This window comes from Jatrophihabitans fulvus (assembly GCF_054781375.1).
Genome location: NZ_BAAGUN010000002.1, coordinates 453,037 through 568,379, shown reverse-complemented (window position 1 = coordinate 568,379; position 115,343 = coordinate 453,037). Strand labels below are relative to the sequence as shown.

The window sequence follows — 115,343 nt, the reverse complement described above, 5'->3', positions numbered from 1 at the left end:
ACCGCGAGCACGAGGTGCCCTACGACTTCTACCGCTACACGCAGTACGCCCTGCGGCGGTTGTTCACCGGCGTCGGCTTCCGCGTGACCAGCATCGAATGGCTCGAGGGCTACTTCGGCACCATGGCGTACCAGTTCGACACGATGCACAAGGCGCTGCCCGCAGATCTGGCGGAACTCAGGGAGCTCGTCCCCGGACGCCGTGCCCTGTACCGCGCGGCGCTGCTGTGGCTCACCCGCCGGGTGGCCCTCCGGCTCGCCCGCTTCTACGCCCAGGCGGACGTCCGCCACAAGTGGACGCCGAAGCGGGGCCTGCCGAAGAACTACGTGGTGCTGGCGACCAAACCTGCTGCGACCGCGCCTGCGTAGAGGCTCGACAGCCGGACGAGCCTCGGCGCGCCGGCCCCGACCCGGCGAACGTGCCCGGCGCCCGGAATCGGACAAAACCCCGGCCGAGTGCCTCACAGCACGCATCCGCGGCCGCCCGTCCGGATGTACTACCTAGACTTCGAGCGTGCTGCCGACCGCGGGTTCCGCCCTGCTCGCCAACCCGCTCAGTCCCGACACCCTGCTCTCGGGTAGTGGGGCGCTCATCGTGCTGTCCCTGATCCTGTTCGCCGAGTGCGGGCTGCTGATCGGCTTCTTCCTGCCGGGCGACACCCTGTTGTTCGCGGCCGGCATCTACCTCTCGGTGGGCGAGATCGAGACGCCGCTGTGGGCGTTCCTCGTCGTGCCGCCGATCGCGGCCTTCGTCGGCAACCTGGTCGGCTACGCGATCGGCTACCGCGCCGGCCCGGTGGTGTTCGACCGTCCGAAGTCGAAGATCTTCCGGCCCGAGTACGTCACCAGGGCGCACGACTTCTTCGAGAAGTACGGCTCCTGGACGATCATCATCGGACGGTTCGTGCCCATCGTCCGCACCGTCGCCACGGTCATGGCGGGTGTCGGCAAGATGAGGTTCCCGCTCTACGCGCTCTACAGCGCGATCGGGGCCGTGCTGTGGGTGGACGGGATCATCCTGCTGGGCCACGTGCTCGGACGCATCCAGTGGGTGCGCGACCACAAGAGCTGGATCGACTACATCGTCGTCGGCGCAGTGCTGCTCGGCCTGATCCCCACCGCGATCCACCTGCTGCAGGGGCGCCGCAAACGCGGTCGCAAGGCGTGACCCCCGTCCGTCCGCCGATCTTCAGGGCTCGGCGTCGTCATGACGCCGCCGGCACCTCCGGATAGGGACGGACGGGATCAGCGGCGCCGGGCGCAGGCCTGCTTCACGTCGTCGGGCGGGTCGAGGTGCACGCCGAAGAACGTCGTGTCGGCGTTACAGGCCCGTGATTTGACCTCGTCCTCGACGTGCCCACGCTGCTGCCACACGACGATCGCCAGCACCACCACGACGAGCGTGATGATCAGGCGGACGATCAGCTTGGCGATGAGAACGCCGAGCAATACTCCGATCACGACGATCACCAGGATGACGCCCACTCCGAGCGCGGTCACGTTCTCGGCCCCGAGGGCGGTCACGGTCTGCACGGGTCAGTTCTACAGCTGCCCGCACCCGTCGTGGTCCGCCGCCGCGCGAGCGAGCCGGGTAACCGGTCCGGGCGGCCCGAGTCAGCGGTACGTCTGGACGAACCCGTGCTCGTCGCCGGCGGCGCAGAACGTGCTCGTCGGACACGAGATCGCGCCCGGCATCACCGTCAGCGAGTGCTGCGAGGTCCAGTCGGCGCCGTCGAAGTGCCAGATGCCGTCCGGCGCGACGTCGCTGGGACCGTTGTAACCGCGGGAGGCGAGCACGCACCATGTGGCCGAGGCGCACGTCAGATCGGCGCCGTAACCGAAGACGTAGAAGGGAACCGTCAGCGTGCGGGTCCACGCCCGACCGTTCCAGCGCAGGACCTTGCCGCTGCCGAGCGCGAGAAGGCAGGCCGATGCACTGACGCAGTCGATCGCGCTGGTCCGGTCGGCCGTTCCGCTCGGCGAGGTCGGTGCGCTCCACACACCGTTGGAGTACTTCCGCACGTGCGCGTCGTCGCCCACCAGGCAGAAGCGCCCGGCGCAGCTGACCAGCGGGTAGCCCGGCCTGACCACGGCGGCCTTCTTCGTCCACGTCGTGCCGTTGAACGTCCAGGCGTTGCCGCGTCCGTCGACCGCCATACAGAACGTCGTCGAGGTGCAGGAGACCGAGGTCAGGCCGCCGGTGGAGTCCGTCGCCGTCGGTGCGTGCAGTCCGGGGTCGAGGGTCCACGCGTTTCCGTTCCACCGGGTCGCTCGCCCCTGCGCCGACACCGCGACGCAGAACGACCCGCTCGCGCACGACACGGCTCGCAGGTCGGCTGTCGTCGACGGCCCGGCGGTCCAGGCCCCGCCCCGCCACACGGCCGTTCTCCCCGACCCGACTGCGACGCAGAACGCCGAGGTCGGGCAGTCGACGTCGGCGACGCCACCGGTGTACGGATCGATGGAGGTCGGCGTCCCGGGCCCGTCCGTCGGGGACAGCGGGGTGACCGAATCGGTTCCTACTCCGAAACACGCGCTCGGGTCGCACGCGAGGCGAGTGACGTCGTCCGCCACGTCGCCCGTGACGGCCGACCACGACGAGCCGTCGAACGTCGCCAGCGCCGTGGGGGGGTTGTAGGTCCCGTAGGCCGCCCAACAGCGGCTCGTGGTCGCGCACGCGAAGTCGTACAGGTAATCGTCTTCGGGGCGTGCGAGATCGCCCTCCGGCGACCAGGTGCCGGTCGAGTAGAGGTACGTCGCGCCACCCTCGGCGACCATCACGCACTTCTCCGCGGTGGGACACGACAGGCCGGCGATCCGTTCGGCGAAGCCGTCCGGGGCGGTGCCCGACCCCCAGGCGGCGCCGTTCCAGACGAAGACGCGATCGGAGGACTCACCGTTCCACTCGTCCGGAGACACGAGAGCGCAGAACGACGGGCCGGAGCACGTCAGGCTGCTCAGCCTCGCGCCGGCGAAGAAGTCGTCGACGGTCGCCCAGCCCGACCCGTCGTACCGCCACAGAATGTCGTTTCGTCCGTCGCGGCTGCCGTCCTCGACCGCGAAGCACTGTGCCGGCGATGCGCACGCCACAGCGGTGAATTCCTCCGACGCGGTCACCGTGGTCCAGGACGTCCCGTCCCATCGGTACGTGCCGAATCGCCCGACGGCCATGCAGAAGGCACTGCTCGAGCAGGTGACGGCGTTGATGGCTGCACCCTGGGTGCTGCCGGGTTGTGCTCGTTCCACGGCGACCGGGGCCGACCACGTCCCGTCCCGGCGGAAGAGGACGTTGCCGGTGCCGTCGGCGGCAGCGCAGAACGCTTCGGTAGGACACGACGCCGCGTTGAGCCAGCCGGACTGCGGCAGCACCGAGGTCGGGGCGCGCCAGGTGGCCGAGGTCGTATAGACGAAGGCCTTCGGCGCCGACGCGCCCGCCGCGTTGACGACACGGACACTCTTCGCGCCGGCATTACCGCTCGGCACCCGAGCGAGCAGCGTCGACGACGAGCGGACGGTCACGGCCGGCGACCGCTTCGTGCCGAAGTCGACGGCGGTGACGCGCGTGAAGTTCCGTCCTCTGACCGTGATGGTCTGCCCGCCGCGGAACGACCCCGTTGCAGGCGAGAGCGACGTGACGAAGGGCCTGGCCACGTACTGCACTCGGTCACGGCGGCCGATGGCCGATGTCCCCGCCGCGGTCTTCACGCGGACGTCGACGCTTCCGACCGCATGTGCCGGTGCCGTCACCTTCAGCGTCGTCGACGACAGCACCGAGACCGACCGTCCGGCGCTACTGCCGAAGCGCACCGTCGCGCCCTTGACGAAACCGGATCCCTTGACGGTGACGCGGGCACCACCGGCGTTGGAGACGACGGAGGGCGACACGGACGTCACCGCCGGCCGTCGCGCGGCCGCATCCGCGCCGGACGGGAGCGCCACGGTGGCGGCCACCGTCGCGACGACGACGACGACGGTCGTGCTCAGGCGAGAACGCATCCGGGTGTCCCTCCGCGATCATGAATGCCGGATCGGCTGCGGGATCGAATCAGGCCGCCTCGTGGTGCGGCAAACGTGAACCCGACAGGTCGGACGTATCGAGCGGGTCGACCGCGCCGTCCGGCCGATCACCGTCCCACTAACCTCGACGTATGAGTGACCAGCAGGAACCGCGCCTCGGCCCACCCACCGCCCTCGCGCCGGGCGGCCTGCGCATCGTCGCGCTCGGCGGCATCAAGGAGATCGGCCGCAACATGACGATGTTCGAGTACCGGCCGGAGAAGGGCCGGAACCGGCTGCTCGTCGTCGACTGCGGCATGTTGCTCGGCAAGACGAACTCGCCGGGCGTCGACATCACGCTTCCCGACTGGTCGTACTTCGCCGATCGGCTCGGCGACATCGACGCGGTCGTGCTCACGCACGGCCACGAGGACCACATCGGTGCGCTGCCCTACCTGCTGCGCGAGCGACGCGACATCCCGGTCATCGGCTCGCGGCTGACGCTGTCGTTGGTCCACTCGAAGCTCGACCAGCACCAGATCAAGGCCAAGACACAGCTGGTGAAGGAGGGCGACGAGCTCGAGGTCGGCCCGTGGGGTCTGCGCTTCTTCGCCGTGAACCACTCGATCCCCGACGCGATGGCGGTCGCGCTCCGTGCGGGCGAGCACACCGTGCTGCACACCGGCGACTTCAAGATGGACCAGACCCCGCTCGACGGTCGGCTCACCGACCTGCCCGGCTTCTCGCGCCTGGGCGACGAGGGTGTCGACCTGCTGCTGTCCGACTCCACCAACGCCGAGGTGCCCGGCTTCATCCCGTCCGAGCGTGACGTGGGCAAGGTCGTCACCGACGTCATCCTGAAGGCGAGCGGGCGCATCATCGTGGCCTGCTTCGCCTCGCACGTGCACCGCGTGCAGCAGGTGCTCGACGCGGCGCACGAGAGCGGACGCCAGGTCGCGTTCGTCGGACGGTCGATGGTCCGCAACATGGGCATCGCGCGCGACCTGGGCCTGCTGCGGGTGCCCGACGGGCTCATCGTCGACCCGAAGACCCTGGACGAGCTGCCGTCGCGCCGCATCCTGCTCATCTCGACCGGGTCGCAGGGCGAACCGCTGTCGGCGCTGTCGCGCATGGCCAACCGCAGCCACCAGTCGATCACCATCGGCGACGAGGACACCATCCTGCTCGCGTCGTCGCTGATCCCGGGCAACGAGACGTCCGTCGGACAGGTGATCAACGGGCTCTCGCGGCTGGGGGCGACCGTCGTGCACAAGTCGATGGCGCTCGTGCACGTCTCCGGACACGCGCCCGCGGGTGAGCTGCGCTTCCTGCTCAACGCCGTCCGTCCGACGAACCTCATGCCGGTGCACGGTGAGTGGCGCCATTTGCGCGCTCATGCGGCAATCGGCAAGTCGGTTGGACTTCCGGACGAACGCATCCTCCTCGCCGAGGACGGCACGACCGTCGACCTCGTGAACGGCTTGGCGACGATCAGCGGACGGATCCCCGTCGGCTACGTCTACGTCGACGGTCTCGAGGTCGGTGACATCGGCGACTCCGTGCTCAAGGACCGTCGCATCCTCGGCGAGGACGGTTTCCTGTCGATCCTCGTCGCGGTCGACGCCGAGGCGGGCAAGGTCGTCGTCGGGCCGGAGATCACGGCCCGCGGTTTCAGTGACGACCCGACCGCGCTCGAGCCCATCACGGCCGAGCTCATCCAGGTCGTCGAGAAGGCACTCGCCGACGGCACCCGCGACGTCGACGCCCTGCAGCACCTCATCCGTCGCACGGTCGGACGGTGGGTCGACCGCGAGTACCGGCGCCGTCCGATGCTCATGCCGCAGGTCGTCGAGGTCTGATCGGGACCTCCGGCGATCCGGTCCGGGCCCGACGGTCGCCGACTCCGGCGGCACCCGTGTGCCGCGCCGGGTCTGGGTTCGCGTAACCCTGCGCCGCCCTCGTAGCTTCCGCTCCGCCGCACGAGCTGTACGTGCGGCGGGGGAGGGCGTGGGTGTCTCGTTCCAGGGGTGGACGGTCGAGGATCGTGGCGGTGCTGTGCGCCGTCCTCGTCGTGGTGGGCACGGCGGGGGCGGTGACCTCGTGGTCCGGGCCCGCGGCCGGCGCTGCTTCCGGCCCGACGACGGTGGACGTCCGGACGCGCGACGCGGCGTTGTACGCCATGCGGCGGCACGTGCGAGCCGGAGTGGCGGTGCTCGACCGCAAGACGGGCCGCAGTTACCTCGCCGGCCAGGCCCGCGCCGAGTTCGGAGCCGCCTCGGTGATGAAGTTGTTCGTGGCCGCCCGGTTGCTGGCGCGGCGCCAGATGTCCGGCCGCATCGCATCGCTGGCGTGGTCGATGATCACCCGCTCGGACAACAACGCCCTGCAGCGCCTGCTACCGCCCGTGGGCGGCACCGCGGTGGTCGACTGGGCCGAGAAGTACTTCGCGATCCCCGGGCTGGGCTCGCCCCCTCGATCGGCCAAGCGCTCGTGCTGGGGCAATACGCACATCACCGCAGTCGGCATCGTGACGTTCCTCGACCGGATGGCCCGCAACCCGCTCGTCGGACCATGGTTGACGAACGCGTTGCACCACTGGAAGCCCTACGCGGCCGACGGTCTGGACCAGCGCTTCGGGTTTGCCGTCGCCGCCCGGGGTATCGGGCTCAAGCAGGGCGAGGGCCATTGCTCGTCCGACACGAACGGTTCGATCATCAATTCGGTCGGCCTGGTCGGCCACGACCGCTTCGCCGTCGCGGTGCTGACCGACTCCCACATCTGCTGCAATCGTGGCGGATTCAACCGTGAGCAGGCCGCGATCGCCTCGTCGATGGCGCGCACGATCATGCCCGGCGGACGGATCGACCTCGTCGCGTGGCACTCCCCGTACGGTGGGGTCGGCCGTGCCGCGGCGCTGGGGACCACGGTCACCGTCAGCGGGTGGGTCGCGGATCCGGACCGGCCCCGTGGGCCGACCCCGGTGCGAGTGGTCGAGAGATCGACGACGGTCCGCGCCGGGTCGTCGACCGGCATCGACGCGGCGCTGAATGCCCGTCATCACCTCACCGGGCGGCACGCGTTCGCGTTGAGCTTCTCCGCGAAACCGGGCACGCACCGGTACTGCGTCCGCCTCGTGAACGTCGGGCAGGGTGTCGACACGCCGGCGGTGTGCCGCACCGTGAGGGTGGCCTCCGGGTGACGGTGGGGACCGAGGTCCGTGTGGCGGACGGGGACGGCTGGTGCACGTCGTCCGCTGTGCGTGAGACCGATCCGGGCTGCGCGGGATTCGTCGCCTGAAGGACTCAGGTCCCGGACGGAACGGACGATGGTCACGGCGTGCTGCTCTGGTGCCTCGTCGGCTGGTGTGTCGCCGCGGTCGCCCTCGGCCTGGTGCTCGGGCCGGCGATCGCGCTCGGCTCGCGGGCTCCCGTGCCCCGGACCCCCGTCGGCGGACCGAGTGGGACCGAGCGCGACCTGACGTCCGCCTGCGGCCGGCGCTTCGCCCGCATCGGGGCCGACGAGTGGCTGCGCGCCGCCGATGTCGAGGCAATGCAGGCACTACGGCACGTGCCCGAATCCGTCCGCGAATGACCGAAGCCCGGCGGAGAGGGTGAACTCCGCCGGGCCCGGTGGCCTGTCAGCTCAGCTGTGCTGCGGGCGGCGGCGACGTCGTCCGAGGTCGGTCACGCCGATGCCTCCGACGATCAGCGCGAGCCCGATGCCGATCAGCGCGCCGTTGGGCGAGCCCGTCGTGGCCAGCGCGCCCTGCCGGGCGGACGCCGGGTCGGCACCGCCCTCGTGCGTGACCGGACCGTCGGCGCGCGAGTTGGACACTCCGGCGATGCCGAGGGACGGCTTCCCTCCGGTCCCGGGCCCGGTCGCGGCGCCGGTCGAGCTCGCGGTCGTGTCGGACGGGTTCGTGACCGACCCACCCGCCTGCGACCCGGCCGGGTCACTGCTCGCCGGGAAGCTCACCACCGGGTCACCCGACCCGGTCGCCTCCGACGAGGTCTCGGACGCCGGTGCGTCCGTCGTGGTGGTGTCGGACGGGGGTGCGTCCGTCGTGGTGGTGTCGGACGGGGGCGCGTCCGTGGTGGTGGTGTCGGACGGGGGCGCGTCCGTGGTGGTGGTGTCGGACGGGGGCGCGTCCGTCGTGGTGGTCTCGGACGGGGGCGCGTCCGTCGTGGTGGTCTCCGACGAGGGCGCGTCCGTCGTGGTGGTCTCCGACGAGGGCGCGTCCGTCGTGGTGGTCTCCGACGAGGGCGCGTCCGTCGTGGTGGTCTCCGACGAAGGTGCGTCGGTCGTGGTGGTGGTGTCGGACGAAGGTGCGTCCGTGGTGGTGGTGTCGGACGAGGGTGCGTCCGTGGTGGTGGTGTCGGACGAGGGTGCGTCCGTGGTGGTGGTGTCGGACGAGGGTGCGTCCGTGGTGGTGGTGTCGGACGAGGGTGCGTCCGTGGTGGTGGTGTCGGACGAGGGCGCGTCCGTCGTGGTGGTGTCGGACGAGGGTGCGTCGGTGGTGGTCGTGTCCGAGGCCGGCGCGTTCGTCGCGGTGGTGCCACCGGAGGCCGGCGCGGTCGAGGTCGACGCGCCCGACGAGGGAGCGGAGCTCGGCACCTCGCACCCGTTGGCGGCAATCGCCTGACCGGCGCTGGTCCAGTTCTGCGAGTAGGTCTTACCGGCGACCGTGAACGGCGGAATGATGTCGCCCCAGCCGATGTGCCGGCTCTTCAGCGTGGCGTCCCAGACCGGCCCGGTGTGCTTCTTGAGGTGCCCGCTGAGGGCTCCGTCCGGGTCGACGGTGACGGAGACGTACGGGTTCGTGTCCGCGTTCGTCGCGTGGCAGAGCGTGACGTTGTCCGCGTTGCCGCCGGTGCTGGGGGCGGCGTTCGCCCCTCCGGCGAGGCCGGCGGCGACGACGAGGCCCCCGATGCTGATGGCCACGAGCCCGGCGCGCGTGCGTCCCGAGCCGCGCCGGGACAGGCGGTGCTGTGCGTTCACTGGATCCCCCGAAAGTCGCGTGTTCAACTACGAAACTAACCGCGCCTTCACAGAAGTCCGGACGGATTCCGGTCCGTCGACGGCGGTCGAACGTCCCGACGAATCGGACATCCCGGCGATCACCGGCGCGTCAGGTGACCCGCGGACAATCGGTGGGGTCGGACGGCCGCAGGTCCCAGGACCTTTGCCAGAAAGCGCTGCCGGGGGCGTAACGGAGAATTCGGGACATGACGCTCCTTGTGGTCACAGCGCTGTGGCTTGTCATCGCCGTCTGCGTCCGTGCCGTGCCGCGCCGATCCCGTCCGCAGCTCGCCGACCGCACCGGCGCGCGCGTCGTCACCCACCTCGACGCCGCGCCTGTACGCCACGAGCCGCCGGCGGAGTTCGCGTCGGCCTGCGACCGCCGGTTCACCGCGCTCGAGGTGCACGACTGGGCCCGCTTCGCCGACCTGCGTGCCCGCGAAGCGCTGCGCACGTCGGCGAGTGCGGTGACGGTCAGCCAGTCCTGATCCGTCCGGTCGAGGACTGCCCACTTCGTGCGTTCTGGCTGACCGCGGGCCACAGCTGGTGCTTACATGGTCCCGTCCGTCGAGGAGGGGTTCCATGAAGCGTCTCATCGTCACCGCTGTCTGCGGTGCGACCGTGCTCTCCGCGGCGGTCGCCGCCGCGCCGGCGTCCGCCGACACCGTGCGGGCGGCGACCCGCTGCACGTACACCGGGGCGCTGTTCCCCAACCCGTTGCCGCCGTCGCTGTACCCGAAGCACGGCGTGCTCGAGCGCACGACGCAGCTCACCGCGAACCGCGGCTCGCTGTGGGCGGGCGTGGCCAAGGACGACAGCCGCCAGAACCTGTTCGGCGTGATCACCTGGCGGACCGGCCAGAAGCGCCCCACGCTGCTCGGCAGCTTCACCCACCCGCGCGGCAACTACCCCGACACCGTCACGATCGCGGGCATCACGCCGAAGGAGGTCGTGGTCGCCGCCGTGAAGCGGCCGACCAGCGACCTGCACGTCGGCTACGCCTGGTACCGCGGCGCGCGCACCGAGTTCTCGCACGCGAAGAACTGGAACTCGGTGGTGCCGGTCGGTGTCGCCGACGACGGCACGATCTACGGCAAGGCCCACAGCACGTCCGGCCACATGTACCTCGTGAGCTGGAAGCACCGGCTCGCCCCCTACCGCGTGATCCGCGAGATGAGCCCGTCCGGGTTCCAGCTCGACGTCGTGCCCAACGGCACGCTCGTCTACCGCGACCGGCGGCCGGGAACGTACGCGCGACTGACGTCCGGACGCGAAGTGCGCCTGGTCAGCCTCACGGGCAGCAACGAGGTGTCCGACTTCAGCGTCGCGGCCGGCTCGCGCTGGATCGGCGTCTCGGACGGCGCGATCCGCGCCTGGGACTTCCGCACCGCGCCGTCGGGCTCCACCGTCCGACCGACCGTCCTGCTCAAGCGCGACACGGCGAAGGTCGAGTACACCCCCGTCGCGGCAGGCCCGCGCGGCGACCTCGTCTTCGCCGGTGACCGTGCCTGGGTGCGCACGCCCAGCGGTGGCATCGCCCCGATCAACGGATTCGCCGTCGGCGCGATCAGCCGCTACGGGTCGATCGCCGTCTCACTGCTCAAGGACGGACAGACGCACCTCGCCCGCTGCCGCTGACGCCCACCGGCCGGACGGGAAGGGGTGCCAGCACCCTCGATCGGGTGATGGGCCGCGCCCGACACTCGGACGCATGCTGACCAGGTTCGTCCGTACGGTGCTGCCGACCGTGGCGCTGCTCGCCCTCGCTGCCTGCTCGTCGGACGCAGGCTCGGACGGTGCGGGCCCGTCGTCCCCCGCCCCGTCGTCCCGTGTCCAGGCACCGGTCGCGGCCACGCCGATGCGCATCGGGACCACGGCTCATGTGCACGACGCCAAGGGCGTCGAATTCGACGTCACCCTCGTCAGGGTCGAGCAGCGGGTGCGGCCGACCGGCACCTACAACCAGGTGCCGACGACGCACCGCATCTACGCCGCCGAGTTCGTCGTCTCGAACCACGGCGCCGGCACGCCGTCGATCGACTCGGCCACGGGGGTGGTCGTCCGCGACCCGTCCGGGATCGAGTACGGCATCGCACCCGTCGACCGCATCTCGTCCGGGCCGGAGTTCACGAGCGGGCTGCGGCTCGAGCCCGGCCGGCAGGTGGATGCCTGGCTGCCCTTCGGCGTGCCGCAGGGCGCCACCGTCACCGTCGTCCGCTGGCCCGACCCGCTCACCGGCAGGCGTGCGATCTGGGCGGTCTGACCCTCCCGTCGACGCGCCCGAGCCCGAGGCGTTCCCGTCCGCGCACAATGGAGGCATGACCGTCACGACCCCGCTCGAGCAGGGCATCGTCTCGCCACGGCGCGAGGTGCCGAAGTCGATCGTCCGCCCGCACTACGTCGGCACCTGGCCGCGGCAGAAGGCCGACCACGACGACCCGATGGTCAAGGACGCCGACACCATCGAGCGCATGCGGGTGGCCGGGCGCATCGCCGCCGAGGCGCTCGCCGAGGTCGGCCGGCACGTCGCTCCCGGTGTCACCACCGACGAGCTCGACCGCGTCGGGCACGAGTTCATGATCGCCCGCGGCGCGTACCCCTCGACGCTGGGCTACAAGGACTACCCGAAGTCGCTCTGCACGAGCGTCAACGAGGTCATCTGCCACGGCATCCCCGACGACCGTCCGCTGGCCGACGGCGACGTCGTCAAGGTCGACATCACCGCCTACATCGGCGGCGTGCACGGCGACAACTGCGCCACCTTCTACGCCGGCGACGTCAGCCAGCAGGTGCGCGACCTCGGCGAGCGCACCCGCGAGGCCATGATGCGCGGCATCAAGGCGATCAAGCCCGGCCGTCCGGTCAGCGTCATCGGCCGCGTGATCGAGTCGTACGCCAAGCGTTTCGGCTATGGCGTCGTGCGCGACTACACCGGTCACGGCGTCGGGCCGAGCTTTCACACGAAGCCGACGATCCTGCACTACGACGACGAGCGGGCCGACACGATCATGGAGCCCGGCATGACGTTCACCGTCGAGCCGATGCTCACCCTCGGCACCGAGGACTGGTACATGTGGGACGACGACTGGACCGTCCTCACCAAGGACGGCTCGATGGCCGCGCAGTGGGAGAACACCGTCGTGGTGACCGACGACGGCGCGGAGATTCTGACAACACCCGGGTACTGAGACTTGCGCAGACTGGGCCCGCGCCTGAATGGTGCGGCGGGTATTCCTACCGGCTCCGGCTGGACGGCGCTGGCACCGCGCGTCCGTCTAGCTGTTGGGCGAATAGGAACAGTGACGCGTGAGGGGTCGCCGTCGGCGTTTCATGACCGAGCGGCGGCTCCCGACGTGAACGGATTGTTCACGCATTGCGCCTTGTCTCTCCATCCGAGGCAAGTGTGGCCCTGTCTGTGACGCTGGCTTCGTCAGCCGAGTGGCGGCCGCGGCCGCGCAATCAGGTTCCGATTCGCGAACCGCTGATCTGAGCGCGTGTAGGACCATTCGGCGCGAAATTCAGTACGAAGGACTGATCTGGCTGCCTCATCGGCTTGACATGTTGACCGCTCGGAGATCGTCAACAGCGCTTGCCGGGGGTGGGCATGGAAACGCCGACATTAGCGGGCGGAGAGCTTCCACTCTCGGGCCACGTCGAACCTCGGAATGACGAGGTGCTCGCGGTCTTCCGGAACGGGCGCGTCGAGGACATTTATGCCCCGGGTCGAAGGCTTCGCGCCCTCTGGCGTATGTACAAGCCCGGATCGCTGACCTATGCGCGCATCCTCCGAGCGGACATCGGCTTCCAGACAAGCGCCCGCGATGTCGCCGTGAAGGACGACTGGACTCTCCCGCGCGTCGACCTGACGACCTTTGTAGCGCTGAATCCCGAGGGCAACTATGCGGCGCTGCGCGACCGACTGATCCAGCGCGGCCTGGGCTTCATGGCGGCGCTGTCGTCGGAGCTCGAAGCGGAGATGGACCGTTTCGTTCGGCGTTCCATCGCTACCCTCACCCACGATGTCGTCGTCAACCAGGACGTCGATCCGCACTTCGGACATGCCACGATGCTGATGGGCGGTCTCTTCGTCGTCGACCGCGTTGTCATCGGAACCGCGACGAGCGATCCGCACTACGAGTCGGTCACGCTCGCGCGACGCGGGAAGCTGGTGGACGAGGCCGAGGACGATAGGGCGCTTGCGGCCGCACAGCGTCGGGGAATGGATCTCCGGGACTTCGAGAATCCCAATCTTGCTGCGCAGGAACACGAGATCTACATGGCCCAGATGCAGGCCGACCTCGAGCGACAACGCATCGAGGTCGAGCTCCAACGGGTCCAAGCCGAGCAAACCGCAGCTGTGCAGATCGCCGAGATCCAGAACGTTCGTGCCGTCCAGGCTGCTCGTCGTTCGGGGTGGACCCGCGACGAGCGTCCGCTCGTCGGACAAGAGCAGTCGTTCGCACCGGGTCCGCACCCCGAAGGTGCGATCAACCCGTCGGACCCGCGGGTGATCGACGCGTCTCCCATCCCCGTCGACAGCCGGACTGCCGATCTGGCCCGTGATCCCAGACTGATCAAGGCATGGACGTTCGCCGGCGGCAGGGCCGCGGAGATCGTCGGAGCGGTCGAGGTCGGTGACGACGGCAACGGCAGGCTCACGGTGATGGTGCACCGGGGATCGGACGTCCCCGTCGCAGCGGAACGGATGGCATCGGCCGCTAATCCAAAATCCGACGTCGTGCTGCTCCCGGAGAACTCGTCCCTCGCGGGTTGGGTGAATTCGCTCATCGACCGTCGTGCTCCGGAAGTGGCGGACGACATCGCCGAGCTCGACGTCCGGGAGAACGCCGACGGGGTTACCGTCACGGTGAGCGGCGTGCCGGGGCGCACGAGTGCCGTCATCAAGAAGATCAGCAGCGGCGACACCTTGATCTCCGCGGCGCTCTCCGAGTTGCTGCTGCGCGACGTGCGCTGTGACTCCGCCGCTTCCTGACGCCGCGTGACACCTTGATCGAGCAACAACTCCGGCCGCTGCGCCTGACGGCGATCGCCGATTCGCACGTCTTCGCGGTGGAGATCCCGTGGCTCCCCAGCATCGAGAGCCCCGGTGACGCAGCTACCGCTCAGCTGAGGGAGGCGTTCGGGCGACAGGTCGCGATGCTGCGGGCGCTGGCCGAGAGCGGCCAGCATCATCCGGGCGCGCTCCAGTTGCGCATCGTCGTCGACGAGCAGGTCCAGAACGGCCGCTCTTCGTCGGTGCTTCGCGTCTTCATCCTCGGTTCTGCCCGGCGAAGGGAGGAGGCCTCCGCGCTGCACAGCAGGCTGATCGCCACGCTCCCTTCGGACCTGCCGACCGACGTTGTCGATGACATCACGCTGGGTTGGCTGGTCGACGTGGACGATCGCGTGCGGTGGGGCGCGAATCAGGTCGCGGAAATCCGTCGCGCGATCGAGTCGAGCGATCCGGAGAACGATGCGGGCGAGGTAGATCCCCAGTCGCCGGTGTTGCTCCGCTGGACCTGGACGTCGGTCAATCTCATCGCGTCGCTCGGTGCTCTGCACAAGCTGCCGCGCGGCGCGCAGCTCGTGGTGCATCTCGAGCCGCGCGCGGTCAGCCGGGACGCCCTCGGTTTCCTGCGCGAGGAGATTTCGGACCTGCGCGAGAGCTACCAGGACAACAAGGGCGAGAACCCGCTGCTGGCCGCAGTCATCGGCGGGTACATGCAGGCGCTTCGGGACCTGCCGCGCGCCTGCTTTCACGTTCGGGTGATGGTGGTGTGTCCAGGATTCGCCATCCCGGACGGTCTGCCCGAAATAGTCGGGGCCGACCTGACGCGCTCGTGGGAGACGGGTTCCCCGGTCGGCACCTTCGACGTCATCCGGCCCGGCACGGCAGCGGAACTCGACAACGCCCTGGCGCTCGTGCAATTGCTGCGTTCGCAGCCTGTCCGGTCGCCCGATCAACCCGAGCTCGCCGAACTGCTCCACCTCTTCGACCCGCACGAGGCTAGTGCGGCGTTCCGGATTCCGGTCCCGGGACCGGAAGGCCTGCCCGGCCTTCGTACTGAGCCGGCGAGCTCGCTGCCGCGCGGTCTCGTCTCCGTCGTCGTGGCCGAGCGGCCGTCCGTGCTCCTTGGTACCGGGCCATCAGGGGACCTCGTCACGCTGAGTCATGACGAGCTAAATCGGCACGCGCTGGTGGCCGGGCTTCCCGGCTTCGGCAAGACGACAACCGTCCAGGCGTTGCTCCTGCAGTTGTGGCCCGCTGATTCATCGGCGAAGAGGATTCCGTTCCTCGTTCTGGATCCTGCGAAGACCGACTACCGGTCACTTGCGGAGACGATCGGCCCCGACTGTCGCCTCATCGAGCTCACCGGCGACGACGTGGCCTTCAACCCGCTGTGCATTCCGGACGGCGTACCGCGAACCGTCTTCGCCACGCGGCTCGCCGCGGCCTTCGATGCTGCCTACGACCTCAGCAGCTTCTACCCCATAGCGGGAACCGTTCTGACTCGCGCCGTTCACCGCGCCCTGCGGGAAGAACGCCCCACGATGGCGCGGCTCTATGCGCACGTGCGGCACCTGATCTCTGAATCGGCGTACTCCGAGCGTGTCAAGGGTGACCTCGAGGGGGCCCTGACCAGCAGGCTTGAACTGCTCACCGACGGCAGTCTGGGCAGTGCGCTCATGGGTGACGGCGACGCCGCCATCGACTGGGGCGATCTCCTCAGTAGACCCGCGGTCGTTTTGGTGCGAGAGTTCGCCGGGCCGCGGGAACGAGCCCTGCTAATGAGCCTCCTGCTGGCGGGGTTGGTCTCGTACCGGGAGTACCACTCAAGCGAAGGCCTCGGCCATGTGACCGTGGTCGAGGAAGCGCACCGAATCCTCGCTGGCGGTGGACAGTCCGGTTACGTCAACGACGGCGCACAGGTGTTCGTCGACGCCATGGCAGAACTCCGTGGCGCGGGCGAAGGCTTCGTCGTGGTGGAACAGGCGCCCTCGCGACTCGTACCCGAGGTGCGCAAGCTCGTGGGAACCGTGCTCGCGCACCGGACGGTCGATGCCGAGGAGCGTGCGGTTCTCGCCACGTCCCTGACGCTTCCGACGGACGAACACGCCCTCGCCCGGCTCGAACCGGGCCACGCCGTCGTGCTGGCGGCGGACATGCTGGCGCCGGCGGTGGTCAAGGTTGAGCGCGTCGTCCGCGCGGACAGAACGGGGGCGCCCACCGTGTCCACGCGTATCGCAACCCGAACGGCTGAGGCGCCGGTGCGGTTGTGGTGTCAGCAGTGTCCGTATGCGTGCAACGGCTTTCGCGGCGCCCAGCTCGTCGAATCCCGCGAACGAGAGCGTGGCACGCGCACGACCGAGAGTTGGACCGCGTCCTTCCGTGACGCGCAGACTCACGCGCTGAGCCGGGCGGAGCTCTACTGCGCCGCCGCCTACGCCGACGCCCAGCGCTCCGTCGACGAGCGCGACTGGAACCTCCGCCGCGCCCTGTTGCTTTCCCAATTCAAGTCGCGTCGCACAGAAAGGTCGTCTGATGACTGACCCGGAGAAGAAGTCCGAGACGACCGTGACCGCACGGTCGATCGTCGACGACCCAGTGGTCGACAAGCCCGCCCGGGAGCTGCACCCGCTGCTCAATCATGCGTCGGGCCTCGCTCTGTTCTGGTCGGCGGCGATCGTTGTCTCGATCACCATCGTGCCGGCGATCCTGGACCGCATCCATCAGACCGCGTTCTCCGACGGTGCCATCATCGCCAGGACGATCGCGCCGACCTGGCCGACCGACGGTGCGCCAACGATGTGGCCAAACTGGCTGGCTGTCCTGGCGACCGGCCTCGGGCTCGTCGTCGTGGTCCTGGGCATCGTCAAGGTCAAGTTGCCGCGTGAGGTGATCCTCGTAGTGAGCGCGGTTCTCGCGCTGTGTCTGCTCGTCACCGCATGGAAGACCTTCGACCTCATCGACGGGAAGCACTGGGTGTCGATCCCCGCCGAGGTCCTCTGCGTAATCGCGTTCCTGCTTTCCGCGCGTGCCGCGGCTAGGTGGAAGCTGGAAAGGAATGGATCGAAGGGCTCGCCCATCACCCAGTTCCTCATCGTGCTGGTTCTGTCGGGAGCTGTTCTCGTGGCAGGCGCCGCGATCATCGTCGACCAGCAGCAGCAGCACGGCGTGGTGTCCACGCTGATCGGATACTGACGTGAGCGAGCGGAGGGCAGCGAATCATGCGTAGCTCCGACGAGCGGTCTGGGTTGAACCGTGCGGCACATGGCTTTGCGGCCCTCGCTGTAGGCGCCGGCACAGCCTGGGCGGCGACCGTTACCGATCCCTCGGGGAAGCTTGCGGCAGCGGATGCCTCGGATGCCGAGGTCCGAATGGCGCAATCTCTCTACGACGTGGTCGATGCCGAAGAGGGTCGGCGTGAAAGCGCTGACGCCACGGAAGACGCGATCGAGAACCCGCAGGAACTGCCGTCCATCATCGAACCGCGTGACAAGTTCGACGTCTTCGCCGATGAGGTGTCTCCGGAGGTTTCCGAGCCGACGGTCACCGACAGTCTCGCGCCCGAGTTGAGAGCGGCGATGACCGAGGCACCTGAGGCTGTCGCTGAGGCACCAGACGGGCTGGCGAACGAGGTGAGTGACGCGCTCGCGGAGATGGGCCCCGCTCCCGACATGTTCGGCGGTCCAATGGAGCCGGGGCCGATGGGCGAACCCGGCGGGGACGCCGCGATGGGCGGCGGTCCTATCTGACCTACGGACCGGACGGCCTCTCCTCTGCAAGCGGCACAATGGAGACTTGACCGTCACGACCCCGCTCGAGCAGGGCATCGTCTCGCCACGGCGCGAGGTGCCGAAGTCGATCGTCCGCCCGCACTACGTCGGCACCTGGCCGCGGCAGAAGGCCGACCACGACGACCCGATGGTCAAGGACGCCGACACCGTCGAGCGCATGCGGGTCGCCGGGCGCATCGCCGCCGAGGCGCTCGCCGAGGTCGGCCGGCACGTCGCTCCCGGTGTCACCACCGACGAGCTCGACCGCATCGGCCACGAGTTCATGATCAGCCGTGGCGCCTACCCCTCGACGCTCGGCTATAAGGACTACCCGAAGTCGCTCTGCACGAGCGTCAACGTGTCGGGCCGAGCTTCCACACGAAGCCGACGATCCTGCACCACGACGACGAGCGGGCCGACACGATCATGGAGCCCGGCATGACGTTCACCGTCGAGCCGATGCTCACCCTCGGTACCGAGGACTGGTACATGTGGGACGACGACTGGACCGTCCTCACCAAGGACGGCTCGATGGCCGCGCAGTGGGAGAACACCGTCGTGGTGACCGACGACGGCGCGGAGATCCTGACCCGCCCCGGCGACTGAGACTCGCGCACTATCCCGCAATCTGCGACCGACGCTAGAAAGCCCGATACTCTGCGATCGTGGACCCCGTCCGGAACCCGTACGCCCCGGGCGCGGGCCAGCGTCCACCCGAGCTCGCAGGCCGGGACGGCGAGCTCGACGGCTTCGAGGTCGTGCTCGAGCGGGTGTCGCGGGGCCGTCCCGAACGCAGCATGGTGCTCACCGGCCTGCGCGGGGTGGGCAAGACCGTCCTGCTGAACGCGATGCGCTCGGCGGCCGTCCGCCGGGGCTGGGGGACGGGCAAGCTCGAGGCGCGTCCCGACCAGGCGCTGCGGCGACCGTTGGCGGCGGCGCTGCACCTGGCCGTCCGCGAGCTCGCCGGACGCGACGAGGACGGCACGAAGCACGCGCTCGGCGTGCTGAAGTCGTTCGTGCAGCGCGAGGCCGGCAAGGGCCGCGCGTGGCAACCGGGCATCGACGTCCCGGCCGTCACCGGCCGCGCCGACTCCGGCGACATCGAGATCGACCTGGTCGAGCTGTTCAGCGACGTGGCCGGGCTGGCCGCCGACTCCGGCCACGGCATCGCGGTGTTCATCGACGAGATGCAGGACCTCGGCGCCGACGACGTGTCGGCGCTGTGCGCGGCCTGCCACGAGATCTCGCAGCAGGCGCTGCCGCTCGTGGTCGTCGGCGCCGGGCTGCCGCACCTGCCCGCGGTGCTGTCGGCGTCCAAGTCGTACTCCGAGCGGCTGTTCCGCTACGCCCGCATCGACCGCCTCGACCGCGCCGCCGCCGACCTCGCCCTGCGCACGCCCGCGCGCGAGGAGGACGCCGACTTCGACGACGACGCGCTCGCGGCGATGTACGAACTCACCGGCGGCTACCCCTACTTCGTGCAGGCGTACGGCAAGGCGGCCTGGGACGTCGCCCCCCGCTCGCCCGTGACCGCGGCGGACGTCGCCGTCGCCGGCCCGCACGCGCAGGCCGAGCTCGCCGTGGGCTTCTTCGGTTCGCGGTACGAGCGCGCCACCCCGGCCGAGCGCGACTACCTGCGCGCCATGGCTGACCTGTCCGACATCGCCGGCGACGGTGACTCGGTGCCCACGGCGCTGGTGGCGAAGGTGCTCGACCGTCCGCCGCAGTCGCTGTCGCCGGCCCGGGACGGGTTGCTGAAGAAGGGCCTCGTCTACTCCGGCCAGCGCGGACGCATCGCCTTCACGGTGCCGCACTTCGGCCGCTACCTGCGCGAGCAGGAGGCCTGACCGTCTGGCAATGCGCCGAGCCCGAAACGCTGCGCACACCTCGGTACGGCAGGCTCGGCGGATGGTCTCGATGCGGGTGTTCCGGGGGCGTCGTCACGACGCGCCGTCCGAACGTCCGCGCCGGCTCGTGTTCATGGCGGCGGGGTGGGTGTTCGCCGCGGTGTCGGCGCTGGGCCTCGTGTCGTACCTGCTGCCGCCCGACAACGCCACCGCCCTCGGACCGGCAGCGGTGTCGATCTACATCATCGCCGGTGCGATCCCGGCGCTCGCCTGCTTCGCCTTCGCCCGCCGCCTCGTCGGCAGCGTCGTGTCCGCCGCGCTGATCGTCGCCCTGGTCGTGATCGCGGCGCCGTTGTACGTCGCTGCCGACCCACCGGCCAATGCCCGCAACCTCGTCGTCATGACGTCGAACATGAAGCTCGGCCGGGCCGACGCCGCCGAGGTCGTCCGCGAGGTGAAGGCCCACCGGGTCGACGTGCTCATGGCGCAGGAACTCACCGAGGAGATGCAGGCCGGCCTCGAGAAGGCCGGTATCGACGCCGTGCTTCCCCACAGCGTCACCCGGCCGAAGTACGGGGGCGAGGGCACGGGCCTGTGGAGCCGCTACCCGCTGAGCAACAAGACCGACCTGCCGCTGCAGTTCGAGGCCGTGGCCGCCCGCATCGCGATCCCCGGGGTGAGCGACCGTCCGACCGTCGCGGCCATCCATGCCGCGGGACCGATCCCTGACACCGGCGACTGGAACAAGGACTACGACGCGCTGCCCGGCGTGCTGCGCGGCCTCGCGAAGGACGCGCCCGTCATCGTCGGGGGCGACTTCAACGCCACCTTCGGTGTGAGCAAGTTCCGCGACCTGCTCGAGGGCGGCTACGCCGACGCCGGCGAGCAGGCGGGCGCCGGGCTGCTGCGCACGTTCCCGTCCGACCGCTGGTTCCCGCCCGTCATGGGCATCGACCACGTCCTCACCCGCGGCGGGGCGGTCGGCACGTCCGCCGAGACCGTCGAGATCAAGGACACCGACCACCGCGCCGTGCTCGTCACGGTGGCGGTGCCGCGTGGGTCCTGATCCACGCGTGCATGGCGATGCCGGCGGCCACACCGGCGTTGATCGAGCGGGTCGAGCCGTACTGCGCGATCGAGCAGACGATCGTGGCGGCCTCGCGCGCGTCGTCCGAGAGCCCGGTGCTCTCCTGACCGAAGAGCAGCAGAGCCCGGCGCGGTAGGACGTACGTCTCGAGCGGCACGGCTCCGGGCAGGTTGTCGATCGCGACGATCTCGTACCCGTTCATTTGCGCGTACGCGCGTAAATCACTGGCGGACGCTACGTGGCTCACGTGCTGGTAGCGGTCGGTCACCATCGCGCCACGCCGGTTCCAGCGCTTGTTGCCGACGACGATCACCTCGCGGGCGAGGAAGGCGTTGGCGGTGCGGACGACGGTGCCGATGTTGAGGTCGTGCCGCCAGTTCTCGATGGCGACGGCGAAGTCGTGCCGGCGGGTGTCGAGGTCGGCGACGATCGCCTCCAACGACCAGTAGCGGTAGCGGTCGACGACGTTGCGACGGTCGCCGTCGCGCAGCAGCTCGGGGTCGAGGCGCGGGTCGTCCGGCCACGGTTCGGGATGCGGACCCACCCCGACGGGCGGATCAGACTCCGTACTGCTCACGGTAGGCGAGCATGGCGTCGAGGTGTTCGGCGTGCGTGCCGGTCTCGCGCAGGTAGGCGATCACGTCGGTGAGCGTGACGATCGCGCGCACCGGCACCCCGCGGTCGCGCTCGACCTCGCCGATGGCCGAGAGTTCGCCGGTGCCGCGCTCCTGCCGGTCGAGGCAGACGACGACGCCGGCGAGGGTCGCGGGGGAGGCGTCGACGATGGCCATCACCTCGCGGATGGCGGCACCCGAGGTGATCACGTCGTCGACGAGCAGCACCCGTCCGTCGAGCGGCGTGCCGACGATGAGGCCGCCCTCGCCGTGGTCCTTCGCCTCCTTGCGGTTGAACGCCCACGGCACGTCGCGTCCGTGGCGTTCGGCGAGCTGCACCGCGGTGGCGGACGCGATCGGGATGCCCTTGTAGGCCGGGCCGAGCAGCACGTCGAACTCCGGCGCCGACTCGACGATCGCCGCGGCGTAGTAGCGGCCGAGCGCGGCGAGCCGTCCGCCGGTGTTGAACAGTCCGGCGTTGAAGAAGTACGGCGAGACCCGTCCGCTCTTCAGCGTGAACTCGCCGAAGCGCAGCACGTCGTGGCCGAGGGCGAAGTCGATGAACTCGCGCTGGTAGTCGTGCATCAGTAACCCTGGCGCCGCATGAACGCCCGCAGCACCGGACGGGGGATGGTGCGGCTCGCGACCGCCAATCCCTTGTACAGCCGGGACGGCACGCTCACGGGCTTGCCGCCGAACGCGTCGTCGAGGCCCTCGCGCACGACGTCGCGCGCGTCGAGCCACATGCGCTCGGGCACGTGCGACATGTCGGCCTGCGCGCGCTGGTGGAACTCGGTGTGCACGAAGCCGGGACAGATGACGGTGACCGTGACGCCGGTGCCCTCGAGCTGCATCGCCAGCGCCTCGCTGAACATCGACACCCACGCCTTGCTCGCCGCGTAGGTGGCGTTGCCGGCCCGCGGTGCGAACGCCGACATCGACGACACGTTGACGATGCGTCCGCTGCCGCGCGCGGTCATCACCGGCACGGCGGCGTGGGCAAGGCGCAGCACGGCGCGCACGTTGAGATCGAGCTGCCGCTCCTCGAGCGCCAGCTCGGCCTCGCCGAAGGGCTGGTAGGTGCCGATGCCGGCGTTGTTGAGCAGCACGTCGATGTCGCCCTCGCGCAGCCGCTCGGCGACGGTGTCGCAGCCGGCGTCGGTGGCGAGGTCGGCGGCCAGCAGCTCGACGTCGACCGGCAGCCGCTGCTGGGCCTCGGCGAGACGCTCGGAGTCGCGCGCGACGAGCACGAGGTCGTACCCGCGGTCGGCGAGCTGGGTGGCGAACTCGGCGCCGAGGCCCGCGGTGGCGCCGGTGACCAGCGCCCTCACTGCTGCGGGGTGCGGCGCGACTTGCTCGCCTTCGCCCGCGCGCGGGCGAGCTCGGCGCCACGCGCGGCCGACTCGGCGCTGGCGCGCTGCTTGGTGCGGGCCCGGTCGGGCGTCGCACGGGCGGACTTCTCGACGCTCACCGGCGCACCACCCTTGGGCTGGCGGGGCGGCGGGGGCGAGAACAGGCCACGGCGCTGCGGCGCCCCACCCGGCCGGACCGGCCGGTTGCGGTTGAAGTACTCCACGCTCGGACGGATGTTGGTGAGGATGACCGCCGCGACCAGGCCCAGGCCGGCGATGAACGCGGGCGCCTTGAACGCGAGCGGAATGTCACCGGCGATGCCGATGACCGACCCGAGACCGGCAAGGCTGCCGGTGAAGGTGGCGAGCACCCACAGGCCGAGGGCAGCCCACCGGGACCAGAACTTGCCCCGGTAGGCGGCGGCCGCGGCGATGCCGAGGGCGACCAGCGTGACGATCGAGACCATCAGCAGGCTGGTGCGCTGCTTCGACACGGTGTCGTCGATCTTGGCGAGGTCGTCCATGGTCTTGCGGATGTCGCCGAGCTTCGACTTGCCGTCCTTGCTCGCGCCCGGGTTCGCGGCCTTGAGGTCGGCGACGACGGCGTCGATGGACGGCTTGAGGCCGTCGGACGGCTGCTTCTTCAGCGTGTTCAGCGACGCCTCGACGGCGTTGAGCTTGGTGGCCTGGTCACCGGTGTTCGGCCCGTCCTTGCGGACGTCCTTCAGCTTGTCGATCGACGACTCGACCGCGGTGTCCCGTCCGCCGTCACGCAGCCAGGTCTGCACCGACCCCAACCCGAGGGTCAGCGAGGCGATGACGGCCGCGATGCCCGACACGAGCAGCGCCAGGGACGCGAGCTTGACGGTCAGGGGCGGGCCGGACGTCGCACCGGGCTGTGCCGGTGCCGCGGACTTCTCACTCACGCGCCGCAGTGTACGGCCCGCATTCCGGTGGGCGTCCGCTCCTACGCACCGCCCAGCGAGCGGTCGGTAACCTCGCAGCCATGGCGGACGGGGACCAGAAGGACACGGGCACGGGCAGCGACGCCGAGCCCGACTTCGACCCGTACCGGTTCGGCAAGCCCGACCACCCGATCCCGCCGGAGTACGCGCCGCCCGGGTACACGCCCGACCCGCCCGCCCAGCAGGCCAACCCCTATCCGTACGGGGCGCCCCCGTACGGCCAGTACCCGGCGCCGCAGCAGTACCCGGGCGGGCACCAGTACGGCACCCCCTACCCGCCGCCGGCCGCACCGCGCACCGGCGGCACCAACGGCAAGGCCGTGGCCGCGCTGGTGCTCGGCATCATGTCGATCGTCCTGTGCTGGCTGACGCTGTTCGCGCTGATCGTGATCGTGCCGGCGGTGGTGTTCGGCGTGCTCGGGCTCAACGAGTCGAAGCGCATCGGCGGGGCGGGGCGCACGATGGCCGTCACGGGCCTGGTGTGCGCGGTCGTCGGCGCCCTGCTCGCGGTCACGTTCACCGTGCTGGCCACGCAGGCCATCGAGAAGTGCGGCGGCGCGTCGCAGCGCGACGAGCCCGGCTTCTCGGAGTGCGTCCAGGACAACATCTTCTGACCCGGACGGGAAACGGGCGGGCACCCGAAGGTGCCCGCCCGTCCGCCGTTCGAGCTCAGTTGTTGTTGATCACCGCGACGACGACCGCCACGTAGGCGACCAGCGAGACGATGCCGCAGACCACGCCGGCGATGCCGAAGCCCTTGTTGGGGGCGCCCTTGTTCGCCTTCGCGATGCCGACGCCGCCGAAGACGATGCCGAGGATCGCGAGGATCCAGCCGACGATCGGGATCCAGAACAGGACCACCGAGATGATGCCGCAGACCATGCCGGCGGTGGCGATGCCGTTGCCCTGCTGCTGGGCCGGCGGGTAGCCGTAACCACCCTGCGGCTGGTTGGGGTACGGCTGGTTGGGATAGGGCTGCTGGTTCTCGTAGCTCATCTTCTCTCCTGGGTTGCTCGTCAGCACCGTGATCGTCGAGGTCCGGCGCTTAGCATGGAGCGTCAGGGCCTGCCGCGCCAGCAGGCCCGCTAGTGTGCCGGGAAATTGGGCCGTCAAACGGCGCAGAACGCACCAGGAGAGCGCGATGACCGACCCGTCCGGCTACCCGGGATCGGGCCAGTACGAAGGCCCGCCGCAGACCGAGCAGTATCCCGCGCAGCAGCCCTACGGCCAGCCCGCCCCGTACCAGCAGCCCTACGGCCAGCCCGCGTACCCGCAGCCGGCATATCCGCAGCCCTACGGCTACGCGCCCCCGCCGTACGGCTACCCGCAGCCCTACGGGTACCCGCCGGTCGGGCCCAAGCGTCCGGGCATGGTGATCGCCGCGTCGGTGCTCGGCTACGTGAACGCCGGCCTGCTGATCATCGCCGGTCTCGTGCTGCTGTTCGGCGGGGCGCTGACCAACTCGTTCGAGGACGCCAGCGACTCGGGCACGAACTACGGCGTCGAGCTCGCCATCGACGGCATCGTCAACTTCATCGCCGCCGGCCTGATCATCGCCGGTGCGGTCATCTTCACGGGTGGCAAGACGAACGGACGGACGCTGCTCGCGGTCGGCAATGGCATCGTCATCGCCTCTGCCGTCTACTGGATGGTGCGGCTGTCGGACGACCGCTTCGACGGCGCCGGCAACGGCTACATCGTCTGGGGCGTCATCTTCGCGGCCCTCGCGATCCTGCCGCTCGCCTTCTCGTTCAGCGGTGCGATCAACGACTGGCTGCGGGAGAAGTCGCAGTAGTGGGCCTTTCACGGCCCCTGCGTATGACGGCATGCGGGTGAGGGCGCTCGCGGAGCGCGTGCCTGCCCCGCTGCGGTTCGGGCTGCGTCGATGGCTTCTCGTGCCGCTCGGCAGCTGGGTGGCGGCCCTCACGGGGCGTCGGCTGCTGGTGGCCGTCGGTGACAGTCACATCGAGCCCCTGCGCGACCTGCACGACACGGGCGCGCTGCCGAAGACCCGCGTACGGGTCGAATCGGTCGGCGGGGCCACGGCGTCGGGCATCGCGAATCCGAACAGCCGCACGCAGGCCCGCCCGCGGTTCGAGCGGGCGCTCACGCTCACGACGCGCCGCTACTCGGTGCTGGCGTGTCTCGGCGAGGTCGACGCCGGGTTCCTCGTCTTCGCCGGCGGCGACCCGAAGCAACGGTGCGACGCCGCGCTGGCGAAGTACTTCACGTTCCTCGACGAGTGGGTGCTGCAGCGCGGACGGACGCTGCTCGTCGTGACCGTGGTGCCGCCGCTCGTCGAGGACTACGCGACCTGGAAGGGACTGCAGGGCCAGCGCCGCAAGGTCGACGCGTCGTGGCAGCAGCGGTCGGACATTACGAGGTACTGGAACGGCGAGCTGGAGCGGTGGTGCGCGCAGCACGACGTGCCGCTGCTCGACCTGTGGTCTCGCGTCACCGACCCGGCCACCGGACGGGTGCTCAGCGAGTACGTCAACGACGACCCCCGCGACCATCACCTGCATCGCCGGCGGCACGCCGAGCAGCTCGCCGCCCTGCTGCGGGAGAACGGTTTCCGGTAGAGCCGGCGCGGCGTCAGCCCAGCCAGGACGGGATGTCGAACAGCAGGTGCAGCGCCACCCACACGACGCCGTCCACGAACGCGAGGCCGAGGGCGAGGTAGGGCAGCTCGTAGCTGCGCTTGCTCTCCCGCGCCCGCTGCCCCGCCCACGCCCCGAGCACCCCGGTGACGACGGCGAGCAGCAGCCCGAACAGCACGATGCCCACGAACCCCGAAGCCACCGCGAGAACGGCCACCGGGTCGCGCTCAGCCGGCTCCGGAGCGTCCGGGTCCGGGGTCGAGCGCAGCCAGTCGGGCACCGGCTCGACGGGTGCCTTGCGGACCCGCGGTGCGGACGGTTCCGGTGTGGAACCGTCCGCACCCCAGACGGAATCAGGCATCGAGTGCGGCCGCCGGCGCCTCCGCACCGACGAGCAGCCCGCTGCGGTCGTCCGCCGCGTCGACGCGGACGGTCTGCCCGTCGCGCACCTGGCCGCTGAGTAGCGCCCGGGCGAGCGCGTCGCCGATGGACGACTGCACCAGCCGCCGCAGCGGACGCGCGCCGTACAGCGGGTCGAACCCGTTGAGCGCCAGCCACTCCCGCGCGGCCTCGGTGACGTCGAGCGTGAGCCGCCGCGTCGCGAGCCGCTTGTTCAGCTCGCCGAGCTGGATGTCGACGATGCGGGTGAGGTCCTCGGTGCTCAGTGCGTCGAACACGACCACGTCGTCGAGCCGGTTGAGGAACTCGGGCTTGAAGTGCGAGCGGACGACGTCCATGACTGCGCTGCGCTTCTGCTCCTCGGGCAGGTCGCTGACCAGGGCGTGCGAGCCGAGGTTCGACGTGAGCACCAGCAGCGTGTTGCGGAAGTCGACCGTCCGCCCCTGACCGTCCGTCAGCCGGCCGTCGTCGAGCACGGCGAGCAGGATGTCGAACACGTCCGGGTGGGCCTTCTCGACCTCGTCGAGCAGCACGACCGTGTACGGGCGCCGGCGGACGGCTTCGGTGAGCTGGCCGCCCTCCTCGTAGCCGACGTAGCCGGGGGGAGCGCCGACGAGGCGGGCCACCGAGTGCTTCTCGCTGTACTCGCTCATGTCGATGCGCACCATCGCGCGCTCGTCGTCGAACAGGAAGCTCGCCAGCGCCTTCGCCAGCTCGGTCTTGCCGACACCGGTCGGGCCGAGGAACAGGAACGAGCCGGTCGGACGGTTCGGGTCCGAGATGCCGGCGCGGGCGCGGCGGACGGCGTCGGACACGGCGCGCACCGCGGCTTTCTGGCCGATGACGCGCTGGCCGAGCTCGTCCTCCATGCGCAGCAGCTTCGCGGTCTCGCCCTCGAGCATGCGGCCGGCGGGGATGCCGGTCCACGCCGACACGACGTCGGCGATGTCGTCGGCGGTGACCTCCTCCTTGACGAGCACGTCGTCGGACGGGATCTCGCTCTCGGCCGCGCTGGCCTCGGCCAGCTCGCGCTCGAGGGTGGGGATCTCGCCGTAGAGCAGCTTGGACGCGGTCTCGAAGTCGCCGTCGCGCTGCGCACGCTCGGCCTCGCCCCGCTTGTTGTCGATGCGCTCCTTGAGCTCACCGACGCGGTTGAGGCCGCTCTTCTCCCGCTCCCACCGCGCGTTCAGCGCGTCGAGCTGTTCGCTGAGATCGGCCATCTCGGCGCGCAGCCGCGCGAGCCGCTCGACGGACGCGTCGTCCTTCTCCTTGCCGAGCGCCATCTCCTCCATCTTGAGCCGGTCGACGGCGCGCTGCAGGGTGTCGATCTCGACGGGCTTCGAGTCGATCTCCATGCGCAGCCGCGAGGCCGCCTCGTCGACGAGGTCGATCGCCTTGTCGGGCAGGAAGCGTGAAGTGATGTAGCGGTCGGACAGGGTGGACGCCGCGACCAGCGCGCCGTCGTTGATGCGCACCTTGTGGTGCGCCTCGTAACGGCCCTTCAGGCCGCGCAGGATCGCGACGGTGTCCTCGACGGACGGCTCGGCCACCAGCACCTGCTGGAAGCGCCGCTCGAGCGCGGGGTCCTTCTCGATGTACTCGCGGTACTCGTCGAGCGTGGTCGCGCCGACCATGCGCAGCTCGCCGCGCGCGAGCATCGGCTTGAGCATGTTGCCGGCGTCCATGGCGCCCTCGCCGGTGGCACCGGCGCCGACGACGGTGTGCAGCTCGTCGATGAACGTGATGACCTGCCCGCCGGAGTCCTTGATCTCCTCGAGCACGGCCTTGAGCCGCTCCTCGAACTCGCCGCGGTACTTCGCCCCGGCGATCATCGCGCCGAGGTCGAGCGCGATGAGCCGCTTGTTGCGCAGGCTCTCGGGCACGTCACCGGCGACGATGCGCTGCGCCAGACCCTCGACGACGGCGGTCTTGCCGACGCCGGGCTCGCCGATGAGCACGGGATTGTTCTTGGTGCGGCGCGACAGCACCTGCACCACGCGGCGGATCTCGGTGTCGCGGCCGATGACGGGGTCGATCTTGCCGTCGCGCGCGGCCTCGGTGAGGTCGTTGCCGTACTTCTCCAGAGCCTGGAACGTCGCCTCGGGGTCGGCGGACGTGACCCGCTGCGACCCGCGGACGCTCTGCAGCGCCCCCTCGAGCGCCTGCGGCGTCGCGCCCACGCGGGCCAGCAGGTCGTCGACGCCGTTGCCGCGGGTCGAAGCCAGCGACAGCAGCAGGTGCTCGGCGGAGATGAACTCGTCCTGGTGGTCACGCGCCACCTTCTCGGCGTTGCGCACGACCTGGCTCAGGCCGGGGGAGGCGACGGGCTTGTTCACCGTCGATCCCGACGCCGCCGGCAACCGGTCGACGAGGCGCGCGGCCTCGCTGCGCACGGCGTTCGGGTCGGCCCCGACCGCCTGCAGCAGCGGGCGGGTGAGGGTCTCGGAGTCGTCGAGCAGGGCGGCGAGCAGGTGCGCCGACTCGACGTTGGGGTTGCCGCGTTGCTGCGCGGCCGCGAGCGCACCGTTCACCGCCTGCGTGCTGCGGGTGGTCATGTCCATAAGAGTGAGTTCACCTCATGTGGCTGGTCGTGTCATCGGGCCAGAAGTCGCCCTGTGGGCACAACGTCCGCAGGGTTGAGTGTATTCCGCTCAAGTTTGAAACTGCTACCGACGCCGGCGGCGGCTCGGCTGGGGCTGCCAGACGACAAGGGCGGTCGACGGGCCAGTGCGGTGCGCGAGCTCGTTCTGGGTGCGAGCCAACTCGTCCTGCAGCTCGCTCACCTTCGCGCGGAGCGCGTCGACGTGCGACTCGAGTTCGATGATGCGTTTGATGCCGGCCAGGTTCACGCCCTCGTCCTGCGACAGACGCTGCACCTCGCGCAGCAGCTCGACGTCGCGCTGCGAGTAGCGGCGGCCGCCACCGGCCGTCCGACTGGGAGTGACCAGGCCGAGCCGGTCGTACTGGCGCAGCGTTTGCGCGTGCATGCCAGCGAGTTCGGCGGCGATCGAGATGACGTAGACCGCCGCGTCCTTCGCCGGCTCCTTCGGCCTGCTCATGACCTACGCACCTCCCGTGCGCGTCCCCAGGGCATTCGTGATCGCCGGGCGGGGATCACTCGTCTCGGCCGCGGCATAGGCCTCGAGGGCCGCCCGGGCCGTGTCGTCCAGCGATGTCGGCACCGCCACCTCGACGGTCACCAGCAGGTCGCCGGCCCCCTTCTTCGTCGTCACGCCGCGGCCGCGCACGCGCAGGGTGCGTCCGCTCGGGGTTCCCGGCGCGACCTTGAGGCTCACCGGGGCGTCGAGCGTCGGCACGCGCAGCGTCGTGCCCAGCGCCGCCTCGGCGAAGCTGATCGGCACCTTGATCGTCAGGTCGTCGCCGTTGCGGCCGAACAGGGCGTGCTTCGCGACCGAGACGGTCACATACAGGTCGCCGGCCGGGGCGCCGTTCGCGCCCGGCGTGCCCTTGCCCGGCACCCGGATCTTCGCGCCGTCACGCACCCCCGACGGGATGCGGACGGTGATGGTGCGGGTCTCGGTGTTCTGCCCCGTGCCGTGGCAGACCGGGCACGGGTCGTCGATGAGCGTGCCCGAGCCGCGGCAGTCGCGGCAAGGTTCGCTGAACCCGAAGCCGCCCTGGTTGCTGATCACCGAGCCGGTGCCGCCACAGGTAGGGCACTGGCGCGGTGACGTGCCCGGCCGCGCACCGCTGCCGTGGCAGTTGCGGCACGGGCCGGGAGCGTTGAGCTTCAGCGGCAGCGTGGTGCCGCGCACCGCCTCCTCGAAACCGAGGTCGACGGTGGCGTTCACGTCCTTGCCGCGGCGCGGACCGCCCGACGCGCTGGTGCGGAACGAGTACGGGCCGCCCTGGCTCCGTCCGCCCCCACCCCGAGCGGCGCCGCCGCCGAACAGGCCGTCGAACAGGTCGTTCAGGTTGCCGCCGTTGCCCCCGCCGAACAGGTCGGACACGTCGAAACCGGGGGTCGGGCCGCCGCCCGGGTAGGCACCGCCGCCACGGAACGGGCCGCCGCCGGCGAACAGCGCACGCTGCTCGTCGTACTCGCGGCGCTTCGCGTCGTCGCTGAGCGTGCCGTACGCCTCGGAGACCTCCTTGAAACGCTTCTCGCGCTCGGTGTCTCCGGGGTGGGTGTCGGGGTGGTTCTCGCGCGCGAGCTTGCGATAGGCCTTCTTGATGTCGCTCGCGGACGCGTCCTTGGTGACACCGAGGACGGCGTAGTAGTCCTTCTCGACGTTGCTCATGGCGTCACCTTCTCTCTGCGATCAGTCTGCGGGATGCGGGGTCGGGCCGGCAGATCGTCCGGCCCGACCCCGTGAATCACTTCTGCTCGGCCGATTCGTCGACGTGGCGTTCGCTGCCCGCGACCGCGTCCTCGACGGCGTCGGACACGTCCGGCCCTGCTCCGGCCGCCGGATCGCTGACGCCGACCATGGCGGGGCGGATCAGGCGGTCGTTCAGCAGGTAGCCCTGGCGCATCACCGTGGTGCACGTGGGCTCGGTGACGGCGTCGCTCTCGTCGTGCATCACGGCCTCGTGACGCTCGGGGTCGAACGGGTCGCCAACCTCGCCGAACGCGGTGAGACCGAGCTTGGCCAGCACGCCGTCGAGCTTGTCGGCCACCGCCTTGAGCGCGCCGGTGAGGTCACCGTGCGCCTTGGCGCGGTCGAGGTCGTCGAGCACCGGCAGCAGCTCGGCCACCACGCGAGCCACCGCGATCTCGCCCGCCGCCAGCCGCTCGCGCTCGCTGCGCTTGCGGTAGTTGGCGTACTCGGCCGACAACCGCTGCAGATCCTCCAGCGGCACCGTCGGGGCGTCGGCGTCGGACGTGCCCTCGGTGGCCGCGAGCGTCTCGTCCTGCGGCGGCGCGACGGACTCCTCCGCCGCGTCAGCCGCCGTGTCGGACGGGCCGTCCGCCGCGTCCGCGGCCGGAGCCGCGGACGCGTCGTCGTCGAGCTTGATCTTGCGGTTGTTCGTGAAGCGGATCGGTGGCTCCTCCGGTTCGGGTGCGCCGCTGGAACCGCTGGTCACTTGTTCTCCTCAGCCGGACCCTCGTCCACGACCTCGGCGTCGACCACGGTGTCGTCGGACGACTCGGCCTTCGTGAAGTCCGGGCCCGCACCGGCGGCACCCGCGGCGTCGGCGTCGCCGGCCGCGGCGGCGTACATCGCCCCGCCGGTCTCGGTGGCCAGCGCCGACAGCTTCTCCTGCGCGGCCTTGATGGCCTCGTAGTCGGCGCCCTCGAGCAGCTTCTTCAGCTCCTCGACGGCGGCCTCGAGCTCGGTCTTCTTCTCGGCCGGGATCTTGTCGCCGTTCTCGGACAGGAACTTCTCGGTCTGGAACTGCAGCCCCTCGGCGGAGTTGCGGATCTCGGCCTGGTCGCGACGCTCCTTGTCCTCGGCGGCGTGCGCCTCGGCGTCCTTCATCATCCGGTCGATCTCGTCCTTGCTCAGGCCCGAGCCGCCGGTGATCGTCATGCCCTGCTCGCGGTTCGTCGCGCGGTCCTTCGCGGACACGTGGACGATGCCGTTCGCGTCGATGTCGAACGTGACCTCGATCTGGGGCACGCCGCGCGGCGCCGGCGGCAGGTTGTCGAGGTCGAAGACCCCGAGCCGCTTGTTGTAGGCCGCGATGTCGCGCTCGCCCTGGTAGACCTGGATCTGCACGGACGACTGGTTGTCCTCGGCCGTCGAGAAGATCTCCGAACGCTTGGTCGGGATCGTCGTGTTGCGCTCGATCAGCTTGGTCATGATGCCGCCCTTGGTCTCGATGCCCAGGGACAGCGGCGTCACGTCGAGCAGCAGGACGTCCTTGACGTCACCCTTCAGCACACCGGCCTGCAGCGCGGCGCCGACGGCGACGACCTCGTCGGGGTTGACGCCCTTGTTCGGCTCCTTGCCGCCGGTGAGCTCCTTGACCAGGTCGCTCACGGCCGGCATGCGGGTGGAACCACCGACGAGCACGACGTGGTCGATCTGGCCGACGCTGATGCCGGCGTCCTTGATGACGCTGTTGAACGGCGCCTTGGTGCGCTCGAGCAGGTCGGACGTGATCTTCTGGAACTCGGCGCGCGACAGCGTCTCGTCGAGGAACAGCGGGTTCTTCTCGGCGTCCTGGGTGATGTACGGCAGGTTGATCGACGTCGAGGTGGACGACGACAGCTCGACCTTCGCCTTTTCTGCAGCTTCGCGCAAACGCTGCATGGCCATCTTGTCCTTGGTCAGGTCGATGCCGTGACCGCTCTTGAACTTGTCGACGAGCCAGTCGATGATCCGCTGGTCCCAGTCGTCACCACCGAGGTGGTTGTCGCCGTTGGTGGCCTTGACCTCGATGACGCCGTCGCCGATCTCGAGCAGCGACACGTCGAAGGTGCCACCGCCGAGGTCGAAGACGAGGATGGTCTGCTCGGAGCCGCCCTTGTCGAGGCCGTACGCGAGCGCGGCCGCGGTGGGCTCGTTGATGATGCGCAGCACGTTGAGGCCCGCGATCGTGCCGGCCTCCTTGGTGGCCTGGCGCTGGGCGTCGGAGAAGTACGCGGGAACGGTGATCACCGCGTCGGTGACGTCTTCACCGAGGTAGCTCTCGGCGTCGCGCTTGAGCTTCATCAGCGTGCGGGCGCTGATCTCCTGCGCGGTGTAGTCCTTGCCGTCGATCTTGGTGGTCCAGCTCTCGCCGATGTGGCGCTTGACCGACCGGATCGTGCGGTCGACGTTGGTGACGGCCTGGCGCTTCGCGACCTCGCCGACGAGAACCTCGCCGTTCTTCGCGAACGCCACGACGCTCGGAGTGGTGCGGGCACCCTCGGCGTTGGCGATGACCTCCGGCTCGCCGCCGGACAGGACGGCGACTGCGGAGTTGGTCGTGCCGAGGTCGATGCCGACGGCTCGTGCCATGGATGGTGCTCCTTCGTATCGGACGGTTCGTGCTGACGGCTTGCCAGCTGCGAGCAAGGTCTGGGTGCTCGGGCTCTCGCCTCGGGCGTACCCCGATGGTGCTCGTCGTACACGTGCTATGTCAAAAGAACTGAGTCCAACTGACTCAACTTCCTCAACGGCACGTGACATGCGTCACGAGTGGCGACGTGTCAGGCGTCGTCAGCGGGCGCGGGCGGGAGGCCGAGGATCCGGGCCGTCTCGACAACGGCGTCGCGGATCGCGACCGCGCAGCGCTGCACCTCGACCCAGGGCGCGGCGAACGGGTCGCCCACCTCGTCGATGCCGGGGGGCGCCGCTGCCGCCGAGCCCCGCCGGGCAGCGACCTCGACGACACGGCCGACGAGCGCGGCGCGGTCCCCGTACACGGGCGGACCGGCCGGTAGGTCCCGACTCAGCCGTGCAAACTCCCGCAGGGTAAACGCCCGCTCCAAGGCGGACGGAGCCGTCGCGACGATCTCTGCGCGCTGAGCGGTGGTCGCCGCGAGAACGAGGTCCGCCTCGGCCGCTTCGGTCGCGCCCAGTTGCCGCGCCCCATGCGGCGCGACCGCGCAGCCGAGCTCCGCGAGGGCGGCCGCCGACGGCTCGTCCAGTCCATGGCCGACGAGCGCGTGGGTGCCGGCGCTCCGGACGACCACGTTCGGAACCGGCCCGACCGACGCTCGGAACAGCTGCGCTGCCATCGCGGAGCGGCAGATGTTCGCCGTGCACACGAACAGCACGGAGAACGACGCGGTCACGGACTCAGCGTGCCAGCAGGCGTCGATTGCGCACTCTATGGCCGTCTAGCCAGAAAGGCATAGAGCAGTAGATCAGGAAGACGGCCGCTGGGGTGGCCGGGGCCGCCGGCGCGGCTCGCCGGCCGGCGCTGCGGTGTCCGCCGGGGGAGCCGTCCGCATCGTGCGTTCGAGGATCTCGCGGCGGGCGACGGCGGCGTCGCGCTCGGTGACGGCCTCGGTGAGCTCGGCCTCGAGGTCGCCGACGCGACGCTCGAGGTCGGCCCGCCGACGTTGGGACTCGCGCCGCTCCGACTGGGCCGACCGCTGCGCCTCGACGAGGCGCGCCTCGAGCTGCGCGACCTTCTGCTCGGTGTTCTGCTCCGCGGCGAGCAGCGCCCGTTCCATCTCGCGCAGCTGCGGTTCGGCGGCGTCGGCGCGGCGCTGTGCCTCGTCGGCCGCCCGCTCGGCGTCGTCGGCGCGGTGCTGCTCGAACTCCGCCTTCTGGCGCAGCTCGGCCAGCTCGGCGCCGAGCCGGCGCCGCTCGCGGTCGGCCTCGTCCGCGGCCTCGCCGGACCGCTGTTCGGCGGCGGCGAGCTCGTCGCGCGCCTGCTGCAGCTCGGCCTGCGCCCGCGACTGCTCGGCGGTGTAGCGCTCGTGCTGCGAGCGCACCTGCTGCTCGATGCGGGCGATGTGCTCGTCGGCCGAGGCCAGGCTGCTCTCGAGCTCCTCGACGCGGGCCTGCAGCTGCTCGATCGTCCGCCGGTCGCCGTCGGCGCGTTCGGTCTCGGCCGCCCGCTGCCGGTCGGCGTCCTCGGCGGTGAGGCGGACGGTGTCGGCGAACTCGTCACGCAGGTCGGCGAGCTGCTGCTGCAGCTCGGCCTCGCGCCGGCGGGCCTGCTCGCGCAGGTCGGCCTCGCGCTGCCCGGCGTCGGCGCGCTCGGCCCGCAGCGTCTCGGCGAACTCCTCGCGCCGGGACTGCTCGCGCTGCTCGGCGTCGGCCTGCGCGGCCGCGAGGGTGTCGGCGAACTCGGCGCGGAGGTCGTCCTGGCGCCGGTCGGCGTCCGCCTGGGCCGTGCGCAGCGTGTCGGCGAACTCCTCGCGCAGGTCCGCGAGCTGCCGCTGCAGGTCGCGTTCGCGCTCGCCGGCGGCGTCGAGCTCGCGGGCGCGCTGCTGCTCGGCGGCCGTCCGCTCCCGTTCGAGCGCGTCGGCGAACTCGTCCCGTGCCGACGCCAGGGCGGCCTCGTGCTCGTCGCGGGCACGGGCGAGGTCGTCGTCCGCCTGCCGCTGTCGGGCCTCGAGCGCCTGTGCCTGGGTCTCGACGGCCTCGGCGAACTCGGCGCGCAGGGCGTCGAGCTGCTGCCGCAGCTCGGCCTCGCGGGCGGCAGCGGTCTCGCGGGCGCCGGCGAGCTCGCGGTCGAACGCCGCCTGCTGGTCGTCGAGTTCGGCGCGGTGCCGCTGCGCGATGCGGGTGATCTCGGCGTCGACCGCCCGCTGCTTCTCGGCGGCGTCGGCGCGGTCGGCCTGCAACGTCTCGGCGAACTCCGACCGCTGCGCCGCGATCGCGCGCTCGAGCTCGGCGACGCGCTCGTCACGGCGGGCGGCGTCGACCTGCGCGGCGGCCCGGGCCTCGCCCAGCGCCCGCTCGTGGTCCTCGCGGACCTGCCGCAGCTCGGCCTCGTGGCGCTCCTGGGCCTCGCGCAGCTGGTGGGCCGCCTGCTCGCTGCGCGACTCCGACTGGTGCACGTGCACGTCGGCCTGCACCAGCTTCGACTTCGCCGTCGCCAGCCGGGCCTCGAGCGCGTCCCGTTCCGATGCCGCCGCGCGCACCGCGTCCGCGAGCTCCGTCCGTCGGTCTTCGAGCTGCCGCTCGAGTTCGGCGACCCGGTCGCCGTCCGTCGCCGAGCGGGAGCGTTCGGCCTTGAGCTCCTCGGCGAACTCGGTGCGCAGGTCGTCGAGCTGCTGCTGCGCCTGCGCGCGCTCGGCGTCCAGGGCCTCGGCGAACTCGCGGCGCTGTTCCTCCAGCTGCCGTTCCAGCTCGGCCGTCCGCGGGTCCTGGGCCGGCTCGCCGGCGACCGCCTGCTCGTCGGCGGCGATGCGGGACTCCAGTTGCTCGAGCTCCTGCTGGGCGCGGGCCAACTGCGCCTCGAGCTCGCCCACCCGGTCGTCCGACGCAGCGGACGCGCGCGTCCAGGGGCGGACGGGCCGCAGCGGGTCCGGGACGTCGGAGTCGGTGGGTCGGCTCACGGTCGGAACGTACCCGTATCGGCGGGTACCGGGCAGCCGTCCGGACGGCTAACGCGCGATACCGCTCAAACTGCCGGCGAGGACGTACGCACCCGGTCGCGTCGTGGTCATCGTCGTCCACCCGTGGCCGTCGTCGGCGATCACCGCCGACACCTCGGTCGACGTGCGGGTGCCGTTCACGGTGCGGGGCACCTGCAGCGTCGCCTCGAGGAACTTCGACCAGTGCACCCGGACGAACGTCCGGCAGGCGCAGGGCACGTGCACGGTCAGGGCCGACTGGGTCGCGGCGACGATGTGCGCGGGCGGCGCCACGATGGGCACGGCGTTCTGCACCCGGAACAGCTGCCAGTCGTCGGTGCGCCAGATCTCGCGCAGGTAGGTGGCCCGTCCGGACGCCACCAGGTCGTACTCGGGGTAGTGGGCGACCGTCGTCGAGGGCAGCGCGACGTACCCGACCGCGTTGTTGTCGAGCCACACCTTGTAGGTGGTGGGGTCGAGCGGGTCCGTGCGCAGCGACTGGTTGAGCGCCATGTCCTGCTGGGTCTCCCAGCCGCGGGCGAGCATGGCGTGGCCGAGCAGCGCGTCGTAGCCGGCGTGGGCGCCGTGGTTCACCACCTCGACCCGATAGGTGGTGAGGTCGGGCAGCCGGTCGAGCTCCTTCGCCAGCGGCTGGTAGTACGCGACGGACGACACCGGACGGGTCGCGTTCGCGAGGTCGTTCACGGTGCCCGCGAGCCCAGTGGCCAGGACCGGCGCGACCAGCAGCAGGGCCGTCCGCAGCCGCCGTTCGGTGACCGCCAGCACCACGACCGGCAGGCAGAACACGACGAAGCGCGAGAAGTTCGACCCCATGCCGTTGGGGATCGCGAACACCACGACCACCGCCAGCGCCGACCACATGATCGTCGTGCGGATGTGGTCGGTGGGCCTCGCGAGGTAGAGCAGCACCAGGCAGACCAGCACCTGCAGCGCGAACAGCGTGCCGAAGCCCTCGGGTCCGGGGGTGCCGAACACGATCGCCACGGCGACCAGCGCGACGCCGACCGTCCCGACCGCCCACGCGATGATCGGACGCCACTCGCGGGTGCGGGTGGTGATGAACGTGCCGCACAGACCGACGGCGATGAACGCGCCCGAGACCGGCGAGGCGAACATCGACAGCAGCGTGAGCACCACCGTCAGCGGACGGTTGCGGTGCTGCAGCGCGATGATCGCGCCGATGCCGATCGCGCCGCCCAGCAGGAACGGCACCCGCCCGCTCCACAGATTGGCGAGCACCACGAGCGCGACCGTCCACGACGCGACGACCGGGTGGCGGGTGCCGCGGACCGCGATCGTGCCCACGACGGTGACGGCCACGGCGGAGAGCGCGCAGACCAGCTCGGGTCCGACCAGGGAAGACAAGTAGGGCGTCACGACGGAGTAGGTGCCGGGGGTCGCGCCGCCGCTGAACCAGGAGAACCAGTAGGTGAGACCCACGCCGTCCTCGACCGCCGCGGCCCGGGCGCGTGCGGCCCAGAGGTCGTTGACGTCGGGGCGGACGAGGAAGAACGCGACCGCGTTGAGTGCCGTGACGACCGTGGGCCACCAGAGGTCGGGAACGGCCCGCCGTCGTGGCGGTGCGCCGACGGGGTCGACCGCAGGACCGTCGCCGTCCGCGACGGCCGGCACGAGCGACACGGACGCGGACATCGCCTGCGATGGTCGCACAGCGGACCGGTCCGGGCCCCGGATCGCGCGGGCCGGGCACAGCAGGGGCGGGTGCCGCGCGTCCCGTCCGCCCCGGCAGGCACACTGGTGCCCCGCGGTGGGTCTGACCACATACCCCGGCCATCCGGTGGTTACCCGGCAGTAACACCGCATAGTCTCAGGTGACTGCGCCCTGCAGTCGACGATGAGGAGACACGCGTGCAGAACACCGTGGTCGCAGGGAACTGGGTCTACGACTTCCCGTACCACTCGCCGGGCTGGTGGCGTATCGGCCTCGGCCTGGGGATGTTGATCCTGACCGTCGCCTTCGCCGGCAAGCGCGTGGCGTTCCTGGTCAAACTGGTCCGCTCGGGCAAGCCCGCGCCTGGCCGCATGGACGGTTTCCAGGAGCGCCTGCGGGTGCAGGTCAAGGAAGTCTTCGGCCAGACCCGCCTGCTGAAGTGGAACGCGCCGGGCATCGCCCACTTCTTCACCTTCTGGGGCTTCCTGATCCTCGGACTGACGATCGTCGAGGCGTACGGCGCCCTGGTCGTCAGCCGCGACTTCGGCATCCCGATCATCGGACGCTGGCGCGTGGTCGGCTTCCTCGAGGACTTCTTCGCCGTCGCCGTGCTGCTCGGCATCGTCTGGTTCGCCTACAACCGGCTGAAGAACGCGCCCGAGCGCAAGAAGCGCGACAGCCGCTTCTACGGCTCGCACAACGGCCCGGCGTGGCTGGTGCTCGGCATGATCGCGCTCGTCGTCATCACGCTGCTCATGTACCGCGGCGCGCAGGCCAAGAGCGGCTACTTCCCCTGGGGCGACTCCAAGGCCCCGTTCGCGTCGTGGCTGATCGCCAAGGCCCTGCCCGACGGCGACTACATCACCGGCTTCGAGACGTTCTGGATCGTCGCGCAGATGGCCGTCATCTTCGGCTTCTCGGTGCTGGTCGTGTACTCCAAGCACCTGCACATCGCGACCGCCGGCCTCAACGTGCTCACCAAGCGTGAGCCGGACGGTCTCGGCCCGCTGCTGCCGGTCGCCGACGCCGACGGCAAGCCGATCGACTTCATGGACGCCGAGAACCTCGACGAGGACACGGTGTTCGGCAAGGGCAAGATCGAGGACTTCACCTGGAAGGGCTACCTCGACTTCGCCACCTGCACCGAGTGCGGCCGCTGCCAGTCGCAGTGCCCGGCGTGGAACACGGGCAAGCCGCTCTCGCCGAAGCTCGTGATCATGAACCTGCGCGACCACCTGTTCGCCAAGGCGCCGTACATCTTCGGCAAGGACGTCCCCGAGGACTCCGAGCCGAACTTCTCGGACGAGGGCCTGCGCGGCCACGGCGTGCCCGAGGACGGCTACGCCCGCATCCAGGGTTCGACCATCGAGCAGGCCCTGCGTCCGCTCGTCGGCGACGAGGCGTCCGGCGGTGTCATCGACCCGGACGTGCTGTGGTCCTGCACGACTTGCGGCGCCTGCGTCGAGCAGTGCCCGGTCGACATCGAGCACATCGACCACATCGTCGATATGCGCCGGTACCAGGTGCTGATCGAGTCCGCGTTCCCGTCCGAGGCCGGCGTCATGCTGCGCAACATCGAGAACAAGGGCAACCCGTGGGGCATGTCCAACAACGGACGGTCCGAGTGGTTCTCCGACCTCTCCTTCGAGGTGCGGCAGGCCACGCCGGGCGAGAAGCTCGACGCCGACATCGAGTACCTGTTCTGGGTCGGCTGTGCGGGTGCGCTCGAGGACCGGTCGAAGAAGGTCACCGTCGCGTTCGCCGAGCTGCTGCACACCGCGGGCGTCGAGTTCGCGGTGCTGGGCCAGGCCGAGTCGTGCACCGGTGACCCCGCCCGCCGCCTGGGCAACGAGTTCCTGTTCCAGATGCAGGGCATGCAGAACGTCGAGACGCTGAACTCGATCGAGCGCGCCGGCGGCATGAAGATCGTCGCGACCTGCCCGCACTGCTTCAACACGCTCGCCCGCGAGTACCCGCAGCTCGGCGGCCACTACGAGGTCGTGCACCACACGCAGCTGCTCGGACGGCTCGTCGAGGAGGGCAAGCTCGTCCCGGTCGAGGCGGTCGACAAGAACGTCACCTACCACGACCCGTGCTACCTGGGCCGGCACAACAAGGTCTACACCCCGCCGCGCGAGGTGCTCGGCGCCATCCAGGGCCTGAAGTCGCAGGAGATGCACCGCTGCAAGGACCGCGGGTTCTGCTGCGGCGCCGGCGGTGCCCGCTTCTGGATGGAGGAGAAGCTCGGCAAGCGCGTCAACGTCGAGCGGACGGAAGAGGCCCTGTCGTGGGACCCGGACGTCATCTCCACCGCGTGCCCGTTCTGCATGGTGATGCTGTCCGACGCGGTCGCCGCCAAGGTCGGTGAGGGCGAGGCCCGCGAGGACGTCGCCGTCCTCGACGTCGCGCAGCTGCTGCGGCAGTCGCTCGGCGCCCCGCCGCCCCCGTCCGCCGCCGAGCAGGCCGACGACCCGGCCACCGACCCGGACCCCGACAAGGAACCCGCCTCGACCTGATCGGTCACCTCCCTCCCTCCCTCCCCATTCGTGATCGAGAGGAGGAGACGCACGCCCAGGCGTGCGTTTCCTCCTCTTGATCGCTTTCGGAGCCGGTCGGACGCCGCTTGGCCCCATCCATGCGTCGCCACGAAGATCGACTGGCGACGCTGCGATGGGGCCGAGCGGCACACCGGGGACGACGCTGCGATGGGGCCGAGCGGCACACCGGGGACGACGCTGCGATGGGGCCGAGCGGCACACCGGGGACGTGGGTGCGGGACAGCGCGGGCACAGCTGGGAACAGTGACCTGAGACGTTGCCGTCGAGGGCGCACCCCGTCCCAGGACCGCTCGTTAGCCTCGTCGAAATGGTCGGACGCAACGGAGTGACGCGATGAGCGCCAAGGACAAGCGCCCGAAACCGCCTCAGCCCATCGAGGACTGGACGGAACGCGACTACGAGGACGCCGGGAAGTTCGCCCGGTTCCGTCACAAGCGCAAGGTGCGTCGCCGCCGCACGAAGGCGCGCGTCGCCGCGATGACCCGGCCGCGGCGGTACGCCCGTCGCGGCATGATCCTGGGCACCTGGTTCCTCGGCCTCATGGCCGCGATCATGGTCGCGGCGATCGTCGCGTTCTACACGCTGACGGACGTCCCCCGTCCGACCGATCTGCCGCTGCCGCAGGTGGCGACCATCCAGTACGCCGACGGCACGACGCTGGCCCGCATCGGCACCGTCGACCGCACCACCGTCGACCTCGCCAAGGTGCCCGAGCACGTGCGCTGGGCCGTGCTCGCGGCCGAGGACCGCAACTTCTACGACCAGGGCGCGGTGTCGATCACCGGCACCCTGCGCGCCGCGTTCAACGACGTGACCGGCGGCGCCACCCAGGGCGGCTCGGGCATCACCCAGCAGTACGTGAAGAACGCCTACCTCAGCGACGCGCAGACCCTGTCGCGCAAGCTGAAAGAGCTGATGATCGCGGTCAAGCTGTCACGCGAGTACAGCAAGGACCAGATCCTCGAGTTCTACCTGAACACCGTCTACTTCGGACGCGGCGCGTACGGCATCCAGGCCGCGGCGCAGGCGTTCTTCGGCGTCGACGTCCAAAAGCTCACCGTCGCGCAGGGCGCGCTGCTCGCCGGCCTTTTGCGCGCTCCCGCGTATTACGACCCGGTCGACAACCCGTCCGCCTCGAAGGCGCGGTGGCAGTACGTGCTCGACGGCATGGTCAAGACGAACCACCTGACCGAGGCGCAGGAGGCCGCGCAGGTCTTCCCGAAGACCAAGAAGCTCAGCGGCAACGGCATCGGCACGACCGGCTGGAAGTACCTGGTCAAGAACGCCGTGCTCGCCGACCTGCAGAGCCACGGCATCTCGGCCGACGAGGTGTCGAGGCGTGGCCTGACCATTCGCACGACCCTGGACAAGAAGGCGCAACGCGCCGCGCTGACCGCGATCCAGCAGAACTTCGCGAACCTGACCAGAAAGCAGCGCAACCTCAAGAACGCGCTGGTGGCGGTGCGCCCGTCCGACGGCGGCATCCTCGCCTACTACCCCGGCACCGGTCCCGACCGGAAGGGGTACGACGGCAAGATCGACTTCAACGACTACGCCGGACGGGGTGCCCGTCCGCCGGGCTCGACGTTCAAGCCGATCGTGCTGTCGACCGTGCTCACCGACACCGTCAAGCAGGCCGAGGGGCGCGCGCACTACACGATCGACAGCCAGGTGCCGGGCAACCAGTGCCTCACGATCGAGGGCACGCAGATCTGCAACGACCCCGGCGACGCGAACCTCAGCGCGCCTCGCGTGCTGCTGCGCAACGCGATGAAGTGGTCGCTGAACACCACCTTCGACCTGCTCGCGTCCGAGGTCGGACCCGAGCGGGTCGCCGACATCGGCCACCGCCTGGGCATCGCGAAGAAGAACCCCGACGGCACCCCGTCCCTGGTCGACAAGGACGGCAGCACCACGTTCGGCATCGGCATCGGCGACTACCCGGTGACCGTGCAGGACATGGCCGACGCCTACGCGACCCTCGCCAACGGCGGCAAGCAGAACGACGCGTACTTCGTGTCGAAGGCGACCGCGTCCGACGGCGAGGTCGTCTACGACCACGACGAGGTGCCGACGCAGGCCGTCGACGATCGGGTCGCCAACGACGTCACCGTCTCGATGGAGCCGATCGCCGCCTGGTCGGGCGTGCCGCTCGCGAACGGACGGGCGTCCGCCGCCAAGACGGGCACCGCCGGCGTCAGCGGACGGTCGGTGAACAACAGCGACGCCTGGATGGTCGGGTTCACGCCCCAGGTCAGCGCGGCCGTGTGGGTGGGCACCGGCTACTCGAAACCGATCTTCGACGCGAACGGGCAGCCGCTCTACGGCGCGAACCTGCCCGGCCGTACGTGGAAGACCTTCATGGACCTCTACCTGGACGGCAAGAAGAACCTGCCGCTGCCCACGCGGACGCTCATCGACGCCAACGGCAAGAAGCCCAAGCCCACGCCGACGTACACCCCGCCGTCGTCCACCAGCCGTCCGCCGTCGTCGACGACCGCGCCGCCGAGCTCGACCGAGCAGTCGCGCCCGCCGTCGACCACGACACCTCCGCCGAGCACGACGGCACCGCCGCCGTCGACGGCCCCGCCCAGCAGCCCGACCACGACCTGCGGACGGCTGCTGCAGCCGGCCTGTTCGTCCAGCTCGTCCAGCTCCTCCCCGCCCGCACCCGGTGCCGGCGGCGGTGGTGCCGGCGGTGGTGGTGCCGGCGGTGGCGGTGGCGGCGGTGGTGGCGCGGGCGGTGGCGCCGGTGGTGCCGGCGCCGGTGGGGGCGCCGTCCGCGACCCGTGACGCACCCCGTCCTGACGATGCGGCCCATGTCAGGATGAGCCGGTGAGCCGCGCCGCCGACGACGTCCAGCGGCGGGCCGACCGTCCGTCGCCGACCCGGCCGCCGGTCATCCCCAGCCGCACCGATCCGATGGCGTGGCGCGCCACCCGCATGATCGGCGGCGCCTGGGGTCGGCGGGCGGCGGTCTCGCCGCGCAGCTGGTGGACGCCGCTGCGCTGGTTGCTGGCGATGACGCTCGCGACCCTGATTCTCGGCATGGCCCAGAAGTCGCCCTGCGCGACGGGCGACTGGGTGGGCAGCAAGCAGTACACGCACTTCTGCTACTCCGACGTCGTCCCGCTGTGGTCGGCGGAACGGCTCGACGTCGGTGCCGTGCCCTACCGCGACACGCGGGTCGAGTACCCGGTGCTGACCGGCGGGTTCATGTGGCTCACCGCCGAGCTCACCCGGGGCGTGCATGCGATCGCGTCCGACCTGAGCCAGCTCGTCGTGTTCGGCATGATCACCACGATCCTGCTGGCCGTCTGCGGCCTGGTGATCACCGCCGCCACCGCGCAGACCGCGCGGCGCCGCCCGTGGGACGCGGCGATCTGGGCGCTGTCACCGCTGCTGGTGTTCCACGCGTTCTCGAACTGGGATCTGCTCGCGATGGCGTTCGCGTCCGCCGGGTTGTGGGCGTGGTCGCGCGACAAACCCGTGCTGGCCGGGGCGCTGATCGGCCTCGGCACCGCGGCGAAGCTCTATCCGGCGTTCCTGCTTCTCGCGGTCCTGATCCTGGCCGTCCGGACGGGCCGCTACCGCGACAGCGTCTGGGCGGTCGTCACGGGCGCGGGCGTCTGGCTCGCGACCAACCTGCCCATCGCCTCGGCGTACTACGACGGCTGGTGGGAGTTCTACAAGTTCAGCATCGACCGTCCGACCGAACGCTCCACGTTCTGGGCCATCGGCAAGACGCTGGTCGACGGCTCGCTGGGCGATCAGGACGCCCCCTACTACGTGCCGCCGGGACCGGCGGTGGCGCTGCTGCTGATCGCCGCCCTCGCCGCGGTCGTGTGGGTGGCGCTGGCGGCACCCGTCCGTCCGCGGCTGGCGCAACTCGCGTTCCTGGTGGTGCTCGCGTTCCTGCTGACGACCAAGGTGTGGAGCCCGCAGTACTCGCTGTGGCTCGTGCCCCTGCTCGCGCTGGCGCGGCCGCGGTGGCGGTTGAACCTGGTGTGGCAGTTCGCCGAGATCGTCGTGTGGATGCTGACGCTGACGGTGCTGCTCGGGCTGGGCGACCCCGCCCACGGCATCGACTACGGATGGCTCGTGCTCATGCTGCTCGTCCGCGACGCCCTGCTGGTCGCACTGGCGGTGCTGATCGTGCGCGAGATGTGGCACCCGGAGCTCGACGTGGTGCGGCTGGCGGGTGAGGACGACCCGTCCGGCGGGGTCTTCGAGAACGCTCCCGACGCGCCGTGGCTGCAGCGGCGCCGGCAGCGCGCCCCCGTGCCGGCCGGGTATCAGACGGACGAACGCAGGTAGGCGACGTCGTCGCCCTGCCCCTCGGCCGGGGTCTCGACGATGACGTCGCACCCCGCCGCGCGGCAGACGTCGGCGATGGCGGACGCGTCGATCGACCCGGTGCCGAAGTTCGCGTGCCGATCGGCGCCGGAGTCGAAGGCGTCGCGGCTGTCGTTGGCGTGCACGAGGTCGACCCGCCCGGTGATCGCCCTGACCCGGTCGACGATGTCGTCGAGTTGCTCGCCCCCGGCGAACGCGTGACACGTGTCGAGGCAGAAGCCGGCGCCGTACTCGCCGACGGCGTCCCACAGCTGGGCGAGCCGGTCGAAGCGGCGGGCGACGGCGTTCGTGCCCCCGGCGGTGTTCTCGATGAGGACGGGCAGCGGGTAACCGCCGTCGTTCTTGGCGTACTCGAACGTCTTGCGCCAGTTCTCGACCCCGACGGACGGGTCGTCGGTCTCGGCGAGGTGCCCACCGTGGACGATCAACCCCTTCGCCCCCAGCTCGGCAGCGGCCTGGGCGTGCTGCATCAGCAGCTTGCGGCTCGGCACCCGGATGCGGTTGTTCGTGGTGGCCACGTTGATGCGGTACGGCGCGTGCACGTAGACGGCCAGGTCACTGCCCCGGATCGCGTCGGCGTGGGGGTGCGGCTCGGGTTTCTTCCACGCCTGCGGGTCGGTCAGGAAGAGCTGGATGGAGGCCGACCCGGTCTTCTCCGCATAGTCGAGCGGGTCGTCCGAACGCACGTGCGCGCCGATTGCAACCGGGGTCTTCGTGGGCATAGTGGCGACAGTATGTCGAAGGTGTGACGGGACCTCCCGCCCCGTAACGTGCGCCGGGCCGGGCTCGTTGTACTGGTGACACGAAGTACCATGTGGCTTTTGACCGATTTTGGGTCGCGCGAGAGACGGGGAGCAGGACGCATGCCGGGTCGACACGAGGTCAATCCGAGGACGCTGCCGGGACGCCGCATCATGGCCGCGCTCGTGGCCGTGGTCGTCGGTGTCGCGACGCTGCTCTTCTCGGTGACTCCCGCCCAGGCGGCGTCCAGGGACGCGCAGATCACCCTGACGGGGCTCGTCGACGACAACAACCCCACGGGCGGCTCGCAGCTGGGCATCAAGCCGGGCGACAGCATCAAGTTCTCCGCCTCCGCCGCGCCGACCCAGAAGATCAAGTCGCTCGTGAACCAGCTCGGGTTGGGCGGCCTGCTCGGCACCCTGCTGGGCGGGTCCGACTTCCGCGTCACCGCCGACTTCCGCAACCTGCCCGGCGGTGCGGCGAACACGGTGCTGACCGGGTCGACGACGAAGACCTTCTCGTTCCCCCGGGTCGGCACGTACACGTTCACGTGGAAGGCCGACCAGGTGAAGGTGGGGCTGCTCGGCAAGACCATCCTGCCGATCAACCTCGACGGCAACCAGGCCAAGAAGCTCGGAATCGAGCTCAACGCCGAGAACGAGTACGTCGGCAAGATCGTGGTCGCGAAGAACCCGCCGAAGGGTGGCATCTCGGTGCAGCTGCCCAAGGTCTCGGTGTCGCCCAAGGTCGGCCCGGTCCAGCTGCCCAAGGTCGGCCTGCCGGGCGTGAACGCCCCGACGATTCCGGCGCCGTCCGTCCCCAACCTGAACCTCCCGACCGGCGGCAGCAAGGGCGGCAAGACGTCCCAGGCCCCGAAGCCGACCACGAAGACCAACGGCTACGAGCTGCCCGGTCTCACCGTTCCCGATCAGGTCGTGCCCAACGGCGACTCCGGTGGCGGCGGCGGTGAGGCCGCCGGCGGTGCCGGGGGCGGCGGCGGTCTGCAGCAGAACGCCCAGAACAACGACACCGGTGTCTTCACCGGCACGCTGCCGCAGGCAGGCTCGTCCACGGCTGCGGCGGGTTCGAAGGCCACCTCGACCGACGCCAAGGCGACCAACGGGCAGAAGACGGTCGACCTCGCCAGCGACGCGGGCAGCCCGTCCAGCCAGGTTCCGGTCATCCTGGCGATCCTGGCGATCATCGCGCTGGCCCTCGTGGCCGGCACCTACGCCCGGCTCTTCCTGCTCAAGCAGAAGTCCTGATTTCAGGTCGGGCCCCCGCCACGGGTATCGTGGCGGGGTTCCCGGCTGTCTGACAGCCGGGTTCCTCCTGCCGCGGACCGTCCGCGGCCGAATCAGTCCACAGGAGGACTCACGCTCTCATGCGTAACTACGAAGTCATGGTCATCCTCGACCCGACCCTCGACGAGCGCACCGTCGCCCCGTCGCTCGACCAGTTCCTCACCGTCGTGAAGTCCGACGGCGGCACGGTCGAGAAGGTCGACGTGTGGGGTCGCCGCCGCATGTCGTTCGAGATCAACAAGCACGCCGAGGGCATCTACGCCGTGGTCGACCTGCAGGCCAACCCGGCCGCCGTGCAGGAGCTCGACCGGCAGCTGAACCTCAACGAGAACGTGCTGCGCACCAAGGTGCTGCGGCCGGACCAGCGGTAATGGCCGGCGACACCGTCATCACGGTGGTCGGCAACCTGACCGCCGACCCCGAGCTGCGCTTCACCCCGTCCGGCGCGGCGGTCGCGAGCTTCACCATCGCCTCCACCCCGCGGCAGTTCGACCGCCAGTCGAACGAGTGGAAGGACGGCGAGGCGCTGTTCCTGCGCTGCTCCATCTGGCGGCAGGCGGCCGAGAACGTCGCCGAGTCGCTCACGCGCGGCATGCGGGTCGTCGCCCAGGGCCGGCTCAAGCAGCGGTCCTTCGAGACCCGTGAGGGCGAGAAGCGCACCGTCATCGAGCTGGACGTCGACGAGATCGGCCCGTCCCTGCGCTACGCGACCGCCAAGGTGAACCGTGCATCGCGCGGTGGTGGCGGCGACGGCGGCGGTTACGGCGGCGGTGGCGGCGGTAACGACCGTCCGCCGGCCGACGACCCGTGGGGTTCCGCGCCCGCGTCCTCCGGCTCGTCCGGTGGCGGCGGCGGGTTCTCCGACGAGCCGCCCTTCTAGATCGTCATGCCGGTCTCCGGCCCAGGTGTGGGCCGTCGAGACCGTGACCTCATACGAACTGACCGACAGAGAGAGACCAGAACGATGCCCAAGCCTCCGGTCCGCAAGCCGAAGAAGAAGCAGAATCCGCTCGTCGCGGCGAAGATCGACTACATCGACTACAAGGACACCGCCCTGCTGCGGAAGTTCATCTCCGACCGCGGCAAGATCCGCGCCCGCCGCGTGACCGGCGTCAGCGCGCAGCAGCAGCGGCAGATCGCCAAGGCGATCAAGAACGCCCGCGAGATGGCGCTGCTGCCCTACACCTCGACCGCCCGCTAAGGAGGACGTGCCATGAAGCTCATCCTCACCCGTGAGGTCTCCGGCCTCGGCCAGGCCGGCGACATCGTCGAGGTCGCCGACGGTTACGGCCGCAACTTCCTCGTCCCCCGCGGTGCCGCCATCGGCTGGACCAAGGGTGCCGAGAAGCAGATCACCCAGATCCGGCGCGCGCAGGACGCCCGCGAGATCCGCGACCTGGGCCACGCTAAGGAGATCAAGGCCGCGCTCGAGAACCTGTCCGTCGCGGTCGACGCCCGCGCCGGTGGCGACGGCCGTCTGTTCGGCTCCATCACCACCACCGACATCGCGGCGGCGGTGAAGAGCGCCGGCGGCCCGAACCTCGACCGCAAGCGCATCCGCATCGACGGCCACATCAAGACCACGGGGACGCATACCGTCACCGTCGACCTGCACCCGGACGTCGTCGCGTCCGTGCCGGTCAAGGTCAACGCCGTCTGAGTTCCGTCCTCGAAGCCCGGCACCCCTCGTGGGTGCCGGGCTTCGTCGTGTCCGGACGGGTGTCGCCGAGGTGCGCGGCCGCCACGCCTAGCGCACTCGACGACGGACTCGCCAGGGACCTCCGGCGGACGTCGGGGACAGCCGGCGAGAACGTCCGGAAATTTCTCGCGTCCACACCCACAGGTCCGGCGGGACGGGGCCGTAAGCGGTTTTCCACAGCGCTGTCCACAGCTGTGTGAACAGGACTGTCGGCGTGTTCCACAGCTTGTCCCCAAGGGCGTGCACAGCGGCGGTTTGGCGACACGCCGAGGGTGCCCTTAGCGTTCCGAAGGCCGCACGAGAGCGTCGCGGACCCCCTGGACGAACGCACGACACCGAGCCGGCCCGCACGCGGGTCGCGGTCGATGCTGCGCGAAATCGTCGGTGGTCCGGCGTACTCATACAAGGGTGCGACACGGGTGGACGAGGGTGCGGGAGCGGCAGCGGTGACAGCGGTCGAGGAGACACGGGGGCGCACGGGTGGCGGCGTCGAGTTCGACCGCACCCCTCCGCAGGCCATCGAGGCCGAGCAGTCGGTCATCGGCGCCATGATGCTGAGCAAGGACGCCATCGCCGACGTCATCGAGGTCGTCAAGCCCGGTGACTTCTACCGTCCGGCGCACGAGATCGTGTACGACGCGATCCTCGACCTCTACTCGCGCGGCGAGCCCGCCGACGCGGTCACGGTGTCCAACGAGCTCACCCGCGCCGGCCAGCTCAACCGCATCGGCGGCGCGCCGTACCTGCACACGCTCATCAACCTCGTGCCGACGGCGGCGAACGCGGGGTACTACGCGCAGATCGTCGCCGAGCGCGCCACGTTGCGCCGCCTCGTGATCGCGGGCACCCGCATCGTGCAGATGTCCTACGACGCGTCCTCCGGCGACGGCGAGATCGGCGGCGACATCGACGACGTGGTCGACCGGGCCCAGGTCGAGATCTACGACGTCACCGAACGGCGCTCGTCCGAGGACTACGTGCACATCGAGTCGCTGCTGCAGTCGACGCTCGACGAGATCGAGAAGATCTCCGCCACGGGCGGCGTCGGCACCGGCATCCCGACGGGTTTCCAGCAGCTCGACGAGATCACGAACGGTCTGCACGCCGGGCAGATGGTCACGGTGGCCGGGCGGCCGGGTTCGGGCAAGTCGACCCTCGCTCTCGACTTTGCGCGATCCAGCGCAATCAAGCACCAGAAGCCGACGGCCATCTTCTCCCTCGAGATGGGCAAGCTCGAGATCATGATGCGGCTGTTCTCGGCCGAGGCCGGCGTCGCGCTGCAGAACATGCGCTCGGGCCACATGAGCGATCAGGACTGGCGCCGGCTCGCGCTGCGCTCGTCCGAGCTCGCCGAGGCTCCGCTCTACATCGACGACTCGCCGAACCTGACGATGATGGAGATCCGCGCGAAGGCCCGCCGGCTCAAGCAGCGCCAGGACCTGCAACTCATCGTCATCGACTACCTGCAGCTGATGACGTCCGGCAAGAAGGTCGAGTCCCGCCAGCAGGAGGTGTCCGAGTTCTCGCGCGCGGTGAAACTGCTGGCCAAGGAGCTCGAGGTCCCCGTGGTCGTGCTCTCGCAGCTGAACCGCGGTTCCGAGCAGCGCACCGACAAGAAGCCGATGCTCTCCGACCTGCGTGAGTCGGGCTCGATCGAGCAGGACTCGGACGTGGTGCTGATGGTGCACCGCCCCGACCTGTACGAGCCCGAGACCGAGCGGGCCGGCGAGGCCGACATCATCATCGCCAAGCACCGCAACGGACCGACCGCCACGCTCGCGGTCGCCTTCCAGGGCCGGTACAGCCGCTTCGCCGACATGCCCAGCTGAGGTTGTGCCGCGTGCAACCTAACTTGATGGTCCGCGCCCCTAAGTGAGGCAACTTGAGGCTTGACGCGCGACATTCGGACTTGTTGAGGGTCTGGCGAGCGGAAGGAGCGTGACGCGCCGCCGCGTGCTTGGCCGCGGATGGTGGGTCCGTGCGTTGAAGAGGAGTCGGGGGATGGGCAACAAGAATCGCGGTGGGAACCGCACCGCTGCGCAGCAGAAGGCGGCACAACGCAGGGCCGCGAAGCGCAAGGGCGCGAAGCAGAAGGCGAAGCAGCGCGAGGCCACCCTGCGCGAGCGCGCTGCCCCGACTACTCCGCCGCGCACCAGTTTGGGACAGAATATTGACCGGCGCGTAGAGGACCGGTCCGCGGTCGAGTCCATGCTGAGGTCCGAAAGCCTGGATACGCTGCTGCCGCTGCTCGAGGCGGCATCCGTCTCGCCGAGCGCATCCCATCGGCTGGCGTCCATCGCGGTGGTGTTCGAGGCCGCCATGAAGCGAAGCAGCGATGAAGCGGACGCCGTGTCTGCGGCTGATCTTCAGTCGTTGATCTCGCGTGCCCGTCGCGCCGACCCGTCTGTGGAGTCCATGGAAGACTGGATCCCTCTCGATCTCCGTCTCGAGGTCGACGTCCCGTGGTTCGGGGAGCTTTACGCGATCGCGCCGGGAGGTCTGGAGCGACCGGTCGCGATGGTGGATCAGTACCAGCTACTCGCGGACGTCATCGATCCGGTCCTGGTGCCTCATCTCGGATTCGGTCTTCGCGACGTCGGCGAGCTGATTCTGCGCCGCGTCGACGAGGTTGTCCGGGCCGCCAGGGCTGCGTGGGAGATCGAGGAGCTGCCGGACGTGGGTGATCCGGCGACCCTGTCGGACGCCGAGGTCGCAGCGGTGGGCTCGATCGATGGTCACGCCAGCGCCTATGACATCGCCGACGACACTGCCTCCAGGTGCACCTTCCCGGAACGTGCCCACGCCGCCCTCGAAGCACTGTGTGTACCGTCGTCGCGTTTGTCGGCGAGCGGCAACGTGCTGGGAGCACCTGCGACCTTCGGTGCTGTGTTGGGCGTCGAACGCGGCGAGCAGCGCGTCTTCCTGCCGGCGGGGCTACTCGTCGAGGGGTTCCTGGCAATCGGCGTGCGCCTCGCTGCAGAGGCGGTCTCGGTCGATCCGCGTGTGACGAACAAGTTCTGGGCGGCGGTGTCGAACCGCATCGGTCACCGACTGCGCGGCACGGCGACGCGTCTGATGGGTCCGGCCGACGTCGGCGCGGACCGCCTGATCCATTCTCTGCTGATGTTCGGCGACCGCAAGGTGGTGGCGCTGGATGTGGTGCCCGGCTTGACCCGGAGCGACCTCGGCGCGCACATGCCCGCTGAGGGCGACGATCCCTTGGACAAGGTCGTGCCTGGTGCGACCTTGACGGCTGGCGGGAAGGAGTTCGAGATCCCCAGCGATGCGGTCGTGGCCCGGGGGCGGGTACTGGCGGTGCCGGAGGGCATGGGCGGTATCGGCGGCCGGGACGTGCCGTTGATGACCTTGGCCGACCTCGAGTGGATCATCCACCGCTCCCACGAGTCCCCGGACGACCTGTGGGCATTCCTGCTGGACCTAGAACGGCCGGAGCCGTTCAGGAGCTTCGGGTGGGACATGATCGACCGCTGGGAGGTGTGGCGGCCGCAGCGCAGCTTCCTGCAGAGCGGGACGGCCCCGACCTTCATGATGTTCGCCCCGCACGCGGCGGCCGTCGAATGGGAGGAAGCAGCCCGGGCCACCCCGGTCGAGCGCGCTCTGCACCGTCTCGGGATGCGCGAGATCCGATCGTGGCCCGCGCGAATGACCGACGAGCCGGGGGTTGCCGACCTGCTCGACCTCACCTGCGACGAGGCGTGGACAGTGTTGGCGCATCCCTTCCCAGTTGCGATCCGCCGCACCGACCTGAGCGGCTCGCGCGAGAACTCCGACGCCCTCTGGCATGTCGCGACCTCCATCGCCTGGAAGTTCAAGCACTGCGCTGAAGAGCTGGCCGCTGCCGCCTCAGTGAGCGACGTGCAGACCTTGAGCATCCGATTCCGTCGCGTGGAGGGCGAAGACCCACACGGGGCCGCCGCCGACGGCGGGGTGGACATTGCCGCGACCATCGCCAACGTGCTGAGGGCCGCCGGGGGCGACAGCCCGGACCAGTTGACCATCGAGTGGGATGACCGTCTGCCGGGTCTGCTGGTTGCCGATGCCGGCGCGGGAGAATCACGCCTGGGCGAATTGATCGCCGAGAAGCTCGCGCCGAACGTTCGCGAGGCCGTCCGCGAGGCCTGGAACTCCGCGCCGCCCGGTCTGCGGATGGACGGTTACACGGTCCGGCAGCGGATCTCCGAGCTGCCCGATCCGGACCAGCCGAGCCTGGTCGCCAGGGCTTCGATGCTGCGAGAGCTCGCCGAACACGTGGCGGCCGCAGGCTTCACCCCCGGCCTGCTGCTTGGCGCCGAGGCCCGCGACTTCGAGAGCAAGCTGGTGTTCCCGTGGCTGCTACGGCGCCTTCATCAGCATCTCGCCAACCTCGATCCCGACGCGCTCGTCGCCCACGGCCTGGCGCAGCTCGAGCGCGCCCATCATCAGCGTTGGATGGAGGACCGCAAGCTGAGCTGGATGCTCGGGTTCCCCCAGGGACCGGCCGAAGGAGTTGCCGACGACCGCGACGAAGCGGCCAAGGCGACCCGCACGATCTCGCTGCTGCTCGAGGAAGTGCTGGCGCACCCGCCGGCCGGCACCGCCCGTACCGACTCATTGACCTGGGAACAGGCACTGGCGACGGCGGAACTGTGCGTCGAATCGTGCATGCGCAGCTCCGCTCTGCACTACCGGCTTCAAGATGCCTCGATCAACGTCAGCGACACCTACGAGATCAACGTCGAGTACTCCCAGGATCCCACCGACGTCGACATCGACGCCTACCAGCGCGAGCGCGCGCTAGCCACGCGTCCCGAGGCCGTTCCCATCGTCACCCCCAACGACAAGAGCACCATCGCCGAAAGCCCGGAGTCAGGAGGCACCGAGTCGGGAGCCGTCGAATCCGGCGACACCGAATCGGGATTCGTGGAATCGGGCGACACCGACTCCGAGGTGCCGAAGACGATCATCGAGCGTCTGCCCGCCATGGCGCGTATCGACGCCGAGCTGCGATCGGGACTGGGTTTCGGGATTGACGCCATGATGGGCGTGCTCAACGTCGGTGCGCAGTGGGCCGATGCGGCGCCGGAGTCCGCGACCCTGACCGATGCGGCTGCTGTCGTGGCCGAATGCGTCGAACTCGTCGTCGGCAACGCGGGCGCAGCGGAGTACACCGCCGCGTTGAACTGGTTGACCCTGCGGGGCAGTGACCTGATCGCACAGGCCGCGACGACCGGCGGCGTCATCGCGCACTGGGAAACCGATCGGCGCGCGAAGCGTCTGTTGACCAGCCCGTTCGTGGAGACCCCACATGGCCTTTGGGTTCTCCCGTGGGCGTGCGAGATGGCGACGAGGGTCGCAGTCAACTATCTGCACGACGGCCGGCTGCCTTGGCCTAACAACGCCCTTCCCGTCCCGGTCGTGAAGGCTCTGGACGCCTACCGCAAGGTCAGGAACCGGCAACTGGAGATCGACAGCGAGGCGCAGCTGAAGGAGTACGGGTTCACCGTGCGCGGTTCAGTGAAGAAGCCGAAGGTCATCGGCCTGAAGACGTTGAGCGGCGAGATCGACGTGTTGTGCATCGATCCCGGCCGCAGCCGCATCTGGGTCATCGAGGCCAAGGACCCCTACGTGGCGTTCTCGCCCGCGCAGATCCGCAGGCTGATCGACGACTTCCACGAACCGAAGGGGTACGTCGACAAGCTGCTCAAGAAGGTCGAGGACATCGAGGCGAACGCCCCGACCGTGTCTGCGACGCTGGGGGTGTCAGAGCCGGAGCGGTCTTGGGAGGTCATCGGCCTGATGGTCACCCGCCATGTGGAGGCCGCGGCGTTCGCGGTCGACCCGCGGGTGGCGTTCTGCACGATCGACACTCTGGTGGAGGCCGTCGACCGAGACGAGCTGCCGGACCTGGGGTGGTTCGAGTCGGCCCTGGCCGCCGGGACCTGACTCCGGCTGTGAGCCCAGCGTCGCAAAGGGCACCCCCTTCACCTTTGTGGAGTTCGCTCCCTACGGAGTTGGTTGAGAAGCGCGCGGCGACGGGACTCCCGCACGATCATCTGGTTCGCCGACACTGCCAGCGCGCAATCAGTGAAGACGACGCACCGTCGACGGCTGGACCTGCCTAACCCGCAATCACGTCCTGCATCGCATCGACGAATACGACCTACGCAAGATCACCCGCATCGACTAGGGCGTGCCTCCGCAAACTGCCCGGCGCGGTGCGTGTGGCACAGATCTGCCGCGGTGCGTGTCAAACTGATCTGCCGGTGTGCGAGCCGCACTGATCGGCGAGATGGCTACGGCGGATTCAGGCCAAGCCCCGCGCTCAGCAGGAATCGCGACCGATTGCACGTAACTGTTGCTCGACCTGGGCGAGTCGCCTCGATAAGGCGATAACGGCTTGATGGTTGGCCTCCGCCAGCGCATTGGTGCGCTCCCACAGTTCGCGGTCAAGCAATGGTGCGTCCGAACCGACCGAAGCCTTTGCATTCCGATCGTCCAGTTCCCGATCAGCCAGCAGCTCTTTGACGAAGGCGACCCGCATGCGTTCTGCAGGAGGGTCGTCTCGACGGTCGGCGGTGAATCCCAGATGCTCCAAGAGCCGGAGGGAATCCTGGGTCCGAAAGCTCTTCCTCGGCCATCCCGTGACAGTCTCGATCACCTGGTTCGGCGGAAAACGTCTTCCACCGACCCACACTCCGTGGATACGGATCGGACCCGGCTGTTCGGATGACATACGGGCCTCGATCTCGACCTGAGTGAAGTCGAACGGGCGACCTGCGACGATGCGTCGCATCTCAGCTCTCGCCGTCCGTTGACGCAAGCCGTGCGGCCCGTCCTTGAGGTCCGCCGGTGACCTGTTCCTGTTTTGCGAGGGGACGAAATCGCTGGAGATGCCACTCGGCGAGGTGCCTGGCCTGGCGAAGCTCCGTGACTTCCTCGCTCGTAAGTGAGTCATCCGAACACAGCCGATTGATCCGTTGAATGTGGATGATCAGTTGTCTCTGGATGTTGTAGAAGTTCGCACGACAATCTGCTCCGCAGAACAACGCCTTCCGCCCTGCCGCGTCCGGACGACGTTCAACCTCGCCCGCGCATCCGGGGTAGACGCACGCGGCGCGCAATCCCAGCGCGGCCGTCCTGCCTGGGCGGTACCTCGCCATTGATCGTCCTCTCCCCGCCCGGTCACACACGTTCCGATCTTTACGATTTGGCGACCGAGCCTATGGCGCAACGTCGGCGTTGGGAAGTTCTTTCCTCTTTCTTCTTGTTTTCAGTTGGCCACCTAGGAACGCTTTATCAGATAGGTGGGACTTCAGGTCGACGTCGATGCCATCCGTTTCAGGCAAATTCGGTCACAAGGATTTTTACGATTCGTATTGCCCAGCCCCTGGATGGCGTGAGACGCTCAAGAAGAGGAAGCGAACAGGCCACCAAAGTTGTGAGGTCGTAGCGAAGGCGCCGTCGCGGGAACGACGACGCCTTCTCGAGAACGCTTCCGTCAGCCGTGTTCGCAACCGAAAGGAACGCCCTCGTGGCCCCGATTTTACCGTCATGCCCTGACGGCCAACACGATTTCGACGGAACCGTCGAACGCCCCGCCACCACCTCGAAGTCGCAGGTCCTTCTGGATGCCGAGACGCTGGAAGTGCTCGATTGGGTATTCGAGCCGCCTGACGCTTCGGCCGAACCAAGAGCTGAGCGACAACGGGGCTGAGCCAATGGGCTCCGCTTCCCACCGCAAGGGTGGACGCACCTCGTTCCTAGGTGGGGCAGCCGGGCCAAAGGCCTCGGCAGCCGACCTACTAGGTGCAGTAAGCGATGACGTGCTGTGCGAGTCGATCGCCGAGCGCGCTCGTATCCGATATCGGACCGCCGACGACGAGTACGAAATCCCGATCACCGAACTCGCCACCATCAACCCCGACGAACTCGAACCCGTCCGTCGCCCTCCGTCGTACCACGAGATGCGGAACTACATCGGACGCTGCTCGGTGCCCACGCGCGGAGAAGCCAGGTCAGTGTGGTTCGAGTCCTTAATCGAGTTGGCTCATCTGCGCAATCTGCTTGTTGGCGGCCAAGTCACGGAGGTCGCCACTCAGCCGTTCGTGCTCGTGTGGTCGATCGGCAGTGGCACCGTCTGGCACGTCCCTGACATCGCGCTGCGTCTGCGCGACGGCCAGTCGATGGTCATCGATGTCACCCGTCGCGATCGGCTCGCGACCCCTCGTCGAATCGCGATCTTCGAGCTGACCGCAGCGACACTCGCGGCAGCGGGCTGGGAGTACCAGGTACGTACTGAGCTGTCGGACCAACGGGTGACCAACCTGGCGAACGTCTACGCCTGCCGTCATGCCAGCGAAGAACAGCGAGACCGCTGGACGGCTGTGGCGCGCGATCTGCCTATCTGGCCGATGGAGCTGGGCGCGCTCGGCCGAAAGGTGGACGTTGAGAGCGGAGTAGCAGCCGTCCTTCATCTTGTCTCGACCGGCCGCCTGTTCATCGACCTGGATCAGCCCATCCTGCCCAGCAGTTTGGTTCACCGCGAGCGCCCCACAGAAGGGAATCCGGAGTGGATAGCACTGTCTTGAACACCGTGGTGGCCGACCTGCACCGGCGGATGAGTGCAGCCCTCAACGCGCCGGCCGCGGATCGCGGACACTTCGAGTTCGGCGCGGGCTCAACCCTGACCGATGGTCAGCGCACGTTCCGATTCACCGGCTACGAGGCCTCTGATCGGACTCCGGTGCTGACGTACGTCACCGACGACACCACGCACCGGGTGCGGTGGGATGAGGCGTGCCGAATGCTCGCAGACCTCGCGCCGGTGGGAGCCGACCCCGGCGCGGGCCCTCTCCCCATCCACGAGCCGGACTGGCGGTCCCTGCCGCCCGAGAAGCAAGAAGAGTGCATCGCCCTCGCGCGCCACCTCCGGCAAGCAATCACCGGAAGCCCCGAGGGCAATATCGCTCGAGCAAGGCGACTGGGACGCGTCGACCCTCGCTTCGACCCTGTCCTGGTTCCGCATCTCAGCGACCGACTCCGCGCCAAGTCCGAAGAGCTGACGGCAATGGGCGTGCGCGGCGCAGCGTTCTCCTCCTTGGAACGGAAGGCGCATCACTTTCAACGGGACGGAATCATCGGCCTGGTCGACCGCCGACACGGTCGACGCAAGGACCCTCTCGCGTCGATCGACAGCGAAGTTCTCGATGCGATCGCTCTCACGATCAACCGCAGTCTGGCCCAATCTCGCTACACGACACGACAGCTAATCGGGCGGGCGCGCGCCGAACTCGAGGCCGTCGGTCTCATTGACCGCGCGACGAACCGCCAGATCCAGGTCGCTGTCGGTGAGCTGAGCCGGGGGCGGGCGATGCATAGGGTGTCACGCAGCCGACGGACACACAGCAACCGGCCCACAGCGGCGTACCGCCGCCTACCGGTCTCCCGACCCGGTGAGATCGTGCAGATCGACGCCACACCAGCTGACGCCTTCGTCTGGTTTCCCGACGCAGGCTACGAGCATGCGGTGATTTTGACCGCGATCGACGCGTACTCCCGGCAGATCCTCGCCCTTCGCGTCGTGCCGAAGGCGATCACGACGAGGGACACCTGCCTGCTGTTGTGGGACATCTGCAAGTCAGAGGTCCGAAGCGCCGGATGGCCGCGCGAGCTTCAACGTCCTCATGGTGTGCCGCGTCTGGTCGTTGTCGACGAGGAGAGCTCGAAGCTGCTCAACGAACGCGGTAACCCTGGCGTGCCGCACATCATCGGCAGAAAGCAGTCGCTTCGCCCGTCAGCGGTGGTAGTCGACCACGGACGAGAGTTCGATGCCGAACACTTCCAGTCGGCCTGCACCCGCAACGGGATCGACGTCATCTTCGCCAGACCCGGTCAGGCGACCGACAAGGGAATCGTCGAGTCCTGGCACGCGACGCTTAACGTCGCGCTGAAGACCATGCCGGGATACAAAGGGCCGAACCCCTTGGATCATCCAGCCGACGCCGAGAGCGAGGCCAGGCTCACCTGCGGCGACCTGCAGGACGCGCTGTGGACGTGGATCATCACCATCTACCACGAACGGGCGCACGCCGGCCTGCGTCATCCGGACAACCCGCGCATCGCGATGTCACCGAACATGGCCTTCGATCTGTTCATGCAGGTGGGCGGCCATATCGAGGCGGTCCTCGACCCGTTCGCCCCACTTCTCTTCCTCTCGCGCGACGAGCGTCTCCTGCAGGACTCGGGCATCCGCGTCAATAACCGGACCTTCCAGAGCCCGTCGCTCTTCGACCTACGCGAGCGAGTCCAACGCGGCCGCGGAGCAGCGGCTCTACGTATACCCGTCTACTACGACCGTTGGGACATGACCCGGATCTATGTTCAAGAGCCTTACACGAGGTCGTGGTTGTGCGTGCCCTCCACCTCGTCGGGCGGCGCAGCGACGCTGCCGTTCAGCGAATCGATCACCCGACTGGCCATCGAGCGCACGGCACAGGGTCTTGGACCCACCTCTGACGAGGATCTGCGCCGATGCGAGGCCGAGATACTCGCTTCGTTCGCTTCCGGAAAGTTCGCCGACCGCCGAGAACGGCGGATGCACGCACTCGAGCAAACCAGGCAGGCGATTTACGCGCACGACCTCGAAGGCTGGCACTCGGACCTACGAGACCTCGCATTCCCGCCGGAGCAGCGATTCGATGCCACCTCGTCGCTAGAGCAACTACCGGAGTGGAGCACTGACACCGACGAGCGAGACACGTCGGCCGACGACGCGGACCTCTTCTCGAACGACGACCCCGACGACCAGCTCGACGGGCTTGCCGTATGACGCTGCTTCAGCTTCACGTGCTCGATGACTGGCCCGATCTGCTGCAGCGCGCGCGCGGCAATGCCCGTCCAGTTCTGCCCGCCGACGGTCTCATCTCTCGCGACATCAAGCGCCGGCTCATCGAGTACACGTTGGCGCTCGGCCCGCTGGAGACAGCCGACACTCGCCGCATCGATTCCTACGTCCGCGAGGTTCTGGAGAGCAACGCAAACGCTGTCAACGGCGGTCGGCGGGTCCTGCTGATCGACGGGACGTCAGCGATCGGCAAGACCCAAGGCATCGGCAGCCACATCCTGAAAGAGACCGACCGCGTCTGGCAGAGGCTCGGCCGACATCGCGACGGCGCTGACGTCATCCCATACGTGTATGTCGAGGCCACCTCCGGTGGGCAGGGGCGCGCTCTGCTGCACTCGATCCTCCGCTTCACAGGACTCCCCGTTGCCGCCAACGAGAGTGCCGACGAATCACTCGCGCGTCTGCGAGCACTTGGCCCGAGGTTGGGAATCCAAGCCGTTGTCGTTGATGACGCGCACATGCTCCGTACGGTGAGCGCAGACTCGCGCCGCCTGACGGACTTCCTGAAGACGACCATCACTTCGCTGCCGTTCACGTTCGTCTTCGTCGGAGCAGGGCTCGAGGAAAGCGCCCTTCTCCGACAAGCGACGAGAGGTGGCTACTCGGCCGCGGTACAGATTTCCCGAAGGGCGACAGTGCTGCAGCTCAAGCCGTGGTCCGTAGACGACGTCGGATGGTCTCGCCTACTCGCTAGCTTGGAACAGCGACTGGTGATCCCCGGTGGGTTTCGGAAAGGAACACTTACAGGCACGAAGTCCAGCCGTTTGTTGCACGCTCGCGCGACCGGGCACCCTGGCATCGCGATCGATTGGGTCAAACGTGCAGCCATCGCTGCGATTCGTTCGGACAGCGCCCTCACCTCAGAGCTGATCGCCGGACACCAGCCACCCAGATCCACGGTCGCGTCGTGACGCGACCGGTTTCCCGGCGTCTGCCCGTCATCCTTGACCCGCTCCCGGACGAGCCGTGGTCGAACTACCTGGATCGGCTGGCGGCCGATCTTTCCGTGGACACACGCACACTTCGAGTGCATCTGGGTATGCCGCCGAGCAGGTACGGCGAACTGAGCTATCGCGAGTACGGAATCGCGATGACTCTGACGACGACATCACAGGTCGCGGCGGCCACCGGCCTAGACCGCCAGACGATCGCCAACATGCAACTGCAGCGTTTCAACCACACACTTCTGCGGATGGACGACGACCTCGTCGCCTCTGTCGATCCTCTCGCGCAGCCGGGCCGATCCAACGCCGGTGGACTCCGGCTGCAACAAGCAGGGGCCGCGCACTTTCACCCGTCGACACATGCTTGTCCGGCCTGCCTCGCGCTCTGCCCTCACCGCTGGCAACTCAGTTGGCGTATCCGGTGGCACGTCGTGTGCCCTGAGCACGGACTTCTCGTCGACGAGGTGGGACTGCCACCCACCACGCCGGCGGACGTCGATGGCGTGCTTGCCGCACAAAACCGGATCATGCGCCTCGCGCGTGGAGCATCGGACTCATCGGGTCGAAGTACCTGGAGCATCGTCAACGACACGGCGGCAGCCATCGAGATTCAGCTGTTCCCGCGCACACCGCCCGCGAGGCGAGGCGAGAACGTCCCGACCCCGCGACAGCTCAGCGAACTCTTGCCGGAGGCGCTTGCCTGGGCCGTGCGCTCAGCGCGGACCAGCCCTGAAGTTGGACGCAGTCTCCGCCCTAATAGCGCTTGGGCATCGAACGCTGCCGCTCTGGTGGTGCGACGCCGGCTCGACGACGACTCCGCCGTTCGAGCGGCGATCGAGAATGCGACACGTGGGCCAGAGAAGCGGCGTATGCGGCCCTCCTTCCAGTACGTGCCGTCCGCCCCCAGCAGGACGACGACGGAACGCGCCCAGCTGAACTTCGCGGCAAAGGTTCCGCAGCTCATGCCTATGTGCCTGTTCAGCGGTCGGCTGTCCGACCTCCTGTATCCAATGAGTCTCTCGAGCGGGCGCAACGTTGCGTCCATCGCCGTCGTCATCGCTGGAGTGGAAGTCAGCCCGCTGCGCGCCGCTGAACTCTTGAAGCTGCCCCCGAACTCCGCCCAGCGACTCATATCCGCCTTCGCGACGGCACGTGAGCGAGGCTCGGATGAAGATCTGTGGAATGCGATACGTGAAGCTGGCCGATCGCTGCAAGACGCGTCCACGGACTACGGGTACCGACGTCGGGCGGTTCAAGATCCGGCGACTCTCCGGACGCTGCAGCACACGCTGGACATCCCGCATCCGTTTCAATCGCTGCGCCGCTGGTTGCTCGAATGGTGGGCGCTCGACTACATACGGAGTACACACCGCGGCGAGGTCACCGCGTCCCAAAAGGACGCCGAACGTGTAGAGGCATCAAGCGGCCCCGAACTGCGATCGATCCTGGCGACGACCGTCGAGGCGGCGGACGTGTCATGACCCGGGCACTGCCGGTGACGGTGCAACCCGAGGTCGACGAGTCCTGGGAAAGCTTCCTCACCCGCACCGCGACCGCGAACCTCACCACGGTTGCCGCGGTGTGCGAGCGGATAGGGCTGCTAAGAGCAGGAAGATGGCCGGCGTTCCACGGCGTCGTCGTCGACGCCACGTGGCGCTCATCTGTCGCCGCATCGCTCCGCATCGAACCCCCAGCCATCGATCGCATGCACCTCAGTGCCTACGACAAGGTTGTGTTCGACCTGGCTGGACTCGGTAGTGTGCGCGACTTCCGTGGGGCGCGAGAGGTGACGGCTCGGGCATGGGTGTTTCTGACCGGAAGCAGGTATTGCTCGCAGTGCCTGCTAGCAGGGGCGGCGTGGCGACTGTCCTGGCGACTTCCGTGGATCACCACCTGCGTCACGCACGGATCGCTGCTCCAACACCGTTGCCCTCGGTGTAACAGTCTCTCGCGATCCGGGAAGGGCGGCCACGCGACGCGACCATGCCACGTAGTCAGCCCGGCGGGAAGTCGGCTCTGCGGCCAGACTCGACGGGTACAGGGCCGCCTCTCGCGATGCGATGCCGATCTCACGTTCGGTGCGCCCACGCCCGCCAACCGCGACGCCTTGACCACTACCAAGGCTGCCGCTGCAACCATCGCCTCTCGCGCAGGGACCGTCCTCGGCGAGCCCCGCTCCGCGCTGGCGACATTTCGCGCATGGCAAGCCGCATCCTCCTATGCACGCGCGCTGCGCGTCGCGACCACGCCGGACGAGGACTTCGGCACCCCACGTCGACCACCGCGTGCCGCGCGAGACATGGTTCAGATTCAAGCTGCAGGGCTTGACCTGATCCGAGCCCCAGACGCTGGGTCAGGTGCCACGGTGCTCGAGCAGTGGTGCGACTCGGCAAGAGTCCGCCCGGCTCCGGCGGTCTTCGACGACGCGGCCACGTTGTGCCCTGAACTTCGGGCTGCCGTCGACACCCTGATGCGACGGAGCGGACGCAGCCACAGCATGCTCGTTCGCAGCCTTGATCAGATCGAGCCACAATCCCGAATCGATCTGGCCGACCTCACCGCCGACGACATTCCGCAACTGATTTGGCCGTGCGCACTGGACCGCGACCTTCAGGCTTCGCTCCGTCCGACAGCGATGCTGCTCCGAGCAGTCACATCGCTGGCTCTGGCGCGCATCGCGGGAGCGCGGCACTGGGCCGATGCCGCGTACGTGTTGGGCTGGAGACCGGCCGACGGCAAGGCCTGGTCGCGCTACGTCTTCGCATCCAGCAACGGGACGCTCGGGCAACGTCTGATCGCCAGCGCCGTAGCCCTCGCTCCCCTGATGCGCGAGCAACCGATACGCGGCCCGTGGACCGAGCGACCCTCGACAGAGGGACCGACCCTGCAACGGCTCGCCGCCTCTCAGCACGCCCGCTGCCGGATGACGGACCCGGCCACGTCATGGTGCCCGTGCATAGCGCGGGCACCCTCGCCGGCTTCGGCCTCGTCCGCAGAGCGTCGAAGACGCTCACGATGAGCGGCAGGTAATGCGGTGACGACGCCGCTGGACATCTCGCCGGACGTCATCGCCATTGCGGGCGATTGGCATGGCAACCTGCACAGGGCGCTGGAGGTTGTCGGCGTCGCCCACGAGCACAGCGCACCGGTCGTTGTGCAGGTGGGCGACTTCGGTTTCTGGCGCGCCGGACCGAGCACCGACCGGTACATAAGCAGAATCAACAGACGTCTCGCCGACTACGGCATGCATCTCATGTGGGTCGACGGGAACCATGAGGACCACCACCGCCTCGCCCGCCTGCCCGTAGACGGAGCAACTGGCCTACGGAAGATCACTAACCGGATCTGGCATATCCCACGCGGAGCCCGGTTCACCTGGCGCGGGTACAGCTGGATGGGATTGGGCGGCGCTGCCAGCGTCGACCGCCGCCGCCGAACCCCTGGTAGGGATTGGTGGCCCGAGGAGACACTCTCCGACGCCGACGTGGAACATGCCAGCAGGCCCGGCGACGTGGACGTGATGATCTGTCATGACGCTCCTGCCGGCGTCCGTATACCCGGCATCGATGGCCCCTCGGTCTGGCCGAGGGAGGACATCGCCCGGTCGCGCCTCAATCGAGCGCAACTGCGCCGGGTCGTCGACGCCGTCCAGCCAGCCGCCCTGTACCACGGCCATTACCACGTCCGCACTGTCGACCGGCTTGAGCACTCCGCTGGGACCACGACGGTTCGCGGTCTCGCTGCGGACGACTCGACGCTCAGCGACAACGTGATGTTGATCGACCCAAGCGGCCTCCCGCTGCCACCGGACCAAGGCGTTACGGGATAACCGGCACCTTGCCCGCTGTCGCACAAGCACCCCCGGAAATTGATGATCTTTAGCCCGGATGTGGCGCGCCGCCAAGCGATGTCAGCACGGCGATAGCCTGCGCCAGATCCTCCGGTCCCGTCGACGAGTCACGGACCACCGCGCTCAGGCGAGCGACGCCGACGGCTCTTACCTGGGGAACCGCGCTCGTAGCGAGCTCGAGCGCGTCAGTCACCGCCGGGTCGTAGTCGCTCCGAGCTGCCGATCGGCGACGCCGCAGGTGCATGGCGCTCATCGTCCTCCATTCAGGCCAGGGAGTTGACCTCGTCGACAGCTCGCAAACCAGTCCTCAACTTGTCACGGCGCGAAGCTTGACAACTAGTTGTCAGCTGCTAACGTCTGACAAGCAAGGCAGCCAACTTCCCATCCGGTTCTGAATGGAGTCCCAACCATGAGCACCTCGCTCACCTCGCTGGCCCGCACAGTCCACCTCATCGACGTCGAGAATCTCGCCGGCACCGGGCGCCTGACCGATGCCCACATCCGCGATTGCCGCTCCGCGTACCTGCGGGCAATGCACGTCGGCCGCAACGACCACGTCATCATCGGCGTCAGCCACTGCAACAACGCATTCGCAGTCGCCCACGCTTGGCCCGGAGCTCGCATCCTCCTGAGATCCGGACCCGACGGGGCCGACGAGGCGCTCCAGATGGTCATGGAGTCCGAAGCGCTCGAACGGCGGTTCGCGAGGTGCGTCTTGGCTACTGGCGATGGCGGCTTTGCCTACGCCGTTGCCGCGCTCACGAGACGAGGCCTGAGCGTGCACATCGCCTGCCAGGCCGGGAGCGTGTCCTCAAAGCTCAGGTTGGCCGGCGCGACCGTGCAGCAGATCGACTTCACCGATACCGTCCGTTCTCGGAGCGCGGGATGACGATCGCATTCGACCGCATGACAACCAGTGACATTGCAAAACTGGCTGACGTCGAGGTCTCCACGGTGTCGAACTGGCGCAAACGCCACGACGACTTTCCCGATCCCATCGACGACTCCGGCCGCCCCGTCTTCTCAGGGCCAGCCGTACGAGCGTGGCTGAAGAAGCAGAACCCGAAGTACGCGGCAATCGTCGAGCAGGCGGAGCGGCACGGCCGAATCGACGGGATCATCCGAGGCTGGCGCCACGTCATCAACTCGTTCTTCGTCGGCAACGGCACTGCGGAGCTCGATGAGCTCATCTGCGTGTTCATCGCACATCTGCAGGGCATGCGCATCAGGTACACCGGGGACCGCCATGGCGGCGGCACGCATCACCTTGTCGTGGACGACCTCGGCATCTCGATCTCGTTGACCGACCGGCAACGCGAGGACATCGAGACGTTCCTCGCCGAACCCTTCGACGTTCCTTCGAAGGAGCTCATCGCGGCCGCCGCCAAAGACCTCGACCATGCCGCCAGGTGGCGGCGCACCAACGAATCCATCGCGGCCGGAGACAACCTGACCGCATTCATCGTCGGCCTCGTCCATCGTGACACGACGGCCGTGCTCGACTTCGCATGCGGAACCGGAGCGCTGCTCGCCGCTGTCGCGGACCATGTTCCGGACGCTCAGCTGCGCGGTATCGAGCCCGATGTACTCAGGGCGTTCGTCGCCGAGGCGCGCCTCGACGGTCGACCAGCGGAGATCATCGAAGACACCGTGCTCATTCACGACCCGCTGAACGGCGCGAAGTTCGACGCCATCGTCAGTATCCCGCCCCACGGCCTACTGGTGACCGAGGAGATGCGCGATCTGACGCGACGGCTGCCCTACGGACCGGTACGAGGCGTCGCCGACGCTGCCTGGCCACAACTGGCTGTCGACGCGCTCACCCCCGAAGGCGACGCCCTGCTGGTCCTGCCGAGTTCACTCGCCTACGACACGCGGTCGGACCAAATGCGTCGGGAGCTCGTTCGCGCGGGCGCTATCAACGCCATCGTCTCGCTACCGGCGAATGCGCACCCATCCGCCAAGATCGCGACAGACCTCTGGGTCCTCCGCGCTCCGGGCAACGCGGCTCGCAGCCGACCGGTCCTCTTGATTGATGCGACCAGGCGGGACGGCAGCAACCCCGATCACTACGACGAGATCACCTCCGTCCTGAACGACTGGCTCGACGTAGGCCCGCTCGATCGGAATGACGAAGCCCGGTTCGGGTCCGATCAGGCCGTGAAGGCAGTGACGGTCGACCCACTCGACCTGCTTGATGCGAGCGTCAACCTCAGTCCTCAGTACTGGCTGGCGCGAGCGGAGCGAGAGGTGGACCCGGACGCGTTGCGCGGGGCGACTGAGGCTGCGATCGCCAACCTGCTGACAAAGCTGGCGCGGGTCGGCGAGGTTCCCGTCCCGGCTCTGGGGCTGGAGGATGCCGCACTTCCCATGATGTCGATGCGGGACATGCGAAGTCAGGGCATCATCGAAGTCCTCCGAGCCCCGATGCGGAGCCAATCCCGATCAGGTGAGGAGACCTCGAAGTCACTCCGGTTGACGGTGCCCGTGGCCGAGGCGATCCGCCAGCGTCAATTCACGATGCCTTCCAACCCGGACGACTCTGTCGACGGTGAAACGGCCGCCGTGAGAACCCAGGCCGGGGACGTGCTCGTTTGGACGACACACAACCGTCAGGTTCGCGCCACCGTCTGCCCGTACGACGGTCTGATTCCCGCCGGCTTCGTGCAGGTCCTCAGATGCCACTCCATCAACCCGTACTTCGTCGCGCTGTGCTTGGAGGCCGGACGCAACGCCGCGCACATCGTCGGCACGAATGTGGGACGGCTACAGCTGATGGATATCGAGATGCCGTTGGCCACCCCATCGCAGGCCGAACCTGTGCAAGCGCTCGCCAGATTGCTCGGCGACATCGCTCAGACCGCCCAAGACATCCTCGAAGCCACTCACCGCGTCCAACGATCGCTCAACGAGGCCATCGCCTCCGGCCAACTCGAAATCAATCTCAACACGGAGAAGTCATGACCAGCCACCATTGCGCACGACCCGTTGATCACGACAAGCGCGGCGCAAACACGTCACACGCAGTCGCGTCGATAGCGTGCACGCTGTGATCACGGGAGAGCTCAAGAGCAAGGTCGATCGCGTCTGGGACGCCTTCTGGTCCGGCGGCATCGCAAACCCGCTCGAAGTGATCGAGCAGATCACTTACCTGTTGTTCCTACGCCGCCTCGACGAGCTGCAGACCCTGGCCGAGAACAAGGCCAACCGCACCGGCCAACCGCTCGAACGGAAGATCTTCGCCGGTCCGGACGACCCGCGCCGCTGGAAGAACTTCAAACAGACCGACCCCGGTTCCATGTTCGCCACCGTCTCCGAGCAAGTGTTCCCGTGGCTGCGCACCCTCGGCGGGGAGGCGTCGACCTACTCCACCCACATGAAGGACGCCCGGTTCACCATCCCCACGCCGGCGCTGCTATCCCGTGTCGTGGACATGCTCGACGACATTCCGATGACCGACCGCGACACCAACGGCGACCTCTATGAGTACATGCTCGGCAAGATCGCCACCGCCGGACAGAACGGCCAGTTCCGCACGCCGCGCCACATCATCGCGCTGATGGTTGAGATGATGGCGCCCACGCCGAAGGACGACATCTGCGACCCCGCCTGCGGCACCGCCGGCTTCCTCGTCGGCGCGAGCGAGTACCTGCGTCGCGAGCACCCGAACCTCCTCATGGACGCCGAGGCCAGCCGACACTTCAACCACAGCATGTTCCACGGCTACGACTTCGACGGCACAATGCTGCGGATCGGCAGCATGAACATGCTGCTGCACGGCATCGAAGCCCCCGACATCCGCTACCGCGACTCACTGTCCGACGGTGCCAGCGGCGACGCCGAGCTGTACTCACTGATCCTCGCCAACCCACCGTTCGCTGGGTCTCTGGACTATGAGTCGACTGCCAAGGACCTACAACAGGTGGTGAAGACGAAGAAGACCGAGCTCCTCTTCCTTGCGCTGTTCCTGCGGCTACTGCAGACCGGTGGACGAGCGGCGGTGATCGTCCCGGACGGCGTTCTATTTGGCTCCTCCAAGGCACACAAGGAACTACGGCGGACCCTGGTCGAGGATCACAAGCTCGACGGGGTGGTGAAGCTACCCAGCGGTGTCTTCCGGCCGTACGCCGGCGTTTCGACCGCGATCCTGCTATTCACCAAGACCGGGGTCGGCGGCACCGATCACGTCTGGTTCTACGACATCGCTGCCGACGGTTGGTCGCTCGACGACAAGCGCACGCCGTTGCTAGCCGAAGACCGACTCGGTCCGACGCCGACGGCGGAACTGACCGACGATGACCATCTCAACAACAACCTTCCCGACGCGCTCCGCCGATGGGCAGACCGTGATGGCGGGGAGCGTTCACGCGAACGGACCGCCCAGTCGTTCTGCATCTCGAAGGCCGACATCGCCACTCAGGGCTACGACCTGTCCCTCAACCGATACAGGGAGATCGTGCACGAGGAGGTCGAGCACCGGCCGCCCCTGGAGATCATCGCGGACCTCGAGCGCCTCGAAGGTGAGATCCAGCGGGGACTCTCTGAACTCAAGGCGATGCTGTGACGGTGGGCGAGGTCTCGCTCGGCCAGGTCACTCGAGCTGTGGAAGCCCAGGACCCGGCACGTTCGGGTCAAGCTGCGTTCGTTTACATCGACATCGCGGCAGTCAATCAAGAGACGAAAACGATCACCGGCGCGCGACGCCTTCCCGTGGCAGAAGCTCCCTCTCGGGCGCGGCAGATCGTTCGAGCAGGTGACGTCCTAGTGTCAACCGTGCGCCCAAATCTGAACGCGGTCGCGCGAGTGGGGTTGCATCTTGACGGCGCGACCGCGTCGACTGGATTCGCAGTCTTGCGCCCGTCCGAGGGGCTCGACGGGCGCTACCTGTTTCACTGGGTGCGCTCGCCACGATTCGTAGCGGATATGGTTCGGAAGGCTACTGGCGCGAGTTACCCGGCCGTTTCCGACCGCATCATCGCGCAATCCAGTATTCCGCTGCCCGCGATCGACGAGCAGCGGCGGATCGCGGACATTCTGGATCGCGCCGACGCGCTTAGTACCAAGCGCCGCGACTTGCTCGCCCTCCTTAGCGATCTCACCCAGGCGGTGTTTCTCGAACTCTTCGGCAACCCCGAAAACAATCCGCGGGGCTGGCCGATGCGTCAACTCTCGGACTTCATCGCGCCGGGCGACCGGATCAACTATGGGGTTCTGCAGCCCGGGGATCATGTGGCCCAAGGCGTCGGGCTCGTACGTGTTGGGGATCTTGTCGCCGGCCGGGTACGACATTCGCGGCTTAAGTACATCGACCCCGCCATCGAGAGCTCATATACGAGATCGCGGGTCCGTGGAAACGAGGTCCTCGTCAGCTGCGTTGGATCAATCGGCGTCGTGGCGGTCGCGCGCGAATGCGACATCGGGCTGAACGTCGCACGCGCCGTGTCTCGCGTGCCGATTGAATCACCGACTCTGCGCGAGTACATCGCCGGGCACCTGCGTACCCCGGCGGTCCAGCGATACTTCACCAACGAGCTTCGGACCGTTGCCCAGCCCACACTGAACGTGAAGCAGCTAGCGGAAACACGAATCATGCAACCGCCCAACAAGTTGATAGATGAATACGCCGAGGTCATGGGACGTATCGACGCAGCTAATGCCGCTCAGGTTGCGAGTCGCGATCAACTCGACCACCTCTTCGCGTCGCTACAGCAGCGGGCGTTCGCGGGCGAGCTTTGACATGATCATCACAGATCGAACGGAGGGAGCACGGTGAGCAACTTCGTGTTTCTGCGTGCCGAATGGCCCGATCTGTTCGGCGAGGCTGCGCGTGCCGAACGCAACGGCGTAGCTGATCCACGCACCTCGTGTTTCTACGCACGCCGGGCGTTGGAGCTGACGGTCGACTGGCTGTATCAGGCCGATCGGACGTTGCAGCAGCCGTATCGCGATGATCTGTCGGCCCGACTGTTCGAACCGACGTTCCGGCAGCTGGTTGGTAACGACGTCCAGACCAAGTGCGACCTGATCAGGCGGCAGGGCAACGCTGCGGTGCACAAGACGCGGCCCGTCACGCCGAACGAGTCGCTTCCCGTGCTCGGCCAGCTCTTCCAGGTTCTGTACTGGCTGGCACGGAGATACTCCCGCGATCCGGCCAACCTGCCGGCGCAAACGTTACAGTTCGATCCGGCGCTGGTGCCGCGTCCGCTGCCGGCCGAGGCGCGGCTGCAGCGGCAGCGGCAGCGGCAGGCAGAGCTTGCCGAGCGGGAGCGGCTCAACGCCGAGCGAGACCGTCAGCTTGCCGATCAGCGGGCAGCGAACGAGGCATTACAGGCGGAGCTGGCAGAGCTGCGCAAGCAGGTTGCGGCGGCCAAGGCTGCTAACGAGGCCCGTCCGGACGAGCACGACTACGACGAGGCGACGACTCGGGACCTGTTCATCGACGTCCTGCTCCGAGAGGCGGGGTGGCCGCTCACGCGCCCCGAGGACCGCGAGTACCCAGTCACCGGCATGCCGAACGCCGATGGCACTGGCTTCGTCGACTACGTCCTGTGGGGTGATGACGGCAAGCCGCTTGGTGTCGTGGAGGCCAAGCGCACTCGCCGCGATGCCAAGGCCGGTGAGCAGCAGGCGAAGCTCTACGCCGATTGTCTGGAGGCGCAGTTCGGTCAGCGACCGGTGATCTTCTGTACCAACGGCTACGAGCACTGGATCTGGGACGACACCTTCTACCCGCCTCGCGCGGTCGAGGGCTTCTATACCCCTGCGGAGCTGGCGCTTCTGGTTCAGCGACGAAGCACCCGCAAGCCGCTAGCCGAACTGGCGATCAATGAGCGAGTCGTCGAGCGGCACTACCAGCAGCGGGCCATCCGCCGCATCGCCGAGACCTTCGAGGTCGATCGGCAACGGCAGGCGCTGGTCGTAATGGCGACCGGCGCGGGTAAGACTCGCACGGTCATCGCGCTGAGCGACTTGCTAATGCGGGCGAACTGGGCGAAGCGTGTGCTGTTCCTCGCCGACCGGGTCGCGCTGGTCAACCAGGCGGTCAACGCGTTCAAGACTCACCTGCCCGATGCAACGACGGTCAATCTGGTCACTGACAGGACCAGCGACGGCCGCGTGTACGTATCGACCTACCCGACCATGATGGGGCTGATCAACGAGGGCGCCGGCGACCTGCGCCGCTTCGGCCCTGGGTTCTTCGACCTCATCGTCATCGACGAGGCGCACCGATCCGTGTATCAGAAGTATCGAGCCATCTTCTCCTGGTTCGACTCGCTGCTGGTCGGTCTGACCGCGACACCGAAAGACGAGATCGACCGCAACACCTACCGGCTGTTCCACCTCGAAGACGGCGTCCCTACCGACGCGTACCCGCTCGACGAGGCAGTCGCCGAGGGCTACCTCGTCCCCCCGCGGGCAGTGTCGGTGCCACTCAAGTTCCCCCGCGAGGGCATCCGCTACGACGACCTCTCCGAGGAGGAGAAGGAGGAGTGGGACTCGCGCGAATGGGACGAGGACGGCGACGTCCCCGATCTGGTCGCGTCCGACGCGATCAACAAGTGGCTGTTCAACGACGACACCGTCGACAAGATGCTCGAGACCCTCATGACGCGTGGCCATCGCGTCGCCGGCGGTGATCGCCTCGGCAAGACGATCATCTTCGCCCGCAACAACGACCACGCCGAGTTCATCCGAGCCCGCTTCGACGCCAACTACCCCGAGTATGCCGGGTCGTTCGCCCGCGTCGTCACGTACAAGACCGAGTATGCCCAGTCACTGATCGACGACTTCTCGATCAAGGACAAGGCGCCGCACATCGCGATCTCAGTCGACATGCTCGACACCGGCATCGACGTCCCCGAAGTCGTTAACTTGGTCTTCTTCAAGCCCGTCCGATCCAAGTCGAAGTTTTGGCAGATGCTCGGCCGCGGCACCCGCCTGTGTCCGGACCTGTTCGGGCCCGGCGAGGACAAGCAGGACTTCTTCGTCTTCGACTTCTGCGGCAACCTCGAGTTCTTCAACACCGATCCCGCCGTCGCGGACGGCCGGGTCGCCGCTTCGCTGGCCGAGCGGCTCTTCGCCGCCCGGCTCGCGCTACTGACCGGCTTGGACGCCGACCTCCCTGCCGACGCAGCCGAGCCGGATGGCGACGGCACCCGCAGCGATCACGGCCTGCGGGTCGACATCGCACACACGTTGCACGACATCGTCGTCAACATGAACGTCCACAACTTCGTCGTCCGCCCGCACCGTCGCTGGGTGGAGCTCTACAGCGACGGCACCCGCTGGCACCGCCTCAGCCCGGACGACGCCCAGGAGATCGCCGAGCACCTCGCCGGCCTGCCCAGCGCGCTCCGCGACGACGACGAAACCGCCAAACGTTTCGACTTGCTGATCTTGCGTCTTCAGCTGTGCGTGCTGTCCGCCGAACCCGGGTTCGACCGGCTCCGCGACCAAGTACGCGACATCGCGTCCGCCCTGCTCGAGGTCGTCAACATCCCCGCCGTCGCCGCCCAACAGCAACTGCTCGACGAGGTCGCCGGCGAGGAGTGGTGGATCGACGTCACCCTGCCGATGCTGGAACTGGTGCGCCGCCGGGTCCGGGGCCTCGTTCGGCTCGTCCCGAAAGCCCGCCGCCACATCGTCTACACCGACTTCGAGGACCAGCTCGGCGAGGCCACCGAAGTCACCCTCGCCGGATTGCGCGTGGGGACCGACCTGCAACGGTTCGAAGCCAAGGTCCGCGTCTACCTCGCCGCACATCTGGACCACGTCGCCCTGCAGAAGCTGCGCCGCAATCGCCCACTCACGCCCGACGACATCGCCGAGCTGCAGCGCATGCTCACCGAGTCGGGTGCCGGCGACCCCGCCGAACTCGAACGCGCAGCCGAACAGGCGCACGGCCTCGGCATCTTCATCAGAGGGCTCATCGGCCTCGACCGCGACGCCGCCACCGACGCCCTCTCCGAATTCATCGCCGGCCGGACGCTGACCGCCAACCAACTCGACTTCATCAACCTGATCATCACGTACCTCACCGAGCACGGCGTGATGGATATCAGCCGCCTTTATGAAGCCCCTTTCACCGACCACGCGCCCGCGGGGCCGGAGTCGCTGTTCAGCGGTGCCGACGTCGACTCCCTCGTCGCAGCGCTCGGCTCCGTGCGAGCGACAGCGCATCCGGAAGTAGCGTCGTGACGATCTCTGGTCGATCGGATACGCATGTTCCGCTTGAATGGCTCGTCAGGGCGCTGGAGGAGTTCGCCGTACGCGACGCTGACCTGCTTACGCTCGGCGCAGGCGAAACTGCTCTGTCAGCTCGCCTCGCACATCACCTCACACGAGTGGTCCCCGAGTACTGGGACGTGGACGCCGAGTACGACCGGCAGAACGAGGACTGGGCGAAGAAGGTCCGCCGTCCCGGCACTAAGGGCGCTCGTGGCACCCACATGCGGCCTGATATCGCCGTACACCTCCGGGGTGCGTCGGGCCCAGACAACAACCTGATGATGATCGAGGTCAAACGGAAGTGGCGCGCGCCTGGCGATCCCGACGACCTGGAGAAGGCCCACGCTGCCATCAACCTCATCGGTTACCAGTTCACCGTCGTACTCGGCCTTTCGCTGCACACACCAGCCAAGGCGCTCCACGAAGAACACCGGTTCCAGCCGCACTGGACCGTCCTACGCCGGCCATTGGCGGCAGCGTTTGACCCTCACATCGAGCCCCCTGTCCCCGAGGTCATCTACGACGGCCGACCGATCTTCGCCGCGGATCGACTCGTCGAACTGCGGGCTAAGGCGGAGATGGCGCGTGACGCTCGGCGGCGGCTCGAGCCATTGAGCGCTCACCCCGCGACCACCCACGTTGATCATGCGGTCGACGCATCCGCCCGACAAGTGCGGGTCAACCACAAGTGGGGTTTCGGCATGTCGCCGGTCAAGCCGGCCACCGCGAGGCGGCGCGTCGTTGCCGCTCAGCGTGTTCTTGAGCTCGTGGCTGCACCTAACGCTGCTGCCAACGGCCAGCTCGACGAGCTAATATCCGATCTGTCCGAGCTCAAAGGTCTTTTCAACCGCGTCGCTCGCCAGGACCAATGGGATTGGTTCACCGTCTGGCTTCAACTCGGGACTCCCGGTCGCCGCCAGGCCATTAAGTCAGCAACCGCGCTCGCGGACCTGCGCGAAGCACTCATCCGCTACGACCCTGACCGAGCCCGACGCGCCAGAGATGCGCTCGTCGACTCAGGTGGCGCGCTCGCCATCGATGCTCTGACCAAGGGAGGGCATCCAGCACCCGACGTCGGGATCGGCTACGTGTACGTTCTCTCCACTCGCCGCGATCCCAAGATGCTCAAGATCGGATACACCGAACGCCCGATCGCCGACAGGGTGAACGAAATCAACCGCGGGACCGGAGTTCCCATCCCGTTCGGGGCACGCGCGGCGTGGAAGGTCCGACGGGCACCCGAAGCCGAACGGGAGATCCACGCCTTGCTCGGAGAGTGGCGCGTGCGCGCCGACCGTGAGTTCTTCGACATGGATTTCCGCGACGCGCACCGAGTGATCGATCGCATGGTCGAGCAGCACCTGGAGGAGGTGTAGAGAGGCCGGTTCACATACGAACCGTCGTTTGCGGTGAACGTCATGTCTCGCGCTCCAACTCAAGATGGACGCTGTGCCTTCGCCTACGGCGAGCAAAACACGCGCAAACGAGCGCCGAGTTGTGACACCGCTCCCCACGTCGTCTGAAGCAGTGAGAAAACCTGGATGGCTTCCGCGGCCGGCTTGGCCTTCTTTGCCTGTTTTTCGAGCGCGCTCCTGGACAGCGAGTTGCCTACCACCAGCCAAACCTCACGGTCGGTGTTCGGGTCCGCAATGCGTTCCCGGACGTGCTTCCAGATGTCGCTTCCCGAGCTGAACTGTCCGTGTCGCAGGCGAGCTGTCGTCCCTTCCACTCCTTTGGCCTTCCAGCTCTTCATCCAGTTCTGCGCTGGCATAGGTATGTCTGCAAGGGGTTGCAGGTGGTGCAAGTTCTTGATCGCTTGGGCGGCGACCTCGTGAAGTGCGCTCGCTGAGTAGTGGCGGGTGTCGTGCGAGGCCTTCGCGTGAATGAACGCGACACGCGTGGGGCCGGTGACCAGGAAGTCTGCGACCTCGCTGCCCAGATCAGTGCAGAGCACGAGGTCGGGCGTGGTGAACAGCGCCTTCATTACCTCCGGAGCCGATCGTCCGCTGGTGGGCGCGAGCGCGCTGATGAGGCCGAAGACCGTGTTGGGCTGCCAGTCGTCGTCGTCGATCTTGGTGCCCTTCTCTGAAGCGGCTTGCGCCAGGGCTGGAACCGGGCACAACACGTCAAGCAGCCTGAACGCGCCCAACCGAGTGGCCGGAATGATCGGCCTGAAGAAGCTCCCGTGCGCGTACATCGTCTTCCGGTCTGCGGACACGAGCCGCATCGCTTGGTCCCCGTTGATGGCACCAAGCAGGTCGCGAGGCTCGCCGTCTCGGCTAACAAAATGCTCTGACGCGAGAGAGGGGGAAGTGAGCTGATAGCGAGATCGATTCTGGTCCCAGTCGAGCTCGATCTGATGTGTTACGCCGTTGACGGTGAGCGAGAAGTGGCCGTCGAGGACGGCGCTCGCCGTGTCCTCCACTTCCAGCGGTATGTCGGTGCCGCCTTTGACGAACCGCGCGGGTTCGATATCGAGCAGGATGTGCTCGACGGTCTTGTCGGCCGGCTCGTCTACGTGTGCGGCATATCGCGAGAACGTGACGGCCGCGCTGGTGCTGGCACCCAACGAGGCTTCGAGTCCGTCGAGCCATGCGTTGTAGCCGGCGAAGTCACGATCGCCGGGGCGGTAGTCACTGACCCGCGCCCTGCTGAGACCAAGATAGCGGCGGAAGCGTTCGCCGCTGATCTCTGTGTACCCCTCAGCGACGGTGCACATGTAGGCGTAGTCCGCAAGGTCCGGCGCGAGATCATCGATAGCTGCGGCTCGCACCTGACGAGATCGAGGCGCCTGCTGGCCGACGTCGGTGTTGAGGAGAAACACGGAGGTGAGACTTGAGTCGCCCTTCGGGAACAGAACCTGAAGGTCGGTTGGGCCTAGCGGCTGGAAGTGCTGTTCGACGGCCTCAGGTGTGGCACCTCGCGTGTCGTAGTAGAAGAGGCGATCGCGAGACATTCGGATGATGGTGTAGCCAAAGCGGGGCTCGATGAAGGTGCCCGACCGTAGGAACCGCGAGTTCTCCGCTGTAATGAATGGCACGATGCGGGTGCGCCGGTCAGGTTCCTGGGTGCGGAACACGGTCCGTTCGCGGTTGCTCCATTGATAAGCCGTCTCCAACGCGAGGTCGTCGAGCGTGCACTGGTCGCCAGCGATCCGTCGGAAGACGCGTGTGCGCAATGGAAAGGCGAAGTCCTCCCATGCGCCGGGTGAGTCGAGATCGATGCGGGTGCGGTAGGCGCCGTCGTAGTAGAACGCGGCTGGTTGGGCTTTGAGTACTCGTTCAACGAGCTGTGGCATGGTCGCGGCGCTCTCGGCCCATTCGTGCCTGTCAAAGTCTCGATATGCCTGCCAAGTCCGCTCGACGTCGCGGTCTCCCCGATCGAGAACAAGCGCGACCGAGTCCTTCGGGTCCCGCGCGGGGTTTCTCAGCACCCGTCCGATCTGCTGGATAGTGGCTCGATCGTTGCGCAGTGCGTCGTAGAACGCGATCACCCGGAACCGCGGGTCGTCGATGCCTTCGATCAGTTTGTTCTGATGGACCCAGAACCGCGCAGCGGACTCCTCAGGGCGCGGAACTGCGTTTCGCAGGACCGGATCGCCGGGCGGGAAAGTCTCGTGGACGCCGACCACCGATTGATTTAGGGCGTCGAGTGCCTGGACGACGTCGCGGATGCCTAGCGAGGTTCGGCAGCGGACGATGATCCTTGCGTCATCCGGCTCGGGGAACCGTTCGTCGACGATGTGAAGCAGTTCGGCGGCGAAGGCGTCCGGTGTCGCATCATCATCGATGCGCAGGAATTCCGGCTTGCGGAGGAAGCCTTGTTCCTCTGCTTTCCAGTGCTGATAGCGGTACCGGTGAGCCTGGTCGATTTCGAAGTACTTCTCATCGTTCCGGTAGGGCGTCGCCGTGAGCAACACCGTCGGGCGCTTCAGCGACCTAATCGCGTCCGACCACTGCGGCGCCGGTTCGTAGTGCCCTTCGTCGACCAAGACGACGCCGAAGTCGGCGAAGACCCTGGCGAGATCGTAGGCACCCTCATCCGCGGTCTTTGCCGCCTCCGACAGGGCGGCGATCGTGGTGACGTAGACAGTCGGGTCGGCGTCCAACACGGTTTCGAGAGCCGATGCAGCCGGAAGACGTTTCACCGGGAGCATTTCGGGCCGCGCGTTCGCTGGGAGCCGGTCCCAGAACCGACCGCGGAGGTCCTCGATCAGCTGGGTCCGCAGCGCGTCCCACGGTGTGAGCACGAGCCTGTGTCCTGACACTTCGGGGAGGTTCATCGCCGCGGACGCAATGACGCCGGTCTTGCCGGTCCCAGTGGGCATCGTCACTAGCGCAGCGTCATGATGAGCAGGGGCGTGCGCGAGGTAGCGACGTACCGCTTCAATGGCCGCCCGCTGGTGCTCCCAGAGCCCGCCGATGGCTTTGACGAGTGATGACACCTGGATATTCAAGCGCTTCGGGCGCAGTCAAGTCGGGATCGGCGCGATCATCGGGCTGACCTGCTGGCCGCCCCGCCACCCGGGAAACAATCAGAGGGCAGGCCCCCGCTCGGCGCGAGGTCGGACTTCATACAGTCGGCGCAGACAATCCTGAACCTCACTTGCCAATTCGTCGAGGTAGCTGTCGGTGAGGAAGGCATCTGCAGTCCAGCGATAGTCAGCGTCACGCTGCGCCTTCGGCAGCGCGCGATGGGCGTAGGCGACAGGATCTCCAGGCTGCACGACGACGCTATGCACGACCACGTTGCGCTTCTTCAGGATGTGGGTGATGTCGTCGAGCAAGGTCGTGATCTCGACACGCAGTCCGCCGTCAATCTCGGGGACCTTCGCCAATTCGGATCGGCAGACCCGCACCAACGCCTCGCCGTGCTTGCCCGCGTGGTGCTGTTGAGTGTTGTTCCGGTCAAGCGTGGTCGCCAAGTAGAACACCCACAGCTCCATCAGGGCGCAGTACGACACCACGCGGCCGACTCGGGCGTAGAACTCGTTTGCGCGCGAGACCGCGTCGTGGCCCGATGGCTCGGGTTCGATGACGGTCATGAATGCCATTGTGACCGCGTGAGCCACTGGAGTGGCTGCCGATATTCGGGGTTGCGCCGCTACCCCATCCCCGCGGCGTGCTGGACTCCGGGAACTGACCTTGGTATCCGTAGTCTGTCTGCGATCACCGCGGGCCGCAGTGAGGGAGGGCAAGCGGGCATGGACACCAACGTCTACACACCGATGGACGTGTTCTATCAGCCGCGGTACTTCAACATCCCACTGTTCCAGCGCCCTTACGTGTGGACCGAGGAGGCGCAGTGGCAACCGCTGTGGCACGACGTCCGCCGCATGGCGGAGTTGCGCATCGAAGCGCCGTACCAGCAGGCGCGTCATTTCCTCGGTGCGATCGTCCTACAGAAGAACGACGGGGCCTTCGACAACCTGAAGACGCACAACGTCATCGACGGCCAGCAACGCTTGACCACGCTGCAGCTGCTGATGGACGCCGCAGCGCTCGTACTTGAAGAACGCGGCCAGGACACGCTCGCAAGCAGGCTGGACGAGTTCACCCACAATCCCGCGAACTTCGTCGCGCCCGAGCAGTCCCACCTCAAGCTGCGGCACTCGAACCGAGACCGCGCCGCCTTCGACGAGGTCATGGCCGCCGAACCCCCGCTCGACCACGATGCGCTCAAGCACGCCGGCTCGCTGGTCGTCGGCGCGCACAAGTACTTCACCGGCGAGGTCGCGACGTGGCTCGGCGGCGACGACACCTACGTCGCGAGAGCGACCGCACTCACTGAAGTCCTGACCAACGGCCTGCAGATCGTGGTCATCGAGCTGCTCGCGACCGAGAACTCGCAGGAGATCTTCGAGACCCTCAACGCCCGAGGCACGCCGCTCAGCGGCGCGGACCTGATCAAGAACTACGTCTTCCAGAAGCTCGAAGCGGAGGGCGTCGACACCAAGAAGGCCTACGCCGAGGACTGGCCGTTCGAGTCCAAGTTCTGGGAGAACGAGGTCAGCGTCGGCCGCTACACGATGACCCGGGGCTCGCTTTTCCTGAACCAATGGCTCATGGCCCGGGTCGGTGAAGAGATCGGGCCCCGCACCACCTTCACCCGGTTCAAGGACTACGTCGAGTACCGCAGCACCCAGAAGATGAGCGACCTGCTGCCCGTCATCAAGCAGCAGGCCGACCTCTACGAGCAATGGACACAGCGCGCCGCCGACCCGGACGTCAACCTCACCCCGGTCGAGATGGCCGTCTACCGGATGCAAGCGGCCGGCATCGAGCTGCTCAAGCCCGTGCTCATCTGGCTGCACGAGCCGGGCACCGGCATCCCCGCCGACGTCGTCACCGACGTCATCGCGGCATTCGAGAGCTGGGTCGTCCGCCGGCAACTGCTGCGCCTTCCATCAGCCGACCAGGGCCGAATCGTCGCCGAAGGGATCCGCATTAACCAGAACACCCCCGCCGCCGAACTCAGCGAGCGAGTGCGCGGCTACCTCGCGTCCCAGAAGGTCACCAGCACCTACTGGCCCGGCGACACCGAGATCCGCGAAGCCCTGACCACCGAGGCTGCCTACCGGCGCTACCCCCGAGGCCGACTGCGCATGTACCTCGAGGCGGTCGAGAACCACCTGCGGGCCAAGACAAACCAGCCGCAAGTGCCACGCCGGGGCTATCCGATCGAGCACGTCCTACCGCAGAAGTGGGAGGACAACTGGGGCGTCGACGGACTGGAGGCCGAGCAGACCCGAGCCGCGCACGTCCACCGTCTCGGCAACCTCACCCTGCTCACGACGGCCCTCAACTCATCCGTATCGAACGGGCCATGGGTCAAGAAGAAGGTCAAGCTCCGCACGCACGACACCTTTCTGCTCAACCGTCCATTCCTCGCCGACGACACCGCCGTGTGGGACGAGGCCTCCATCGACGCCCGCACGAGCCTGATGCTGGACGCTCTCGTCGCAACCTGGCCGGTGCCGGCCGGTCATGTGGGCGAGGTGCTGGATAAGCAGGCCGCCGCTCCGTCATGGATCGAGATCAAGGACCTGGTCGCCGCCGGCCTACTCACTCCGGGCGCAAACCTCGTTCCCCGCGAGGGGAAATGGGCCAGCCGCACCGCCGTCATCCGCGACGATGGCCGCATCGGCATCGACGACCGCGCGTTCGACACCCCCTCGGGGGCGGCCGCCTACGTCAAAGGCTCGGCGTCGAACGGCTGGTACTTCTGGAAGCTCGACGACGGCACCCGGCTAGCCGACGTGCGCACGCAGTACCGCGCCAAGCAACCCCGGAAGCCCGACGCGCCCTTCGACTGGAGTCGGCTCCACCAGATACTTGAACGCCTGCCCGAAGGACGCTGGACCTCCTACCTCGAACTGTCCGACGCCATTGGCAGCGCCCCACAGGCAGTCGGCAACCACGTCGCCGCCTGCGCCCAATGCACCAACGCCTACCGGGTACTGACCCACGAGGGACGGATCTCACCCGGATTCCGGTGGGGTGACCCTTCCGATACCCGCGACCCAGTCGACGTGCTGCGCACCGAGGGTGTCCCCGTTGCCGACGGCAAGGCCGACCCGACGCGCATGCTCATCAGCGATGACCTCGTAGCAATGCTGGACGAATCGCCCTAACACGGCTGCCGCGAGTCGTCGGCGTGTTTGCTATCCCGCCTACGAGCTTCGCCGCAGCGAGTCGCCAGACGACGGCGTCGGTTCGTGCCTCTATTGGCGGCTGCAGGTTCGGACGCGCGCGGTCGCGACCAGCAGGCTGCTGCCTTGGAGACGTAGGGCGTCCCGAGGGCCGGATCGCTAGTCGAGAGGCCCGTCGGCCGCGATGGGGTCGAGAACTGCGAACCGGGCTTCGTTGTGTGCCAGGCCCGATTCGGTGAGGGCGTTGATCCACCAGTCGAACTCTTCACGGATCGCGTTGAGGAGCGCGGGTCGCCAGTCCTCGCCGCGGCGCACGATGACACCAATACTCGGCTCGGGCATCTCCCACGCGGCCTCGAAGTAGTCCGTGTCCGGCGGGTCGTATAGGCCTGGGGTCACCGTTCGGAAGGTGATGGTCGGGTTTCGCTCGGTGCTGGGCGAGTTCGTGGTGCTGATGTTCTGCGCGGGTGTGTGTCCCGCTTCGTTGTTGGTCATGTCCTCTCTATGCCGCAGCGTCGTCATCGGCGGTCGTTCCCGCCTGGCGTGCCCGCCGCACGGACCTGCTGCGGTCGCCGGGTCGCCAGCGGAGGCACTTCGCTCGTTCGACGGAACGAGATCAGGAAAGGGTGTCCATGCTCTCCTGCACACGTGCGAGCGCGGTGAGCAGAGGAACGCGCTCTTGCTCGAACCGCCGGTGACTGGACCATTCCGGGTCGCTGAGATCGTTGTAGATCTCGCGCTCGCTGGGAGTCAGGTGCTCGAGGGGCTTGTGAGGCAGCAGCTTGACTGGCTTGCCGTTCGGCTCGTATTGCGTCCCGAAGTCCCTAAAGGCGTCGTAGGTGGAGCGGTCCATGAGGATCGTGCGCAGCTGGCCCATTCGTGAGCGGAGACCATCAACGATCTCGAACCCCTTTTGGTCGATGTCGCCCCAATAGATGAGGGTCTCGGCGGCTCTGATCCACGGCACGCGTGGCAGGAGGCCAGTCGAGGCGTTTCCGTTGCCTTCGACGACGATGCCGCCGGGTAACTGCGGGAACAGGACCGCGGAGTCCTTGTTCTCCACGATCAGTACGACGCTGGGCTCGTACGGAAGGGGCACCGAGTCTCCGAGGGTGAGCGAGTCGTGGGCACGTCGCCCGGTCCGTCGGTAGTCGGGGTCGAGGTAGGTCCAGTACACCCGCGTTGGGCGCGTGGCCATGGAGAGATCCTCGATGCCGGCGAGCGTCTTGACGAGGTGACGGTTGCTGTCCAGCCATTTGGCGTGCAGGCCGGGGATGGGCACCTGCCGCGGCGTGAGTCCGCGCCACTGGCTCTCTGGAGTCGAGGCGAACCATCGGGCCGCGTCGAGGGCGAGCGCGAAGTCGGCGTCGGTCGCGGAATCGGCCAGGCGTATCGCCCGCGCTGCGCTGATCGTTGGGAAGGTGTCGGTGAGTGCGGCGTGTCTGGCGCGTGCGCGGGTGATTCTTCGGGCCCAGTCCTGTCCCGCGAGGCGGGCTGCGGTGTCCAAGTCGGGGACATGTAGGTGCGTGGGCACCTTCTGCTCGATACCGCGGATACGTCGATGTTCCTCGATCAACACGACATCGTGGGCTGCGGCCCAGTCGTGCCATCCGTGCGCCCACCTGACGGTTTCGCTGAACGCGCCATCGACCGCGGTACTCGACGGTGCGCCAAGAGTGAACCGTTGCGGCCAGCGGCCTGCTCCGTCGACGACGTCGTCCGCCCACCCGGAGCCGAGCCGGGTGGCGACCTCATGGAGAACCTGAGCCGTGGTCTTCATGTGGTTGCCTTGCGCGGGAGCCGGCTCGCGTAGGAGTAGTGCTCGGGGTTCTTGGTCACGACGATCGATTGGTCGAGCGCCGCTTCGAGGGAGTTCACCTTCTCTTCTGGTGCGCCGACGATGAGCTGGAAGCCGAGTTGGTTCCATGCGTCGACGGCCGCTCCGGTGTATTCACCGTCGGCTTTGATGAACGCCTCGTCGAGCACGACTGGAGCAAACCGCGGCCGGTTCCGCTTCTCGTCCCCCAAGTGGTAGCGCAGCGCGGCCCCGACGATGAACGCAGTGATCATCTGGCCCTCGCCGCCGGACAGCTCGCCGAGGTGGTCGTACACCATGCCGCCGGCGTGCGCCTTGACGGCGAGGTGCCGTCGGATGTCGAGCAGCGAATTACGTTCGTCCTTGCCGGTGCGGATGCGAGCGACGGCCTCGCGGATGGCGGCGAACTTCTCCAGCACTTGGTCGTCGGTGGCATTCGGATTCATGGTTCCGCTCGCCAGCGTGCGCAGCTCGTGGAGGTAGGCGACGACCGGCGCTGGGCGGCGGTGGACGGCCTCGATGTCGAGCGTGTGCCCGTCCCGCCCGAACGGGACGGCAGCGAGGATGGCTCGGATCGGGCGCAGACGCTCGTCGATGTCGTCCTCGGCTCGCCGGTAGGACTGGATCAGCTCGGAGAGGTCTTCACCGGACCACTCGATCACCTGGCGAGCCCAGTCCCGCCTCAAGGCGTGCAGGCCGCGATCTCGCAGTTCGGTGAGGATGGCGAGATAGTCCGGGTAGTCGCTGAGGGTGGCGCCTCGGCTGTCGGAGTGCCAGTCCGGGTGCGCCTGGTACTCGCGGAACTTGCCGGTGATCACGCCGATCGCGACGTCGCGCCGGTTGGTCGCTGCGCTCATGTCGCGTTCCAGCGCGTGGCGGAGCGTTCTGATCGCTTCGTCGAAGCCGTCCGGGCCGCCCTCCCAGCGGAGATCGTCGAGCAGGCCGAGCCGGGTGTCGAGGTCCTCGACCTGCTCGGGGCTGGGGATGGCGTCTGGGGCCGACGCCCATTCGTTCAACAGGACGATCAGTCGTCTGGATTCGGCCTCGACCTGCGCCTTGCGCTGCTCGGCGGTTTCCACCGCCTTCTCCTGGAGAACCTCTTCCCGGACCGCTTCACCGTGTTCGCTCTTCGCCACTTCGAGCGCGTGCTTCAGCAGATCGAGATTCGCGTCCTGCATGAGGCGCTGCAGTTCGGCTTCGGCTCGGGCGATGGCGGCCTCTACGTCGCCGATGTCGAGATCCGCCCAGCGAGCGCCGACGACGTGTTCGTGCGCCGAGCGCCGCGCCACCAGCTCCTTTTCCGCCTTATCGAACTCGCCGAGTTCCTTCTCGATGGGTTCCTTGGCCTCCTGCCATTGCGTGATCTCCTCCTGGAGTTCTGCTCGGCGAGCGACGTTGGAGAAGCCGATGACACGGCCACTGCTTCCGTGGGCGCCCCGCTTCTCGCGTTTGGTTTGGCCGGACCTGGCGATCTGGGGGGCCGCATCCTTGGTGAACTCACGGTCGGTCTCGACGCACAGCAGGTCGTAGCTGGTGTTGACCTGCTTGCGGAGCCAGCCGGCGAACGGGCCGTCCTTCACCACAAGGCGCCCGGACAGGTAGCGGGTCTCAGCTGCGTCGAGGACCGGCAGGTTGACCGGGACGGCACGGAAGGTGAGTCGTCGCCGGAGATCGGGGAGATCGTTGATCGCCCGGCGGAAGCGGGCTTCGATGCGCTCGTCCAGCAGCACCGTGTTGGCGAAGCCGCCGAGTTCGGCGTCGGCGGCGTGGCGCCAGTGCTCCCAGTCGGTGTGCATGTCCAGGAGTTCGCCGACGAATGGCAGGTCCGTTGGTGCCATCCCGGCGGCGCGTGCGAACTGGTCGCGCACGTCGACGAGGTAGCCGTTGATGTTGCTGCCTCTGGCGGCGGCGAGGCGCTGGATTTCCTTCTCGTGCGCTTGGATCTGACGGTCCAGTGTCCACTTGGCCTCAAGGAGGGCGTGGCTGCGTCCGCGGAGATCCGTCAGGGATTCATCAAACCCCGTGAGGAACCGGCGAGAGTCTGTATGGCTTCGGGTAAAGGCTTCAACCGAGTCGGGGACGGGCAGTTCGAGGGCCGCCGTGGCGGCAGCGAAGCGATGTCGGTTGTCCTCGACGCGGTCACGGTCGTCTTTCAGACCGGTGAGTTTCGCGCTCACTGTGTCCGCGTCGCCGCCGCCGGCGTTGAGGTACTCGGTGCGGGCGGCGTCGAGTGCGCCGTCGAGGCGCTTGGTGGTCTTCTGCCGTGCCTGCAGGGTCACGAGCGCTGCGGCGTGCTCTTCCGCCGCGAGCGCCGCCTCGTCCTCGTACAGCCGGCTCTTGTACTGGTTGGCCCAGTAGGAGAACTTGGATCGCCCGGGCGCCGACAGACCGAGGGTGTCGATCTCGCGGGCCTCCTCGATCGCGGCGGCCATCTCGTCGTAGGCCGTGTCGATGCCGTCCAGCACTGCGAGCTGTTGCTCGGCGTCTCGCATCTGCGTGTGCATCTTGTCGAGGTCGTCGAAGGAGTCGACGACCTTCTGGGCCTTCTCGAACGTGACCGGCTGTTCAAGTGCGAAGTCCTGGAACAGGCGCGAGACGCGTGAGACGGGCTTGCCGCGCTGGATGTCCGCGAGCAGCTTCAGTGCCTTGTCTCCTGCACCGTGCGCGCCGATGCCGAGTTTGCGCTGCAACTCCTCGTGGTAGCCGGTGGGCTGGTGCACGGTGAGACCCGGCAGACGTTCGAGGGCGGTCTTTCCGAACTCGCTGGTGGTCGCGGCGGGTTCGAGGTAGCCGGTGACGTGATGGGCGTGCAGCTTGCCGAGGAACACCGCGTACTGCGTCTTCATGTCGCCGGGGTTCACGGCCTCGCGGGGGCAGAAGAACGTGCGAAGGAAGCTGGTGTGGATCCCGCCTGAGGAGACGAACACTGCTGCGATGGCTGACCAGGTGTCCTGGGGGTCCAGGTCCAGTGCTCCCGGGTTTTTCGCACCGCGGAGCACGAGTGGGATGCTGCGGTCTGCGCGGTCGATGATCCCGTATTGGCCGCGGACGTAGGTGAGGGTGGTGCGGGTGCCGTCGCCGCGGGTGCGTGCGCCTACCTCGTTGGACGCAGCGTTGAGCGCGACGTTGGGGGTGAGCAGGGTCGTCCAGGCGTCGAGGACGGTGGATTTCCCCGCGCCGGAGACGCCCGACAGCAAGGTCGTCATGCCGTCGATGGGTATCTCGTGGATGCCGTCGAAGCCGCCCCAGTTGCACAGCAGCAGCGAATCGAGTCGCCACTGCTGGTCTCGGCCTGACGGCGGCTCGAAGAGTTGCTCAGACTGCGTCATGAGCGGGTCTCCGCCTCGTCGCTCGGATCGGTGGCGGTGCTGGCGTCGTCCATAAGGGTTTGGTCGTCAGTGTCGGTCTCGGATGACATGTCGGTGGCGGTGTTGGCCAGAAGTGCGTCCCGGAAGGCGTCGATCCGTTCAATGCTCAGGAGGGTTTCGATGAACGGGGAGATGCGGAGCCGATCGGGGTCGGCGGCGTCGGTGAGCAGAAACCCTTCCTTGCCCAGCTTGTCTATCGCGGTCTTGGCGCGGGTGTCGGCGGCCTTGTGGTCTCGCACGGTGTCAGGACGAGACATTTGCAGCATGTCCATCAGGGCGGCGCGATCGACGTAGGCGCTTTCGTCGCCCGCGGTCGCGGCCCGGTCGTGCTCGCGACGAAGATGGAGCAGGACTTCGACCTCTTCGCGGTTGTAGGTGGCGTCGTAGAGCAGGGTCGGGTAGGGCTGGCCACCGCTCCGCTGGACTTGGAGCTTGTAGGCGATCTGGTTTCGCTCGTCGAGGTGCAACTCGAGGAAGAACGCATTGAGCCGGGCGTTGATCGCGTCCTGGTAGTCCAGGGCCGCCTGCCAGAGCTGCGCCGACTTCTTGCTGGCGCCGGACCACAGGTGGGTTCTTCGAAGCAGAACGACGCACACCTCACGCGCGATCTGGGGCAGGCCGCCTTCGTCGCCTGGCCACAGCACCCGGGCGAACGGGTCGTCGTCGATGGCAGCATCGACAACGGACTCATCGAGGTAGTGGGTGTCGCTCACTGGGTGGGCTCCGGTTCGGTGTCGGAACTGACGAATGTGATCTCCGGGACGAGGAAGGTGACGTGCTCGCCGTTGGAGCGCACGGCGTGGAATTCCTCGACCGGCACATCGGGTCGTAGCGCGTGTTGTTGGGTTGCCACGTGCAGCAGGCCGTGGATGTCGACCGGCCGCCGCGTGGATTCCGGCAGGTCATTGAAGAGTTCGGCACCGCCGACGCCCCGGCCGTCGCGGGTAGCTGTAGTGATCGCGTCGCGTAGCTCGGCGTAGAAGGGGCCGCCCTTTGCGCGCATCGCCGCGACGTCGATGTCGGGTCGGCCGGACCCTCGCGATTCGGAGAGCGGTCGAATCGCGGTAGGCACGCGTTTGACCGCGGGTTTGGTGCGGAACGTCGCGACCTCAGCAGGGGTCGCCGACACCGGCAGGGTGACGGTCGCACGTGGGCCGCGGCCGGCGCTCCACTGGTGAAGGGCCGCGTGGGTGTCGTTGAGCAGTTCGTTGAGACGCCGGTGGCGGACCGCGTCTCGGCTGGCGATGAATCGGACAAGTCGTTCGGTCATGCGGCGGCGCTGGTCTAAGACGGCGTGTACGGAGTCGGCGATCATGTGCACGGTTCGGCGCAGTTCAGTGTGGTCGCGTTCGTCGAGAACCTCGGAGAAGGGGTGTTCGACGATGCGGGCCAGATCCGTTAGCAGCCGGATCTGAGCCCGGTCGTCGGTGAGGAGTTGCTTCGCGGCTTGGAAGCCTCGTCCATACCTGTCCGCGGTTGCGAGTTCTTGGGCTCGCTGGAGGTAGTCGGCGACGATCTCGCCGTGTGACCGGGTTGGGTCGCCGTTGATCTCGGCCACGTAGTCCTCGCGGATCTGCTGGGCCAGCGCGCGGAACGAGTCTTCGACGCGTTTGATGTCACGAGGCAGTTCGTTCATCTCGACGCGAACGGAGAGGAACTCGGTGAGGACGTACTCGTCCGACGCGAGTTCAACCTCGCCACCCCCCTCCAGCCGTTGCAGTTCCTCCCGCTTTCGCAAGAGCCGGAGTTCGAGGTCGTCGATCTGCTCCCGCAGGCCACGCATGCGCTCGGTGGGATCAACAGTGGTGCTGACCGCCAGGGCATGGACTCGGTCGAGGACGAGTTGCACGCGAGACGCGTTGATGCCGGGGTCGGCCTCCCGGAGTCGGCTGACGATGCCGATGACCTCGCGTGCCTCCGGAGTGAGCCGGTAGACCTCGCCGTCAGCCTCGCCATGTCGTTCCAGCCACCGGTCTCCCTCCACCCAGGTGCGGCATTCGGCCCGTACAGCTTTCGGGTCGTCAGGGTCGATGGGGTAGCTGGGGTCTCGCTGTCGCATCGCGGCCATCACGCGGGCTGCCTGCGCGTGGAATTCGCCGACGCCGATGGTCGACTGGTTCTGCTCGTAGACCGGGATGATCGTCGCCAAGACAACAGGGGCCCAGGTCTGACGGAACAAGCGCCAGATCGGGTTGTTCATCGCCTCCTGGGCTTCCAGCAGACGAAGTTCGGGGTCGGTCATGCGGGCCTCGGCTTCTGCGGTGCGGTGTTCCAGCTTCCTTTGAACTAGCACATGGCGCTGACACTTTCAGCGTATTGATCATCTAGGCACGTCGCGGGCGCGCGTCGCGCGATCGGTCCGCCATCGTTCGGAGGCCCGCGAGCCGATCGCGATATGCCGGCGGATCGGTGAGGTGCCGCTCTGCCGGACACGACCGGCGCGCGGCCCTGCTGCTCGTGGCGCGGACGTCGCGTGCCCGTTCTCGTCCGGTCCCGCTCCCAAGTTGTTCGCATGTCAAGGCGCGCTTTGGCGTGCCGTTATTGACCTGATTAGCCCGGCTTGGGCGGCACTGCACCCAGGACCTGAAGTCGGCCTATTGCGTATGTGACGACATGTGTGGCTTTGGCGGACTCGGCAACATCAGGAGCGCCTGTGAGTGACAAGAGCGCGACCCGTACCGCCCATTGCACCAATTCGGTCAGGAAGTGCGCCCGCTCCACATCGTCGTGCGTGTTCGAACTTGCTTCGCCGGAACCGTGAGAGCTCAGGTTCCGGAGGGCGGTTGCGCCCTTGGCGAAATCCTCGACGTTGGAGGTGATATGGCCGCCGAGCGGTCCAGCGAGTTCTAGTAGGTGGGTGATCTGCTCGACGATCGGCACGTAGTTCGCGTTGGACAAGATCCGGAACGCCCACTCCACCCAGTCCTGTCGCAGGCCGTCAGCTTTCATCGCCGCGATGGCTGCCTTGTACCGCTTCTTGTGTTCGGAGGTCGGCATCTGCTTGTTGCCGAACTGAACGGTGTGTAAGGCTTCGACAGCTTGGACAGTGATGGCCGCTCGGTTTTCCAGGTACATGAAGCGGGCATATGCCGGTGCGTTGATCTTGCTGACCGCGCCTGAGTACTTGCCGCGCGTGGCGTACCAAGCGGGTATCAGGGTGCCGAAGTGCTCGACGAGTTGGGCCCCGGTCATCACCATCGGCGAGTCGACCGCGACAAGACGGGCCGGGTCGATATCCGGGTCCTCGGTTGCCTGATTGATTGGGGATAGGCACTCAAGCAGAAAGTCGGCGGGGTGCTCACCCGGGATCGCGACCCTGATGTCTGTGACACGGACGGCACGCCCGAGGCACAGCGTCACGAGGTCTTGCAGCGGGCGGACATGGTCGGTCAACAGTGCGCCAAGGTCGCAGCTTTCGTCGAAAACGATCTCGAAATACGAGCGACGGGTGAGCGACACGCATCGCACGTCTGCGTCTCCGAACATGCCGGCCGCCAGAGCCACTGCGACACCCTCGCTCACAGCCGCCTCAACCAGTCGTTCTCCGCTGACCTCGACGTGCACGACAGGAGCGGCGGAGTCGTCGTAGAACAGGTCCGAGTCGAGCCAACTGTCAAGCCAGTCGTATTCGATCTGGGCGTAACTGATTCTGGGGTCGTCGACGACGAACAGGCCGATCAAGCAGTACTTTGCGCGCAGGGTCGTTGGCCCGAGCACGGAGAGGCCGGTCTCTGCCTCCACCAAGGTGACGAATCGACCATCGGTCAATTCACCGTGGACAACCGGGTACGCGGTGACGCCCAGTTCGCGTACGAGTTGGTCTCCGACTTGCTTCCACTCCGCGATTGGCTGGCTCAGATCGACGTGAATCCGCTGGTGCGTGAAGACCAGCCGGCCGGCGACGTGTTCGCTAGCCGTTGCGTTTGGTCGCCAGAAACGCCCATCGATCTCAATCGGTTTCATAGCTTCGTCGGTGCTCCTGCCGCCGCTCCCGATCGCGCACACGATCCGCGCCCTGATCATCTCGCATTCGCTACGACCCGTGGCGTGCTCAAATCGAGTTTCTCGGCTCGTGGCTGTCGCCGTAATCGACACGCCTGAAGAGAGAAGCGGCCCGCGAGGTCCCGCACTGCTCGCCACGATCGGCGGCACTCCCAAGATCAACGATAGGGTCGGCGTGATTGCACGACGACGCAGAGCGAGTGACGCACGACGATGCCCAGTGACGAACCCCTCTCCGACGCTGCCGCGCTTTGGGCGAGCGTCAGCTCGCGGGCCGGTCTCCGTCCACGGGACTACGACGCCGAACTCGTCGCCGACGTCCGCCAGCACCTCGGCCTACCACGCGAACAGGCCATGATCGCAGCGCTATCCAAGCGAAGGGTGACTGCAGGCGCACTCCTCGACGCCATACTCATCGCGCTCCAGCCGTTCTCGCGGATGTTGGTCGACCTCCTCAAGCTGTACGAGCAGGTAGGCGCGAGGTCAGCCACCGGCGACAACCTACGTATCGAGTACGACTTCTCCTCCAAACACCCCGATCTCAAGTTTGACCTCGCCAGCTTCCGCGAGACAGTGCAGCGCTGGACCCGCGTAACCAGAAGCGTGGCTACGGCCGACCCAGAGCGGTTATGGGCCCTCGCATCAGCGCTGCGCCCACCGGACGGCGACGGCGCGCGACCTGCTGTGGCTATGCCTCTGTATGACGATTGGCAAGCTGGTCGCTGGCCAGAAGACCTCCCAACGCCGCCCGCTACTGGGCTTCCAGACCTCGACGAGGTACTCACCGACACGGTCAATGTCGCGCGACGGGTACTGGCGGTGACCCGCTCGATCTCAGCCGACAGGGCGGAGCTCTCGCAGGCCGACCGCAGTGACCCGAGGGTGGCGAACCTTCTCGCCCTGCACAACGATCCGTGGTTAGCCGAGGTCGTCAGCCTCACGCACCTGCTCGCCTCAGCGGCGCGACAGGGACGACTTGATCCTTCGGCGACATCGAGCGTGGCCCACGCCCTCGCGGCAATCCCACGCGAAAAGATCTTCGATCGGCGTCGCGTGAAGGAGCTGACAGACGTCCTCGGACTGCCAGTGTGGAAGTTCCGATACGAGTTGTACAGCGCGTGGTTGCTGACGTTGATCGTCGATGCGCTCACTCCTGATCGCGTGGCCGTTCACGTTGCGAACGGGCGTCTCGCATTCAGTTTCGCCGGTACGCATCTCGCGTCGATAGAAAGCGGTCTTGGGCGGCTAGAGCTTTGGGCGGAGCTTCGACACGCCTATGCAACGCCAGTCGGAAAGGGCCGGGTGCGCGCGATCCAGCCGGACTACACGATTTCTAAGCCGCCGATCACCGACAGCGAGAGCGCCATACTGGTGGTCGAGGCCAAGCAATACAGGCGAGGACGCAAAGGCAACTTTCTGGACGCACTGCGGGATTACGTCGGTGGTCACCCGAAGGCGGCCGTAGTGCTTGCCAATTACGGCAGTATCCCCGATTCCGTTCACGGCAACGCACCGAGCGGTGCGACCGCGCTGTCCGAAGTACGCCCCGGACGCTTCCACGAATGTGAGAAGTTCAAGGAGGCAGTACGCGCCGCCATCCCGCCCCCGCCAGCAGCACCGCCGGCTACAGAGATCCCCAGACTGTCACTCCCGGTCACTTCGCCGCAGCGCGCGGGCGATGTCACGGCCGTCGTCACGTTGTCCTGGACAAGCGGTGGCGATCTCGACCTCTACCTCGTCCAGCAGAACACCGGCGCTGTGGCGTGCTTCGGCACGATTGGTTTGACAGGTCCCGATCGCTTGGTGCATCTCTGGAATGACGACACGTCAGCGCCCGGACTTGAGACGGCGTACATCCTCGCTGGCTCCGGGCCGGTCGAGGTCTGGGTTCACCGCTTCGGCGGGTCACTCACGATGTCGGAATCCGGCGCCGTGGTGCGAATCAGCCATATCGCAGAAGGCCCCTTCCTGCCGCTGACCCCAACAGCGGACTTCTACGGTGATTGGTGGTTCGCAGGAGTCTTGGGCGACGACGGTCGACTTCGCACCCATGAGACGTCTGAGTACGGACCGCCGCTGATCGGCAAGTCAGCTCGACCAGACTTACCTTCGCGCGAAGACGATGGTGAGAGATCGTAAAGCGACGGCCTGCGGATGCGCTGCTACGGGTCTGCCGCACGGTAATGAGGTTCTAGACCGAGGTTCTGGACTTTCGATGCAATGCATTGGGCGGGAATTGTCCGCAGTCGATGCGACCTACCATCGGAGGTAGCGAATAGCCTTACGACATGAGCGAACCGGTGCCCGCAGCCAAACCCATGTCCGCCTACGAGCGGAGGCGGTGGGACGAGTTGCAGGCGCATTGGGAGAAGAAGGCCGCGGGTCGGAAGGCGCTGCTGCCGCCCAAGGCCCGGGCGGCGCTGGGTACCTCGGTGCAGGCCACGAAGCACACGGCGGCGAAGGCTGGCAAGGCTGTGGCTGACCGCACGCCGGAGAAGGTGAAGGATGCGGCTGGTGTAGCCGTCGACGCCGCGCTCGTGCCCACTGTCCACCACGTGGTGCAGATGCTCGAACTCCTCAACGACTGGGTGGTTGAGCTAACCGATCCGGACACCGTTCTTGAATACCACCGCGGACAGGGTCATGAGGTGGAGTCTCTGGCTCAGCTGCGACACCTCGATCTTGAAGACTTGGAGGCGTTTACCGATGGCATGGAGCTCCGATGGCGAACGCTCGGAGCCGGCCAGGGGGCGAGCTTCGGTGCCCTGGCGATGATCCCGGTGCCTGTTCTGGGCAGCGTCGCGGCTATCGGGCTCGACATGATCGCCATGCAGGCGCTCACCGGGGCCATCGCTACGCGCATCTGCTACTCCTACGGCTACGACGCCAAGGACCCCTCCATGAAGCACGTTATCGAACGCATGGTGGCCCGCGCCTACAAGAACCAGTAGCGAAGGCGGGGTCAGTGAAGAAGGCCGCCGCTGCCTTTGACGCCGCCAAGGGACGAGTCAACTGGAGTCAGAAGCTGCGGGATGACCACCGCCTCATGGCTGCTGTCGAGAAGCTCTTGAAGCAGGTGGGGGACGGCAAGCGTGTTCCGGTGAAGAACGCTCGCATGGGAATGCCGTTCATAGCCGTCTTCGCTGGCGCTGCTACCAACGCCTATGTCTTGGGAGACACGGTCAAGCAAGCCCGCAACTACGGCGCCACCATGATGTTGGCCGAGAAGCATGGGCTGTCGCTCCCCCCAAACCTCCGCCACGACCTTGACGAGGACGGCCCTGCCGTCGAGGACGAATGACAGGAGGTCCACGACGAGGGCTTCGGCAGCCAGTCGACGGCGCCGACGCGGCCCCGTGATGCCTGGACGGGCAGGATCTCAAACAGAGGCGGCGCAACGCTTACAGCCCTTGCGCGAGCTTGGTCAGGAAGTGGGCCCGTTCGGCGTCGTCGGACATAGTCGAAGCGACGTCGCCCGAATTGAGAGCGCTGCGTCCGAGGGCTGCCGCGCCCTCACGCCGACGTGATCTTCTGAACGGGTATCACGAGTCCTTGCGGCCAGTGTTACCGTCCGCGCGCCGAGGCATGGCCTCGGCGATCTTGCGGATGAGCGGGTCCACCTTGTCCGAAACCCCGGAGATGCGGATGAGAGCTTGGGCGGACTCAATCTGGTCGCGGGTGACGACGATCGTCATCTTGCTCATGACTGCTCCCTCCTGACGATTCGTCGCCACGATGACGACCGGCCGCCGCGCGAATGTTCGTGGCCAATCATCATGGCGACACCTGCTTGCGTCGGAGCGTAGACGGGTGGCTCAAGTGTGGGCGTCTGGCCGGACGAGCCGCCACCGCTCGGCTGGGCCACCGGGATGCCGACGCTCGAAGGCAGCTAGTGTCGGAGACACCCCAGCAAATGGAAAAGCGGCTGATTCTCAACAACGCTGCGCGAATCGTCTCAACAACCCGGTTTAGACGCTTCAGATTCTCAAGTTGGCTGCAGCGCGGCAGGTTGCCGAGCGCTTCGCCTCCGGCGTCGACGCTGCGTTCATCAGGCCGAGCGCCCAGGCGGCATGCTCCGAGAACACAGGCGCCGCGTTCTCGATCCCGACGGGCGGGTACTACCTGTGCGGCAGCGACGCGACCGACGGCTTCGGGAACTCGGCTCGGGCCGGTACCGACACGAACCCGGGGGGCTCGACCGGTGGATGTGCACCGAAGTGCCAGGGCGTTGACCCGAAGCAGAAGCCTCCTGGTCGGCGCGGCGGCACTGATCGTCGCGCTGGCCGGGTGCTCGTCGGACGGCGGGGACCCCCGGGCCCGATGCTCGAGGCGCCCACCGACGGCAGCAACGTCGGGGGCTCCGTGCCGAACGTCAGGCCCGGCACCTCGATCCTCATGCCGCTGCGGCCGCTGTGCACCACGGGCGGGCCCATCAAGATCGAGAAGGTGGAGCCGGTCGGAGTCAAGGGTGGCCTGCGCATCACCTCGTGGGGCACCCGCTACCTCGGCCCGGACACCGGTGACGTCGAAGTGAACAAGGGAGCCAGCCCCGGCGTCGTGACCGACATCAAGGGCTTCGCCCCGACCAACCCCGTCAAGGCCAAGTGCACCGATGACCCGGACGCCGACGAGGTCAACCAGTTCGACGTCAGCGTTGCCGGCCGATCTGGACGCTCCATGACGGGCGTCGACATCTACTACGGCGGCCCAGCGCGCTCAACGCACGCTGACTTCGCCTTCCTTGACCCACTGGTGCCGCTGCTGCTTCTGCACGAGGAACGCGACGGTATCGCCGTCGGACTCGGGCCTGATCGCGACGGCGAGCCAATCCTCCTGGTCCCCCGTCGGCGCCTTGATGTTGTTCATCGGGATCGGCTTGGCCAGCGGGACGACGGACTGATGAATGGCGAGGCCCGACGCGGCGACCATGCGGTTGGCGACAGCCGCTCGAGCCGTGATCGTCGCGACGCTGGCGGTCGCTCGCGCGCGGACATCGGAGGAGATCAAGTGGGCCATCGCCAACACCAGCGCTGCGGACAGCAGGCCGAGCGACCAGATGATCGTCCGCTGAGTCGCGTGATCGGCCGGCCAATGCGTTCCCGCCCAGGTCCACACGCCGCCGACGAGAGCCGCACCGGCGGTTGCCCACCACTTGGCCAGCGCCGTGGCGCCCGCCTCGATCACCGCGACGCTCTGTGCCGGGGACTGAAGGCCCCGAGCTCTCGCCTCGGTCATCTCCGTCGTGCTGCCCAGCAGGTACAGGTCCTCCAGCATTCCGGTGACGGCGGGGGCGATGTCGTCGCCGGCTGCGTGTGGCAGCGTGACGCCGTGCTTCGGGTTCTCGTCGCCCATGATTCCTCCGATCGCTGCGACGTGACGATGCGCTCAGGTCACACCCGATTCGCACGTGCCGGCAGGGACGGACGACCCGACCTCGCCGGTCAGGTGCACGCATCAGGCATGACCGCAGGACGCCCGCTGACGGGGCCCGGGCGTGAGAGGACGCCTCAGTCGGCCGTGTCGAACTCCGCGGTGAGCGCGGTCAGGCTCAGCAGCCGGGCAACCTGCTGGCTGGGGTTGCGCAGCTGCAACCGCGACTCGTAACTCGTCTCGAGTTCGGAGCGTGCGCGCACGAGCATGCCCAGCCCGACGGAGTCCATGAAACCGACGCCGCCGAGGTCGACGACGACCGTGCTGCTGCCCGCCTCGGCCTCGGTGACGAGCGCGAGATACGCGTCGTACGCGGTGTTCGCGTCCATGTCACCGGTGACCGTGACGAGGGAACGCGCGTCCGTGCGGTCGATGTCGACGTCCATCCCCCCGGTGTGCCCGCGATGGCGCACGGCCACACCGCGCCGCTCGGAGGCCGGGCGGGTGGCGCGGCGGCGGTCAGATCCGGTCGTGACGGAAGACGGTGCCGAGCAGGCCCATCAGGTCGAGAACCCGTGCCGGCTGGGTGCGCAACCCCCGCAGGGTCACCGACCGACCGCGACGGTTCAGGTCCTCGCGCACCGTGATCAGCATGTTGATCCCGGACGAGTCGATGAACGTCACCTCGGCGAGGTCGAGCACGATGTCGTGGTCGGCCGCGGTGGCCAACGCGCTCGCGATGTGATGACGGGCCACCACGACGTTCGAGAAGTCGACCTCGGGCATCGCGACGTGCACCACGAACGCCGTCCGCTCCTCGTCGCTCGCCTCTCCCACGCACCGCACCGTAGTCACTCAGGGTCCCGCCCGGCGCAGCGACGGTCCGGCAAGCCCCGATCGACCCGTTGCCCCCGACCCCGTTCGGGGTTCAGGGTGATCGCCATGCGCGCGACCTACACCTGGGACGTCTTCACCTCCCTCGACGGTTTCGGCGGTTACGACGAGCACGGCGACTGGGGCGGGTACTGGGGCAAGGACGGACCCGAGTTCCTCGCCCGCCGGCTCGCGGTGGCCACCGCACCGCACCGGCTGGTGCTCGGGGCGAAGACCTTTCGCATGTTCACGTCGATGATCGGCGTCTCCGTCGTGCCCGAGCTCGACCCCGTCAACCAGGCGCTGCGCGACGCACCGGCCACGGTGCTGTCGGCCACCCTGGACGAGCACGGGCACGACTGGCCCGACGCCACCGTCGTGCGCGGGGACGCGGCCGAGGTCGTCGACCGCCTGAAGAACGAGTCGGACGTACCGCTGCGCTCGCACGGCAGCCTGTCGCTCAACCGGGCCCTCATGGCCGCCGGGCTCGTCGACCTCGTGCAGGTGACGATCTTCCCGGTGATCGCCGGCCGCACCGGCGACGACCCGGTCTTCGCCGGTGCGGACGACTTCGACCTCGAGCTCGTCGAGACCCACCTGTTCGACGGGCGGACGCAGGAGCTGGTCTACCTGCCGACGCCGCACCCGGGCGGACGGTGAGCCGCGCGCGTCAGCGTCCGGATCGCCGAGGCAGCAGCACGGCCGTCGCCACCGCCCCCAGGACGAAGATCGCGGCACCCCACCAGTAGGCGGTCTCGTAGCTGCGCAACGTCGCCTCGCCGAGCACGGCCCGTCCGGCGGCGGACGACGGGGCCGAGCGCAGGTTGTCGGAGACGTACTCGCCGGCGGCCGACGCGGCGAGCGTGCTCAGCACCGCGACCCCGATCGAGCCGCCGACCTGCTGCATGACGTTGACCAGGCCCGACGCGGCGCCGGCGTCGTCGTCGCGGACGTCGACGGTGCCCAGGTCGATGGCGACCCCGAACACCACACCGAGGCCGGCCCCGAAGACCACGAAGGCGGGCAGCAGGTCGGTGGCGTACTGCGAACCCGCGTCGAGCCGGGTGAGGACGACCAGCGCGACGGCGCCCAGCAGCAGTCCCGCCGGCAGCAGCACCCGCGCCGGGATGCGCTCGCTCAGCACGCGTCCGCTCACAGCGGCGCCGACCACGACCGTCCCGGCGAGCGGGAGGAACGCGACCCCACTGCCGATCGCCGAGTACCCGAGCGTGTCCTGCAGGTAGTAGGTCACGAACAGGAAGACGGCGAACATGCCCGCCGCGCTCATGAGCAGCGCCACGAGCGCACCCGCCCGGCGCCGCTCGAGCACCACCCGCAACGGCAGCAGCGGGTGCGCGACCCGTCGCTCGACGGCGACGAACACCGCGACGAGCACGACACCGGCCGCCAGCGCCGCCACGGTGACGGCGTCCGACCAGCCGTCGGTCTCGGCGCGGGCCGCCCCGAACACGACGGCGAACAGCCCGGCCCCGATCAGCACCGCTCCCGGCACGTCGACGGACGGACGGGACCCCCGCTCGTCACGCGGCACCACCGCGAACGTCCCGGCCAGGGCGACCGCGGCGATCGCGACGTTGACGTACAGCGTCCAGCGCCAGTCGAGGTACTGGGTCAGGCTGCCGCCCAGCAACAACCCGACCGCGGCGCCGCTGCCCCCGACCGCACCGAAGACGCCGTAGGCCGTGCCGCGCCGGTCGGAGCCGGCGAACGCCGCCGACAGCAGCGACAGTGCGGCCGGGGCGAGCAGGGCGGCGAACACGCCTTGCACGGCGCGCGCGGCGATCAGCCAGCCGATGTCCGGGGCGGCGCCGGCGAGGGCGGAGACGGCGCCGAACCCGGCGAGCCCGATCGCGAGGCTGCGACGCCGGCCGATCAGGTCGGCGAGCCGTCCGCCGAGCAGCAGCAGCGCGCCGAACGCGAGCGCGTAGGCGGTGACCACCCACTGGCGCAGCGCGTCCGAGAAGCCCAGGTCGCGCTGCGCGCTCGGCAACGCGATGTTGATGATCGTCGTGTCGAGCACGATCATCAGCTGGCTGACGCACAGCACGGCGAGCACCCACCAGGGGCGGGACGTCCGCTCGCGGCTCGCTGCCGTCTCCTGGGGCAGGGTCGACGAGTTTCCGGGCATGCCGAGATCACCCTTTCGGGGTCGTGAGTCGTGGGTCGTGGGTCGTTCGGGGTGGTGGAGAGAGGTCAGCGGGGCGTCAGCGCGGGCACCAGCACCTGGTCGACGAGCGTGGTGAAGAACCGCGCGCTCAACGGTTGCTGCTCGATCAGCAGCCGGTACACCGCCATGGACGGCATGATGCGGGCGACCGTCTCGACCTCGTCGGTGACCGCCTCGCCGCGCTCGCGGGCGCGCTCGATCACCGCGCGGCACAGGCCGACCCAGGGTTCGGCGACCATCTCGCCGACGAGTCCGGACAGTCCCGGCTCGCGGGTCAGCAGCGGGACGGCCGCAGCCATGACGCGCAGCTGCTTGCCCGCCTCGTCGAACGAGAACAGGTCGGTCAGCGCGAGCAGGTCGCCGCGCAGCGTGCCGGTCGTCGGCAGGTCCTGCACCGTTGCGCGCGGACGGCAGACGAAGCGCAGCACCTCGAGCAGCAGCTCGGTCTTCGACGGCCAGCGGCGGTACATCGTCGCCTTGGCGGCGCCGGAGCGGGCGGCGACGACGTCCATCGTCATGCCCTCGACGCCGAGCTCGGCGACGACGTCGACCGCGGCGGCGAGGATCGCGTCGTCGCGCGTGTCGTCACGACGGCGTCCGCCCCTGCCGCGGGCGGGTTCGTCCGTCCGTCCGGCATCGGGACGACGGGCAGCGCTGCGTCCGGAGGTCATGTCGCATACGATACTGGACGGTTTCGATACCCGCCAGTCTCGATAGCTTGGCCCCATGTGGGCGTCGCCAGTCGATCTCCGTCGCGTCGCCGGGATGGGGCCAGGGCGGGTTCAGAGCAGCGGGGGATGGGCGGGTCAGGCGGGAACGACGTCCGCCATGCGCGGGGCGGCGTGCGCGCGGCGCGGCAGTACGCGGACGGCCACCGCGGTGGCGCCGAGTGCGGCGACGGCCATCGCCGCCGTCATCGCTACGGCCGAGGCCCCGAAGGACGACGCCAGCGGACCGGCCACCGCGCCGGACAGGAACTGCGTCGCCCCGAAGAGGGCGGACGCGGTGCCCGCGCTGCTGCCGTGGCGCAGCAGGGCGAGCGCCGCCGCGTTCGGGAGGACGAGCCCGACCGCGCCGATGGCGACGAACACCGGCGGCAGGATGCCCGGGAGCCCCCAGCCGAGGACGGCGGCGAGCAGCGCGAGCGCCGAGCCCACAGTCATGGCGAGCAGTCCGAGCCGCAGGACCGCCGCGGCGTCGCGCCGGCGCAGCAGCGCCGTGCTGACCCGTCCGCCCAGCACGATGCCGACCGAGTTGAGCGCGAACACCGCGCTGAACGCGCCCGGCGAGAGGCCGAAGTCGCTCTGCAGCACGAAGCTCGACAGCGAGATGTAGACGAAGAGCACGCCGCTGGTGCAGGCGAGCACCGCGGCCGCGCCGACGAAGAGCCGGTCGGACGACACGTCCGCGACCGCTCGTCCCAACGCGCGCAGCCCGCCGCCGCGGCGGGCGGCCGGCGGCAGCGTCTCGGGCAACGACGCCGCCGTCAGGGCCGCGATCACGGCGCCGATCAGTGCGAGTGCGGCGAACAAGCCGCGCCACGGCACGAGGTGCAGCAGGCCGCCGCCGGCGAGCGGCGCGACGACCGGCGACAGGCCGTTGATGACCATGAGCAGCGAGAAGACGCCGGCGAGGCGGGAGTCGGGGTAGGCGTCGCGGACGACGGCCCGCGCGACCACGACCCCGGCGGCGCCGCACATCCCCTGCAGGATCCGGGCGGCCACGAGCAGCTCGAGCGACGGCGCCGCGGCGCAGGCGATCGAGAACAGCACGAAGCCGGCCAGGCCGAGCAACAGCGGGCGCCGGCGTCCGAACCGGTCGCTCAGCGGGCCCACCAGCAACTGTCCGAGGGCGAGCCCGGCGAGCGATCCGGACAGTGTCAGCTGCGCGGCCCCGTCCGCGACCGAGAGGTCGGACGCGAGGCGGGGCAGGGCGGGCAGGTAGAAGTCCGTCGAGATCGGACCGAAGGCCGACAACATCCCGAGGGCGAGCAGTGCGGCCCGGGGCCGGCGGCCCAGCTCATAATTGGTTATCGACACATAAGTATCGTTGCATAACTACGGCGGTAGAGTCCAGGCATGGCCGCGGACCAGGACGCCTTCGCCGAGCTCGCCGACCTGGTGCTGAACGTCGGGCGCCTCATCCGGGCCCGCACGCCCACGGGCGTCATCCCGATGAACGACACCGAACGGCAGGTCATGCGCCTGGTCGACCTGGACCCCGGCTGCTCGCCGGGGGACATCGCCGCCCGGGGCCGGCTGCAGCGCACCAACGTCAGCACCGCACTGCGCACCCTCGAGGAGAAGGGCATGGTCGAGCGCACCTCCGACGGCGGACGGGGCGTGATCGTCCGGCCGACGCGGCGGGCCGACGAGAACCTGGCGGTGCTGCGCGCGGCGTGGGGCGCCGAGCTGCGCGACGTGCTCGACGAGTCGCCCGCGGACGTGCGGCGCTGCACCGACCTGCTCGCGCGCATCGAGGCGGCGCTGACGGCCGCGGACGTCTAGGCCGTGTCTCCCTGGCCCAGGTGCCGCTTCAGGCCCTTCAGCCCGCCCCCGAACACGCCGTCGCCGAACAGGGCGTTCAGCTGCTCCTCGTCCGCGGCGTCGCCGTCGTACTCGGCGAACCACTCCATGAACGTCTCGCCGGTCTCGGTGATCGGCGAGAGGTGCATGGTCGAGACGTAACGCCGGACCGCGAACGGGCACTCGATGATCGTGTAGACCAACCGGTGCTCGTCGTCGTCCAGCGAGACGAGCCGCTCCGTGACCACGCCGCCGTCGCCCAGGGTCAGCCGGCGGACGGACCCGCACTGACCGTCCGATCCCGACTCGAGCGTGCTGGTCCCGATCGCCGGGTGCCACGCGGGGAGCCGGTCGAAGTCGCGGACCACCGCCCACACGCGGTCGATCGGGGCGGGGATCACGGCGGATCGGTACGGCTGCGGCACGGCGACTCCTGACGGCTGGCGGACGGCTGCTCCGGACCCTACGACCGCCGCGCGGCCGAAGGAACCGGCCGGACGGGCGGCCGAAGGAACCGGCCGCTCACCCGGTGCGGAAGAGAACGCCGTCGGGGTCGTAACGCTGCGCCAGGCGCCGAACCCGCTCTCCGGTGGTTCCCGGAAACGCTCGCCGGAAGGTGTCGTCGGACGGGTGGCTCTCGAAGTTGCGGTAGGAACCGACGGCGTGACGTCGCAGTGACCTGACCGCGTTCTCGAGCGTGCGCCGGTCCTGCGGCGGGAACACGGTCGCGGTGACCAGCACCTCCGCCTCGCGATGGGCGAACGCGGTGGCGTCACGGCCGATGTCGTTGGCGGCGCCGCCGATGGCTCGCACCTGGAGGAAGGGTCGCGCGGGGTGCTTCGCCGCCTCGATCACCGCGCGCGCCGAACCGGCGTCGAGCCGCTTCAGCAGCGCGTTCGTGGTCGTCGCAGGTTGCTGACCGACGTTGGCGTGCACGTGGCCACGGGGGACGAGATCGGAGTAGCGCGCGTAGTCGATGCTGCCGGTGTGCACGCCGCGTCGGCCGAGCAGTGGTGCCAGGGCGTCGCCTGCACTGCGTGGGTCGTCGCCGGCGAAGACGGCTGTCAGGACGAGCACGAGCTGGCGACCCGACGCGGCGACGATGCCGCTCATGGTGAGCTCGCGGGGTGCGCTGTGCATGAACGCCGACCAGCGTCGTAGAGCGGCCCCGTCGTCATCGAGCTCGAGCGCGATCTGGCCGACCTGGACGGCCGGCAGCCGCATGGGTTCGATGTCGAGGTCGGTGACGACGCCGACGAACGACCCCGCGCCGCGCACCGCCCACAGCAGGTCGGGCTCGGACTCGTCGGCACGGACGACCTCTCCCGACGGCAGGACGACGGTGGCGGCACGAACGTGGTCGACGGTGAGGCCGTAGGCGCGTACCAGCCAGCCGACGCCACCGGCAGTGGCGAGCCCACCGACGCCGACGTTGCCGTGGTCACCGGAGCTGATCGCGAGCTCGTGCGGCGCCAGCGCGGAAGCGACGTGCGCCCACCGGGCACCCGCCCCGACACGCACGAGAGGGGGTTGGGAAATCGAACCGACCTCGAGCAGCGAGACGGAGTTCATGGCGCCGAGGTCGACGACGATGCCCCCGTCGTTGGAGGAGCGGCCGTCGAGGCCGTGGCCGCCGCTCCGGACGGAGACGGGCAGGTGTGTCGCCGCGGCATGCCGGACCGCCCGGGAGACCTCGTCGACCGAGCGCGGCAGGAGGATCCGGGCCGGCGAGTGACGGGTCGTGTAGGTGGAGCGGAGGAGTTGATAGGCGGCGTCCTCGGGGGTGACGGTCCTGACGGATCCGAGCAGGGTCGGATCACCGATCGGCGTCGTCATCGGGCGCTCCGGAGGTCCGCGACGCGCCGGCGGACGGTGGGTACCACCTCGGTCGCGAAGACCTCGAGCTGCTGCTCGTCCGTCCGGGTCGGGCTGCTCACCGGCCAGAAGATGAAGGTGTCGAAGCCCAGCTCGACCACGGCGTCGGCCAGGAAGTCGGCCCAGGTCGAGGCACCGCCGACGAGGCCGACGCGGCCGTGGCCGGTTCGCTGGTCGTCGCCTGCGATGGTGCCGATGACGTTCCAGATCCGTGCGATGTCCGCGGGGTCGCGCCCGACGGCGCGGGCGGCACGGTCGATGCGTTCCTGCTTCGCGGGGACGTCCGCTGCCGGCACGTAGATGTTGAGCGGGGAGATCCAGCCCTGTGCCCTGCGACCCACCAGCTCGAGCATGCGGTTCTTCTGCGCCCCCAGCCAGACCTGCGGGCGGCTCGGCGCCGCCGGTCCGGCGACGTAGTCGACGCTGTGCTCGTGGTTGCCTGCCCGGGTCGGCCCTCCGCGCAGCGCCTCGATCAGGATCTCGACAGCCGCATCGGCGTAGGTCACCATGGCCGGCGGCTCGCGGTGCGGGGCGCCCATACCGGCAATGGCGTCCGGGAACGGGCCACCGCCCACGCCGAGCTGAAGGCGACCACCGTTCAGCAGGGACAGGGAGGACGCGGCCTTGGCGAGCATCGCGGGTGGCCGGAGCTGCAGGTCGGCGACGTCCGTAACGACCGAGATGCGTTCGGTCGCCGCCGACAGGTAGGTGAGCAGGGTCCACGTGTCGAGGTGCGACGGCTGATACGCGTGATCCTGAACGGCCAACAGGTCCAGGCCGAGGCCGTCGGCCCGCCGAGCCAGTGCGAACGCCGTGTCGAGGCCGTCCACCCCCGGGTCGATGCTGAGTCCGAAGCGGACCTCGCGTCCGTAGTCGGTCACGGGACCCTCCCTATCTTGACGTAGCCTCAAGTTCTGACGACCACTGTAACTTGAGGGTCCGTCAACCTATTCGGAGGAGGACGCCGACGGTGAGAGCCGACGCGCGACGCAATGCGGAGCGGATACGCGGTGCCGCCGTCGACGCCTTCGCCGAGCACGGGATCGACGCTCCGTTGGAGGACATCGCGCGGCGCGCGGGCGTGAGCCCGGGGACGATCTACCACCGCTTCGGCAGCCGCGATGGTCTGATCGACGAGGTACTCGCCGACGTCGCGGCCGAGAAGCTCTCCACCGCGGTCGCGGGCATCGTCGGCGCGACGCCGTGGGAGCAGTTCGCGAGCTACGTGCTCGCGTTGGGCGCGACGCAGGCGGCAGATCCCACGTTCAACGCGATCGTCGCGCGTCGCCACCCGCGGTCGAGCGCCTTGCGTGAGGTCACGACCCGAGCAGTCGCGCAGGCCGCTCCTCTCATGGACGCTGCTAAGGCAGACGGCACGCTGCGGGCGGACTTCGCCGCCGACGACCTCGACCGGCTCATCTGGCTCAACGCGCAGGCCGTCCGGCTGGGCGGTGGCTGGTGGCGACGGTCGCTCGAGATCTTTCTCGACGGGCTGCGGGCGGACCGCTGAACGTGTCCTCGGGGGTCCCGGCCGGCTCGCGCGAGTCGCGAGAGCCGGCCGGGATCGGCGACGGTGGTCTCAGGACGCGCTGACGAGGGCGTGTTCGGCGGCGTCGACGATCACGCCCGCGACGACGGTGGCCTGGGTCAGGTACACCGCGTGGCTCCCCGGCACCGTGGTGATCTTGGCGCCGGCGCGCTGCGCCATGTGCTCGAGCATCGCCCGGTCGAACGCCTTGTCCTCGGTGGCGATGACCGCCCACGACGGCTTGCTGCGCCACGCGGCGGTCGTCACCGCACTCGCGAACACCGACATGTTGATGGGGACCTGCGAGTCGCGCATGAACGCCGCCTCGGCATCGTCGGCGTCGGCGGCGAATCCGGACTGGAACTTCTCGGCGTCGAGGAAGCCGTAGCCGTCGTCGCCGACATCGATGACGAACTCCGGCGTGGCGTCGAAGCCGTCGTACTGCTCGGCGGTGGTCTGACCGGAGTCGGGCGCGAGCGCCGCGACGTAGACCAGCCCGGCCACGTTCGGGTGCGTCCCGGCCTCGGTCACGACCGTGCCGCCCCACGAGTGCCCCACCACGATGGTCGGCCCGTCCTGCCGGTCGAGGACCCGGATCGTCGCAGCGACATCGTCCGCGAGTGAGGTGAGGGGGATCTGCACGATCGTTACCCGGTAACCGCGGGCGGTCAGTTCGTCGTACACGCCGCGCCAGCCGGAGCCGTCCGCGAACGCGCCGTGGACGAGGACGACGTTCGTGATCGCGTGATCGGTGGTGCTCATGGTGGCTTTCCTTCCGTCGCCGCAGACCGGGTCCGCGGGGTGAGTGTCCGGTGATCGCAGCGACGGGGGACCGGTTCGGCCGTCCCGCGCTGACGAGTCCGAACCTAGGAAGGGACGGGCGCCGCCCGCATACGTCACATGACGGTCGGGCCGACGGTGCTCCGGCCCGGTGTGCTCCGGCGTGCTCCGGTGAGGTCAGCGGTCGAGGGCGTCCCGCAGGGCGGCACGCGAGGTGATTCCCAGCTTGGGGAAGACGCGGTGCAGGTGCGTGCCGACCGTGCGGTGCGAGAGGTAGAGCCGCGCGCCGATCTCGCGGTTGGTGAGACCCTCCGCGGCCAGTTGGGCGATGAGCAGCTCCTGCGGACTCAGGTGTTCTCTGGCGTCGGCGTCACGCGGTCTGCTCTGCTCTCCGGAGGCACGCAGTTCCTGTCGCGACCGGTCACCCCAGGCGACGGCACCGAGCGCGTCGAAGGTGTCGCGAGCGGCCCGGAGCGGCGCCCGCGATTCGGCGCCCCGTCTGTGCCTGCGCAGCCAGGCGCCGTACGCGAGTTGCAGCCGTGCGCGGGCGAACGGCCACGCGCTCAGGTCCGTGGCCAGTGCCGACGCGAACAGCTGCTCGGCCTCGTCGTCAGGGGCCAGCAGCGCTCGGCCGTACCGCATCCCGATGTGGAGCAGGGGAGAAGGCGTGACCTCCGCGATCGGCTCGAGCGCGGCCAGGACCTGCTCGGCGTCGGCTCGCCGTCCGCTGTGGACGGCGGCCTCCACGAGGTCGCCGACCGTGTAGGTGTGCACCACGGCGTGGTAGGCGGGATCGGCGGGGTCGGCGATCCGGAGCAGTTCCTCCCAGGCCTCGTGGTGGCGACCCGTGTTGAGCGAGATGGCGCCGCGCGCCACCTGCACCACCGACAGGACACCGTTCGACTGGAGCTGGATCCCCAGCCGGGACGCTTCGTCGAGGAGGTCCTCGCTGGTGGCGTCGACGGTCGCTGTGCTGCGCATCGCGGACACGACCGACTGCACGACCAGCGTGATGGCCCGCACCAGCGGCTGCTCGGTGTCGGCGGCGAGCCTGCCGGCCTCGTCGGCTGCGGTCGCGGCGAGGTCGAACCGTCCGACGTTGAGCGCGCTCCATGCCTGCACCATGAGGACCCGGGACAGCACCCCGAGCTCTCCGCCGGCCCGCAGGCCCGGCACGGCAGAGGTCAGCAGCTCGACGGCGAGCGGCATGTCCCCCGCAACGCTCGCGGCGAACCCGGCGGCACGGGTCCGCGCCGGGTCCAGGGGCCCGGTGGCGCGGGCACGGAGGCGTTCGAGAACGGTCGCCCCGCGTTCGAACGGCAGTACGTAGCCGATGCACTCGAGCGTGAGGGGGTCGTCGGGGTCGAGTACCTCGTCGACGACCTCGGCCACGCGCGCGCGTGTCGGCGCGCTGGCGTCGGCCCACATGCAGCGCAGCGATGCGGCCTGCAGGAACAGCAGCGCCTGATCGGGGCGGCCGCCGTCGGCGGCCGCGGCAGCTGCCTCGGTCAACCTCCTGGTGCCTGCGCCCTGCAGGCCCTCGTCGAAGTTGTCGCGGATGACCTTCATCCGGGTTCGGTCGAGGGCGGGGACGTCGAGGGCGGCAGTCTCCTGCAGGAGGCGGTCGACGACGTCGGGCCTTCCCCACTCGAAAGCACGTTCGGCCGCCAGCAGATAGCGCCGGCTCCGTGCCTCCGGGTCCGCGCTCAGCCGGGCGGCGCTCGCGAGCGCCGCCTGTGCCGCTGCCACGCCCCCGCGGTGCCGCACGCGTGCACCGGCTTCCTCCAACCGGGTGGCCAGCTCCTCGTCCGGACCGTCGGCTGCGGCGGCCCGATGCCAGACCTGCCGATACGGGTCCCGCAGCGTTCGCGCGAGAGCGAGATGTGCCCGCTGCAGGTGCGGCAAGGTGGCCCGCTGGCGGATCGCGTGGCGGACGAGCGGGTGACGGAACTCGAGCTTCCCGCCGACCACGGTGACCAGTCCGGACTCCACCGCCGCGACCACGGCGTCCTCGGACACGTCTTCGCCGCGGAGCGCAGCCGCGGCCCGCAGCGCGTCTCCCGGGTTGCCGTCGTCGTCCAGCGCGGCGACGAGCAGCAGGTCCTGCGTCACCTCGGGCAGTGCGGGGAGCCGGGCCGCGAAGGCGCGCTCGAGCCGTGCGGTCAGGGACGGGGGTGCGGACTCGCCGTACGCGCCTTCGAGGGGCAACTCGGTCAGCGCGAGCGGATTGCCCGCGGCCACGTCCAGCAGCCGACTTCGGTCCGTCGCACCGAGCTGTGGTGCGCGGCGTGCGAGCAGCTGTTCGGCGACGTGGCGGTCGAGGCGTTGCAGCTGCATCTCGTGCACCGACGGGCCGGTGAGTACCGGCGGGACGTCGTCGCGCTGGGCCACCATCATGACGATCGCCTCGGACTCCAGGCGCCGGGACATGAAGCCGAGGACGTCGACGCTGGGCCGGTCCAACCAGTGTGCGTCGTCGATCGCCAACGCGAGCGGGTGCTCCGCCGCGCTGTCGCTCAGCAGGTTCAGCGCCGCCAGCCCGATCAGGAAGAGCTCCGGCGCAGCTTCGTCGGTCATGCCGAACGCCGCCATCAACGCGCGCAGCTGCGGGGCGGGCAGCGTGGCAAGGCCACCCAGCATCGGTCGGATCAGCTGGTGGAGGCCGGCGAACGGCAGGGCCATCTCGCCCTCGACGCCGGTGGCGCTCAACACGCGCAGGCCGCGCTCCGCCGCGGCGTCGCGCCCGAGACGTACCAGAGCAGACTTGCCGATTCCCGCCTCACCACGGATGAGGACGGCACTCCCACGGTGCCGGACGTCGTGACAGAGCCGATCGAGCACCTCCGCTTCGGCGTCGCGACCGAGCACGCCCGCTGACGTCATCCCCGCACCCCCCACCCTGTCGGCTGTCGCGCGATCAGCGACGACCACGGCGCCGTCAGGGTAGGGGGCCTCGCAGTAGGAACGCTGGGTTCACCCGAGGTGGGCAGCGGGGACAGCTCAGCGAACGGTGCCGGTCTCCAGGAACTCGCGCAGCTGCGCCTTGCTCCACACCGGGCTGATGACGGCGAACAGCCGTCCGGAGTTGCGGGTCTCGACCTTCACGTACACGGCGTTGTCGCCGGAGGCGGGGTCGGTGCCGAGCCACGCCTGCCCGAGCCGGTCGGGCGAGGCCGGCAGCTGCTGCGCGTCCGAGGGCAGGGTCGCGTCGCTGTCGAGGCGGACGGGATCGGGCGCCCCCGGCGCGGCGCGGTAGTGGAAGGTCCGGCCGGCCAGCACGAAACTGCGATTCACCAGCACGGGTGACGAGGACACCGCTCCGGACGTGGAACGGGTGACGGACGGCCCGCCGGTGAGGGTCGGTCCCGCGGCACGGTCGGTGGTCGTGGGACCGCCGCTCACGGCGAGGGACGTCAGCACCGCGACGCCGGCGAGACCGGCAGCGGCGGGAACGGCGACCGCCACGGCGCCGATCGGCGGACGGCGGCGTCCGGTGTAGGTGAGGCCGTCCGTCTCGTCCTCGAAGGCGGCGGACAGGGCGCGGGTCAGATCGTCGTCAGTCAACACGGGCAGGCTCCTGGGTGGTGTCGAGTACGGCCCTGAGGGAGTCCAGGGCGCGCTTGGTCTGTGACTTGACGGTGCCGGTCGAACACCCGAGCGCGGCCGCGGTGTCCTCGACGGACAGGTCGTCGAAGAACCGCAGGACCACGACCGCACGCTGGCCCGGCGGCAACCGCCGGGCGGCACGCACGAGGACGTCCCGGTCGAGCACGGCGTCCGTGCCGTTCCTGGCCGCCGGTTCCGGCCCGGTGTCCAACGGCGCCTCGGACGGCCGTCGGCCGCGCCCGCGCCAGTGGTCCTTGACCAGGTTGGCCACCACCTGGCGGGCGTACGCATCCGGGTTGGAGTGCGCCGTACGCCAGTGGCGGGCCGTCCGCATCAACGCGGTCTGCGTGAGGTCCTCCGCGTGTCCGTGGTCGCCGCACAGCAGGTACGCGGTGCGCACCAACCGGTCGCCGGACCGCCGCACGAACGCGTCGAACTCCGCGCGGTCACGTCTCGAGATCATCGTCGGGCTCCGTCGTCGTCACGGTGGAAAGAACGCCGGCCGCGCCCGCCAGGTTGTCAGCACCTGCCGCGGGGAGGGAACCGGTCCCCGTCCGGCCGGCTCGCACCCGCCCCCAGTAGCGGTTAGAACGGGAGCATGCGCCCGATCCGCACCGCCGCCGCGACCGCCCTGGTGGGCGTCGTCGCGTCCGTGACCGTCGCGTGCGAGCGTCCCGACGACGACGCGGACGCGCTCGCCACCGTGCGCGAGCAGGACCACGTCGCGTCGGCGGCGCTCGTGTCCTACGACGACCCGTCGCAGGGGAAGTACCTGCGTTTCACGGTCGACCGCGGGCTTGCGGACGACCGCGTGTGGGCGCTCGTGCACGACCTCGACGACGACCTGGGCAGCAGTATCGACACCCCGTCGCTCGAGGTCGACGTCGACGGCTTCCACGCGTCCGTGTACCCGGGTCTCACCGACGCCGAGAACGTCGACCTGCGGCGCGCCCTGTGGTTGCGGCGGGACGGCCGGGCGACCGCCCGTCGGCCGGCGTACCACTCGACGGTCGGCAGCCGAGCCGTGGTGACGGCACCGGCCGACGAGGTCGGCGCCCTGGCGGTCGACTACGCGGTGCAGTTCGACCCGCTCGAAGGGCGGCGGACGGAGTCGGTCGAGTCGAGCGACCGCACGGTCGGTGTCCAGTGGACGGCGTCCGCCAAGCTCGGCTTCGCGCTCGACACCAACGCCGCCGGGACGTTCGCCGGCCTGCAGCAGGAGTACCCCGGCACCACGGGCTGGCTCGACTGCACGAGCAGCCCGTGCGACGCCTCTGTCAACCTGCCTGGGACGGTGCCGGCCGAGCGGGTGCCGAAGCTGGTCGACCGCTCCGAGTTCGACCGGCTGCTGCTCGGCTGGGGACGGTTCCGGGCGGAGGCGGGCGAGTTCTCGAAGGACCTCGGCGACCGCGACGTACGGCGTCGGGTCGAGGCGTTGCAGACGGTGCCGGGCGTCGTCGAGACGTCGGCGTACGGCGTCGTCGTCCGCGACCGCGCCGGGCTCGACCGGGCCCTTGCTCTCCTGCCGCGCCTGCGCTGGACAACCGTCGAGCTGCGCCGCGACGTGGAGCTCTACGACTACCCGACCGATGCGGTCTTCGAACTGCGCAGCGACGACACGGCCCCGCTTCGTACCGCCTACCGCGCCGTCGCGGACCTGGCCGGAGTCGTCGGGCTCGAACTCGCTCCCCGATCGTCGTTCGGCAACCTCACGGTGCGCTCCGACATCACGACTGCGCAGTTGCGCGCGGTGCTGACCGCGTTGGGTGGTCTGCCGCGCCCCTACCGCACGACGAACGTGCAGGCCCGGATCCCAGGTGAGTACGGCCGACCCGCCGCCGTGGCGGTCGGTCAGGCCACGCCCGAGACGTTCATCCCCTTCGTCAGCAGGGCGGTCAAGGGTGCACCTGAGGCCCCGAAGCAGCTGGTCGCCCTGGTTGCGCGTACGTGGAAGGACGTGCTGCGCAGCCGCTGACGGTCACGCCAGCACCACCAGCTCGCCGGTCGCCCGGGTCATGGCGACGTAGCGGTCGACCGCGCCGGTGACGCCCCGACCGAACCGGTCCGGCCGCACGAGCACGACCAGGTCGAACTCGAGCCCCTTGGCCAGTTCGGGCGTCAGCGACCGCACGCGCGGCCGCGGCTCGAACTCCGGATCGCCTATGACACAGGCGATCCCGGCCGCGTGGCCCGTCTCCCACGCCGCCAGCACCGCGTCCCGCTCGTCGGCGCGCCCGTGCCGCACCGGCACGCCGCTGCGCCGCACCGAGGTCGGCACGTTCGCGTCCGGGAGAACGGCCCGGATCACCGGCTCGGCCACCGCCATGACCTCGGCCGGCGTCCGGTAGTTCACGGTGAGCGAGGCCGTCCGGACCGCCAGCACCCCGACGGCCGCGAGCCGCTGCTCCCACGTCTGCGTGAACCCGTGCCGGGCCTGCGCGCGGTCGCCGACGACGGTGAGACTGCGGGACGGGCAGCGTCCGAGCACCATCTGCCACTCGGCGTCGGTGAGCTCCTGCGCCTCGTCGACGACGACGTGCGCGAACGGCCCGGCGAGGGAGTCGACGTCCGGGCCACGGCCGTCGTCGACGAGCGCGTCGGCCAGGTCGTCGCGCCGCAGCATCGACATGACCATGAGTTCCGAGTCGTCGGAGCGGACGAGGTCGGCGACGACGTCGTCGAAGCGGGCACGCCGCTGCGCCGTCTCACGATCGAGCGCGCGGCGCTTGCGGTCGGCGTCCGGGTCGCCGAGGCGTCGCCGGGCGGCGTCGAGCAACGGCAGGTCGGACGTCGTCCACGCCTGCGGGTCGTCCCGCTGCAACAGTGCGACCTGGTCACGGGACAGGTATGGCGCACATCTGCGCAAATACGCGGGAACCGACCAGAGATCGCCGACCAGGTCGGCGGCCGGCACGACGGGCCAGCTGCGCTCGAGCTCGCCCAGCATCCCCCGGTCGGTGCGAACAGCGCGTTCTGCCTGGTCGTCCCACTGGTCCTCGTACCGGTCGCGGAGCAGCGCGACGAGTTCGTCGACGATCACCGGACGGGCCTCGTTGTGTGCCGTCCCCGCGGCAGCGGCGAACGCCTCCCGCCAATCGCCCGGGGTGATGCGCAGCGACGCTGCGCCGGTAGGAACCTCCAACCCGCGTGTCGGCGGTTCCTCGTAGAGCGCCACGGCCGCCTCGATGCCGGTCACCAGGCGTCCCGACGCCTTGAGCCGCGCGACCTCCGCGTCCGGCTCGGCGTCCGCGACGGCGCCCTCGGGGACGAGGTCGGTGAGCGTGCAGAGGCGGACGGACTCCTCGCCCAGCCCGGGCAGCACGTCGGCGACGTAGTCGAGGTACGGACGGCTCGGCCCGATCACCAGCACCCGTCCGCGACCGTCGCGCAGGCGCGGGTCGGCGTGCAGCAGGTAGGCCGCGCGGTGCAGGGCGACGACGGTCTTGCCGGTGCCCGGACCGCCGTCGACGACGAGCGTCCCCCGCGAGTCGGCGCGGACGGCCGCGTCCTGGTCGGCCGCGATGGTGGCGAGCACGTCGCGCATGCGCGCGGTGCGCGCGCTCCCCAGGCTCGCGACGAACGCCGAGCGGTCGTCCAGGGTGGCGCCCGATCCGTCGGCGACGCGGTCGTCGTCGAACACCTCGTCCCAGTAGTCGACGACGCGGCCGTCGCTCCAGCGGTAGCGCCGCCGGCTCGCGAGCCCGCGCGCGTCGACCGCGGTCGCGGCGAAGAACGGCTCGGCCGCCGGCGTACGCCAGTCGACGAGCAGGCGCTCGCCCTCGGTCGCGCCGCCGAGGCCGAACCGGCCGATGTAGGTGGTCGTCCCGTCGACACCGGTCGTGCGGCCGAGGCAGGCGTCCACGCCGAAGCGGCGCAGCACCCGTAACCGTGTCGTCAGCCGATGGATGCGCTGGTCACGCTCCAGCGCGCCCTGACCACCGCGGCCGGCCTCGCGCAGCGCCGACGCGAGTTCGGCCCCCGCGGCGGCGACGGCGGCGTCGAGGGCACGGGCGAGGACCGTGAAGTGGCGCTCGTCCGCGTCGGTCAGGGCGGGGTCGGCCTTGGCGGCGAGTCGATCCGGCAGGGCGAAGACGGGAGTGGTGGCGGCGGCGATCGTGGTACGGCAGGAGGTCACGGCGGGAGATGGTGCGCCGTCACCCGGGTCTTGCCGCAAGCCCCCAGGGCCGCTATACGTTGAAGTGGGAGCAGGGAACCGCTCCGTCCCGGCCCGCCGTGAGTACCTCGCCGCGGCCGTCGCGACGAATCAGGTGCCGCGTGACGCGTGCGAGAGCGTCGTCCGCGCGGCGAGGTGATCGTCCAGTAGGTTGACCGCACACCGGCCCCGCGCGAGCGCCGGTGGCGGACCCGCGCCGGGCCCGGCACGCCGAGCTGCTCGACGGGGGGTCGAACAGCGGGGCGACCGACACCGGCGCGACCGACGGGTGCCGGGCGACTCGGGCGGGGGGCGGAGCGCCCGGCACCCCCGGTTCCGTGGTTGCCCGGCTGCGGTCGGCGCCGCTGCGCGAGGATGGTCATCGGCGACGGTGAGCCCCGCCGTCGCTGCCGTCGCCCCTCCGGAGGACACCGTGGCCTGGTTGCTCGTCGTACTCGCAGGATTCCTCGAGACGGGTTTCGCCGTCTGCCTGAAGTTGAGCAACGGCTTCTCGCGTCTCGTGCCCACGATCCTTTTCGCGATCTTCGCCCTCGCCAGCTTCGGCATGCTCACGCTGTCGCTGCGCACCCTCGAGGTCGGACCGGCCTACGCGGTCTGGACGGGCATCGGCGCCACCGGCACCGTCGTCGTCGGCATGATCTGGCTGAACGAGGACACCTCCGTGCTGAAAATCGCGGCCGCGGTGCTCGTGATCCTCGGGGTCATCGGGCTGCAGCTCAGCGGCGACGCGCACTGACACGTTCGTCTCAGCGTCGGGTCTTGACGTATGTATCGGTTAGTGGCAATTTTCCGTTCGTGACGACTGACGAAGCGGACGAGGTCTGGCGGGTGCTCGCCGACCCGTCGCGCCGGGCGATCTTCGAGGCGCTGGCGCGTCGACCCTCGGCCGTGGGAGAGCTGGCGGCACAGCTGCCCATCAGCCGGCCGGCCGTCTCGCAGCACCTCGCCGTGCTCAAGGCGGCGGGTGTCGTCGCCGACGACGCCGTCGGCACGCGCAACGTCTACCGCCTGCAACCCGCCGCCGTGGCGGCCTTCCGCGACCAGCTCGACACGTTCTGGCGCCGCACCCTCGGCGCCTTCGAGGCCTCGCTCGCCACTGACACATCCGTGTCAGAACCGTCCGACGACCCGTCCGGGGAGGACACATGACCCACTCGACCGACATCACCGTACGGCGCCACGTCGTCGTTCCCGTGCCTCCGGAGGAGGCCTTCGCCGCCTTCACCGGTCGGTTCGGTGACGTCAAGCCTCCGGAGCACAACCTGCTCGGCGCGCCCGTCGTCGAGTCCGTGTTCGAGCCGCGGGTCGGCGGGCACGTGCTCGATCGCGCCCCCGACGGCAGCGAGTGCCGCTGGGCGCGCGTGCTGGCCTGGGAGCCGCCGCACCGGGTCGTGTTCTCGTGGGACATCGGTCCCACCTGGCAGCTCGAGACCGATCCCGACCTCACCAGCGAGGTCGAGGTGCGTTTCGTCGCCGACGGCGATCGCGGCACGCGGGTCGAGCTCGAGCACCGGCACATCGACCGGCACGGCCCGGGCTGGGAGTCGCTCCATGACGCCGTTGGTAGCGAGCAGGGCTACCCCCTGTGGTTTTCGCGCCTCCAGGCACTCCTGAGCGCCCATTAGCCGGCTGGACGCGGAACGCCATGGGCTCGGGGGCTAATTGTCGTCCTCTTTGCGCATCAGTGCTCGATATGGCGGTTCCCTTTGCGTGACCCGACATTC

At 68.8% G+C, this 115,343-nt stretch carries 94 protein-coding genes and 2 pseudogenes (1 of these 96 running past the window's edge); 54 read left to right on the top strand and 42 right to left on the bottom strand.

Going from position 1 to position 115,343, the window contains the following annotated elements; genetic code table 11:
• Positions 1–368 carry the 3' portion of a class I SAM-dependent methyltransferase gene (locus tag ACYVP9_RS11215; protein WP_460604885.1) on the top strand. It extends 367 nt beyond the left edge of the window, so only the last 368 of its 735 coding nucleotides appear in the window; its start codon lies off the left edge, out of view; its stop codon occupies positions 366–368.
• A 145-nt stretch (positions 369–513) separates the two neighbouring features.
• Positions 514–1,167 (top strand): DedA family protein, encoded by a 654-nt coding sequence (locus tag ACYVP9_RS11210; protein WP_460604884.1) that lies wholly within the window; start codon positions 514–516, stop codon positions 1,165–1,167.
• A gap of 77 nt (positions 1,168–1,244) precedes the next feature.
• On the opposite strand, the gene ACYVP9_RS11205 is transcribed toward ACYVP9_RS11210, so the two are convergent.
• Positions 1,245–1,532: a hypothetical protein gene (locus ACYVP9_RS11205; protein ID WP_460604883.1), complete on the bottom strand. Its 288-nt coding sequence runs from the start codon at positions 1,530–1,532 to the stop codon at positions 1,245–1,247.
• Positions 1,533–1,613: 81 nt separating this feature from the next.
• The gene (locus ACYVP9_RS11200) at positions 1,614–3,995 is read right to left on the bottom strand and encodes an IPT/TIG domain-containing protein (RefSeq protein ID WP_460604882.1); all 2,382 of its coding nucleotides are present in this window, start codon (positions 3,993–3,995) and stop codon (positions 1,614–1,616) included.
• A gap of 152 nt (positions 3,996–4,147) precedes the next feature.
• Between ACYVP9_RS11200 and ACYVP9_RS11195 the strand changes: the two genes are divergently transcribed.
• The 3 genes from ACYVP9_RS11195 to ACYVP9_RS11185 all read left to right on the top strand — a co-directional run bounded on the left by ACYVP9_RS11195 (position 4,148) and on the right by ACYVP9_RS11185 (position 7,586).
• Positions 4,148–5,854: a ribonuclease J gene (locus tag ACYVP9_RS11195; protein ID WP_460604881.1), complete on the top strand. Its 1,707-nt coding sequence runs from the start codon at positions 4,148–4,150 to the stop codon at positions 5,852–5,854.
• A 185-nt stretch (positions 5,855–6,039) separates the two neighbouring features.
• Entirely contained in the window at positions 6,040–7,194 is a 1,155-nt protein-coding gene (locus ACYVP9_RS11190) for a hypothetical protein (protein WP_460604880.1), read from the top strand.
• 137 nt (positions 7,195–7,331) lie between these two features.
• Entirely contained in the window at positions 7,332–7,586 is a 255-nt protein-coding gene (locus ACYVP9_RS11185; RefSeq protein ID WP_460604879.1) for a hypothetical protein, read from the top strand.
• A gap of 51 nt (positions 7,587–7,637) precedes the next feature.
• Here the strand turns inward: ACYVP9_RS11185 and ACYVP9_RS11180 are convergent, their stop codons facing one another.
• A complete protein-coding gene (locus ACYVP9_RS11180) occupies positions 7,638–7,829 on the bottom strand; it encodes a hypothetical protein (protein ID WP_460604878.1) in 192 nt (63 codons plus the stop codon).
• A gap of 7 nt (positions 7,830–7,836) precedes the next feature.
• Here ACYVP9_RS11180 and ACYVP9_RS11175 point away from each other — a divergent pair, with 7 nt between their 5' ends.
• The 12 genes and pseudogenes from ACYVP9_RS11175 (at position 7,837) to ACYVP9_RS11120 (ending at position 20,705) form a co-directional block, all read left to right on the top strand.
• Positions 7,837–8,637 (top strand): hypothetical protein, encoded by an 801-nt coding sequence (locus ACYVP9_RS11175; protein WP_460604877.1) that lies wholly within the window; start codon positions 7,837–7,839, stop codon positions 8,635–8,637.
• Between the two features lie 583 nt (positions 8,638–9,220).
• Entirely contained in the window at positions 9,221–9,502 is a 282-nt protein-coding gene (locus ACYVP9_RS11170) for a hypothetical protein (protein ID WP_460604876.1), read from the top strand.
• A gap of 94 nt (positions 9,503–9,596) precedes the next feature.
• The gene (locus tag ACYVP9_RS11165; protein ID WP_460604875.1) at positions 9,597–10,652 is read left to right on the top strand and encodes a hypothetical protein; all 1,056 of its coding nucleotides are present in this window, start codon (positions 9,597–9,599) and stop codon (positions 10,650–10,652) included.
• A gap of 73 nt (positions 10,653–10,725) precedes the next feature.
• Positions 10,726–11,277, top strand: coding sequence for a hypothetical protein (locus ACYVP9_RS11160; protein ID WP_460604874.1), 552 nt, complete (start codon positions 10,726–10,728; stop codon positions 11,275–11,277).
• 55 nt (positions 11,278–11,332) lie between these two features.
• Entirely contained in the window at positions 11,333–12,202 is an 870-nt protein-coding gene (gene map, locus ACYVP9_RS11155) for a type I methionyl aminopeptidase (RefSeq protein ID WP_460604873.1), read from the top strand.
• A 416-nt stretch (positions 12,203–12,618) separates the two neighbouring features.
• The gene (locus ACYVP9_RS11150; RefSeq protein WP_460604872.1) at positions 12,619–14,007 is read left to right on the top strand and encodes a hypothetical protein; all 1,389 of its coding nucleotides are present in this window, start codon (positions 12,619–12,621) and stop codon (positions 14,005–14,007) included.
• A 14-nt stretch (positions 14,008–14,021) separates the two neighbouring features.
• Positions 14,022–16,565 (top strand): ATP-binding protein, encoded by a 2,544-nt coding sequence (locus tag ACYVP9_RS11145; protein WP_460604871.1) that lies wholly within the window; start codon positions 14,022–14,024, stop codon positions 16,563–16,565.
• On the top strand, positions 16,558–17,217 hold the full coding sequence (locus ACYVP9_RS11140; protein WP_460604870.1) for a hypothetical protein: 660 nt from the start codon (positions 16,558–16,560) through the stop codon (positions 17,215–17,217). Before ACYVP9_RS11145 ends, ACYVP9_RS11140 begins: the two co-directional genes overlap by 8 nt.
• A gap of 26 nt (positions 17,218–17,243) precedes the next feature.
• A complete protein-coding gene (locus ACYVP9_RS11135) occupies positions 17,244–17,771 on the top strand; it encodes a hypothetical protein (RefSeq protein WP_460604869.1) in 528 nt (175 codons plus the stop codon).
• A gap of 46 nt (positions 17,772–17,817) precedes the next feature.
• Positions 17,818–18,398: pseudogene (locus ACYVP9_RS11130) on the top strand (M24 family metallopeptidase).
• Positions 18,399–18,457: 59 nt separating this feature from the next.
• Positions 18,458–19,639 carry an ATP-binding protein gene (locus ACYVP9_RS11125; protein WP_460604868.1) on the top strand — a complete coding sequence of 394 codons (1,182 nt, stop codon included), beginning with the start codon at positions 18,458–18,460 and terminating at the stop codon, positions 19,637–19,639.
• Positions 19,640–19,700: 61 nt separating this feature from the next.
• A complete protein-coding gene (locus tag ACYVP9_RS11120; RefSeq protein ID WP_460604867.1) occupies positions 19,701–20,705 on the top strand; it encodes an endonuclease/exonuclease/phosphatase family protein in 1,005 nt (334 codons plus the stop codon).
• Here ACYVP9_RS11120 and ACYVP9_RS11115 read toward each other — a convergent pair.
• From ACYVP9_RS11115 to ACYVP9_RS11100, 4 genes are read right to left on the bottom strand one after another with little or no spacing between them, the layout of a single operon-like run.
• Positions 20,677–21,303: a TrmH family RNA methyltransferase gene (locus tag ACYVP9_RS11115; RefSeq protein ID WP_460604866.1), complete on the bottom strand. Its 627-nt coding sequence runs from the start codon at positions 21,301–21,303 to the stop codon at positions 20,677–20,679. The two genes, ACYVP9_RS11120 and ACYVP9_RS11115, sit on opposite strands and share 29 nt — an antisense overlap.
• On the bottom strand, positions 21,284–21,925 hold the full coding sequence (pyrE, locus tag ACYVP9_RS11110) for an orotate phosphoribosyltransferase (RefSeq protein ID WP_460604865.1): 642 nt from the start codon (positions 21,923–21,925) through the stop codon (positions 21,284–21,286). The genes ACYVP9_RS11115 and pyrE overlap by 20 nt, the downstream gene beginning before the upstream one ends.
• Positions 21,925–22,671, bottom strand: coding sequence for an SDR family NAD(P)-dependent oxidoreductase (locus ACYVP9_RS11105; protein ID WP_460604864.1), 747 nt, complete (start codon positions 22,669–22,671; stop codon positions 21,925–21,927). The genes pyrE and ACYVP9_RS11105 overlap by 1 nt, the downstream gene beginning before the upstream one ends.
• Positions 22,668–23,618: a hypothetical protein gene (locus tag ACYVP9_RS11100; RefSeq protein ID WP_460604863.1), complete on the bottom strand. Its 951-nt coding sequence runs from the start codon at positions 23,616–23,618 to the stop codon at positions 22,668–22,670. The genes ACYVP9_RS11105 and ACYVP9_RS11100 overlap by 4 nt, the downstream gene beginning before the upstream one ends.
• Before the next feature lie 80 nt (positions 23,619–23,698).
• Between ACYVP9_RS11100 and ACYVP9_RS11095 the strand changes: the two genes are divergently transcribed.
• Entirely contained in the window at positions 23,699–24,271 is a 573-nt protein-coding gene (locus tag ACYVP9_RS11095) for a DUF4190 domain-containing protein (protein WP_460604862.1), read from the top strand.
• A 55-nt stretch (positions 24,272–24,326) separates the two neighbouring features.
• Here the strand turns inward: ACYVP9_RS11095 and ACYVP9_RS11090 are convergent, their stop codons facing one another.
• The gene (locus tag ACYVP9_RS11090) at positions 24,327–24,653 is read right to left on the bottom strand and encodes a hypothetical protein (RefSeq protein WP_460604861.1); all 327 of its coding nucleotides are present in this window, start codon (positions 24,651–24,653) and stop codon (positions 24,327–24,329) included.
• Between the two features lie 145 nt (positions 24,654–24,798).
• Here ACYVP9_RS11090 and ACYVP9_RS11085 point away from each other — a divergent pair, with 145 nt between their 5' ends.
• Positions 24,799–25,452, top strand: a complete 654-nt coding sequence (locus ACYVP9_RS11085) for a hypothetical protein (RefSeq protein ID WP_460604860.1) — start codon at positions 24,799–24,801, stop codon at positions 25,450–25,452.
• Between the two features lie 58 nt (positions 25,453–25,510).
• A complete protein-coding gene (locus ACYVP9_RS11080; RefSeq protein ID WP_460604859.1) occupies positions 25,511–26,239 on the top strand; it encodes a hypothetical protein in 729 nt (242 codons plus the stop codon).
• Between the two features lie 13 nt (positions 26,240–26,252).
• On the opposite strand, the gene ACYVP9_RS11075 is transcribed toward ACYVP9_RS11080, so the two are convergent.
• The 9 genes from ACYVP9_RS11075 to ACYVP9_RS11035 all read right to left on the bottom strand — a co-directional run bounded on the left by ACYVP9_RS11075 (position 26,253) and on the right by ACYVP9_RS11035 (position 38,261).
• Positions 26,253–26,618 carry a hypothetical protein gene (locus ACYVP9_RS11075; RefSeq protein WP_460604858.1) on the bottom strand — a complete coding sequence of 122 codons (366 nt, stop codon included), beginning with the start codon at positions 26,616–26,618 and terminating at the stop codon, positions 26,253–26,255.
• Positions 26,611–29,217, bottom strand: a complete 2,607-nt coding sequence (gene clpB / locus ACYVP9_RS11070) for an ATP-dependent Clp protease ATP-binding subunit (RefSeq protein ID WP_460604857.1) — start codon at positions 29,215–29,217, stop codon at positions 26,611–26,613. Before clpB ends, ACYVP9_RS11075 begins: the two co-directional genes overlap by 8 nt.
• A 105-nt stretch (positions 29,218–29,322) precedes the next feature.
• Complete coding sequence (locus tag ACYVP9_RS11065; RefSeq protein ID WP_460604856.1) at positions 29,323–29,715, bottom strand: MerR family transcriptional regulator; 393 nt, start codon at positions 29,713–29,715, stop codon at positions 29,323–29,325.
• Between the two features lie 3 nt (positions 29,716–29,718).
• Positions 29,719–30,918, bottom strand: a complete 1,200-nt coding sequence (dnaJ, locus tag ACYVP9_RS11060; RefSeq protein WP_460604855.1) for a molecular chaperone DnaJ — start codon at positions 30,916–30,918, stop codon at positions 29,719–29,721.
• 76 nt (positions 30,919–30,994) lie between these two features.
• Positions 30,995–31,705, bottom strand: coding sequence for a nucleotide exchange factor GrpE (gene grpE / locus ACYVP9_RS11055; protein ID WP_460604854.1), 711 nt, complete (start codon positions 31,703–31,705; stop codon positions 30,995–30,997).
• Entirely contained in the window at positions 31,702–33,567 is a 1,866-nt protein-coding gene (gene dnaK, locus ACYVP9_RS11050; protein WP_460604853.1) for an Hsp70 family protein, read from the bottom strand. Before dnaK ends, grpE begins: the two co-directional genes overlap by 4 nt.
• A 191-nt stretch (positions 33,568–33,758) precedes the next feature.
• Positions 33,759–34,346 (bottom strand): low molecular weight phosphatase family protein, encoded by a 588-nt coding sequence (locus ACYVP9_RS11045; protein WP_460604852.1) that lies wholly within the window; start codon positions 34,344–34,346, stop codon positions 33,759–33,761.
• Between the two features lie 72 nt (positions 34,347–34,418).
• Positions 34,419–36,569 (bottom strand): hypothetical protein, encoded by a 2,151-nt coding sequence (locus ACYVP9_RS11040; RefSeq protein WP_460604851.1) that lies wholly within the window; start codon positions 36,567–36,569, stop codon positions 34,419–34,421.
• A gap of 48 nt (positions 36,570–36,617) precedes the next feature.
• Positions 36,618–38,261 (bottom strand): hypothetical protein, encoded by a 1,644-nt coding sequence (locus tag ACYVP9_RS11035; protein WP_460604850.1) that lies wholly within the window; start codon positions 38,259–38,261, stop codon positions 36,618–36,620.
• 303 nt (positions 38,262–38,564) lie between these two features.
• Here ACYVP9_RS11035 and ACYVP9_RS11030 point away from each other — a divergent pair, with 303 nt between their 5' ends.
• From ACYVP9_RS11030 to ACYVP9_RS11020, 3 genes are all read left to right on the top strand, one after another.
• On the top strand, positions 38,565–40,796 hold the full coding sequence (locus ACYVP9_RS11030) for a (Fe-S)-binding protein (protein WP_460605068.1): 2,232 nt from the start codon (positions 38,565–38,567) through the stop codon (positions 40,794–40,796).
• A gap of 375 nt (positions 40,797–41,171) precedes the next feature.
• A complete protein-coding gene (locus ACYVP9_RS11025) occupies positions 41,172–43,631 on the top strand; it encodes a transglycosylase domain-containing protein (RefSeq protein ID WP_460604849.1) in 2,460 nt (819 codons plus the stop codon).
• 42 nt (positions 43,632–43,673) lie between these two features.
• Positions 43,674–45,155 (top strand): glycosyltransferase family 87 protein, encoded by a 1,482-nt coding sequence (locus tag ACYVP9_RS11020; protein WP_460604848.1) that lies wholly within the window; start codon positions 43,674–43,676, stop codon positions 45,153–45,155.
• On the opposite strand, the gene ACYVP9_RS11015 is transcribed toward ACYVP9_RS11020, so the two are convergent.
• On the bottom strand, positions 45,134–45,916 hold the full coding sequence (locus ACYVP9_RS11015) for a deoxyribonuclease IV (RefSeq protein ID WP_460604847.1): 783 nt from the start codon (positions 45,914–45,916) through the stop codon (positions 45,134–45,136). The two genes, ACYVP9_RS11020 and ACYVP9_RS11015, sit on opposite strands and share 22 nt — an antisense overlap.
• Before the next feature lie 141 nt (positions 45,917–46,057).
• Between ACYVP9_RS11015 and ACYVP9_RS11010 the strand changes: the two genes are divergently transcribed.
• The 7 genes from ACYVP9_RS11010 (at position 46,058) to ACYVP9_RS10980 (ending at position 54,881) form a co-directional block, all read left to right on the top strand.
• On the top strand, positions 46,058–47,200 hold the full coding sequence (locus ACYVP9_RS11010; protein WP_460604846.1) for a hypothetical protein: 1,143 nt from the start codon (positions 46,058–46,060) through the stop codon (positions 47,198–47,200).
• Between the two features lie 119 nt (positions 47,201–47,319).
• On the top strand, positions 47,320–47,610 hold the full coding sequence (gene rpsF / locus ACYVP9_RS11005; RefSeq protein WP_460604845.1) for a 30S ribosomal protein S6: 291 nt from the start codon (positions 47,320–47,322) through the stop codon (positions 47,608–47,610).
• Entirely contained in the window at positions 47,610–48,119 is a 510-nt protein-coding gene (locus ACYVP9_RS11000; RefSeq protein WP_460604844.1) for a single-stranded DNA-binding protein, read from the top strand. Before rpsF ends, ACYVP9_RS11000 begins: the two co-directional genes overlap by 1 nt.
• A gap of 84 nt (positions 48,120–48,203) precedes the next feature.
• Positions 48,204–48,440 (top strand): small ribosomal subunit protein bS18, encoded by a 237-nt coding sequence (rpsR, locus tag ACYVP9_RS10995; protein WP_460604843.1) that lies wholly within the window; start codon positions 48,204–48,206, stop codon positions 48,438–48,440.
• Between the two features lie 12 nt (positions 48,441–48,452).
• The gene (rplI, locus tag ACYVP9_RS10990; RefSeq protein ID WP_460604842.1) at positions 48,453–48,899 is read left to right on the top strand and encodes a bL9 family ribosomal protein; all 447 of its coding nucleotides are present in this window, start codon (positions 48,453–48,455) and stop codon (positions 48,897–48,899) included.
• A 458-nt stretch (positions 48,900–49,357) separates the two neighbouring features.
• Positions 49,358–50,767 (top strand): replicative DNA helicase, encoded by a 1,410-nt coding sequence (dnaB, locus tag ACYVP9_RS10985; protein WP_460604841.1) that lies wholly within the window; start codon positions 49,358–49,360, stop codon positions 50,765–50,767.
• A gap of 172 nt (positions 50,768–50,939) precedes the next feature.
• On the top strand, positions 50,940–54,881 hold the full coding sequence (locus tag ACYVP9_RS10980; protein ID WP_460604840.1) for a hypothetical protein: 3,942 nt from the start codon (positions 50,940–50,942) through the stop codon (positions 54,879–54,881).
• 379 nt (positions 54,882–55,260) lie between these two features.
• Here the strand turns inward: ACYVP9_RS10980 and ACYVP9_RS10975 are convergent, their stop codons facing one another.
• A complete protein-coding gene (locus ACYVP9_RS10975; protein WP_460604839.1) occupies positions 55,261–55,731 on the bottom strand; it encodes a hypothetical protein in 471 nt (156 codons plus the stop codon).
• 1,030 nt (positions 55,732–56,761) lie between these two features.
• Here ACYVP9_RS10975 and ACYVP9_RS10970 point away from each other — a divergent pair.
• The 13 genes and pseudogenes from ACYVP9_RS10970 (at position 56,762) to ACYVP9_RS10910 (ending at position 75,239) form a co-directional block, all read left to right on the top strand.
• Positions 56,762–57,526 carry a hypothetical protein gene (locus ACYVP9_RS10970; RefSeq protein ID WP_460604838.1) on the top strand — a complete coding sequence of 255 codons (765 nt, stop codon included), beginning with the start codon at positions 56,762–56,764 and terminating at the stop codon, positions 57,524–57,526.
• A gap of 5 nt (positions 57,527–57,531) precedes the next feature.
• Complete coding sequence (locus ACYVP9_RS10965; protein ID WP_460605067.1) at positions 57,532–59,766, top strand: Mu transposase C-terminal domain-containing protein; 2,235 nt, start codon at positions 57,532–57,534, stop codon at positions 59,764–59,766.
• Positions 59,763–60,752 (top strand): P-loop NTPase family protein, encoded by a 990-nt coding sequence (locus ACYVP9_RS10960; protein WP_460604837.1) that lies wholly within the window; start codon positions 59,763–59,765, stop codon positions 60,750–60,752. Before ACYVP9_RS10965 ends, ACYVP9_RS10960 begins: the two co-directional genes overlap by 4 nt.
• On the top strand, positions 60,749–62,266 hold the full coding sequence (locus ACYVP9_RS10955; protein WP_460604836.1) for a TniQ family protein: 1,518 nt from the start codon (positions 60,749–60,751) through the stop codon (positions 62,264–62,266). The genes ACYVP9_RS10960 and ACYVP9_RS10955 overlap by 4 nt, the downstream gene beginning before the upstream one ends.
• Positions 62,263–62,691 (top strand): annotated as a pseudogene (locus ACYVP9_RS10950) (TniQ family protein); the annotation flags it as partial. The gene ACYVP9_RS10955 and the pseudogene ACYVP9_RS10950, both read left to right, overlap by 4 nt.
• Before the next feature lie 459 nt (positions 62,692–63,150).
• Positions 63,151–63,804 (top strand): hypothetical protein, encoded by a 654-nt coding sequence (locus ACYVP9_RS10945; protein ID WP_460605075.1) that lies wholly within the window; start codon positions 63,151–63,153, stop codon positions 63,802–63,804.
• Positions 63,805–63,819: 15 nt separating this feature from the next.
• Positions 63,820–64,614, top strand: a complete 795-nt coding sequence (locus tag ACYVP9_RS10940) for a metallophosphoesterase family protein (protein WP_460604835.1) — start codon at positions 63,820–63,822, stop codon at positions 64,612–64,614.
• Positions 64,615–65,044: 430 nt separating this feature from the next.
• Positions 65,045–65,524 (top strand): PIN domain-containing protein, encoded by a 480-nt coding sequence (locus ACYVP9_RS10935; RefSeq protein ID WP_460604834.1) that lies wholly within the window; start codon positions 65,045–65,047, stop codon positions 65,522–65,524.
• On the top strand, positions 65,521–67,599 hold the full coding sequence (locus tag ACYVP9_RS10930) for a DNA methyltransferase family protein (protein WP_460604833.1): 2,079 nt from the start codon (positions 65,521–65,523) through the stop codon (positions 67,597–67,599). Before ACYVP9_RS10935 ends, ACYVP9_RS10930 begins: the two co-directional genes overlap by 4 nt.
• An 85-nt stretch (positions 67,600–67,684) precedes the next feature.
• Positions 67,685–69,199, top strand: coding sequence for a type I restriction-modification system subunit M (locus ACYVP9_RS10925; RefSeq protein ID WP_460604832.1), 1,515 nt, complete (start codon positions 67,685–67,687; stop codon positions 69,197–69,199).
• A 2-nt stretch (positions 69,200–69,201) separates the two neighbouring features.
• Positions 69,202–70,371 carry a restriction endonuclease subunit S gene (locus ACYVP9_RS10920; protein ID WP_460604831.1) on the top strand — a complete coding sequence of 390 codons (1,170 nt, stop codon included), beginning with the start codon at positions 69,202–69,204 and terminating at the stop codon, positions 70,369–70,371.
• 33 nt (positions 70,372–70,404) lie between these two features.
• The gene (locus ACYVP9_RS10915) at positions 70,405–73,833 is read left to right on the top strand and encodes a DEAD/DEAH box helicase family protein (RefSeq protein ID WP_460604830.1); all 3,429 of its coding nucleotides are present in this window, start codon (positions 70,405–70,407) and stop codon (positions 73,831–73,833) included.
• Complete coding sequence (locus tag ACYVP9_RS10910) at positions 73,830–75,239, top strand: GIY-YIG nuclease family protein (RefSeq protein WP_460604829.1); 1,410 nt, start codon at positions 73,830–73,832, stop codon at positions 75,237–75,239. Before ACYVP9_RS10915 ends, ACYVP9_RS10910 begins: the two co-directional genes overlap by 4 nt.
• Before the next feature lie 83 nt (positions 75,240–75,322).
• Here the strand turns inward: ACYVP9_RS10910 and ACYVP9_RS10905 are convergent, their stop codons facing one another.
• Positions 75,323–78,307 (bottom strand): DEAD/DEAH box helicase, encoded by a 2,985-nt coding sequence (locus ACYVP9_RS10905; RefSeq protein WP_460604828.1) that lies wholly within the window; start codon positions 78,305–78,307, stop codon positions 75,323–75,325.
• Between the two features lie 90 nt (positions 78,308–78,397).
• Entirely contained in the window at positions 78,398–78,907 is a 510-nt protein-coding gene (locus tag ACYVP9_RS10900; protein WP_460604827.1) for a hypothetical protein, read from the bottom strand.
• A 159-nt stretch (positions 78,908–79,066) separates the two neighbouring features.
• Here ACYVP9_RS10900 and ACYVP9_RS10895 point away from each other — a divergent pair, with 159 nt between their 5' ends.
• Positions 79,067–81,496 (top strand): GmrSD restriction endonuclease domain-containing protein, encoded by a 2,430-nt coding sequence (locus ACYVP9_RS10895; RefSeq protein WP_460604826.1) that lies wholly within the window; start codon positions 79,067–79,069, stop codon positions 81,494–81,496.
• Between the two features lie 177 nt (positions 81,497–81,673).
• Here ACYVP9_RS10895 and ACYVP9_RS10890 read toward each other — a convergent pair whose 3' ends face one another.
• From ACYVP9_RS10890 to ACYVP9_RS10865, 6 genes are all read right to left on the bottom strand, one after another.
• Positions 81,674–82,009 (bottom strand): hypothetical protein, encoded by a 336-nt coding sequence (locus tag ACYVP9_RS10890; protein ID WP_460604825.1) that lies wholly within the window; start codon positions 82,007–82,009, stop codon positions 81,674–81,676.
• A gap of 121 nt (positions 82,010–82,130) precedes the next feature.
• On the bottom strand, positions 82,131–83,294 hold the full coding sequence (locus ACYVP9_RS10885) for a Wadjet anti-phage system protein JetD domain-containing protein (protein ID WP_460604824.1): 1,164 nt from the start codon (positions 83,292–83,294) through the stop codon (positions 82,131–82,133).
• Complete coding sequence (locus tag ACYVP9_RS10880) at positions 83,291–86,659, bottom strand: ATP-binding protein (protein ID WP_460604822.1); 3,369 nt, start codon at positions 86,657–86,659, stop codon at positions 83,291–83,293. The genes ACYVP9_RS10885 and ACYVP9_RS10880 overlap by 4 nt, the downstream gene beginning before the upstream one ends.
• A complete protein-coding gene (locus tag ACYVP9_RS10875; RefSeq protein WP_460604821.1) occupies positions 86,656–87,411 on the bottom strand; it encodes a DUF4194 domain-containing protein in 756 nt (251 codons plus the stop codon). The genes ACYVP9_RS10880 and ACYVP9_RS10875 overlap by 4 nt, the downstream gene beginning before the upstream one ends.
• Entirely contained in the window at positions 87,408–88,940 is a 1,533-nt protein-coding gene (locus ACYVP9_RS10870; protein WP_460604820.1) for a DUF3375 family protein, read from the bottom strand. Before ACYVP9_RS10870 ends, ACYVP9_RS10875 begins: the two co-directional genes overlap by 4 nt.
• 308 nt (positions 88,941–89,248) lie before the next feature.
• Positions 89,249–90,721, bottom strand: a complete 1,473-nt coding sequence (locus ACYVP9_RS10865) for an ApeA N-terminal domain 1-containing protein (protein WP_460604819.1) — start codon at positions 90,719–90,721, stop codon at positions 89,249–89,251.
• Between the two features lie 192 nt (positions 90,722–90,913).
• Between ACYVP9_RS10865 and ACYVP9_RS10860 the strand changes: the two genes are divergently transcribed.
• The 3 genes from ACYVP9_RS10860 (at position 90,914) to ACYVP9_RS10850 (ending at position 94,001) form a co-directional block, all read left to right on the top strand.
• On the top strand, positions 90,914–92,839 hold the full coding sequence (locus tag ACYVP9_RS10860; RefSeq protein ID WP_460604818.1) for a hypothetical protein: 1,926 nt from the start codon (positions 90,914–90,916) through the stop codon (positions 92,837–92,839).
• A gap of 149 nt (positions 92,840–92,988) precedes the next feature.
• Entirely contained in the window at positions 92,989–93,651 is a 663-nt protein-coding gene (locus tag ACYVP9_RS10855) for a hypothetical protein (RefSeq protein ID WP_460604817.1), read from the top strand.
• Positions 93,652–93,665: 14 nt separating this feature from the next.
• Positions 93,666–94,001 carry a hypothetical protein gene (locus ACYVP9_RS10850; protein WP_460604816.1) on the top strand — a complete coding sequence of 112 codons (336 nt, stop codon included), beginning with the start codon at positions 93,666–93,668 and terminating at the stop codon, positions 93,999–94,001.
• Between the two features lie 241 nt (positions 94,002–94,242).
• Here ACYVP9_RS10850 and ACYVP9_RS10845 read toward each other — a convergent pair whose 3' ends face one another.
• From ACYVP9_RS10845 to ACYVP9_RS10830, 4 genes are all read right to left on the bottom strand, one after another.
• Positions 94,243–94,404 (bottom strand): hypothetical protein, encoded by a 162-nt coding sequence (locus ACYVP9_RS10845; RefSeq protein ID WP_460604815.1) that lies wholly within the window; start codon positions 94,402–94,404, stop codon positions 94,243–94,245.
• Between the two features lie 1,012 nt (positions 94,405–95,416).
• Entirely contained in the window at positions 95,417–96,052 is a 636-nt protein-coding gene (locus ACYVP9_RS10840) for a hypothetical protein (protein WP_460604814.1), read from the bottom strand.
• A gap of 155 nt (positions 96,053–96,207) precedes the next feature.
• Complete coding sequence (locus ACYVP9_RS10835) at positions 96,208–96,516, bottom strand: STAS domain-containing protein (protein ID WP_460604813.1); 309 nt, start codon at positions 96,514–96,516, stop codon at positions 96,208–96,210.
• 73 nt (positions 96,517–96,589) lie between these two features.
• Positions 96,590–96,907, bottom strand: coding sequence for an STAS domain-containing protein (locus ACYVP9_RS10830; protein WP_460604812.1), 318 nt, complete (start codon positions 96,905–96,907; stop codon positions 96,590–96,592).
• A 105-nt stretch (positions 96,908–97,012) separates the two neighbouring features.
• On the opposite strand from ACYVP9_RS10830, the gene ACYVP9_RS10825 reads away from it, so the two are divergent.
• Entirely contained in the window at positions 97,013–97,603 is a 591-nt protein-coding gene (locus tag ACYVP9_RS10825; RefSeq protein ID WP_460604811.1) for a dihydrofolate reductase family protein, read from the top strand.
• A gap of 10 nt (positions 97,604–97,613) precedes the next feature.
• Here ACYVP9_RS10825 and ACYVP9_RS10820 read toward each other — a convergent pair whose 3' ends face one another.
• The 3 genes from ACYVP9_RS10820 to ACYVP9_RS10810 all read right to left on the bottom strand — a co-directional run bounded on the left by ACYVP9_RS10820 (position 97,614) and on the right by ACYVP9_RS10810 (position 101,170).
• Positions 97,614–99,092: an MFS transporter gene (locus ACYVP9_RS10820; RefSeq protein ID WP_460604810.1), complete on the bottom strand. Its 1,479-nt coding sequence runs from the start codon at positions 99,090–99,092 to the stop codon at positions 97,614–97,616.
• 65 nt (positions 99,093–99,157) lie between these two features.
• A complete protein-coding gene (locus ACYVP9_RS10815) occupies positions 99,158–99,802 on the bottom strand; it encodes a TetR/AcrR family transcriptional regulator (protein WP_460604809.1) in 645 nt (214 codons plus the stop codon).
• Positions 99,803–99,937: 135 nt separating this feature from the next.
• Positions 99,938–101,170, bottom strand: coding sequence for a multidrug effflux MFS transporter (locus ACYVP9_RS10810; protein WP_460604808.1), 1,233 nt, complete (start codon positions 101,168–101,170; stop codon positions 99,938–99,940).
• A gap of 39 nt (positions 101,171–101,209) precedes the next feature.
• Between ACYVP9_RS10810 and ACYVP9_RS10805 the strand changes: the two genes are divergently transcribed.
• Complete coding sequence (locus ACYVP9_RS10805; protein ID WP_460604807.1) at positions 101,210–101,638, top strand: MarR family winged helix-turn-helix transcriptional regulator; 429 nt, start codon at positions 101,210–101,212, stop codon at positions 101,636–101,638.
• Here ACYVP9_RS10805 and ACYVP9_RS10800 read toward each other — a convergent pair.
• From ACYVP9_RS10800 to ACYVP9_RS10790, 3 genes are all read right to left on the bottom strand, one after another.
• Positions 101,635–102,057, bottom strand: coding sequence for an SRPBCC family protein (locus ACYVP9_RS10800; protein WP_460604806.1), 423 nt, complete (start codon positions 102,055–102,057; stop codon positions 101,635–101,637). The genes ACYVP9_RS10805 and ACYVP9_RS10800 overlap by 4 nt on opposite strands.
• Before the next feature lie 121 nt (positions 102,058–102,178).
• Complete coding sequence (locus ACYVP9_RS10795) at positions 102,179–103,492, bottom strand: FAD-binding oxidoreductase (protein WP_460604805.1); 1,314 nt, start codon at positions 103,490–103,492, stop codon at positions 102,179–102,181.
• A complete protein-coding gene (locus tag ACYVP9_RS10790) occupies positions 103,489–104,412 on the bottom strand; it encodes an LLM class flavin-dependent oxidoreductase (RefSeq protein WP_460604804.1) in 924 nt (307 codons plus the stop codon). The genes ACYVP9_RS10795 and ACYVP9_RS10790 overlap by 4 nt, the downstream gene beginning before the upstream one ends.
• Before the next feature lie 89 nt (positions 104,413–104,501).
• Here ACYVP9_RS10790 and ACYVP9_RS10785 point away from each other — a divergent pair, with 89 nt between their 5' ends.
• A complete protein-coding gene (locus tag ACYVP9_RS10785; protein WP_460604803.1) occupies positions 104,502–105,041 on the top strand; it encodes a TetR/AcrR family transcriptional regulator in 540 nt (179 codons plus the stop codon).
• Positions 105,042–105,110: 69 nt separating this feature from the next.
• Here the strand turns inward: ACYVP9_RS10785 and ACYVP9_RS10780 are convergent, their stop codons facing one another.
• The 4 genes from ACYVP9_RS10780 to ACYVP9_RS10765 form a co-directional block, all read right to left on the bottom strand.
• A complete protein-coding gene (locus ACYVP9_RS10780; protein ID WP_460604802.1) occupies positions 105,111–105,821 on the bottom strand; it encodes an alpha/beta fold hydrolase in 711 nt (236 codons plus the stop codon).
• Between the two features lie 195 nt (positions 105,822–106,016).
• Positions 106,017–108,722 carry an ATP-binding protein gene (locus ACYVP9_RS10775; RefSeq protein ID WP_460604801.1) on the bottom strand — a complete coding sequence of 902 codons (2,706 nt, stop codon included), beginning with the start codon at positions 108,720–108,722 and terminating at the stop codon, positions 106,017–106,019.
• A gap of 117 nt (positions 108,723–108,839) precedes the next feature.
• On the bottom strand, positions 108,840–109,403 hold the full coding sequence (locus ACYVP9_RS10770) for a hypothetical protein (RefSeq protein ID WP_460604800.1): 564 nt from the start codon (positions 109,401–109,403) through the stop codon (positions 108,840–108,842).
• Complete coding sequence (locus ACYVP9_RS10765) at positions 109,396–109,908, bottom strand: SigE family RNA polymerase sigma factor (RefSeq protein WP_460604799.1); 513 nt, start codon at positions 109,906–109,908, stop codon at positions 109,396–109,398. Before ACYVP9_RS10765 ends, ACYVP9_RS10770 begins: the two co-directional genes overlap by 8 nt.
• A gap of 135 nt (positions 109,909–110,043) precedes the next feature.
• Between ACYVP9_RS10765 and ACYVP9_RS10760 the strand changes: the two genes are divergently transcribed.
• Complete coding sequence (locus ACYVP9_RS10760; protein WP_460604798.1) at positions 110,044–111,420, top strand: hypothetical protein; 1,377 nt, start codon at positions 110,044–110,046, stop codon at positions 111,418–111,420.
• Positions 111,421–111,423: 3 nt separating this feature from the next.
• On the opposite strand, the gene helR is transcribed toward ACYVP9_RS10760, so the two are convergent.
• Positions 111,424–113,559 (bottom strand): RNA polymerase recycling motor ATPase HelR, encoded by a 2,136-nt coding sequence (gene helR / locus ACYVP9_RS10755; protein WP_460605066.1) that lies wholly within the window; start codon positions 113,557–113,559, stop codon positions 111,424–111,426.
• A 472-nt stretch (positions 113,560–114,031) separates the two neighbouring features.
• Here helR and ACYVP9_RS10750 point away from each other — a divergent pair, with 472 nt between their 5' ends.
• From ACYVP9_RS10750 to ACYVP9_RS10740, 3 genes are read left to right on the top strand one after another with little or no spacing between them, the layout of a single operon-like run.
• Complete coding sequence (locus ACYVP9_RS10750) at positions 114,032–114,355, top strand: DMT family transporter (protein WP_460605065.1); 324 nt, start codon at positions 114,032–114,034, stop codon at positions 114,353–114,355.
• Between the two features lie 59 nt (positions 114,356–114,414).
• Positions 114,415–114,768 (top strand): ArsR/SmtB family transcription factor, encoded by a 354-nt coding sequence (locus ACYVP9_RS10745; protein WP_460604797.1) that lies wholly within the window; start codon positions 114,415–114,417, stop codon positions 114,766–114,768.
• Positions 114,765–115,244, top strand: coding sequence for an SRPBCC family protein (locus tag ACYVP9_RS10740; protein WP_460604796.1), 480 nt, complete (start codon positions 114,765–114,767; stop codon positions 115,242–115,244). Before ACYVP9_RS10745 ends, ACYVP9_RS10740 begins: the two co-directional genes overlap by 4 nt.
• Positions 115,245–115,343 lie beyond the last annotated feature (99 nt).

Excerpts from the sequence above, each read along its gene's own strand:
- ACYVP9_RS11200 (WP_460604882.1), bottom strand. The coding sequence starts at position 3,995 with ATGCGTTCTCGCCTGAGCACGACCGTCGTCGTCGTCGTCGCGACGGTG.
- ACYVP9_RS11195 (WP_460604881.1), top strand. The coding sequence starts at position 4,148 with ATGAGTGACCAGCAGGAACCGCGCCTCGGCCCACCCACCGCCCTCGCG.
- ACYVP9_RS11175 (WP_460604877.1), top strand. The coding sequence starts at position 7,837 with ATGCCGAGGGACGGCTTCCCTCCGGTCCCGGGCCCGGTCGCGGCGCCG.
- ACYVP9_RS11170 (WP_460604876.1), top strand. The coding sequence starts at position 9,221 with ATGACGCTCCTTGTGGTCACAGCGCTGTGGCTTGTCATCGCCGTCTGC.
- ACYVP9_RS11165 (WP_460604875.1), top strand. The coding sequence starts at position 9,597 with ATGAAGCGTCTCATCGTCACCGCTGTCTGCGGTGCGACCGTGCTCTCC.
- ACYVP9_RS11160 (WP_460604874.1), top strand. The coding sequence starts at position 10,726 with ATGCTGACCAGGTTCGTCCGTACGGTGCTGCCGACCGTGGCGCTGCTC.
- map (WP_460604873.1), top strand. The coding sequence starts at position 11,333 with ATGACCGTCACGACCCCGCTCGAGCAGGGCATCGTCTCGCCACGGCGC.
- ACYVP9_RS11150 (WP_460604872.1), top strand. The coding sequence starts at position 12,619 with ATGGAAACGCCGACATTAGCGGGCGGAGAGCTTCCACTCTCGGGCCAC.
- ACYVP9_RS11140 (WP_460604870.1), top strand. The coding sequence starts at position 16,558 with ATGACTGACCCGGAGAAGAAGTCCGAGACGACCGTGACCGCACGGTCG.
- ACYVP9_RS11135 (WP_460604869.1), top strand. The coding sequence starts at position 17,244 with ATGCGTAGCTCCGACGAGCGGTCTGGGTTGAACCGTGCGGCACATGGC.
- ACYVP9_RS11120 (WP_460604867.1), top strand. The coding sequence starts at position 19,701 with ATGGTCTCGATGCGGGTGTTCCGGGGGCGTCGTCACGACGCGCCGTCC.
- pyrE (WP_460604865.1), bottom strand. The coding sequence starts at position 21,925 with ATGCACGACTACCAGCGCGAGTTCATCGACTTCGCCCTCGGCCACGAC.
- ACYVP9_RS11095 (WP_460604862.1), top strand. The coding sequence starts at position 23,699 with ATGGCGGACGGGGACCAGAAGGACACGGGCACGGGCAGCGACGCCGAG.
- ACYVP9_RS11090 (WP_460604861.1), bottom strand. The coding sequence starts at position 24,653 with ATGAGCTACGAGAACCAGCAGCCCTATCCCAACCAGCCGTACCCCAAC.
- ACYVP9_RS11085 (WP_460604860.1), top strand. The coding sequence starts at position 24,799 with ATGACCGACCCGTCCGGCTACCCGGGATCGGGCCAGTACGAAGGCCCG.
- ACYVP9_RS11075 (WP_460604858.1), bottom strand. The coding sequence starts at position 26,618 with ATGCCTGATTCCGTCTGGGGTGCGGACGGTTCCACACCGGAACCGTCC.
- clpB (WP_460604857.1), bottom strand. The coding sequence starts at position 29,217 with ATGGACATGACCACCCGCAGCACGCAGGCGGTGAACGGTGCGCTCGCG.
- ACYVP9_RS11065 (WP_460604856.1), bottom strand. The coding sequence starts at position 29,715 with ATGAGCAGGCCGAAGGAGCCGGCGAAGGACGCGGCGGTCTACGTCATC.
- dnaJ (WP_460604855.1), bottom strand. The coding sequence starts at position 30,918 with ATGAGCAACGTCGAGAAGGACTACTACGCCGTCCTCGGTGTCACCAAG.
- dnaK (WP_460604853.1), bottom strand. The coding sequence starts at position 33,567 with ATGGCACGAGCCGTCGGCATCGACCTCGGCACGACCAACTCCGCAGTC.
- ACYVP9_RS11035 (WP_460604850.1), bottom strand. The coding sequence starts at position 38,261 with ATGTCCGCGTCCGTGTCGCTCGTGCCGGCCGTCGCGGACGGCGACGGT.
- ACYVP9_RS11030 (WP_460605068.1), top strand. The coding sequence starts at position 38,565 with ATGTTGATCCTGACCGTCGCCTTCGCCGGCAAGCGCGTGGCGTTCCTG.
- ACYVP9_RS11025 (WP_460604849.1), top strand. The coding sequence starts at position 41,172 with ATGAGCGCCAAGGACAAGCGCCCGAAACCGCCTCAGCCCATCGAGGAC.
- ACYVP9_RS11015 (WP_460604847.1), bottom strand. The coding sequence starts at position 45,916 with ATGCCCACGAAGACCCCGGTTGCAATCGGCGCGCACGTGCGTTCGGAC.
- ACYVP9_RS11010 (WP_460604846.1), top strand. The coding sequence starts at position 46,058 with ATGCCGGGTCGACACGAGGTCAATCCGAGGACGCTGCCGGGACGCCGC.
- rpsF (WP_460604845.1), top strand. The coding sequence starts at position 47,320 with ATGCGTAACTACGAAGTCATGGTCATCCTCGACCCGACCCTCGACGAG.
- ACYVP9_RS11000 (WP_460604844.1), top strand. The coding sequence starts at position 47,610 with ATGGCCGGCGACACCGTCATCACGGTGGTCGGCAACCTGACCGCCGAC.
- rpsR (WP_460604843.1), top strand. The coding sequence starts at position 48,204 with ATGCCCAAGCCTCCGGTCCGCAAGCCGAAGAAGAAGCAGAATCCGCTC.
- rplI (WP_460604842.1), top strand. The coding sequence starts at position 48,453 with ATGAAGCTCATCCTCACCCGTGAGGTCTCCGGCCTCGGCCAGGCCGGC.
- ACYVP9_RS10980 (WP_460604840.1), top strand. The coding sequence starts at position 50,940 with ATGGGCAACAAGAATCGCGGTGGGAACCGCACCGCTGCGCAGCAGAAG.
- ACYVP9_RS10975 (WP_460604839.1), bottom strand. The coding sequence starts at position 55,731 with ATGCGACGCATCGTCGCAGGTCGCCCGTTCGACTTCACTCAGGTCGAG.
- ACYVP9_RS10960 (WP_460604837.1), top strand. The coding sequence starts at position 59,763 with ATGACGCTGCTTCAGCTTCACGTGCTCGATGACTGGCCCGATCTGCTG.
- ACYVP9_RS10935 (WP_460604834.1), top strand. The coding sequence starts at position 65,045 with ATGAGCACCTCGCTCACCTCGCTGGCCCGCACAGTCCACCTCATCGAC.
- ACYVP9_RS10930 (WP_460604833.1), top strand. The coding sequence starts at position 65,521 with ATGACGATCGCATTCGACCGCATGACAACCAGTGACATTGCAAAACTG.
- ACYVP9_RS10900 (WP_460604827.1), bottom strand. The coding sequence starts at position 78,907 with ATGACCGTCATCGAACCCGAGCCATCGGGCCACGACGCGGTCTCGCGC.
- ACYVP9_RS10895 (WP_460604826.1), top strand. The coding sequence starts at position 79,067 with ATGGACACCAACGTCTACACACCGATGGACGTGTTCTATCAGCCGCGG.
- ACYVP9_RS10890 (WP_460604825.1), bottom strand. The coding sequence starts at position 82,009 with ATGACCAACAACGAAGCGGGACACACACCCGCGCAGAACATCAGCACC.
- ACYVP9_RS10885 (WP_460604824.1), bottom strand. The coding sequence starts at position 83,294 with ATGAAGACCACGGCTCAGGTTCTCCATGAGGTCGCCACCCGGCTCGGC.
- ACYVP9_RS10880 (WP_460604822.1), bottom strand. The coding sequence starts at position 86,659 with ATGACGCAGTCTGAGCAACTCTTCGAGCCGCCGTCAGGCCGAGACCAG.
- ACYVP9_RS10870 (WP_460604820.1), bottom strand. The coding sequence starts at position 88,940 with ATGACCGACCCCGAACTTCGTCTGCTGGAAGCCCAGGAGGCGATGAAC.
- ACYVP9_RS10865 (WP_460604819.1), bottom strand. The coding sequence starts at position 90,721 with ATGATCAGGGCGCGGATCGTGTGCGCGATCGGGAGCGGCGGCAGGAGC.
- ACYVP9_RS10860 (WP_460604818.1), top strand. The coding sequence starts at position 90,914 with ATGCCCAGTGACGAACCCCTCTCCGACGCTGCCGCGCTTTGGGCGAGC.
- ACYVP9_RS10855 (WP_460604817.1), top strand. The coding sequence starts at position 92,989 with ATGAGCGAACCGGTGCCCGCAGCCAAACCCATGTCCGCCTACGAGCGG.
- ACYVP9_RS10845 (WP_460604815.1), bottom strand. The coding sequence starts at position 94,404 with ATGAGCAAGATGACGATCGTCGTCACCCGCGACCAGATTGAGTCCGCC.
- ACYVP9_RS10840 (WP_460604814.1), bottom strand. The coding sequence starts at position 96,052 with ATGGGCGACGAGAACCCGAAGCACGGCGTCACGCTGCCACACGCAGCC.
- ACYVP9_RS10835 (WP_460604813.1), bottom strand. The coding sequence starts at position 96,516 with ATGGACGTCGACATCGACCGCACGGACGCGCGTTCCCTCGTCACGGTC.
- ACYVP9_RS10825 (WP_460604811.1), top strand. The coding sequence starts at position 97,013 with ATGCGCGCGACCTACACCTGGGACGTCTTCACCTCCCTCGACGGTTTC.
- ACYVP9_RS10820 (WP_460604810.1), bottom strand. The coding sequence starts at position 99,092 with ATGCCCGGAAACTCGTCGACCCTGCCCCAGGAGACGGCAGCGAGCCGC.
- ACYVP9_RS10815 (WP_460604809.1), bottom strand. The coding sequence starts at position 99,802 with ATGACCTCCGGACGCAGCGCTGCCCGTCGTCCCGATGCCGGACGGACG.
- ACYVP9_RS10805 (WP_460604807.1), top strand. The coding sequence starts at position 101,210 with ATGGCCGCGGACCAGGACGCCTTCGCCGAGCTCGCCGACCTGGTGCTG.
- ACYVP9_RS10795 (WP_460604805.1), bottom strand. The coding sequence starts at position 103,492 with ATGACGACGCCGATCGGTGATCCGACCCTGCTCGGATCCGTCAGGACC.
- ACYVP9_RS10780 (WP_460604802.1), bottom strand. The coding sequence starts at position 105,821 with ATGAGCACCACCGATCACGCGATCACGAACGTCGTCCTCGTCCACGGC.
- ACYVP9_RS10775 (WP_460604801.1), bottom strand. The coding sequence starts at position 108,722 with ATGACGTCAGCGGGCGTGCTCGGTCGCGACGCCGAAGCGGAGGTGCTC.
- ACYVP9_RS10765 (WP_460604799.1), bottom strand. The coding sequence starts at position 109,908 with ATGATCTCGAGACGTGACCGCGCGGAGTTCGACGCGTTCGTGCGGCGG.
- ACYVP9_RS10760 (WP_460604798.1), top strand. The coding sequence starts at position 110,044 with ATGCGCCCGATCCGCACCGCCGCCGCGACCGCCCTGGTGGGCGTCGTC.
- ACYVP9_RS10740 (WP_460604796.1), top strand. The coding sequence starts at position 114,765 with ATGACCCACTCGACCGACATCACCGTACGGCGCCACGTCGTCGTTCCC.